This is a genomic window from Chitinophaga varians, from assembly GCF_014529945.1.
In the GTDB taxonomy this organism is placed as follows: domain Bacteria; phylum Bacteroidota; class Bacteroidia; order Chitinophagales; family Chitinophagaceae; genus Chitinophaga; species Chitinophaga varians.
This window is the reverse complement of sequence record NZ_JACVFB010000003.1, coordinates 1,326,095-1,421,365: the sequence shown is the minus strand read 5'-3', so window position 1 is coordinate 1,421,365 and position 95,271 is coordinate 1,326,095. Positions and strand designations below refer to the sequence as shown.

At 48.5% G+C, this 95,271-nt stretch carries 74 protein-coding genes and 1 pseudogene (1 of these 75 running past the window's edge); 46 read left to right on the top strand and 29 right to left on the bottom strand.

Annotated elements, in window-relative coordinates:
* Window positions 1-141 precede the first annotated feature (141 nt).
* The 3 genes from ICL55_RS20230 to ICL55_RS20220 all read right to left on the bottom strand — a co-directional run bounded on the left by ICL55_RS20230 (window position 142) and on the right by ICL55_RS20220 (window position 4,741).
* On the bottom strand, window positions 142-972 hold the full coding sequence (locus tag ICL55_RS20230) for a hypothetical protein (RefSeq protein ID WP_188100559.1): 831 nt from the start codon (window positions 970-972) through the stop codon (window positions 142-144).
* A gap of 35 nt (window positions 973-1,007) precedes the next feature.
* Window positions 1,008-2,042 carry a substrate-binding domain-containing protein gene (locus ICL55_RS20225; protein WP_188100557.1) on the bottom strand — a complete coding sequence of 345 codons (1,035 nt, stop codon included), beginning with the start codon at window positions 2,040-2,042 and terminating at the stop codon, window positions 1,008-1,010.
* A 146-nt stretch (window positions 2,043-2,188) separates the two neighbouring features.
* Window positions 2,189-4,741 carry a zinc-dependent metalloprotease gene (locus tag ICL55_RS20220; protein WP_188100555.1) on the bottom strand — a complete coding sequence of 851 codons (2,553 nt, stop codon included), beginning with the start codon at window positions 4,739-4,741 and terminating at the stop codon, window positions 2,189-2,191.
* Window positions 4,742-5,497: 756 nt separating this feature from the next.
* On the opposite strand from ICL55_RS20220, the gene ICL55_RS20215 reads away from it, so the two are divergent.
* From ICL55_RS20215 to ICL55_RS20160, 13 genes and pseudogenes are all read left to right on the top strand, one after another.
* A complete protein-coding gene (locus ICL55_RS20215; RefSeq protein WP_168875141.1) occupies window positions 5,498-6,352 on the top strand; it encodes a MotA/TolQ/ExbB proton channel family protein in 855 nt (284 codons plus the stop codon).
* A 60-nt stretch (window positions 6,353-6,412) separates the two neighbouring features.
* Complete coding sequence (locus ICL55_RS20210; protein WP_188100553.1) at window positions 6,413-7,072, top strand: ExbD/TolR family protein; 660 nt, start codon at window positions 6,413-6,415, stop codon at window positions 7,070-7,072.
* A gap of 66 nt (window positions 7,073-7,138) precedes the next feature.
* Window positions 7,139-7,726 (top strand): ExbD/TolR family protein, encoded by a 588-nt coding sequence (locus ICL55_RS20205; RefSeq protein WP_188100551.1) that lies wholly within the window; start codon window positions 7,139-7,141, stop codon window positions 7,724-7,726.
* Window positions 7,727-7,778: 52 nt separating this feature from the next.
* Window positions 7,779-8,615, top strand: a complete 837-nt coding sequence (locus ICL55_RS20200; RefSeq protein WP_188100549.1) for an energy transducer TonB — start codon at window positions 7,779-7,781, stop codon at window positions 8,613-8,615.
* Window positions 8,616-8,712: 97 nt separating this feature from the next.
* Complete coding sequence (mnmE, locus tag ICL55_RS20195; RefSeq protein WP_188100547.1) at window positions 8,713-10,092, top strand: tRNA uridine-5-carboxymethylaminomethyl(34) synthesis GTPase MnmE; 1,380 nt, start codon at window positions 8,713-8,715, stop codon at window positions 10,090-10,092.
* 374 nt (window positions 10,093-10,466) lie between these two features.
* Window positions 10,467-10,730: a helix-turn-helix domain-containing protein gene (locus tag ICL55_RS20190; protein WP_188100545.1), complete on the top strand. Its 264-nt coding sequence runs from the start codon at window positions 10,467-10,469 to the stop codon at window positions 10,728-10,730.
* Window positions 10,731-10,750: 20 nt separating this feature from the next.
* Window positions 10,751-11,905 (top strand): site-specific integrase, encoded by a 1,155-nt coding sequence (locus tag ICL55_RS20185; protein WP_188100543.1) that lies wholly within the window; start codon window positions 10,751-10,753, stop codon window positions 11,903-11,905.
* A gap of 168 nt (window positions 11,906-12,073) precedes the next feature.
* The gene (locus ICL55_RS20180; protein WP_188100541.1) at window positions 12,074-12,964 is read left to right on the top strand and encodes a hypothetical protein; all 891 of its coding nucleotides are present in this window, start codon (window positions 12,074-12,076) and stop codon (window positions 12,962-12,964) included.
* 112 nt (window positions 12,965-13,076) lie between these two features.
* Window positions 13,077-13,439, top strand: coding sequence for a hypothetical protein (locus ICL55_RS20175; protein WP_188100539.1), 363 nt, complete (start codon window positions 13,077-13,079; stop codon window positions 13,437-13,439).
* 69 nt (window positions 13,440-13,508) lie between these two features.
* On the top strand, window positions 13,509-13,841 hold the full coding sequence (locus tag ICL55_RS20170; RefSeq protein ID WP_188100536.1) for a helix-turn-helix domain-containing protein: 333 nt from the start codon (window positions 13,509-13,511) through the stop codon (window positions 13,839-13,841).
* A 2-nt stretch (window positions 13,842-13,843) separates the two neighbouring features.
* Complete coding sequence (locus ICL55_RS20165) at window positions 13,844-15,439, top strand: DNA primase family protein (RefSeq protein ID WP_223151512.1); 1,596 nt, start codon at window positions 13,844-13,846, stop codon at window positions 15,437-15,439.
* Window positions 15,440-15,475: 36 nt separating this feature from the next.
* Window positions 15,476-15,694 (top strand): annotated as a pseudogene (locus ICL55_RS35655) (PG0870-related protein); the annotation flags it as partial.
* 21 nt (window positions 15,695-15,715) lie between these two features.
* A complete protein-coding gene (locus tag ICL55_RS20160; protein WP_188100534.1) occupies window positions 15,716-16,831 on the top strand; it encodes a DUF6371 domain-containing protein in 1,116 nt (371 codons plus the stop codon).
* 654 nt (window positions 16,832-17,485) lie between these two features.
* Here ICL55_RS20160 and ICL55_RS20155 read toward each other — a convergent pair.
* Both ICL55_RS20155 and ICL55_RS20150 read right to left on the bottom strand, forming a co-directional pair.
* Complete coding sequence (locus ICL55_RS20155; RefSeq protein ID WP_188100532.1) at window positions 17,486-17,788, bottom strand: hypothetical protein; 303 nt, start codon at window positions 17,786-17,788, stop codon at window positions 17,486-17,488.
* A 52-nt stretch (window positions 17,789-17,840) separates the two neighbouring features.
* Window positions 17,841-18,074, bottom strand: a complete 234-nt coding sequence (locus ICL55_RS20150; RefSeq protein WP_188100530.1) for a helix-turn-helix transcriptional regulator — start codon at window positions 18,072-18,074, stop codon at window positions 17,841-17,843.
* Window positions 18,075-19,288: 1,214 nt separating this feature from the next.
* Between ICL55_RS20150 and ICL55_RS20145 the strand changes: the two genes are divergently transcribed.
* Window positions 19,289-19,879 (top strand): hypothetical protein, encoded by a 591-nt coding sequence (locus ICL55_RS20145; protein ID WP_188100528.1) that lies wholly within the window; start codon window positions 19,289-19,291, stop codon window positions 19,877-19,879.
* Between the two features lie 409 nt (window positions 19,880-20,288).
* A complete protein-coding gene (locus ICL55_RS20140) occupies window positions 20,289-20,792 on the top strand; it encodes a hypothetical protein (RefSeq protein ID WP_188100526.1) in 504 nt (167 codons plus the stop codon).
* A gap of 23 nt (window positions 20,793-20,815) precedes the next feature.
* Here ICL55_RS20140 and ICL55_RS20135 read toward each other — a convergent pair whose 3' ends face one another.
* From ICL55_RS20135 to ICL55_RS20125, 3 genes are all read right to left on the bottom strand, one after another.
* Window positions 20,816-21,217 carry a hypothetical protein gene (locus tag ICL55_RS20135; RefSeq protein WP_188100524.1) on the bottom strand — a complete coding sequence of 134 codons (402 nt, stop codon included), beginning with the start codon at window positions 21,215-21,217 and terminating at the stop codon, window positions 20,816-20,818.
* 11 nt (window positions 21,218-21,228) lie between these two features.
* Entirely contained in the window at window positions 21,229-22,707 is a 1,479-nt protein-coding gene (locus ICL55_RS20130) for a hypothetical protein (protein ID WP_188100522.1), read from the bottom strand.
* 203 nt (window positions 22,708-22,910) lie between these two features.
* Window positions 22,911-23,780, bottom strand: coding sequence for an isocitrate lyase/PEP mutase family protein (locus ICL55_RS20125; protein ID WP_188100520.1), 870 nt, complete (start codon window positions 23,778-23,780; stop codon window positions 22,911-22,913).
* A 159-nt stretch (window positions 23,781-23,939) separates the two neighbouring features.
* Between ICL55_RS20125 and ICL55_RS20120 the strand changes: the two genes are divergently transcribed.
* The 3 genes from ICL55_RS20120 to ICL55_RS20110 all read left to right on the top strand — a co-directional run bounded on the left by ICL55_RS20120 (window position 23,940) and on the right by ICL55_RS20110 (window position 29,934).
* Complete coding sequence (locus tag ICL55_RS20120) at window positions 23,940-24,353, top strand: LIC_13387 family protein (RefSeq protein ID WP_188100518.1); 414 nt, start codon at window positions 23,940-23,942, stop codon at window positions 24,351-24,353.
* A gap of 674 nt (window positions 24,354-25,027) precedes the next feature.
* A complete protein-coding gene (locus tag ICL55_RS20115) occupies window positions 25,028-28,333 on the top strand; it encodes a SusC/RagA family TonB-linked outer membrane protein (protein WP_188100515.1) in 3,306 nt (1,101 codons plus the stop codon).
* Window positions 28,334-28,359: 26 nt separating this feature from the next.
* Window positions 28,360-29,934, top strand: coding sequence for a SusD/RagB family nutrient-binding outer membrane lipoprotein (locus tag ICL55_RS20110; protein WP_188100512.1), 1,575 nt, complete (start codon window positions 28,360-28,362; stop codon window positions 29,932-29,934).
* 146 nt (window positions 29,935-30,080) lie between these two features.
* On the opposite strand, the gene ICL55_RS20105 is transcribed toward ICL55_RS20110, so the two are convergent.
* The 7 genes from ICL55_RS20105 to ICL55_RS20075 all read right to left on the bottom strand — a co-directional run bounded on the left by ICL55_RS20105 (window position 30,081) and on the right by ICL55_RS20075 (window position 42,769).
* Window positions 30,081-31,427: an alkaline phosphatase family protein gene (locus ICL55_RS20105; protein WP_188100510.1), complete on the bottom strand. Its 1,347-nt coding sequence runs from the start codon at window positions 31,425-31,427 to the stop codon at window positions 30,081-30,083.
* An 11-nt stretch (window positions 31,428-31,438) separates the two neighbouring features.
* Window positions 31,439-32,860, bottom strand: coding sequence for a tetratricopeptide repeat protein (locus tag ICL55_RS20100; RefSeq protein WP_188100506.1), 1,422 nt, complete (start codon window positions 32,858-32,860; stop codon window positions 31,439-31,441).
* An 11-nt stretch (window positions 32,861-32,871) separates the two neighbouring features.
* Window positions 32,872-36,009, bottom strand: a complete 3,138-nt coding sequence (locus ICL55_RS20095; protein ID WP_223151511.1) for a TonB-dependent receptor domain-containing protein — start codon at window positions 36,007-36,009, stop codon at window positions 32,872-32,874.
* 165 nt (window positions 36,010-36,174) lie between these two features.
* Window positions 36,175-37,128: a FecR family protein gene (locus ICL55_RS20090; RefSeq protein ID WP_188100501.1), complete on the bottom strand. Its 954-nt coding sequence runs from the start codon at window positions 37,126-37,128 to the stop codon at window positions 36,175-36,177.
* 44 nt (window positions 37,129-37,172) lie between these two features.
* Window positions 37,173-37,790: a sigma-70 family RNA polymerase sigma factor gene (locus ICL55_RS20085; RefSeq protein ID WP_188100498.1), complete on the bottom strand. Its 618-nt coding sequence runs from the start codon at window positions 37,788-37,790 to the stop codon at window positions 37,173-37,175.
* Window positions 37,791-37,886: 96 nt separating this feature from the next.
* Window positions 37,887-42,311: a WGR domain-containing protein gene (locus ICL55_RS20080; RefSeq protein ID WP_188100495.1), complete on the bottom strand. Its 4,425-nt coding sequence runs from the start codon at window positions 42,309-42,311 to the stop codon at window positions 37,887-37,889.
* Between the two features lie 233 nt (window positions 42,312-42,544).
* Complete coding sequence (locus ICL55_RS20075; protein WP_188100493.1) at window positions 42,545-42,769, bottom strand: hypothetical protein; 225 nt, start codon at window positions 42,767-42,769, stop codon at window positions 42,545-42,547.
* Between the two features lie 161 nt (window positions 42,770-42,930).
* Between ICL55_RS20075 and ICL55_RS20070 the strand changes: the two genes are divergently transcribed.
* From ICL55_RS20070 to ICL55_RS20045, 6 genes are all read left to right on the top strand, one after another.
* The gene (locus ICL55_RS20070; protein WP_188100491.1) at window positions 42,931-43,509 is read left to right on the top strand and encodes a hypothetical protein; all 579 of its coding nucleotides are present in this window, start codon (window positions 42,931-42,933) and stop codon (window positions 43,507-43,509) included.
* 372 nt (window positions 43,510-43,881) lie between these two features.
* Window positions 43,882-46,497 carry a zinc-dependent metalloprotease gene (locus ICL55_RS20065; RefSeq protein WP_188100488.1) on the top strand — a complete coding sequence of 872 codons (2,616 nt, stop codon included), beginning with the start codon at window positions 43,882-43,884 and terminating at the stop codon, window positions 46,495-46,497.
* A gap of 51 nt (window positions 46,498-46,548) precedes the next feature.
* Window positions 46,549-49,899 (top strand): SusC/RagA family TonB-linked outer membrane protein, encoded by a 3,351-nt coding sequence (locus ICL55_RS20060; RefSeq protein WP_188100486.1) that lies wholly within the window; start codon window positions 46,549-46,551, stop codon window positions 49,897-49,899.
* A gap of 11 nt (window positions 49,900-49,910) precedes the next feature.
* Window positions 49,911-51,245, top strand: coding sequence for a RagB/SusD family nutrient uptake outer membrane protein (locus ICL55_RS20055; protein WP_188100483.1), 1,335 nt, complete (start codon window positions 49,911-49,913; stop codon window positions 51,243-51,245).
* Between the two features lie 75 nt (window positions 51,246-51,320).
* Window positions 51,321-52,187 (top strand): AraC family transcriptional regulator, encoded by an 867-nt coding sequence (locus ICL55_RS20050; RefSeq protein ID WP_188100481.1) that lies wholly within the window; start codon window positions 51,321-51,323, stop codon window positions 52,185-52,187.
* Between the two features lie 61 nt (window positions 52,188-52,248).
* Entirely contained in the window at window positions 52,249-52,851 is a 603-nt protein-coding gene (locus tag ICL55_RS20045; protein ID WP_188100479.1) for a short chain dehydrogenase, read from the top strand.
* 6 nt (window positions 52,852-52,857) lie between these two features.
* Here ICL55_RS20045 and ICL55_RS20040 read toward each other — a convergent pair whose 3' ends face one another.
* Window positions 52,858-53,565, bottom strand: a complete 708-nt coding sequence (locus tag ICL55_RS20040) for a metallophosphoesterase (protein ID WP_188100477.1) — start codon at window positions 53,563-53,565, stop codon at window positions 52,858-52,860.
* A gap of 40 nt (window positions 53,566-53,605) precedes the next feature.
* On the opposite strand from ICL55_RS20040, the gene ICL55_RS20035 reads away from it, so the two are divergent.
* The 3 genes from ICL55_RS20035 to ICL55_RS20025 all read left to right on the top strand — a co-directional run bounded on the left by ICL55_RS20035 (window position 53,606) and on the right by ICL55_RS20025 (window position 55,091).
* Window positions 53,606-54,187: a Crp/Fnr family transcriptional regulator gene (locus ICL55_RS20035; protein WP_188100474.1), complete on the top strand. Its 582-nt coding sequence runs from the start codon at window positions 53,606-53,608 to the stop codon at window positions 54,185-54,187.
* 63 nt (window positions 54,188-54,250) lie between these two features.
* Entirely contained in the window at window positions 54,251-54,706 is a 456-nt protein-coding gene (locus ICL55_RS20030) for a DoxX family protein (RefSeq protein WP_188100472.1), read from the top strand.
* A gap of 10 nt (window positions 54,707-54,716) precedes the next feature.
* On the top strand, window positions 54,717-55,091 hold the full coding sequence (locus ICL55_RS20025) for a hypothetical protein (protein ID WP_188100470.1): 375 nt from the start codon (window positions 54,717-54,719) through the stop codon (window positions 55,089-55,091).
* Between the two features lie 2 nt (window positions 55,092-55,093).
* Here the strand turns inward: ICL55_RS20025 and ICL55_RS20020 are convergent, their stop codons facing one another.
* Window positions 55,094-55,822, bottom strand: coding sequence for a DUF4262 domain-containing protein (locus ICL55_RS20020; protein WP_188100468.1), 729 nt, complete (start codon window positions 55,820-55,822; stop codon window positions 55,094-55,096).
* A 61-nt stretch (window positions 55,823-55,883) separates the two neighbouring features.
* Here ICL55_RS20020 and ICL55_RS20015 point away from each other — a divergent pair, with 61 nt between their 5' ends.
* On the top strand, window positions 55,884-56,906 hold the full coding sequence (locus ICL55_RS20015; RefSeq protein ID WP_223151510.1) for an endonuclease/exonuclease/phosphatase family protein: 1,023 nt from the start codon (window positions 55,884-55,886) through the stop codon (window positions 56,904-56,906).
* Here ICL55_RS20015 and ICL55_RS20010 read toward each other — a convergent pair.
* The gene (locus ICL55_RS20010; RefSeq protein ID WP_246496441.1) at window positions 56,887-57,510 is read right to left on the bottom strand and encodes a Pr6Pr family membrane protein; all 624 of its coding nucleotides are present in this window, start codon (window positions 57,508-57,510) and stop codon (window positions 56,887-56,889) included. The two genes, ICL55_RS20015 and ICL55_RS20010, sit on opposite strands and share 20 nt — an antisense overlap.
* A gap of 117 nt (window positions 57,511-57,627) precedes the next feature.
* Here ICL55_RS20010 and ICL55_RS20005 point away from each other — a divergent pair, with 117 nt between their 5' ends.
* The 3 genes from ICL55_RS20005 to ICL55_RS19995 all read left to right on the top strand — a co-directional run bounded on the left by ICL55_RS20005 (window position 57,628) and on the right by ICL55_RS19995 (window position 64,627).
* A complete protein-coding gene (locus ICL55_RS20005) occupies window positions 57,628-60,591 on the top strand; it encodes a leucine-rich repeat domain-containing protein (protein ID WP_188100466.1) in 2,964 nt (987 codons plus the stop codon).
* 20 nt (window positions 60,592-60,611) lie between these two features.
* Complete coding sequence (locus ICL55_RS20000) at window positions 60,612-63,704, top strand: leucine-rich repeat domain-containing protein (protein ID WP_188100464.1); 3,093 nt, start codon at window positions 60,612-60,614, stop codon at window positions 63,702-63,704.
* Between the two features lie 125 nt (window positions 63,705-63,829).
* Entirely contained in the window at window positions 63,830-64,627 is a 798-nt protein-coding gene (locus tag ICL55_RS19995; protein WP_188100461.1) for a M48 family metallopeptidase, read from the top strand.
* Between the two features lie 116 nt (window positions 64,628-64,743).
* On the opposite strand, the gene ICL55_RS19990 is transcribed toward ICL55_RS19995, so the two are convergent.
* The 3 genes from ICL55_RS19990 to ICL55_RS19980 form a co-directional block, all read right to left on the bottom strand.
* Window positions 64,744-65,373 carry a DUF5710 domain-containing protein gene (locus ICL55_RS19990; protein ID WP_188100459.1) on the bottom strand — a complete coding sequence of 210 codons (630 nt, stop codon included), beginning with the start codon at window positions 65,371-65,373 and terminating at the stop codon, window positions 64,744-64,746.
* A 101-nt stretch (window positions 65,374-65,474) separates the two neighbouring features.
* Entirely contained in the window at window positions 65,475-65,930 is a 456-nt protein-coding gene (locus ICL55_RS19985; protein WP_188100457.1) for a VOC family protein, read from the bottom strand.
* A 145-nt stretch (window positions 65,931-66,075) separates the two neighbouring features.
* Window positions 66,076-67,170: a hypothetical protein gene (locus ICL55_RS19980; RefSeq protein ID WP_188100455.1), complete on the bottom strand. Its 1,095-nt coding sequence runs from the start codon at window positions 67,168-67,170 to the stop codon at window positions 66,076-66,078.
* 210 nt (window positions 67,171-67,380) lie between these two features.
* On the opposite strand from ICL55_RS19980, the gene ICL55_RS19975 reads away from it, so the two are divergent.
* A complete protein-coding gene (locus ICL55_RS19975) occupies window positions 67,381-69,054 on the top strand; it encodes a TPM domain-containing protein (protein ID WP_188100453.1) in 1,674 nt (557 codons plus the stop codon).
* Between the two features lie 95 nt (window positions 69,055-69,149).
* Here ICL55_RS19975 and ICL55_RS19970 read toward each other — a convergent pair whose 3' ends face one another.
* Entirely contained in the window at window positions 69,150-69,980 is an 831-nt protein-coding gene (locus ICL55_RS19970) for a DUF6515 family protein (protein WP_188100451.1), read from the bottom strand.
* 57 nt (window positions 69,981-70,037) lie between these two features.
* The gene (locus ICL55_RS19965) at window positions 70,038-70,988 is read right to left on the bottom strand and encodes an ADP-ribosylglycohydrolase family protein (protein WP_188100449.1); all 951 of its coding nucleotides are present in this window, start codon (window positions 70,986-70,988) and stop codon (window positions 70,038-70,040) included.
* Between the two features lie 1,040 nt (window positions 70,989-72,028).
* Between ICL55_RS19965 and ICL55_RS19960 the strand changes: the two genes are divergently transcribed.
* Window positions 72,029-73,036 carry an aldo/keto reductase gene (locus tag ICL55_RS19960; protein WP_246496440.1) on the top strand — a complete coding sequence of 336 codons (1,008 nt, stop codon included), beginning with the start codon at window positions 72,029-72,031 and terminating at the stop codon, window positions 73,034-73,036.
* A 53-nt stretch (window positions 73,037-73,089) separates the two neighbouring features.
* Window positions 73,090-73,794: a DJ-1/PfpI family protein gene (locus ICL55_RS19955; protein WP_188100444.1), complete on the top strand. Its 705-nt coding sequence runs from the start codon at window positions 73,090-73,092 to the stop codon at window positions 73,792-73,794.
* Here the strand turns inward: ICL55_RS19955 and ICL55_RS19950 are convergent.
* Together ICL55_RS19950 and ICL55_RS19945 are read right to left on the bottom strand one after the other, a co-directional pair.
* Window positions 73,742-74,677, bottom strand: coding sequence for a fatty acid desaturase family protein (locus ICL55_RS19950; RefSeq protein WP_246496439.1), 936 nt, complete (start codon window positions 74,675-74,677; stop codon window positions 73,742-73,744). The two genes, ICL55_RS19955 and ICL55_RS19950, sit on opposite strands and share 53 nt — an antisense overlap.
* Before the next feature lie 128 nt (window positions 74,678-74,805).
* A complete protein-coding gene (locus ICL55_RS19945) occupies window positions 74,806-75,690 on the bottom strand; it encodes a lysophospholipid acyltransferase family protein (protein WP_246496438.1) in 885 nt (294 codons plus the stop codon).
* Window positions 75,691-75,843: 153 nt separating this feature from the next.
* Here ICL55_RS19945 and ICL55_RS19940 point away from each other — a divergent pair, with 153 nt between their 5' ends.
* From ICL55_RS19940 to ICL55_RS19920, 5 genes are all read left to right on the top strand, one after another.
* A complete protein-coding gene (locus tag ICL55_RS19940; protein ID WP_246496437.1) occupies window positions 75,844-76,677 on the top strand; it encodes an N-acetylmuramoyl-L-alanine amidase in 834 nt (277 codons plus the stop codon).
* Between the two features lie 191 nt (window positions 76,678-76,868).
* Window positions 76,869-77,258 (top strand): hypothetical protein, encoded by a 390-nt coding sequence (locus ICL55_RS19935; RefSeq protein ID WP_188100438.1) that lies wholly within the window; start codon window positions 76,869-76,871, stop codon window positions 77,256-77,258.
* A gap of 431 nt (window positions 77,259-77,689) precedes the next feature.
* Window positions 77,690-80,872, top strand: coding sequence for a SusC/RagA family TonB-linked outer membrane protein (locus ICL55_RS19930; protein ID WP_188100436.1), 3,183 nt, complete (start codon window positions 77,690-77,692; stop codon window positions 80,870-80,872).
* 14 nt (window positions 80,873-80,886) lie between these two features.
* On the top strand, window positions 80,887-82,317 hold the full coding sequence (locus tag ICL55_RS19925; protein WP_188100434.1) for a SusD/RagB family nutrient-binding outer membrane lipoprotein: 1,431 nt from the start codon (window positions 80,887-80,889) through the stop codon (window positions 82,315-82,317).
* Between the two features lie 147 nt (window positions 82,318-82,464).
* Window positions 82,465-83,091: a hypothetical protein gene (locus tag ICL55_RS19920; protein ID WP_188100432.1), complete on the top strand. Its 627-nt coding sequence runs from the start codon at window positions 82,465-82,467 to the stop codon at window positions 83,089-83,091.
* Here ICL55_RS19920 and ICL55_RS19915 read toward each other — a convergent pair.
* The 4 genes from ICL55_RS19915 to ICL55_RS19900 all read right to left on the bottom strand — a co-directional run bounded on the left by ICL55_RS19915 (window position 83,088) and on the right by ICL55_RS19900 (window position 86,835).
* Window positions 83,088-83,678 (bottom strand): LutC/YkgG family protein, encoded by a 591-nt coding sequence (locus tag ICL55_RS19915; RefSeq protein ID WP_223151509.1) that lies wholly within the window; start codon window positions 83,676-83,678, stop codon window positions 83,088-83,090. The two genes, ICL55_RS19920 and ICL55_RS19915, sit on opposite strands and share 4 nt — an antisense overlap.
* 217 nt (window positions 83,679-83,895) lie before the next feature.
* A complete protein-coding gene (locus ICL55_RS19910) occupies window positions 83,896-84,681 on the bottom strand; it encodes an SDR family oxidoreductase (protein WP_188100430.1) in 786 nt (261 codons plus the stop codon).
* An 86-nt stretch (window positions 84,682-84,767) separates the two neighbouring features.
* On the bottom strand, window positions 84,768-85,889 hold the full coding sequence (locus tag ICL55_RS19905; protein ID WP_188100428.1) for an acyltransferase family protein: 1,122 nt from the start codon (window positions 85,887-85,889) through the stop codon (window positions 84,768-84,770).
* 115 nt (window positions 85,890-86,004) lie between these two features.
* Window positions 86,005-86,835 (bottom strand): YitT family protein, encoded by an 831-nt coding sequence (locus ICL55_RS19900; RefSeq protein WP_188100426.1) that lies wholly within the window; start codon window positions 86,833-86,835, stop codon window positions 86,005-86,007.
* Between the two features lie 627 nt (window positions 86,836-87,462).
* On the opposite strand from ICL55_RS19900, the gene ICL55_RS19895 reads away from it, so the two are divergent.
* The 7 genes from ICL55_RS19895 to gndA form a co-directional block, all read left to right on the top strand.
* A complete protein-coding gene (locus tag ICL55_RS19895) occupies window positions 87,463-88,332 on the top strand; it encodes a hypothetical protein (RefSeq protein WP_188100423.1) in 870 nt (289 codons plus the stop codon).
* 383 nt (window positions 88,333-88,715) lie between these two features.
* The gene (locus ICL55_RS19890) at window positions 88,716-89,318 is read left to right on the top strand and encodes a short chain dehydrogenase (protein ID WP_188100421.1); all 603 of its coding nucleotides are present in this window, start codon (window positions 88,716-88,718) and stop codon (window positions 89,316-89,318) included.
* A gap of 10 nt (window positions 89,319-89,328) precedes the next feature.
* A complete protein-coding gene (locus tag ICL55_RS19885) occupies window positions 89,329-90,045 on the top strand; it encodes an MIP/aquaporin family protein (RefSeq protein ID WP_188100418.1) in 717 nt (238 codons plus the stop codon).
* Between the two features lie 18 nt (window positions 90,046-90,063).
* Complete coding sequence (locus ICL55_RS19880; RefSeq protein WP_188100416.1) at window positions 90,064-90,957, top strand: helix-turn-helix domain-containing protein; 894 nt, start codon at window positions 90,064-90,066, stop codon at window positions 90,955-90,957.
* A 185-nt stretch (window positions 90,958-91,142) separates the two neighbouring features.
* Window positions 91,143-91,988 carry an energy transducer TonB gene (locus tag ICL55_RS19875; RefSeq protein WP_188100414.1) on the top strand — a complete coding sequence of 282 codons (846 nt, stop codon included), beginning with the start codon at window positions 91,143-91,145 and terminating at the stop codon, window positions 91,986-91,988.
* Between the two features lie 366 nt (window positions 91,989-92,354).
* Entirely contained in the window at window positions 92,355-94,934 is a 2,580-nt protein-coding gene (locus ICL55_RS19870) for a phosphoenolpyruvate carboxylase (RefSeq protein WP_188100412.1), read from the top strand.
* 162 nt (window positions 94,935-95,096) lie between these two features.
* Window positions 95,097-95,271 carry the 5' portion of an NADP-dependent phosphogluconate dehydrogenase gene (gene gndA, locus ICL55_RS19865; protein WP_188100410.1) on the top strand. 1,247 nt of this gene lie beyond the right edge of the window, so only the first 175 of its 1,422 coding nucleotides appear in the window; the start codon lies at window positions 95,097-95,099; its stop codon lies off the right edge, out of view.

Sequence of the window (95,271 nt, the reverse complement as noted above, 5' to 3'; positions counted from 1 at the left end):
GGAAAAGCCCTGATGTTCATACATCAGGGCTTTTTTGTTTTTATATCTTCCTGCCCGATGATGGCAGCACCCCAAAAAAATAACCCACCGAAAAATTGCTTTTCCGGTGAGCATCTATCTACCTAAAGTAAAATCAAAAGATTATCTCCGCTTTCTGTCTTTTTTAAAATCATCATACCAATGGGCAATATTGATGGACGCTCCCATGGTAAATACTACCTGCTGAAAATAATCATTCATTCTGTCGTAGTTACTCAGATTATCATTCAGCGGAACTGAAAACAGCAGTTGTGACTGGAATTTTACATATTTATATCCCACCCGGACTGTAAAAGCCGGTTCATAAAACGCAGTAGGTTTAGCCGCTACCTTCAGAAAATCAGCTTTCGCCGTAGCATCATTTGCATAGGCTTTCGGACCAATATAGGAGTCATAGAAATTCACAAAAGAAAAGCGGCTGCTGAAAGCGGCTTCCACAACAGGATGTACAAAGCCAATACTGGGTTGAATAAAGAACTTGGCAAAACGGTTGCTTAAACGGTAATCTTCCCGGTTGAGGCCCTGCTCATTATTACTATAGGGCGCCAATGTCCTGAAGCCACCTGCTCCTCCGCCTGCATAGACATCGAGTACCATTTTTTTCCTGGGGTCCAGCGGCTGGAAAAAGCCAATAGCCCCTTCCACCACACCTCCCCGAAGCGCCTGATTAGTGAAGAGATCATTATCCGTATTGTTGTTGTCATTATCAGGTGTCGCAATCTTATAGACATATTGCCCGTTGGCCATGATCGCGATATGATTGGTGACCGCGAAGGCAGCCTGCAGATTATAAGGAGAGATGCTTGCTTTGAATTCATTTTTCTCCTTCAGCAATGGCGCGTTGGCTGCATTGGGAGAATAGATATGCCTGGCACAGGAAGTAAGGCCCAATATGCCTGACAGGGCAAGGCCTGCGAGATAATGGTGTTTCATAAAGTTGTAGGTTATATCACTGGTTGATGTTAAAATTATTGTTTCTTCAGCATGGTTGATTCCCGCTGGATAAGTTCTACCGGGAAAACAAAGTTTTTGGTGACCTTACTGTTTTCTTCATGGTTGATCAGTTTCACAATAGTCTCTACCGCCTTTTGTCCCATGTTATAGCCCGATTGCTCGATGGTAGTGAGCGAAGGGGAGATAATACGGGAAGAGAGGTCATTAGAGTATCCTACCACCTTTATTTGCGCAGGAATGGCAATGTTCCGTTTGTTGGCCTCCTGAATAAAAGCAACAGCGGAGCTGTCGTTGGCGGTAAATAGTCCGTCGGGCAGATCGCCTTTATCAAACAATTCCCTGGCGGCCTGACCGGCAGCATCCATGGTAAGGTTATGGATGTAGACCAGTTGTTCATCATAAGGGATGTTGTATTTGGCGAGGGCTTCTTTGTATCCTGAAAGCCTTTGCTGGTAAAGATTACAGGAGAGCTGGCCGGAGAAGTGCGCAATCCTCTTACAGCCCTGTTTGATCAGGTGTTCTGTAGCCAGGAAGCCGCCTTTAAAGTCATCTCCGGTGATGCTGTAGCCTGGAAAGTCTACCGGTACGCGATCGTAAAATACAAGAGGAATGTTGTTTTTTATAAAAGGACTGAAGTGGTCGAAGTTGGTGGTGAACATGGAAGCTACTGCCAGCAGGCCGTCTACCCTGAGGGAGTAGAAGGTATGCGCCAGTTCTTTCTCCATGGCCACGGTTTCATCGGATTGTCCGATCACGATGCTAAAGCCGTATTTATGTGCTTCGTGCTGAATACCGCTGATGGCGGTACTTTGGAAGTACATGGACGTACGGGGCACGATCAGCCCTATAATATTGGAACGTTTTTTACGCAGGCTGGAGGCGATCCAGTTGGGCACATAGCCCATATCCATGGCCGTCGCCTGAATTTTTTCCCGGGTTTCCTCATTGATCAGCGGATTGTTCTGCAATGCACGTGATACCGTGGAAGCGGATAAATTCAGTTTTTGGGCAATGTCGTATATCGTTATTTTATTAGTACGTTCTTTCACTTTTGAGGCTGTATTTACATTAAAGGTAAAGCTATATTAAGCAAATTTCCGCAATAATGTAAACAGGTATCCGGGGGAAACAAAATGAAAAATCCCCTTCCGGAAGACGGAAGGGGACCTGATAAATTTTCGTATATACTTATCCGTTATTTAGGATCCAGTGCTTTAGAAATACGGGCGATGAGGTCCTGATAGTGATTGCGGGTCATCACATCACCTGTGGCCGCCGCTGCGCGCAGTTCAGTTCTCAGTGAAGAGAGTTGTGCACGGGCAATGCCGGCAGCATCTGAGCGGGACGCGTCAGGGGCGCTGAAACCAGGCATGGGGCTTGGTGCAGCAGGTGCCAGCATACCGGTCAGGTTGTCAACGTAAGTACGTTGCAGATTGCGGCGGTAGTTATCTACCGGCTGGTGAGCATATGCTTCTGTGAAGATGGCTTTTTTCAGATCGTTGAGCATCTCCAGCGGCTGGTAGGCAGCGGCGCCGAGGGCAGCTTCGCCAGCGCTCAGTTTATTGAGTGTATTAACAGAGAGCAGTCTGCCGAGTACTGGTACCTGTGTGGACATTACCAGCGCTGTGCCGTCTCCGCCGATGCGGCTCAGCAGGTCCTGGTTAACCAGCCATTTAGGGGTGGTGAACAGTTGCTGGGAGAGGAACTGGATCGCTTCTTTCTGGATAGCTTTCGGAACGTATTCGTATACAGCGCCTTCCTGTTCTACTGTCTTCGGCGTTTCGTAGATACCACCTACGTTTTTGGTAACGTGGCCCATGTAGCGGCCAAACTGTGATACTACTTCTTTATACAGTTCAGAGAGGTTGGTGTATCCTTCGTTGTTTACGCGTGTCCAGGCGAGGAGGTTAGGCATGATGCGCTGCAGGTTTTTGATACCGTAGGCACTGGCTTTCATGGCATTGTCGCCGAGGTCTTCGTTCTGGGAACGGGGATCGTTAGGATTGGATTCGGTACCGAACCAATATTTTTTATCCTTCAGTTTTTCCACCGTCATTTTGTTGAGGATAGGTGTTTCTGCTTCCGGTGTTTTAGCGTCGGAGAGCAGTTGATATCCCCATTGTATAGCCCATTTATCATAGAAATTGATACGTGGGTAGAGGTCGGCCCCGGAGATGCCATCACCTGGTTGCGCCACATAGTTGAAGCGGGCGTAGTCCATGATAGAGGCAGCGTGGCCGTTCTTTTTCACCCATTCTTTATCGCGCAGTTTTTCCACTGGATAAGTAGAGCTGGAGCCGAAGTTATGGCGAAGACCGAGGGTATGTCCTACTTCATGGGAAGAAACGAATCGGATGAGATCGCCCATAAGTTCATCGCTGAATTGCATGTTGCGTGCGCGCGGATCGTTCGGAGAGGCCTGTACAAAGTACCAGTTACGGAGCAGGCGCATGACGTTGTGGTACCAGTTGATATGGCTTTCCAGGATTTCACCGGAGCGAGGGTCATGTATATGAGGGCCGCTGGCGTTGGGCACTTCAGACGGTTTGTATACGATAGCAGAGAAGCGGGCATCTTCGATGGACCAGGTAGAATCTTCTGCTTTAGTGGGGGCCATTTTAGCGATGATGGCATTTTTGAAGCCTGCTTCTTCGAAGGCAGACTGCCAGTCATTGACACCCATGATAAGATATTTGCGCCATTTGGCAGGGGTAGCCGGATCAATATAGAACACGATAGGTTTCTGTGGTTCCACGAGTTCGCCGCGTTTATATTTCTCCATGTCTTCCGGTTTGGGTTCGAGGCGCCAGCGGGTGATCATCTGGAGTCTTTTCACGCCTTGCGGGTCGGCGTCGAAGTCGGTGACACCGGTCGTGAAGAAGCCTACGCGGGGATCGAAGTAGCGTGGTTTCATGGGAACAGCGGGGAGCAGTACCATGGAGCTGTTGAGCTCAACGGTAGCGAAGCCGCCTGGTGCCGGCGGGGCGCCAGGCATAGAAGGGCCGCCCATGCGGGAGTATGTTTTAACTGTTTTTATTTCGGTGTTCATGGGATAGGATCTTACATCGGAGATGTAGGATTTATCCGGCTGTGCGCCGCCGAGTTTCAGCATGCTTTTGATGGTGCCGTCGAAGAAGAGCACATCGTTATCACCGGCGATGTATTCGGTGAGGTCGATGATGCTGCCGCGGCCTGATTTAGAGAATGCTTTGACATCGAAGGCGGCTACGATAGGCTGGAGGTTGGAGTTCATCACAGCGGTGAACATGGGCTGTGTAGAGTCTTTCGATACTTCCGAATAGGAGATATTTTTAAGGAAGATGCGGTTGTTGGGGCCTTTTTCGAAGCGGATGACGTTTTCGCCGATGATGTCCCCGGAGAAGCCCATCATTTGGGCGCGCAGGCCGGCGGCGGATTTAGAGATCCTGTTGACGACGAGTACATCTCTTCCGAGGAGGGAGTCTGCTATTTCAAAGAAGTAGCGGTCATCCTGTTTGTATACATTGAACAGTCCGGAATCTGCAGTGGCTTTATCGTTGATCACTTCCGCGAAGGGTTTGACAGCGGGTTTAGGGCCCGGTTTGATCATGGGAGGTTTAGCGGTGGTGTCTTTAGCCGGGGCGGTCGTTGTTGGCGGTGTGGCGTTTTTCTTTTTCCGCTGGGCAGCAGCGGGGGTAGAAACGGATGTGCTAAGGCAGGCGATACCGGCCGCTGCGAGCATCAGTTTCAGGTGGCGTGGTTTGTACATTTGATTGATTGGTTTTTGTGTAACGTTCGATTTTTTTAAAATGGGATTGCAATTACGTACATAAAGTATTAACTTATGAGGAAAATCCATAAGCGTGTGAAAGGGCGTAGGAATGGAAAAAAGGCGGGTTAAAGGCGGTGATGGAGGTTAACACAGTAGTTGCCATACCAACTTTTTTATGTAATCATTTATTGTTATAGCATATAATATTTTTATATAGCATTTAGCGGGGCGGGCAAAAGATATTCCGCCACAGTGTTGAATTTGAAGAGCGGATAGATGAAAAAGTGTGCAGGCGGGTAAGCTAAAACCAATTAGCGGAGCCTCAAAGTGTTGACTGGCGCGGGAATAAATATGTTCTCAGATTTGTAAGATTTCTGTTGGAACATTTGAATTTTTTCTTAAATTGTGCGTCCAACTTTGAAAAAAATTAAACGCTTTCAAATTTTTGGGACAGTAACAAATTAAGAGGACTGCATATTATTGGTTATTTGCTGATGTAAGTGTTTGCTCAAAACAAAAAACAAGTGGTTGAAAAGCCCTGTGGTAGGGCTTTTGTGGTGTAAGGTTAATTTTTGTGGGTTTTTTTGGGCTGCACTTGTTTTTTTGGGCCAACCTTATAACTTTGCGAATCGCTCATTAAAGAGTAAATTAAAGAGTAAATTGAGTGCTGGGAAGCATTCCACAATGAGAAATTGTAAATCGTAACTTCTAACAAACAATAGTTTAATTTTTAACACTAAAATTTCAATCAACATGGCTGAGACTAAAACAACTGTGACTGCAGCTACAGCTAAGGCTTCTTCTCATCAACCTAAAAAGTCGTCCAACCTGTTCGCGGCGTTGGCTGTGCCTATCTGTTTAGTGATAGGATTTCTGTTTTTCTTTTTTGTATTAGGTAATCCAGCCAACTTCCAAGGTAATAACCCAGATGGTCACCCAATTGATTCTGGTATTGGCAAGTGGTTTGGCACCGTTTACAAAGGTGGATATGTGGTACCTATCCTGATCTCTGTATTGCTCGTTTGTCTGACTTTCGTAATTGAGCGTTTCCTGTATCTGTCTAAAGCTAAAGGTAAGTTCAGCGGTTCTGAGCTGGTACGTAAAGTACAATATCACCTGGCTAACAAAAATGTTGACGCAGCTTTAGCTGAGTGTGACAAACAGAAAGGTTCTGTTGGTAACGTACTGAAAGCTGGTCTGAAAAAGTACAAAGAAATGATGACCAACTCTGAGCTGGACACAGATCAGAAAATCCTGACCATTAAAAACGAAGTAGAAGAAACTACCGCCCTGGAACTGCCAATGATGGAAAAGAACCTGGTGTTCCTGTCTACCATTGCTTCCGTAGCAACCCTGCTGGGTCTGTTCGGTACAGTATTGGGTATGATTAAAGCGTTCTCTGCGATGTCTTCCGGTGGTGCACCAGACTCTGCACAGCTGGCGTTAGGTATCTCCGAGGCGTTGATCAACACCGCACTGGGTATCGGTACTTCCGCTATCGCGATCATCATGTATAACTACTTTACTACCAACATCGATGGCATCACTTATGCTATTGACGAGTCCGGCTTTACTTTAACACAGAGCTTTGCTGCCAACCACAAATAATTTTTTGTGGAAATTAAGCGGTTTTGAATCTATTTAAAGTAAACCATAAAAAAAGTAAAGATGCCTAAAGTTAAAATGCCCAGGAAAAGCACGGCTATTGACATGACAGCAATGTGTGATGTGGCTTTTCTGCTCTTAACTTTCTTTATGCTGGCAACTAAGTTCAAACCGGACGAACCGGTAACGGTAGTTACCCCGTCTTCTATCAACACTACTCTTTTACCTGATTCTGATGTGTTATTATTCACAGTAGATAAGGACGGCAGGGTGTTTTTCAGCATGGACGGCCAGCCCAAAAGAAAAAAAATGATCGAGGACCTGAACACACAGTTCAAGCTTGGCCTGTCTGACAAAGAAATGAAAAGCTTTGTTACCGGCGCCAGCGTTGGTACTCCGCTCAAAGACCTGAAAAATTACCTGTCTCTTTCTGAAGACGAGCGTAAGAAACAGGGTCTGGATAAAGGAATCCCTACTGATTCCGCTAACAATGAATTAAAGACCTGGATTGAGTATGGCATGGCTGCACAGGAAGGTAGCATCAACAAGGTGAAATACTGTATCAAAGCAGACAACGCCACTCCTTATCCTAAGATCAAGGAAATTCTGGAAACGTTCAAAGAGAAACATATCCAGAAGCTCAACCTGGTAACAAATCTGAAAGCAGCCCCTCAAGGTACCGCCGCATGGCAGGAAGAGCAGGCTGGTAGTAAGAAAGAGTAGTAAACGGCAGCAAATAACTTCCTGGCCTGGAAGGCTGCTGATTTAAAAACGAAAAAAAGAGCTACTATGGCAGAAATGGATACCAGCAGTAGTGGTGGTGGGAAGAAACACGGTGGAACGAAATCGAAGAAACAATCTACCCGCGTAGACATGACTCCGATGGTGGACCTGGGTTTTCTTCTGATTACCTTCTTCATGCTCACCACTACTATGAGCAAGCCCAAAACCATGGACTTGATCATGCCAAAAGATACCAAGGATGAGAAAGAGCAGAACAAAGTAAAAGAAAGTACTGCGCTGACCATCCTGTTGGGAAAAGATAACAGAGTATACTATTACGAAGGTTTGGCACAAGACCCGAATGCGTCAGCAAATCCTGATTTCTTCAAAGCGACTTCCTTTGCCAATAAAGGCGGTATCCGCGATGAGATCATCAAGAAAAGGGATGAAGTGTCCAAAACAAGGAATGCAAAAGGAGAACCGGAAGATGTGGTTGTCATCATCAAAGCGGACGACGACGCCACTTACGCCAACTTCGTGGACATTCTGGACGAGATGGCCATCAACCGCATACAACGTTATGCTACTGTTGACATCAGCGAACAGGACAAAACATGGATCAAGCAGACAGAAGCTGCCAACGGCGTTAAATAGCTTTTGTGGAATTAATCAAATTTTTGCATCCATATAAAAATTACAATTAACAATGGATTCAGCTAAAGTCTTAAAGTCCGATTTTCTTGATATCCTGTTTGAAAACAGGAACAAGGAGTATGGGGCTTATGATCTGAGGAGAAAGTATAACGCGCGGGTGCGGAATGCCATTCTGGGTACCGTGTCTTTGTTCGTCGTGTTCTTCCTGGCTTATATCATCACCAACTACGTAAAAGCTTCTGAAGGTGACAACAACAAGAAGCCGGTGATCCAGGAGATCAAGATGGAAGACGTGAAACTTCCGGATGATCCGAAAACACCTCCACCGCCTCCTCCACCGCCGGCTCCACCGCCGCCGGTTAAACCTTCAGTGCAGTTCACTCCTCCGGTAATCAAGAAAGATAACGAAGTACCACCGGACGAAGAACCGCCAAAACAGGCAGATATTAAAGAAAAATCCATCAGCACTAAAACTGTGGAAGGTGACCCGAACGGTATCGATGCGGGCCTGCTGGAAGACAGTAAAGGTACTGGTGTGGTAGAAGCGCCTCCTGCTCCTGCAAAAGAAGAGATCTTCACTTTCGTAGAGCAGCCTCCTACCTTCCCTGGTGGTGAGGAAGCGCTGGCCAAATACCTGAGCAAAAATATCCGTTACCCACGCGTTGCGCAGGAAAACGGTATCTCCGGTACTGTATTCGTACAGTTCGTAGTTGACTCAGAAGGTAACATCAAAGATGTGAAAACAGTAGGCGCTGCAAAAGGTGGCGGTCTGGAAGAAGAAGCTGTTCGCGTGGTGAAAACCATGCCTAAATGGAAAGCTGGTAAGCAAAACGGCCGCCAGGTTTCTGTACAGTTCAACCTCCCGATCCGCTTTACACTGCAAGAGTAGTACTGCCTCGAGATATTACACAAAAGCCCCGTTTCTCTTTGAAACGGGGCTTTTGATTTTTAGTACCTTTGCCTTTCGTTAAAAAAATTGAACCGGTATGCTGGGAAAACTAACAGGATTTGATGATACCATTGTTGCAGTCGCCACCGCTCCAGGACTGGGCGCCATCGCCGTTATCAGGCTTAGCGGCAGCCAGGCATTCCCTATCTGCAACGCCCTCTTCCCCGGTAAAGACCTGCTGCAGCAGGCCAGTCACACCCTCCATTTCGGCAGCCTCGTACACAACGGTCACGTGATCGATGAAGTAGTGGTGAGCCTCTATAAAGGGCCCCGTTCCTATACCGGAGAAGATGTCATCGAGATCTCCTGCCACGGTTCCCCTTATATACAACAACAGATCATCGAAGCGACCATCGCCGCAGGCGCCCGCCTCGCCAAACCCGGCGAATTTACCCAGCGCGCCTTCCTCAATGGGAAACTGGACCTGACACAGGCAGAGTCAGTGGCCGACCTGATCGCCAGCAACTCCGCCGCCTCCCATCAGACCGCCATGCAGCAAATGCGCGGTGGCTTCTCCAAAGAACTGCACGCCCTCCGCGAACAACTCATTACCTTTTCCGCCCTCATAGAACTGGAACTGGATTTCAGCCAGGAAGACGTGGAATTCGCCGACAGGACCCGCCTGTATGAACTGGTGACCAACGCCGCCACCACCATCCGGCACCTCATCGACTCCTTCCGCATGGGTAACGTCATTAAAAATGGCGTTAATACCGCCATCGTAGGGAAACCCAACGCCGGCAAATCTACCCTGCTCAATACACTCCTCAATGAAAACAGGGCCATCGTCAGCGATATCGCCGGTACTACCCGCGATACCATCGAGGAAGTCCTCAATATCGACGGTATCCTCTTCCGCCTCATCGATACCGCCGGTATCCGCGACAGCGTAGATACCATCGAAACCATCGGTGTGCAAAAAACCATGGAGAAAATACGCGAAGCGGGCGTAGTCGTCTATCTCTTCGACGTCAACGAACTATCCGCCGATGATATCCGGCAACAGATCCAGTCATTCGAAGCAGACAATATCAACTTCCTCCTCGTCGGCAATAAAACCGATGTCACCGGAGAAGCCGCTACCCGCGCCAAATTCGATGGATTCCCCATCCTTTTCATCTCCGCCAAAAATCATGAACATATCCAGGACCTGAAAGATAAACTGGTGCAGAAAGTCATGGCCGGAGATATCAATACAGAAGATACCATCATCACCAACGCCCGTCACCATTCAGCCCTGCAGGAAGTGCAGCAGTCACTGATCGATGTGAAAAACGGAATGGACAATAGTCTGCCCGGAGACCTGCTGGCACTGGACATACGACGTGCCCTTCATTATCTCGGTGAAATCACCGGCGAAGTAACGAATGAAGATCGGTTGGATTATATTTTTAGTAAGTTTTGTATTGGGAAGTAAAGTGGCATAAACAACACAAAGCATCTATAGCCAAATAGGATGAAAGCCCCGTCAATGGGGCTTTTTCTATGTCCGGTGGTTTTGGTTGTTTTGGGTTGTTTCGCGTTGTTTTGGACATTTTTGTACCTTATTTGTACCTCGAAGCATAGAAATGTTTTCGTAAATTTAAAAGGTGAGATAATGCACCATACAGCACCACTCTGCACCACATAGCCCCATACAGCCCCATGCTGCACCATTACTGAACTGTCAGTGTAAAACATTGATAGATAATGAGTTCAAACATCCGAGTAAACCGAGTTTGCCAATACTGTGGCCATGACTTCGTGGCGAAGAAAACCACGTCCCGGACATGCAGTGACCACTGCGCGAAAATGTTCTACAAAGCGAGACAGAAAGCCGCGAAAATGGAACAGAGCGACAACGAAACATTGGCTATCAAAGCAAAACCCATTGAAGAGGTGAAGATCAAAGAGTTTCTAAACATTGCAGATGCCAGCAAGCTGTTAGGCGTCAGCCGGTGGACATTGCAACGGCTCATTAGACGCTGCGCATTGCCGGCTATAAAGTTTGGTAACCGCACCATTATCAGCCGGCAGCGTATTAACGACATGTTTAGCTCTAACCCTCATTGTTAACCTATAACCTTTGAAAGCAGATGACGAAAGTAACGTTAAGACAAAAGCCTATCTCCCAGGAACGTCAAAGCCTGTATCTTGACTATTACCCACCTATTCCCCATCCAGAAACCGGTAAACCTACCAGACGCGAGTTCTTAGGACTGTACCTTTTTGACAACGCGAAAAAGGCGGCAGACAAACTGCATAATACCAATACCAAGCAGCTGGCGGAAAACATCAGGGCGAGGAGACAGATTGCTGTGCAAAACAAGGAATATGATTTCCTGAGTGACTATAAACGGCAGGCCTGTTTTATCCAGTTCTTTAGCGATTTGACAGAAAAGCGTAAAACATCAGAACATGACAACTGGACTAGCGCCCTGTTACATCTAAAGGACTATGTTGGTGAAACGATACCCATTTCATCCATCGATATCAATTTTTGCGAAGACTTTAAGGATTACCTGTTGACCGCTCCCAACAGGAAAGAGCCTGATAAAACGATTGCACAGAACACGGCCCTTTCGTATTTCAGTAAATTCCGGGCGGCGTTGACTATTCTGTATGATCAGCGGCTATTGAAAGAGGATCTAAACGAGAAGGTGGAAAACATCGATGAGCAGGAAACCCAGCGGGAATTTTTGTATCTGGAAGAGTTGCAGACACTGGCCGCAGCGGATTATCCCGAAAGCATCGCGTTACTGCGAAAGGCCGCGCTGTTCTCCGCTTTAACAGGGTTGCGTCACTCTGATATCAAAAAACTGATCTGGGAGGAAATAAGATACGAAGACCAGGAAGGTTATGCTATCCATTTCAGGCAGAAGAAAACGCACGGCTTGCAGGTGCTGCCTATCTCCCAGGAAGCCTACCTCTTATTGGGTGATAGAAAAGGCGATAGAGACAGAGTTTTTGAGGGTTTGGTATACTCCTACCATAATAACCAGCGCCTCGCTAAATGGGTGGAAAATGCCGGTATAAAGAAGCGTATTACCTTCCATTGTTTCCGGCATACTTTCGCCACATTACAGCTGCGTCTGAAAACAGACATATACACCGTGTCAAAGATGCTGGGACACAAATTTGTATCCACTACGCAGATTTATGCAAAGGTTGTTGATGAAACAAAACGGGAAGCCGCTGCTAAAATATCGCTTGATAAAAATAGTACCGAAAATGAGGTTGTTTTAACCTGATATTGCAGCGTTTTTGGTTGGGTAATACATTGATAATAATATATTTAAGTAGCAGGCTGCTGCATGACAAAAATGCAAAAACATTTTGCTAAAAAAATTAGTAAATATTCGCCTCATTCATTATATTCGTTTTATTGTTATTTATGAATGTTTGTTAATATCAATCAAATGACACTGGCGATGTTGAATAAAGTTGAGGTTGAAAAGTATATCACCTGTGAAACGACCTACCAATTCTATGAAGAGTTAAACAGGGGGATATTAAAAGGTTTGTTAGACCACGGTTTAATATTTTCAGTATATCATGAAGCCTATGCAACGGTACTCTCATATCGAGACAATCCTATGTTGGCAATAGATGTTGTAAAATCAAAGCTAAACGAGTACGATGAGGTAGACCGCTTCCTGGTTTACAAAGTTTTAGCGGCTAAACTTAAACGTGATACTAGTGACGTGTTTCTATTGAGACATGAGGGAATAAAGCTTTGTATTACCTTGATTGAAAGAGAAATGAATACCATTTTCCCACCTAAAGAGGAAGAGGAAGTGGAAGGCGAGGAGGAGATTGAGTTCAGTTGGCGTGATACCAAAGCCCATCTTGAAGCGTTACCTAGCGACAATGAGCGCATAGCCTACCTAATCGATCAGATGGCATTGTATCAACAAGAGGTGATAGCCAATGGGGAACCTACGGATGGGTATTATGAAAAATGTAAGGCGGAACGGGAGCGGATAGAACAGCAGCAAGAATTGAAGAAAATGCAGGTGTCATATGAAGGGGATATAATTCTGTCGAAGCAGCGGGGAAAGAAGATAGATTTTATCCGTACTATAAATGCGCTGTATGAACTACGTTTTTTTGAAGATGTAAACGGGCAAATCCCTACAAAGGAGAAGGTGATGAAGTGTTTGGGTAAAATTCTGGGAGTAGACCTTACAGGTTATGATTCAGATTTGAGCCAAGCGTTAAACAATGGAACCACAGAAAAGAACGTTACGATTTTTCAGAAAATGGCAGATGCTACCATCAACATGGTCACCAAGAAGTTATCATCTTGAAATATGATGTTTTTTATACATTATTTATGTTTTTCAATTATAAATAAAAATATATAACGTCTCTACCACTTCCATTTTCGTTTATTGTCTCTAATGTAGAAAATGCTTTTTTATGAAAAATGTAAATGAAAGATTTAAGAGGTACTTTATGAGCCAAGAGACAGGAAGGCCGTTATTCGTTAGAGGTCGCTTATTTTCCGTATTTAAAAATGGAGATGTGAACGTGCCCGGAGACATGTTGGAGGCAAAATTTGAGATTCAGAATTTAGCTGATGAAAACACTCCTACCATCTATGTTGGGCATTTAAATTTACTGCATAAAGGGGATGGGAAATGGGAAGTAGGTTATGTGATGAATCAACGTTTTGAACCGACGGAACATTTTCCCACACCTAAAGCTCTAAAGGAAATCTTTTTAAGTGTTTATGATCGGGCGGAAAATAGGGGACATTATGAACCACCGCAGAATTTATAATGACCTGATATTAGGTATATAAACAACTTCTGTAAATGATCAGAGCTTTGTCGTGAAAACGATATAGCAATGATCATTTTACAATTTGACAGCGACCAATTTCAGAGTATAGTACAAAGTGCTGTACGTAATGTTTTGTCTGAACAAACAAAATTAGAATCCCCTAGGCCTCCCCACGATTTAATAAGTATTGATGAAGCGGCAAGCCTTGTTAACCTAGCTAAGCCCACTATTTATGGATTAGTAAGTCAATCGAAAATCCCCTGTATGAAGCAAGGGAAGCGACTGTATTTTTCCCGGCAGGAATTGACCGCCTGGATAAAAAGCGGTCGGAAAAAGACTACCCAAGACATAGAGGAGGCGGCAGATAATTATCTGTCCGGTAAAGGAAAAAGGGGGTAGACATGGAACGTCAGACACCCTCACTTATTAACCAGGACAACCAAATATCAGATACCAGCGGCCCGACCCCTGCCGATATACTTGAACACTGTGATAGTCTGCTAAAAATGGGAGAACCGCTACCTCATTCCCAAATCCTTGATCATCTGTTGACAAAGGTGCAGCCGGTCGATTTTTTGGCGTTGGCGTTTCCTCATGTAGTCCATCTTCGCACTGAGCTAAAGGAAGCAGAAGAGAAGCTCAGAGCGGATAATCTGGCGGCTTCTGATGATGCTTCCATCAAGGAGCGGATAAGGATGCTACAAAGCGAAATAAACAAATGCAAACTGAAACAGGCGCACTACCTGATCATCTGTATTGAGGAAATATTGAGGCTTGCTATTGCTAACCGCTGGGGGATATGCCGGCATCAAGATTTTATTTATCTGTACAATGGTGCTTACTGGTCACACCTGGACGAAGAAGGACTGAAAAGTTTTTTGGGGCAATGTGCTGAAAAAATGGGCGTGGATAAATTCAAAGGCCGGTTTTATCAATTCCGGGAACATCTGGTAAAACAGTTCTTCGCCCTTGCTTATCTGCCTACCCCTTCCCGGCCCCATCAAGTTGTTCTCATCAATTTAAAGAACGGCACTTTTGAAATAACACCGGAAGGCACCCGGCTGCGGGAGTTCAGGCGAGAGGATTTTATTACCTACCAACTGCCATTTTCATTTGACCCCACGGCGACAGCACCGCTCTTCACAGATTACTTAAACACCGTACTCCCAGATATACAGCGGCAAAAAGTGTTAGCGGAGTATATCGGTTATGTGTTTATTCATCCGGACACGCTCAAACTGGAAAAATCGCTGTTGTTATATGGTTCAGGGGCTAACGGCAAGTCTGTTTTCTTTGAGATCATAAACGCTCTGCTGGGTGCTGAAAATGTATGCAGCTATAGTCTGCAAAGCCTGACTGATACAACCGGATACTACCGGGCCAAGTTGGCAAACAAGCTAGTGAACTACGCCAGCGAGATCAACGGGAATCTGGAAGCATCCATCTTTAAGCAGCTGGCCAGCGGGGAGCCTGTAGAGGCCCGGCAACCCTACGGACAGGCTTTTAACCTTACCCATTACGCTAAACTCATATTTAACTGTAATGAGTTGCCGAAAGATGTAGAACACACGAATGCCTATTTCCGCCGTTTCCTGATCATTCCCTTTGATGTAACTATCCCGCCGGAGGCCCAGGATAAGGAACTGTCAAAAAAGATCATCCAACAGGAGCTTTCAGGGGTCTTTAATTGGGTGCTGGCGGGATTATACCGGCTGTTGGAGCAAAAAAACTTCTCTAACTGCGACGCTGCCATGCAGCAGCTGCAACAGTACCAACGGCAATCTGATAGCGTGTTAATGTTCCTGGATGATGAGGGCTATAACCCGTCCCGAATCGCTTTCCTTCCCCTACAACAGCTTTATGGCCAGTATAAAACATTCTGCGCAGACAACGGCTATCGTGCTTGCTCAGCTAAAACAGTCGGTGAAAGACTGCGTAGTCATGGGTATGAAATCGAGCGTAAAACGGCCGGGATGGTTGTTTACTTAGAAAAATAATGTTTTGTTCCGTGCTACATATGCTACATATCCTACATGATGCTGGTTGCGCTATGTAGCATATGTAGGATATGTAGGTCTAAAAACAACTTTTTTATGAATGCTTACCGGTATACATTGGAAAGGGGCAATAAGAAATATATCTGTCCTGGTTGTGGAAAGAAGCGGTTTGTAAGGTTCATTGATACCGACACCGGGGAGTATCTGCCGGAAGCGTACGGGCGGTGCGACCGGGAAGTGAATTGTGGCTACTTCCACAAACCGGATTTTGGCACAATGGCACAGATAAAGGAGGCGCGAAACCGCCACTGTGGGCCTGTAAACCACGACCAGCAGTACAAAAAGCGTGAAATCAGGAAATCAATCACGTATATTCCCTTTGACGTCCTGGCCCAGAGCCAGCAAGGATATGAAACAAACCGTTTTGTTACCTACCTGCATTCTCTCTTTAGTATTGACATAACCCACGAACTGATTTTGCAATATCGTATAGGCACTTCCGCGAGCCGCTGGCCGGGAGCTACTGTATTTTGGTGGATTGATGTATCTGGAAATATAAGGGCCGGACAGGTAAAACAGTTCGATGATACCGGTCATACAGCTAAATCAACGGATGGTCATTCCCGGACTACGTGGGTACATAGTATTTTAAAGTACAGCTATGAGGCTAGCCGGGAAAGCCTTCCAGGCTGGTTGTCTGCTTATCTGGAACAAGGCGGAAATTTTGCCAGCTGTCTGTTTGGAGAACATCTTTTAACAGAGAATGCCGGTAAGCCTGTCGCTATCGTGGAGGCACCAGCTACGGCCATTGTGGCAAGTGTTTACCTGCCGGCTTTTGTATGGTTGGCCGCTGGGAGCCTGTCTTATCTTACTACTGAACGGTGTCAAGCGCTTGCCGGCCGGCAAGTGTTCCTATTTCCTGACCTTTCAGCAGATGGACGGGCGTTTACCCTATGGAGTAGTAAAGCGAAGGAGCTGACCGACATTGCTACTGTTACAGTATCTGACCTATTGGAGCGCAGCGCGGACATAACGGAACGCGTACAGGGACTAGATTTACGGGATTATCTTACCCGGTTCGATTACCGGCAATTTCGACCAGTACAGCCAACAGAGGATAAGCAGACACTTACTATAGACGGACAGGAACACGAAATCAATGCTATTGCGGTTATAACAGAAATTGACAGCTATAAAATTGTGACTTACCTGCTAAGAAATGCTAAGGTTTGCGACGTTCTATACACCGCCAGCGGGGAGCTGGTTAACCTGTCGGAAGATTTTTCACAAGTCATTTACGCACGTATAGGAAAAGTGTTCAGGCCGGGAAAAATCAACGGTGTAGACTGCTTCCTTTTTCCCGTTGAAAAACTGCTGAAATATGTGTCATAATGTGACACCATTTGTCACTGAAATAAGACAAAAATAGGGCAATGAGGAAGATTTAATCTTCACATTCCCTAATGATTTAGGTTTCTATAAAAACAAATTATGGCCAGACTAGGAACATACCCAACAACATTTGAAGACAGGAAAGCAATATCTATGTCAGATCTCCGTAAATGGAACTATTTACAGCCTGATATTTGGCGTAGTGGTACTTTGAGTTGGAGTAGGTGTGGGAAGGTACATAGCCAAATAAGTTTCTGTGTCAATATGGCTGCAACCAATCCTTATTTGCAGCTATCATACAGTGTGCAGGGACAGTCGATTTGCTATGATGTCAAATTAACGGCCCTGGCCAGCAACTTGGGAACCGGTAAGGTCTGGTTCTTTATCTGCCCGCTGACGGGAAAGCGGTGCCGTAAGCTGTATTTTAAAAGCAGCTATTTCCAGTACAGAGGGGAGGGGTACTATGAAAAGCAGATTCAATCAAAGTATTACCGGCACCTGGAAAAGACATATGGGCCAGCTTTAAGGGCTGATCAGATCCGTGATCAACTATATAGCCGGCATTTCCGGAAGTTCTATAACGGCAATCCAACCAAACGATATATTAAACTGCTTGCACAGCTGAATGCCGCTAAGGGTGTAAGTGACAGGGACTTAATGTTGGAGATGGTCAGGTGATGGAGCCGGGCCAAAAATATTTTCTATATACGCATCGGTGGCCTCCCTAATAAGCTGAAGAGCTGAAGAATAATAGTCTATCAGGTTTGAAATATCTGACATTTTGTATCCTATAGCTTTTAACACAGAATCTTCAAAATTATCTTGTATTGACTGATAATGGCCCCAACTATCTATCATTCTATCTTCCAATTTTTTTAAAGCACTATAATCTAGCGCTTTTAGGCGTTCCACTATAATCTGCTCTGCAACTGATAATGGTTTTTCTCTTTTTCCCACAGTGAGGTGCTTTTTGTTATTTTCAATGAGATCTACTAGTAGCCCCTTAGTATTACAACGGCTTCTCAGGAAGGAAATCTCTCGGTGAACACTTAAATATCTTTGCCAGCTCATTGATTTGAGCCATGCTGTATTTGTCTATGTATTTGGGACTTTCAATGTTCCCAATAAATCCCTTCGATACTTTCAGTGAATCGGCCAGGTCATCCTGCGTCATTTTCATCGCCACCCGTTTTTTCCTTACTTCGTCAATTATATATTGGTCTATTGCTGCTATCTGTACCATTGTGCTTTTTGAGCAAAAAAGCCTTCTTTCTTTAATTGTTTGCCCAGAGTATCTGAGTGAATGATATTTTTGTTATCTTCGGTGACATAACCAAATCAAATCTATCATGATGAACTACATCTACATTGTTTTTTAACAGGAAAATAGAGATTCGCTCAAAATGAGTGAATTTTTTAGATTTGCAGCCCAAAGACATTAGTTAGCTGCTTCTTGATTCTCACCCGGTGAACCTCGGAAATTCAAAAAGGGAAAGGAGATGATGGAAGGAAGCTCGCGTTACGGCGCGGGCTCTTCTTGTCGTTTCCCGCCCTTCCGAGGGGCCACCGGCGACATTGTAAGAGTCCCGCGCTTTTTTATTCCTGCGCCGGATTTATACCCTTTAAATCCATCAAAATGTCCAGATTGCCCAAGAAAAAGACAGTAAGAAAGCACCCAATGACAAGGGTCTATGATCAGTTGAATAACATTCCTAGTAGGTTTAGGGAGGAACTTTGTAAGGAGTGTGGTTGGAGTACACCGACCTTTTATCGAAAAATAAGAAATAATAAGCCCAAAGTCAGTAATGCCGAATTGAAAGCTGCAACTAATCTTGTAGATAGCTTATTTCTTGAAGTAAAGGAGTCTATCAATGCGCTCAATATTTAGAGCGCATTGATAGACCTGTTGGTTTCTTATCGTTGTTACCTTATATTAACTACACTTTTGTTCCTTATTTGTACCTTAATCTGCTGAAGTTCTTTACTGGTAAGGCTTGTTACTTTCTGTATCGGGAAGTAAAGTGGCATAAACAACACAAAGCATTCATAGCGAAATATGATGAAAGCCCCGACCATGGGGCTTTTTCTATGTATGGTGTTTTTGCTTGTTTTGGGTTGTTTCGCGTTGTTTTGGACATTTTTGTACCTTATTTGTACCTCGGCAACAAAACGGAAATGACCTAAGTGAAAAGAAGTTGACTATCAGGTCGCTGATTGTAGCTACTTTAGAATGGAAGGGACAATTGATAAAGTTAATGCTTAACCTAAAGGAAGCAGGACAATTTCTACATCTTTACTGCTAACATTCCCCAGATAGTAGATGACAGAATTACCAATAGTAATCGGTGCTGTCAAATATATTAATCTGTGGATGTTAACATGGTATTCACATTTGAACGGTTTTGAATTCTTATACTCGTGAGAGTAAATTTAAATCAAAACAAAAAATGTCGAATTATGTCTTATGAAATCTATGAATATGGAAATGAGTTTAGCATAAATAGAAGTGGATTGTTCTATCCGGCTTATATGACTAAAGATCAGTTGAACAATTTTGCTTTCCATTTCGCTAGGGAGATTATCGGTGAGCTTACATATGTTGAAGTAAAAGTTGCTCAAATTGATGATGGTAAAGGATTGACATGGGAATTTATAGAATATGCAGAGGATACCTCTGACAAAAAAATAGTATGGTTATGGAGAAAATACACATTTAGTATGTACCCCTCATGGAAAATCGGAGGATATCATGATCATTGGTTGAGTGGAAGGACACCCAGATGTCAAACTGCCCTAGACACAGAAAATACAGAAAACAGACTACAGGGAATTGTGAACAAAATACAACAGGAAATGATTGTCGAGAATAACGTGATAGGTTATGGCCCACAATTAGATAGATTTCTGTCCAAAAACAGAAATTGGACTCATATTATTACCTTTTGCCATAGAAGTTTTGCTAGCCAGCCTCGTAAAATAAACAAGATGACCAAAGAGATTCGTGAGTATGCTAAACAATTAAGAAAGAGAAAAGATAAGGAGATATAAAAAATCGTCCGGGGAGCAGAAAAGGATCCGCACTTATTTTACCTTGACCCCTCTACAAACAATATAATGACTGAAAGTAGCAGGATAAACAACATAAAGAGCTTATATCAAAATAGAAAAGGCCCGACAGCAGGGCTTTTTCTATTTTGATAATTTATTTTGTTAGTGAGTCAAAACGAGACGTCAATAAAGTTTGGGAAAAACAAAACTTGGATTTCGAGGCCTTTAGGTCACGAACTGCCAATCATTGAAGGGTGGAGATACTTTTAGCCGGTTTTGCATCAGGAATAAATATTTGAGTCTTTATATAATAGAGATGCTGATAACAAATTATCATCTTTTTTTCTTAAATTGTTATAACTGTAGAACCTCGGAAATAACCACCTTAAAAACAGTTAACCTTCTTGTTATGAAAAATGTTATTACCCTGATGGCTATTATGCTGTTGCTTCCAGCGTTAAATCCAATGTCAATGGCGCAGTTAAACTGCGATGAATTAAAGAAAGAGAATGAATCTCTCAAAAAAGCATTGCAGATCACTACGCCCATCAAAACAATCACTTCCTCCAAAATAGATTTTAATCTTATAAAATGCGAGGGTAATACAAAGGAACAAACAGTTGATGTGATGCTTACGCTGGTAAATCATGATGCCAATCAGGAATTTCAATTTGAGGAGGCTAAAGCGATTGATATAGAAGCCAATGAATATAAGACGTTCAATATTTCCATTGGCAGTGGTAGTAGCAGAAATAAAATTTATACCGACACTCCGGTTAAAGTAGTGATCAAATTCACCAAAGTACTGCCGTCTGTGAAAATATTCAAGCTGATTCCTATATCATATTTTCACGATGCGCCTGGGCGTAGTGTTGACATAGAATACAAAGACATTACGATTAGCTGGAAGTAGCCTATTTAACAGCTGTCCAATTGTCAATTCACCAATGGCCCATCCGGAGATAAATAAAAATTCAAAAGAATAGAATCTCCCGGATTGGCGCTAATATAACCAGTGGTGATGGCTTTATAACCAGGCCAACCAGCCCATATTTTGTGTTTGCCGGGGCGTACCTGTAGTTTATAGACGCCTTCATATCCAATCGACCTAGATGGTTTAGTGGTGTCTGCATCCAATATGAGGTTGACGCCCACCAAAGGCTGCTCATCGGGTTTCCCGGCTTCAAAAGCCCTGATGACAATCAAAGCCCCTGCGGTACCTGTTTTTTTATGTTTTTTTATCGTGTAGTTTCTTTGCTTTTCCTGTGCCTTGGTCGGTGTGCCAAAGGTTATGCAGGAAAGAAAAAGAATACCACAGCATAGATGTTTTACATTCATCGTCATACAATTTAACAGCCTGATTTTTTGCCTCTCTGTTGCTTAGCGGCTCCATTCATATCTACTCCATTCTGTTCGACGCTCAGCACATTGTTAATTCTGTTTTGCGTGGCTATTGGAAGGGATTTGAATGCTTGTGTCGATGTTAGCCCGCCCCATGCCATATCCTCATAAAACTGCCGGTCTGTAATGATACCGTTCAATTCACCAAATCCCTGCAAGGCATCAGCGATGCTTGAAACAAATGTTGCCATGGTCATATGATGTGCTCCGTTTGCGTCCTGCGTGCGGTTGTAATACTCTACTAAATCGCCATACGTTTGATTGGCGGTTATGGGGTTGGTACCGAACCTGGTAACAATATAGGCGTGCACAGCCTCATGTAATAATGTCCTGGCAACCACAAATGTAGTGGCATTTTTATACTTGCTGTCATCGATGGTGGTATTCACGGTATTATTCGCTCTGTCATAGAGTGGTTCAGTAGAGCCGTTTTCATCTGGTCCTAATGGCCCATTCTTCACGTTCCAGTTGAAACCAAGGCGATCTCCTTCACCTGCGAACTGTTGTATAATACTGCTAACTCCTTTGCTTTGCCATTTTAAAGATGCTAACACTTCTTTCATACAATCTTTTAACTTTGAATCATCGATAATGGCCGGCGATTTTGGCGGAGTTGCGGTGGGGGAGCTTGTACCAGTTCCGCCGCCTTCATTGTGAATTAAATTAGGGTCGTATGCAGGGTTATAAACCGGTGCGAGAGGGTCCGAAGACCCCGGTAATATTACCGGACCGGTATAGGGAGCTGTTACCACGATACCTGGCAAATCCACGCCGGTAACGCCTGTTTCTTCATTCCAGCATCTGATACCGACCACCGGGTCGTTGTAATCGCATATCACGTCTTCCGTCTGGGCGGCGCGTTTATCCTTTGCTGGCGGGAACAGGCTATAGGTCATTTTCCCCGCGGTATATTTTCTTCCCGTAATAAAAACATTATCCAACGTAAAGAACAGGATGTAACCAGAGAAATTTTTATTGTCTACATAACTTCTGATATCAAGACCAGGTCCGAGTTTCGCTATTTGTTTGTTAAAGTAAGCCGTATCCATCCTGATTTCAAATGCTACAGCATTTACTTTGTCATTTTGTTTTTGAAAGATGATATCGCGATACCAATAACATTTTCCGTTATTGCCAAATGTGCGGCCACCTTGAATTTGTGGTACTTTTAGCAGACTGAATTTTGAAGAGAGATGGACTGTTGTGTGGGCGTCCCAATTAGGTGCTATGGAAAGATTACTGGTCTGCAGTTCGGTTTGCGCCTGCTTGTGAAAGTAGTCGGTAAAGCTCTTTTGTGCTTCTTCTACAGACACTACATTCGGGAGTTGGGATTCGTTGGACAGACGCTCTTTTTTGTTACATCCTGTTAAAGCCACAAAACCGGTTAACAGGAGCAGCAATAGGGCTCTTGAATTTTTATTGCTCATAGGGAAAGAAGTTAACAATTTAAGCCTAAGTTATAGGTTAAACTATGAGCTGATGTAAAAGGAGCATTACCGTTAGGTTAATTCTATGTAACCCGAATCCCGATCCGTAAAGTAGCTTTCATAATGAACACGTTATCTTCCTTTATTAGCTTTTGTGTTATCATCGCAGCTTTTCTCTGCCTATGGTTATACTTTCCTTGCTTTTATTTATCCTGACCTGTTGCCATCTTATACGCCAGCGTAGTCTCTGCAATTGGTGTCATGGCATTTAATAAAATGTTGCTGGTTCCCTGGTGAGATAATTCATCGGCCACTTTTTTAATGAGCGCTAAGGTAGCTTTCATTAAGCTGGAACCCAGGCTTAATCTGGCAACACCCATGTCCTGTAGCTCACGTACAGAAGGCGGTACGCCTTCTCCAATAGTGGGATTTGAAAGAATATTAATGGGGGCATTGATTTCCTTCACCAAAGTAGCGATCAGTTCTTTTTCCCATACCGGCTGAACGAATATACAGTCGGCGCCGGCTTCGCGGTATTTGTTGCCGCGCCGGATGGATGCCGCCAGCTTTTCTTGGGTTGATCCGGAGGAGGTATAGAAGGAGTCGGTCCTCGCGTTAATGACCAGATGAAAGCCCAGTGAATCTGAGAGGGAACGGATAGCAGCGATACGTTCACAAAACGCGCGCTCGTCAATTAATGTGGGGCTTAGATGGATACTGTCTTCGATGTTTATGCCAACAATACCTGTTGCGATGATCTTTTTCACCGAATCAATTATTTCATCCAGATGGTTGCCGTAACCGGCTTCTATATCCACTGTCACCGGCGCCTGTACTACTTTTACAATTCCGGTAACAATGTCAATCATCTCCGGTAATTGCATCACCTGGCAATCCGGATACCCTAAAGCTGCCGCCATGCCCATGCTCGTTGTGGCGATGGCTTTATAGCCACAGGCCTCTATTAACCTGGAGCTGCCGATATCCCAGGAATTTAGCAGCACCAAAATTTCTTCATCATGGTGAAGTTTCAGAAACTTTTCAGCTTTTTCTTTTTGAATATTTGAAACCATGGTCCTGTTATTCTTTCATGAAAAACTAAAGGCGGTGGATATGTTAAGTTAACCAAATGATCTCAATTTAAGATCATGATCACGGCACATTTCTTAACCCAGGTTCATTTACGCAAAGCCGTCCCTGCGCTAATTTTGCGACAGAAAAAATGATAATATATGATAGCGCAATATCTCTGGGAAACAGGTTCTGTTATTATTGGCCTGGCGGGTCTTTCTCATCTCCGTGCTACGTTGGGCACCACGCAACTGTTTCCCCGCGATGAAAAGGTGATAGCGGACATGAAAAAAGCTCCGCTGCAGATGACAGAAAAGCTGACGATGTGGAAATGCTGGATAGGATTTAACGCCACGCATTCCAGCGGCGCCATTTTTGTCGGGATTATCAATTTTTACCTGGCCCTGCGCAATTTTGCCTTTTTGAGCTCCAGTCAATTTCTGCTCTTACTAACGTTGATAACGATGGGTTTTTATGTATGGGTGGCCAGAAAATATTGGTTTACACCCGTGTTTGTGTTGCTTACGGTGGCATGGGCCTGTTTTATCGCTTCCTATCTGTTATTGATGATCTAAGGGTACCGTTTAACCTGTTTTTTGACCATTCATGAAGAAAAATTTGTCGTGGATTGGGTAAAATGATGTTTTTATTTTACCCAAGAGTGATTATATTTTATCTTTTTGGTAAAAAAACTATTAGAAATTTGCGCGACTAGAAAAGTTTACATAAGTTTGGGATACTAGATAAGAATGTCAAAAGTAGAAAGAAGAGCGGGAGCGCTTTTTTATTTTGAACTTAAGCTAAAACGTTTTACTAGTACTGTCATTCATTGAACCTACAACATTCATATTCCTAACCAATAGTTCCAACGGAGAAACATTAAGACGAAAACGAGCACTTGTTATTTTACTTACGCGTAAAGCTCAAATGTTTTACGGGTACCTGTCATTCATTGAACCTACAACTTTTAATTCCTAACCGATAGTACCAACAAAAAGTCATGTAGACGAAACGAGCACTTGTTATTTATTATTTAAACATTCAACCAAAGAAAATTTACCAACAGCTAAAAAGGTAAGCCAATTCCATTTTAACAATTCAAGCCAACTGACAATTGGATTTTGTGCTATGTAATAGCGCATAGGCACTGCTTTGCAAAAAAAACAGTATCAACCACGTAAAGCCTACGGGCTATTGGCAATCACATGTCTGCTTGTCTTCAATTCGCATTCACCAAAAAAAGAAAACAATGAAAAGATCGCTATTCTTATGCGCGGCTCTTTTTCTGCTTTGTTGCCAGCTAATCTGGGCGCAGGAGAAGAAGACAATTACAGGTAAAATACAGGATGCAAAAGGAAATCCCATTATCGGCGCAAGCGTACAGGAAAAAGGTTCCACGAACGGCACCATGTCTGATGCTCACGGAAACTATAAGTTGAGCGTTTCTTCCAATGCAGTGGTGATCGTCACTTCTATCGGTTATCTGAAACAGGAACTGCCGACCGGTAGCAAAACAATACTTAATGCACAGCTGGATGACGATACAAAAGGATTAAGCGAAGTGGTGGTAACCGCCATGGGCATTAAAAAAGACAGACGTAAAGTAGGCTATGCTATTTCTACGGTATCCGGTGAAGATATCGTGAAAGCATCCCCTACCAACTTCGCTTCCGCGTTATACGGAAGGGCTGCCGGTGTGAAAATTCAGTCTGCTCCCGGCGGCGGTACCAGCGCCGTAAACATCAAGATCCGTGGTCTGAACTCCATCAATGGAGACAATCAGCCGCTCATCGTGGTGGATGGCGTTCCTATTCGTAACGACATTGTGAACAACGGCGGCTACTGGAGCGATACCCGTATCCGCGGTAACAGCCTGCTGGACATCAACCCTGATAACATTGCCGATATCAATATCCTCAAAGGCGCTGCTGCAACAGCCTTGTATGGCTCCAGCGGTAGTAACGGCGTGGTGATGATCACTACCAAAAGCGGTAAACAGGGAAGAGGTCTCGGTATAGACGTTAACTACTCTTACGGCGTGGAGAAAGTAGGCGTAACCCCCGATTTACAGACGACCTACGGCCCGGGCTACGACAGGGCCACTAACAAATCCTCTTTTGGTGCAGACGACGACGGCTGGATACACATGGGCACCATCGATGGTAAAGAGGCTATACGGCCTATCTTCCGCTCTTATGCCCAGTTCGGGCCTAAAATGGACGGCCGCGATGTATATTGGTGGGATGGCCAATACCGCAAGTATGTAAGCCATAAAGATAACTGGAAACAGTTTTACCGCAACGGCAGCAGCTCAATTGCCAACGTCGCATTATCCAACTCCAGCGAGAAACTGACTTATCGCCTCTCCTATACCCGTAATGACTATCAGGGCGTACAGATTGGTGGCAAACAACAAAAAAACACCTTCAACTTTAATACCTCCTATAGGATTACGCCTAAGTTGACTACCGACCTCGTACTCACTTATGTGAACGAGAAAGTACACAACCGCCCGGAACAGATCAACCGTGTAACGGCCAACTATGGCGGTTTCTTCAGCCCGGCCGATTATATGGACGTATATATGCAGAAGTATAAAACCAGCAAAGGATACAAATATGTGAAGTACAATGAAACTTCCAAAGATCCTGCTGAAGCCATTAAGTACAATATCAGAGCCTATGACTATATGGATTTCCTTTGGAAACAGCTGGAAAACAGCTACGACGAAAGATCCAACCGCCTGATGTCCAGCCTCACCATGAGCTATGAAATTACCAAAGACCTGAAACTGCGTGGCAGGGTAGGTAACGACTTCACCGGTTATAGCGCTGAAAATATGAGCAAAGCAGAATATCCTTTGTCATTTGGCGAAAGCGGGGGCTATGGTACCAACAACAACGTGTATAGCATTGTATATGGCGACGCGTTGCTGTCTTACAATAAACAGGTGTCCAAAAATATTGGTATCAGCGCCAGCGCTGGGTATCAGGCCAGAAGAGAAGAAAACCGCTTTGTGGGCATCAGCACCAATGGCGGTCTTACACAGGAAAACTGGTTCAGCCTGAATGCTTCCAAAAACCCGATCTCTGCCAGCTCTACTTATCGTCAGTATTATCAGCAGGATGGTTTGTTCGGTACGGTAAGCTTCGACTATAAAAATTTCCTGTTCCTGGAAGCGACCGGTCGTTATGAGAGAGCATCTACCTTGTCTCCCGGTAATAACGCCTACTTCTATCCGAGTGTCAGCAGCTCACTGGACCTGACCAAAGCGCTGCAACTACCGTCCTTCGTGGATTATAGCAAGCTGCGTTTGTCTTATGGTGAAGTGGCCAGTGCTGCCGGTATATACTCTTCCAACGTCGTGTACAGCGGCTACACGATGAACGGTGTGCCTGCATTGCTTCCGCAAAGCTCCTATGGTAACAATAACCTGCAACCCGAACGCAAACATGAAGTGGAAATAGGCTGGGAAACCAAATTGCTGAAAAACAGACTGGGCTTTGATGTTTCCTACTACAACGGAACTATCAAAGGGCAGATCATTAACCTGACCATCCCTTCCAGTACCGGCGCCAACTCCATCTGGAAAAATGTGGGAGACCTCAACAACTACGGTGTGGAAGTGGCCCTGAATGGCACGCCCATCAGCACCCGCAATTTCGAATGGAGCGCCCGTGCTACGCTCGGCTATAACAGGAACAAACTGAAAAGCCTGATGCCTGGCATGGACCAGCTGGTGCTCTCTAATGTGGACAACGGCTCCCTGCTGGTAACAGCTAAAGTGGGCAGCGCGGCAGGCGACATCATGGGTTACAAACGTAAACAGGATGCTCAGGGCAATTACATGATCGATGCTAACGGCTACTATATCATAGATTTTGATCATCAGGTGAAACTGGGTAACATTCAGGCCGACCTGACCGGAGGCCTTGCCAATACCCTGCGTTATAAAAACTGGAGCCTCGACTTCCTCGTCGACTTCCGTTGGGGTGGCCAGATCATTTCAACTTCCAACTTCTATGGAACCGGCGCCGGGATGTATAAAAGCACGCTCAATGGCCGTGATGCAGAACATGGAGGCGTTGCCTACTACGTAGACGCCAATGGTAAAAATGTGGCTGCCGGCAACAGTGCTCCTGCCGGTGCAAAAGTTTACAATGATGGTATTGTGCTGAATGGCTTAACAACAGACGGTAAAAAGAACGGCACCATCATCGATGCTGCCAGCTATTACCTCAACACCTATAGCTGGGGCTCGTGGCCTGGGTCCGGCTCTACCAGCACCTATGAAGGCGCGGTGTTCGATAACAACTTTATCAAATTCCGCGAACTGTCACTGAACTATACCATGCCGGTGAAATTAAGAAACAAACTAAAGGCGCAAAATCTTACTGTGGGCGTATTTGGTAGGAACCTGTTCTACCTGTACAAATCATTACCGAACCTGGACCCTGAAGTAGGTATCGGCAGCAGCTTTGTTAGCCAGGGCATAGAATCCGGTACTACAGCAGCTTCCCGTACGATGGGCGTGAATCTTAGATTAAGCTTTTAATTGATCTGTGTTTTAAAATGAGAAAAATGAAAAGAAAAATTCTGACAATAGCAATGATAGCCGCAGCGTCAGTGGGTATACTCTCAGGGTGTAAGAAATCACAGTTTGACGAACGGTATTATGATCCGGAAAAGACAACACTTGCCAATATTGATGGTTTATACAGTGGCTTATTCAAAAACAGGCGTATTATTCCCAACTACTGGAATCTATATACGTTTATCGCTCCGCAAATGGGCCGATATACACAAACAGTAGGCTTCGCCGGCACCAATCGCATGTATGAGCAGACGGTGAATTATACGCAGGACCGCTGGAATGACTTCTATACTTCTCCTGGCTCCAACTTCTCTGGCCCGATTGCCAGTTTCCGTGAAATGGAACGCCTGTATGGCGCCCTTAAAACAGATGCGGAAAAACAAGGGTATCTGCTGTTCATGGAAACAGCACGCATATTTGTTTACGATCAGGCAACGCAGATGGTAGACCTCTGGGGAGATATTCCTTTCTCTGATGCCGGCAAACTGAATGCCACAGGAGGAGAACTGATACTCGCCAAATACGATAAGGGTAAAGACGTATATGATTCCGCGTTGATCAACCTGAAACGGATCAGTGACTACCTGGCCACCGTACAGCCAGATCCTTTTTACCAGAATAAGCTCGTGAAACAGGATTTTATATTGAAAGGCGACCTGGTAGCATGGCGTAAATACTGTAACTCACTGCTGCTGCGCCTGGCTATGCGTATTTCCTACCAGGATGAAGCCAAAGCGAAAGGTATCGTGCAAACGCTGCTGGGCAACCCGGCCAAATATCCACTGGTAGAAGCTGTCAGCGAGAATGTGCAGATCGTTGCAAAAGGACCGGACCTGCTGTCTACCGATATGAAGGAGGGGCTCGGTAACAACCCAGCCCCCGGATATATGCTGGATTCACTGATGAAGCCTTCAGGAGACCCACGGTTAAGGGTGTTCTTTGCCAAAAATAAGAACGGTGGGTACTTTGGTGTGCCTATGTCCTGGGATGGCGGTCGCCAGACAGATTCCATCGCCTCCGGCTTTATCTCCCGCATAGATTCTGTAACCTTTGTCAACAATGTGAACTTCCCCGGTATCATACTGACAGCCGCAGAAGTCAGTTTTTCCAAAGCAGAAGCATACGAAAGATGGGGTGGTGGTGATCCGAAAGCGGCCTACGAAAATGGCATCAAACAGTCCATTTCCTACTATTTCAAAATCAATAGCAGCAGTGGGTGGGGTACTCCGGCAGCTGCCACTTCCGATGCGGAAATCAGCGCTATGCTGGCCAGCCCGCAGGTGGCGTATGGCACTATCGGTAGAGAGGACAACCTGAACAAAATAGGATTGCAGAAATGGGCCGATTATGGGGTGATGTTATCTCCCCAGTCCTGGGCCGAGATGAGACGAAGCGGTTATCCTAAACTGTATTTCCCGAAAGATGTAGGTACCACTACTATGCCTACACCTCCGTTGAGACTACTTTATCCTGATAAGGAACGTACTTTGAATGCTGACAACTTCAAGGCGGTGGCCTCACAGGATGGAGCGTATAACAAGATCTTCTGGCAGGTTAGGTAAATCCTGCCATTGGTTTAAATAATAGATGATGACTAAAGATAAGGCCGCATTCCTGCGGCCTTGATCTTATAATGTATTATAAAGGTAGTAGTCCTGATTATTCCTGTGCTAAAAGAGAGGAGGCCATAGCCTCCTCTCTTTTATAGTTATATGCCCTTTTTCATTACTCCGGGATATACCATCCCTTCAGCGTCTTTCAGGGATATCCCTAACAATTTAGCTACCAGGGGCGCTACATCTGTCAGCTCCATGACCGGAACCGTAATATTCTCTGCCAGTCCGGCACCGTAGGCAACGAAGCCTGTCTGTATTTCCCGGAAATCGGGGAAGTACCCATGGGCGCCGCCATTGGCTTTTTTCACGGCTTCTCCCTCCCGGTTGCCGGAGAAGGCGATGCCCTGTACGGCGGTGAGTGCCAGTACGGCATCAGGATCGGCGCCTGTTTGTGACAGGGCGGGTTGTTCTATGATGCGGAACTGTTTGCGGATGCCTTCCGGCAGTTCATTCAGGATGGTTTTCACCTGCTGTAGTGTTTTAGCATCATTTTTATCTTTCAGCTTGAGGAAGGTGGAGCCGCCGCCGCTGTGGAACAATGCTTTCCAGCTGCCAGGATTGGCTTTGGTGCCGGCCAGTCCTTTTTGTGCCAGCCATACGTTGGGAGCGAGGGAGGTGTGAATGTCCACGAAGCCATGGTCGCCGGTGATGATGACGGCGGTGCTGTCGCTGATACCGGCTTTTTCGATGGCTTCGAGGATGGTGCCGATACCGTGGTCGGCGGAAGCTACCGCGGTGGCTACGGCGTTGCCTTCCCTTCCTTCGCGGTGCTGCACTTCGTCGGTGCAGGGAAGGTGAACGGTCAGCAGGTTGGGCTTATAGCGGCGGATGAGATAGGCGGCCATGCGGCTGAGTGTCTCGTTCATACCGAGGTAGCGGAGATTCAGGTCGGTGGACTGAAGCTCACCGGTGGCGTTGTGCTGTACTTCTTCAAAGAGGCCTTTGGGCGTGGACTGCTCGCTGGTAGGGACTCTGCGATCGGCAGGGTTGCTGAGGGAGAATGTCTCCGGGATGTTATAGGTTACCGGAGCGCCTACTGATACCGGCCAGGACACTGAGGCGGAGATCAGTCCGGCTTTGCCAACAGCATCCCACAGTGTTTCTGCTTTGATATGGCTGGTCTCCGAATACCAGCGGCCGCTGGCCCCTTCCGGTTCGAAAGGGGTGTTATAGCAGACGCCGTGTTTGGCCGGTTTTACGCCGGTGATCAGGGTGGTATGGGATGGATAGGTGATAGTCGGGAAGATGCCTTTTACCCCGGTGGCATGCACGCCTTTCTCTTTGATGCGCTGCATATTGGGCGCGGGCCAGGAACGGTCGAGATAAAAATCAGGACGGAAGCCGTCGATACTGATGAGCACCACGTATTTGGCCTGTTGCGCCATGGCACCGATGGACGCTAACAGTAATGTATATATGAAGAAGAATACTTTTTTCATGACAACAGCTTTTAGTTAGTGAACGGGAAAATTTCTTTAGCGTGTTTGTTCTTCACCAGCACGGCATTCATATCGTATTTCATGGTTACGACGCCATTGGTTTTGTCGTAGGTGAAGTCATCCATGCCCCGGTTCAGCGGAATGAAGGCGGGGATCTGCGCTTTCAGGTGTTCTGGTTTTACGTTCGGGTTATTGAGCTGTTCTGTTTGGGAGACAGGGAATTTAATACCCAGATCGGTCATGCGTCTGCCTTCGGCGATAAATATTTCCTGGCGCAGGCGGTAGACGATGTATAACAGCTGATCTTCCGTGATGGCGGCATCAAGATCGTTTTCTGTCACCAGTGTGCCGGATACCGTGTATACTTTCACGTTACCTGCCTGCCTGTCGAGCACGTAATTGCTACGCAGGGTATCGCTGGCATCAAATTTAACTTTGACGGCTTTCAGCGGGTAGTCGGTGCGGTTGCCGCCATTACGCGTTTCTTTTTTATCATCTACCATTACAGACGGACGGTTGGCCACTAGCTGCAACAGCAGTTTGAGCGAATTACGGCCTTCGGTAAGGTTGCCACCGGCGATCTGCGTTTCTGCGAGGATCAGCCACCCTTCTTCTGCTTTGGCAATGGTGACAGGTTTTTGGTCGTTGGCGGCCAGGCCGGTATGGAAATATTTCGGATCGAGGAAGTCCAGCCGTGGCAGCGGCGCAAACTCGTTGTTGGTAGAAGAGAAGAGGTAAGTCTGCATGTCATTGGTGACGTTGTTGACACCATCATATTTTACCTGACGGAGCAGCGTGCCGTTACTGTTGGTGGCGGCAGCGGCAAATTTGGCTGCGTTGGCGGCATCACCGAGTGCATAGTAGGCGCGGGCTTTGAGCAACGTATAGGCGGCTGTTTCTGTAGCGTTTTTGCTCAGGGAAATAGCCTGGTCCAGCTGACGGATGGCTTGCTGCAGATGTGCTGTAGAGGTGAGCACTGGTCCGCCGGCGCTGCCGGGAAGACCGACAAACAGTTCCCCGCTAAGGATATGGGCATAGGCACTGCTGAAATACACTTCCGCTGAATCTGCGGCGGTGGCGGCAGGATCGGCGGGCAACACCTTGTTAAGGCCGTATTCGGACATTTCCCGCAGGCGCTGTACTTGTATCTGCAGGTTGTTGACATCAAGATCATAATAATCGATCTGCGGAATATCAAATACTTTACTGCTCAGCGTACGGTTGTTGTAGTAGTTGTCAGACACCAGTTCGGTAGAAACGACTACCTGGTTCATGGTCAGCGCAAGCTGCCGGCGAAGGCCGGTAACCCAGCTGGCGGCAGCGTTAGGGTTTTCCAGAAATACCGGTTCGGTGACATTCGGATTTAATACGGAACAGCTGTCCAGGGTAAGCAGACCTGCAAAAAGGGCAGCGGTGATATATCTTTTTTTCATGATTTACAGGTTTAGAAGTTTAAACGTAAAGTGCCTAAGAACTGCCGCGGTGCAGAATACGTGGCATAGGAGATACCGCCGGTGGTGGCGCCTCCCTGGCCTTGCGCACTGCCGCTGATGGTAGCCTCCGGATCAAAGGAGGACGCCGCAAAATTCAGCGGGTTGACAGCGGAGAAGCTAACAGTGGCGTTTTTGATCACTTTGTTGAACATGGCCGGTTTCCAGCTGAAGCTGCAACCAATCAGCCTGATTTTCAGGTAATCCGTTTTCTCGGTGAACATATTCGTGAAGTTCAACCAGTTGGTACGCTTGTTTTTGTCGATCTCTCCCTGCGGAATACCTTCGTTGCCGGCGCCATAGTTGAACCGGAACTGGCGGTCGAAAGAGTTGGCGTAAGCACCTTTCTGATAATCGCCGTTAACGAAGAAGTTAAACTGCTTGTAACGCAGGTTCAGGCCCAGGCTACCGAACAGGTCCGGGATGGTGGTGCCCAGGTTCTGCTGTGCGGTGGTTGTCTGTAACACGCCATCAGGGCCGAATACGCCGTAGTTGCCACGCAGGAAGCCGATAGGATAGCCTTCCTGTACCACCGTCTGAATGGTACGGGCGCTGAAACCATTGATGTTAAACGGAGCCACGCCGCCCGCATTTTCCACATTATTGTACATAGTGTTGGCAGAGGCATTCAGCCGAAGGGTAAAATCTTTGGTATCTACCGGAATAGCGGTGATGCTCAGCTCCCAGCCACGGTTCAGTATCTTACCAACATTGTACAACTGCGACAGTGCCTGACCGGTAGAGGGTGTAGGCGGTACATAGAAGAGCGCATCTTTGGTAACAGCATGGTAATAACCGGCAGATATCAACAGGCGGTCTTTCAGGAAACCGAGGTCCATACCGGCTTCCAGCGTTTGTGTTTTTTCCGGCTTCAGGTTATCGTTGCCCGGCTGGCCGAAAAATGCTGCCTGGTCATTGTTATAGCCCTGGAAGGCAATCGTTCTTTCATTGGCGAAAGCTGTTGGCAGATTACCGGCGATACCGAAGCCGCCACGCACTTTAGCGGAAGACAATACCCGTTCGAGGCTGGCAAACCAGGGTTCCGCACTGGGGATGTAAGAGAAACCTACCTTAGGATAGTACTGGATACCGATGTTGCGGCCGAAGGCCGGGTTACCGTCACCACGCAGACCGAGGTCGAGGAACAGTTTGTTTTTGAACCCGATGTTTTCCTGTAGATAGATACCATAGTTCACTACTTCCAGATAATACTCATCACTGGTTTTGGAGGCGGCGTCTTTGATATTTCTGGCGCCATCGCGGATGTTGCTGCCATTGTAGGCGATCTGCTGGTCTTCGTTGCGGAAGAACTGTGTACCAACGGTCGTTACAAAGGAGAACTGATCTGTTTTCCACTCATGCTGTCCGTTCAGCTCCAGCGTGATGCCCAGGTATTTACGGTCGTTGTTGGTGATGCTGCCCTGATCTTTTACCGGATTGCCCGTGGTGAAAGAGAGGTACTTGTTGGTGGTGATCACCTGGTTTTTCTGTACACGATAATCAAGGCCGCCGGTGGCTTTGAATACCAGGTTTTTCAGCGGACGGTATTTGAAAGATTGTGAGGTCTGGAAACGATTAACGGTGATGTCATTGTCCTGTAGGCGTTCCGCTTCGCGGACATAATCTTTCATCCGTTGGAATTCTGTATCGGAGAGGTTATCGATATCCGGATTGAATTTAGGGCCGGTGATGGCAGAAGCGCCGCTTTCGGTAAACCATAATCCCGTATAGCCGCCCTGGTTACCATTGCGGTTACGTTTATATTTATTGTTGACGTAGGTAAAGGAGCTTTCGTAAGTTACTTTCTCTCCCAGTCCCGCGCGGAAACCGGTGCTGAAGTCGATTTTACGGTTGCGGTTCTGATCGAATATTTCTGTGCCTTGTGCGTTGAGATAATTACCGGAGAAGCTATAGCCGAATTTATCCTGTCCGCCGTTGAGGCCAATATGATGTTTCTGGGAGAAGCCATTCTGCATCAGCAGTTCTTTCGTCCGTTTGAAATGGAGGAAGTCGGCCGTTGGTGTTTCAATGCCTATTTGTGTTTCAGCGTTAACGGACACATTGCCGGAGCCGCCTTTTTTGGTGAAGATCTGGATAACGCCGTTGGCCGCATCAGAGCCATAAAGGGTCGTAGCAGCGCCGCCATTGATGTATTCTATCTTCTCGATATTTTCCATCGGGATATCCGCGATGGCGCTGATAGCGGCGCCTTGCGCGCTACCGCCGCCCAGTGCGGATGCGGTGTTGAGGTTGTCCATGCGCACGCCGTCTACATAGATGATAGGCGTGGAGTTCACGAAGGCGGAGTTAACGCCTCTGGCGCGTATGATGGAGGTGGCGCCTGCCTGTCCGCCGGTGAGTTTGATCTGTGCGTTGGGCAAACGTGACTGCAGCAGCTGATCGATCCTTGCTGCCGGCACATCTTCAATTTCCCGTGCGCCGATGCTCACTACGTTGGACGATAATCTGCGGCGGGCGATATCTACACCCTGACCGGTCACCACTACTTCATCGAGGCCCAGCCTGTCTTCTTCCAGCTGGATATTTAATTTGGAAGCGTTATCTCTGTTCAGCACAATTTCTTTCTTCTTAAAACCCATGAAATACACGGCCAGCGTAACTTCTTCCTTCCCGGCCGGGAATCCCAGGGAGAAGCGGCCATCGATATCCGACTGCGTACCGGAGGAGCTGCCTTTGATACTGATGCTGACGCCGGGCAATGGCTCATGGGTTTTACCATCGATAATGCGACCGCTGATTTTTACCACTTGTTGCTGGTTGTTCGGTTGGATCAGCAGGTACTTATCATTCACCTGGACAATGTTGACCGGGAAAGAGCTTAACAGTTCCTTTAACACCACGGCTACTGTTTTGCCGTTGGCGGTATAGTTGACTTTACTTTCAGCAGGGATGGCACTGACATCATATCCGATGGTAAGCGATGATTGTTTTTCGATCATCTGCAATACTTTTTTCATCGGTAGTTCTTTCGCCTGGATGTCCACCCTGATCTTTTCCATCGACTGACCTTCTATGTGCGCGGCGGAGGCCATAGAGGTGGAAAGGAATGCGAAAAAGAGTGCTAGTCTCATTTTTAAGGAAAAAAGAGTTTTGACCGGCTTGACGCAACCGGCGTAAAAATTTCTCATTTTTGTAATGTTTTTAATGTGAGTCGTTAAAAATGCTGTGCCTTCCTTTAGGCGCAGGGACTAAACCGGGGGTGTTGGTAGCACTTCCGGTTTTTTGTTGATTACGGATTAGTGTGCATAAGTTTTACTGTAAATAATGATTTGTTCATTTTCATGTTTATAGGTGATGCCGGTGAGACCGGACAATACATCGAGGATATTATGAATGTCTTCCCGGCGGAAACTGATATTGTAATGCGCGGTATCCGCGGGGGTGGCATGTAATTGTATGCGGACGGGATACTGTCGTTGCAGTTCCGCCACCATCGCCGTTAGCGTATAGCCATTGAAGTCCAGCATGGCGTGTTGCCATTGGCCTATTTGTGCGTTCTCTTCATGCCCTTTTATGACAAGGTCGCTCCGGTCGTTGTATTGCAGCGTTTCATTGCCTTCCAGTGTATAGTTTTTCCCGGCTACCGCCACCTGTACTTTTCCGCTGGCCACCGCTACTTTTGTGTTTTCTTCACCGGGCCGGGAGCGGATATTAAAAGCCGTGCCCAGCACAGTAGTGGTGAGTGGACCGTGTTGCACCCTGAAAGGATGTGCAGGGTCGGGGTGTATGAAAAAGAAGGCCTCACCATCCAGTAGTACCGATCTGTCGTGCTGACCGAAGTGTGCGGAAAGTTGCAGTGTGGTACCGGCGTTAAGTGTAACGACACTGCTGTCCGGCAGCACGATCTGTCTGGTGACACCCACGCCAGTCTGCACAATAGCAGGATGTGCCGGTTGGTACCGGGAATACATCCATCCGCCCAAACCGGCCGTCAGCAATACGGCGGCGGCATACCGCAGCCATTTGCGGCGATAGAGCGGCTTTACAGGCAACGTATGATGAATGACATGTTGCAATATCGATTGTTGCAGTATGTCCCGCTCTTCGGGAGATAAAGCCGTGGAAGCCGGGTTATGGAGGGTACTGTACCAGTACTCCACCTGCTCCTTTTCTTCAGGAGAGGCGTCGCCCCGGAGGTATCGTTTCAGCAGCGCTTTTGCGCCGCCCTGATGTTGATGCGGATGGTCCATACCAGAGAATCTCTCCGGAGGACTATAAGTACCGCTTCATTGTGTTACGGAATTATTAAGTTGTTATAAGAGGGAATAGTGGCCAGTAAAAGCAGGGTACCGAGATAATGTTCATTTTCGTGCAGGCGTGTACGCAGGATACGTAGCGCCAGCGTGATGTTGTTCTTGACGGTCTGTTCAGAAAGTGACATTTTCAGGGCAATGTCTTTTAGGCTAAGGTTGCCTTCCCGGCTAAGCAGGTAGGGTGTTTTGAGACGGTCCGGCAGTTGTTCCACTTCCTGCCGGATATGATGCTCCAGTTCTTTCAGGTACAGTTGCGTTTCTGCGTTGTTTTCCATTTGTCTGTCAGCCGCAGCTTCCAGCAGTATATCGTTGTAAATAGTCACCCCTGGTCTGGAAAGGTAATCGATGATGGCATACCGGGCGGCCTGATAGAGGTAGGCGGTGAGGCGCCCGTTTTCACCGGTATGCAGGTGTGCACGGTTGTTCCAGCAGCTGATGAAAATATCCTGTACAATATCCTGGGCGTCAGCGCCCTGTTTGATGCGCGATTTCGTATAGGTATAAATTTCCTCCCAGTAGCGATTCACAAAGGTGGTGAAAGCTGTGTGATTCCCCTGCTGAATCAGTAATAACAACCGATGGTCCGTTAGCTTTTCCATATCCGGAAGCAAACTTAGACAGCAGATGTGAACTGAATATTAAGAATGGCTTTTAGTATACACTAAAAGCCATTCAATCCTGTTCTTTGATAATGTTTAATTTATTTTTTCCATGAAATCTTCACTGAGAAATCCTTTTTCTTTCAACTTCATCTTATCAATTTTTTCCATGCCTTTCTGAAAGTCTTTCTGGTAGGCAGCATCAAACTGCATGGCTTTGTGCCACAGCAGCGTCTGTGTTTCGTAGAATGGGTTCAGGGCATTTTTGTCTTCAATCGGAGAGATGGTTTTCATGGTAATTTTGATATGCTGCAACCCTTCTTTTACCTGTGACAGGTCCTGCGCGGTTTCGTAGCAACGGTATGCCAGGCTGTTATGTGCGTTGCGTAGGGCCGCGCGCACAGGCGTATATTCTTCCAGGTAATCCCAGAGCGAGAGGCTGCCCAGCCCGGCAATGATTTTCCGGCATACCTCCAGGGATGCTTCCTGTTGACCTGCTTCATAAAGCGCATATCGCTGATGGTCCCATACCTGTGCCCATAGCCACATTTCTGTGCATTGTGCGTCCTGTAGCTGCTTTTCTGCCTGTGCCAGCAGGGCCAGTGCCAGTGGGTAGTTGTTGCTCTCTATCAGCAAGCCGGCTTCGCGCATGTTGTGGCCAAATTCATCCCGGCTGAAATCATACACATCGCCCACCGGTGGCAGTTGGAAGTTGTCATAGGGGAATGTCAGCCAGTATTCTTTTTCTATCTTCCGTGTTTTGGCTACGTCCTGCGCCTGGCGCCAGTATTCAGCGGCCTGTTTGCTGTCGCCTTCCAGATGATAACTCCAGCCGGTATAGTATAATGCCTGATGTGTATAGTGATCGTGCACTTCCGCCGATTTTTCCACTGCCAGCAGTCGCGTGCGAGCCTCGGCATATTGTTGCTGATGGACCAGGCCAAGGCCCAGGTTCACCAGTATCATATCTTCATAAAGACGTGCGGTATGTTTTTGGAGCAAGGTGTTGAAGACGGCTGTATAATGCTCATATGGGACAAATTTGAGATAGGAGCTGTTGCTCAGGACCACCTGCAGGCAGCGCTGTTCGGTGCGTAGCGCCAGCGGCATGAAGCGGATGTTTTCCGCATCGCGGCCAAGTGCCAGGCTGCATACTTTTTCCGTACGCATGGCCAGCGGCACATATTCGAGCGCAGCGCCATAGTCCAGCGAACAGGCTATTTCACACATGGCCTGCGTCACAAATTGTTTCGGTACAAACTGAAAATCGTAGGAATTGCGTTTAACAGCGATGTCGCAGATTTTCTGCGTGAGGTACTGTGGTGGCACGTCATAGATACGTTCGCTGGCATTCGGCTCGTGGGCTGTGAGCGCGCCGATGATGAAATCCTCATCCCAGAAGCATGCCCACACCTTACCGAAAGTATCGTAGTCGAATTCTTCCGCTTTCTCAAAAACAACGTTGATCCGTGATTCCCAGCCGTATTGTTTTACTTTTTCCTTAAAGCCGGGCTGATCACCAAGATGTTTTTTGATATACTGATAGCTTTGCTGGTGGATAGCTTCCTGACGGATATGCAGGAAAATGTCCATACCATGTTTCAGGATCAATTTGCTGAGGTGCTGAATATCGTGCCGGGAGCCATAGCGCCAGCGCTGACGGTCGTACTGCTCCACTATAAAAGACCATTCCGGCTGTTGCCCGTATTTGGCAGTGGCATAGTCGTATAGGGCTTTATCCACATATCGGGTTGGTATACGTTCTATCACATGCATCCCCAGATCAATGGCTTGCTGAATATACTCGCTGGTATAATATTTCGATGGTAATACTTTGCCGGATGAATTCCCCAGTACGCCACCGGCGATCAGCGCGATGTTCATGCGCTCATCGCGGAAGATGGCCGGTACTGATGAATAGTTGTATTGATTCTGGCTTACGGCAAGGAAACAGCTGTCATAGGTCCTTTTTTCTTCCGGCACATAGGAGAGGTCTATTCCTTGCGGATGCGCCTTAAATATGGCTTCTGTGAGTAAAGCCGGAGGAATGTACTGGTAATGACAGGCGTCTTCCCGGTTGACGGCCAGCAGCGCTATTTCCGGCGTCATCAGTGCTGCTTTGAAGAGCTGTAGTATATTACCCTCCACGTCATATTCACCCAGATGCTGGTGTTGCATCAGGGTTTGCAGCATGCTGCCGTTGCGGTACTGTTCCGGTATCGTGGCGATCTTATTGGAAAGCCACTGTGACGGGAACTGTCCGGTCCTTTTGTACAGGTCCGGGCCATATTGCTGTATCGCATCTGCAAAAAACTGTTCCCAGTAAGCCTGGTCTTTCACAGCAGCGGCAGGTTTGGTGGTATCCCAGTTGACAGTAACCGGTTTTCCGTAAATGTAAGAGAGGTCCGTGTGTTCGGTATAAGGACGGGCCTTCTGATTTTTGTCGTAGGCAGCCTGGTAATACTTGTCGGCCTGTTGTTCATCTCCCTGAAGGTGATATATTAAACCCAACAACCAGTTGTTGGTAAAAATGCTTTTGATGGCAATAGACCTTTCAAGATGGTCTTTTGCTTCGGCCCATTGTTGCCGGCGAATCAACACTTCTCCTATAATGCGTAGGGAGAAGTGTGCTGAAGACGACTTCTGTACGGCCATTTCCGCCCATTGCAGGGCTTTGTCGTCGGCGCCGGTTATCACAGCGCAAAAAGCAGCTTCCTGCATACAGGTGAATTCGTACGCCACTTTTTCCGGGGTGTACGGAATACCTTGGGCAAAGCGTTCCATCGCCTGTGTATAGGCTTGCTGGCTATAGAGCACATCACCGGCCTGGTGGTACGCCCAATAGTAACCCGGAGATACGGCAATGGCTTCTCTGAAGCACTGATAGGCGCCGGCGAAATCATCCTGTCCTTTCAGGCTGATGCCCTGGCGGACCAGCTGTATGCCTTTGGGCGTTACGCCCTCCTGTAGTACGGGTTGTTTGTCCAACAGTGCCTCATACATCCGACGATAAGAGATACCCATGTTGTCGTGCCAGTTCTCGCTGATGGAGCTGTAAAACTCAGGCCGGAAGGCATAGGCATATTCATGCCAGGCCAGTAGCGCATTATGGGTATTGTAAGCCGAAAGGTCGTCTTCATTGTACATGGCCGTGATCAGCGTTTGTGGCGCAAAGTCAAAACAGCGGAGGTTATAAAACCAGGAGAAGAAGTAAGGAGCGTTTATTTTCCGATGAGGCATGGTGTGTACTACCTCATCATCCTCACCATGGGCGAGGGCGATGTAGCGTACGTTTTCAGTGCCGCAGGTTTTCTGGAACGCGTCCAGGTAGAGGAAATCTATGGTGCTGTCGCCTGTCACATAGTAAGGTGTGGAGGAGGGTACCTGGCCGCGAATGGTCATATTGCCTTTTACCACGAAGAGGCCCAGATAACTGTTGGGCAGTCTCAGGTCGCCGTCTATGACAAGGTCCCCGTCACAGAAATAGATGGGGGAGCTGTCCTCGAAATATTCGTGTTCCGTTTCATAATTCTCTGTGGCCCACCTGGTATCAGCAGGATCATAGTCGTCGTTGTCCCAGTAGTCAAACAGTGATGTTATACCCAGCCTGTCCAGTACCTCCTCGTAAGAGAGTTGTTCCAGCCGGTGTTGGGCGATGAACGCGCGGGTTTCTGCATCTTCATCTTTTTCATCCGCCACCTTCTCTTCCGTTTCAACGACTGCTTCTTGCGCAGGTAGCTGGAAAAAGTTTTTCTCCGCGATCAGCGGCGCAAAAGCTGTGGTCAGCAACTCGTCGTCCACGTCTGCGAAAGACGGCTCGATATATACGCGGTGTACCTCTCCCAATGGATCAACGAAGAAGAACCATTTTTTTTCGTCATCCATGATCATGCCGAGCATCCAACAGTGAGACAGGAGCGTTTTTTCCTGGCCAAGCCACTCGCTTTGACATCCGTAGAATCTCATGAACATCTCTAACATATTGTATAACGTGTTGGCATTTTCGGCCGTATCGTTATAAGCATATACAGCACAGACGAATTCATCTTTTTCAAAGAGGAAATATCCTTTTTTGCGCCAGTAACTTGTAAAGGGAGGTGGGAAAAGCAGGCCTGAAGCGATTTCCATTGCACGGATATTTTCTTCGGACACAGGGTGTAATGCCTGCACGTTTTCCGGCCATTCGGCTTCCAGATAGGTAGCCATCGCCAGGAGGTCGTCGTATAAGGCGGCTGGCAGGGTAAAGCCGCTTTGCTGGTTTTTTTCTTCTATAGGCAGAGACGCTTTTTCATCTACCGGCAGTGGCGCTTTTTCTGCTATGGGCTGGTATCCTTTTTTCGTTTTTTCCGCGATGAGTTTATCCGCGGCTTTCCGGCATTCCTCTTCCGTAGCAAAATTTTTGATTTGTGTCTGGCCTTGTGTGCCGGCTTTTCCAAAGGTAATGGTGAGCTCCGGTCCATTGGTTTCAATGTCCCAGAACTTGTGTGACTTTTCGTCCTGATAAATAAATTTCTGTTTCATGTGGCATTTCATTTCTCCGCTGCGGGCAGTTCCCGGACCGCAACTTTTTGGGGAAGGGCTGGGGTACTGAACTATAGGTGACGGGTTTATGATGGCTAAGATAATATAAAGATGAACAGAAATGTATCCGGACAAATAACAAAAAGAGATCCGTTTTTGCGGACCTCTTTTTGGGAAAGGGTATAGGATAGTTATTGTTTTTTTTAACCTGAAATAGCCGGTAGGTGCACATGTCACCAGCCGCTCCTGAAAGTGACCGCCCTTTCGGGGACGGTCACCAGCAAATGATTGCCAGACCGGGAAGCATTGTCTTCCGGGCTGATGGTTTTAGATATGCCCACAGGCAGGGTACAGTCCCATTGGGCTGCTTCCGAAGCCTGTGTGGCAGAATGGCCGGCATTTTCCTGTTTGCAGGAGGCTGCCGGTAAGACCAATAATAGTAATGAACTTAATTTCATAATTTTGGGTTTGACTTGATTCGTTTTGTTGGGGTATTGTGTAACAGTTGCATGTCGATAACAGCCGCAAAATTAGAACGTCCGGATAGCCGGGAGAGTCGCATATTTATGCTATTAAAATTCATATAACCCTGCCAGTGAGGTATTAAAATCACCCTTTCATGAACCGTTTTCCCCTTTTCTGTAAACTATGGATGGTTGCTCCCTTATTGATCGCTATAGTATCTTTCCAGCAGCCCACATCTCTAAAAGCATTTATTCCCAAAGGCTACGAGATTTTAGATACTACTACCGGTGACCTGAACCGCGATGCCTGGCCAGATATGGTGATGGTCCTGCGTAAAAAAGGAGAGGACTCCACCTCCGATGTGGTGGAACATCCGGAGAAGCGGCCGTTGCTGGTGCTGCTGGGGCAACCGGACCATTCCTATAAACTGGCCGCCCGCAATGACAATGTGGTGTATTGTGTGGACTGTGGTGGGATGATGGGAGATCCTTTTCAGGGAGTGACGATCAAACAGGGTTATTTCTCTGTGGAGCATTACGGCGGTAGTGCCTGGAGATGGACACGGATCATTACTTTCAAATATGCTCCCGAAGACAAGAACTGGTACTTGTATAAAGACGGCGGTGATAGTTTTCATGCGTCCATGCCCGATAGTGTGACCACCAAAGTGCGTACTGTTAAGGATTTTGGGAAGGTGCCGCTGGTGAAATATGATATTTATAAAAGAGACTAACGCATCTTCCATAAGCTTTAAAAAAATGTTATGAACGGCGATGCCCGTCCGGGCTCGTTTTCCTGTCATTTTCCCGCGCGCGTATTAAAAGTTATCCAGCAAAAAACGGTTTCAAGCATACTTTTCAATAATTTTGCGCCCTCAAGGTTAAAAAAATGTTAACCTGGAAACCATTTTGCTTGTAAGAGATTGCCTGTGCCCACTGAAAAGAATTAGCACCGAATACTTGTAGCAAGTCTGTTATTCGTCCTTTGTAGCCCGGCCCTCGCTGGGCGTTGCTGTGGCATTTCATCACCTCAGTTGTACCTGTGCCAGCGGGCCGGATCGTTGTTCCCTGAAGTATTGTCTGTACAATCTTAACAACTCCTATCTATGCACGCTAACTACAGGAAACTGTTATGGCTACTGCCATGCGTAGCCCTCTTTACATCCGTTGATGTAATGGCGCAATCGAAAAAGAAACGTAGCTGGCTTTTCGGCAAAAAAACGCCTGCCGTTGTTGCTGACACGACCGCCAAAAAGAAACCCGATACTAAAGGTCTGAAACCTTACAAGGAAGTGATTACAGCCGATGCCGTTACCGTGGACGGTCTCTTTAAGGTACACCGGGTAAAGACAGACTATTACTTTGAAATCCCCCTGAAACTGGCCGGCCGCCAGATACTGGTAGTGAACAAACTGTCCAAAGTGCCGGAGCAGTTGAATGAAGCAGGTGTCAACAAAGGGATGAACTATGCCAATATGGTCATCACTTTTGAAAGAGATACCCTGCTGAATAAAATTTTCCTGCGCAAGCAGAATCCTTTCCTCGAAGTGCCCGCCAGCAACGCTATTGCGCAGTCGGTGGCCGACAACTTCATCCCGTCGCTGATCGATCAGTTTAAGATAGAAGCTTATAATAAAGACACCACCGCTTTTGTGGTGAATGTCTCCAAACTGTTTGACGGCTCCGCCAGCAGCATCAACAACGTTTTTGAATCACTCGGCCTGCCGGGTTCTCCTATTAAGGACCTGTCCCGCATCCGTGGTATCAAATCTTTCCAGGATAACATCGTGGCCAAATCGGAATTGACCGCTAAAATCACCGGCGTGGAAATATCCCTCGAAACCACTACCAATCTGGTACTGCTCAGCGAACAGCCTATGAAGGCGCGTTTCGCCGACAGGAGAGTAGGCCTCTTTACCACGCCCCGCTGGTATTTCAGCGATGCACAGCACAAACTGGAACAAAGAGAGCTGATCACCCGCTGGCGACTGGAACCTAAGCCGGAAGATATGCAGCGGTATATGAACGGTGAACTGGTAGAACCAAAGAAACCTATCGTATACTATATTGATCCCAGTACACCAGCCCAGTGGCGCCCGTACATCAAAGCCGGTATCGAAGACTGGCAGAAAGCTTTCGAAGCTGCAGGGTTTAAAAATGCCATCATCGCTAAAGACGCACCTGTCAATGATCCTGACTTTGACGGAGACGATGTTCGCTACTCTGTAGTGACGTACGCGGCTTCCGCCAAAGCCAACGCCATGGGGCCTTCTGTGATAGATCCCCGCTCCGGCGAAATCCTCGAATCAGACATTATCTGGTGGCATAACGTGATGAGCACCCTCCATTCCTGGATCCGCATTCAAACCGGCGCCATCGATCCGCGCGCCCGTGGCAACCACTTCAGTGATTCGCTGATGGGGCATGCTATCCGCTTTGTATCCAGCCATGAAGTAGGGCATACTTTAGGTCTGCAACACAACATGGGCAGTTCTTTTGCTTTCGATGTAGACTCCCTGCGCTCTCCGGAATTCACTGCCCGCATGGGTGGTACAGCACCTTCCATCATGGACTACGCCCGTTTTAACTACGTAGCGCAGCCTGGTGATAATGTAAAACAAATTACGCCTGCCATCGGCGTGTATGATAAATTCGCCATCGGATGGGCTTACCGTTATACCGGTAAAAATCCTCACGAAGAACTGCCGGAACTGAACAAACAGTTGCGCGCACACGAAAATGATCCACTCTACGCTTTCGGCGAACAACAGGATATCCGCGATGCCATTGATCCCCGTGCCCAGATAGAAGACCTCGGCAACGACGCGGTGAAAGCCAGTCGCTACGGCTTGCAGAACCTGAAACGCATTGTGCCGCAAATCCTCAGCTGGACCCGCGAAGAAGGCCAGACCTACGATGAAGCCGGTAAAATGCTCAACGCTGCTATCGGCCAGTGGAACCAATACGGCTACCATGTGATGGCCAATGTAGGAGGTATCTACGTTACGCCTACCGTATTCGGTCAGCAACAGAACAGCTACGTGCATGTGCCTAAAAAGAAACAGCAGGAAGCCGTGAAATACTTACTGGAGGAGGTGTTTAATACACCGGCATGGCTGTTTAAAAATGAAATCTACGCTAAGAGTTATCCGATCAAAGAAAGTCCCATCGGGAATATGGAATATGGCGCCCTCGTATATGCGAAAGGGTTACAGTCCTATTTCTTCTACGACCTGCTGCGGGATGAGCGCCTGTCCCGTATGATGGAGAACGAAGCGGCTAACGGCCCGGCTGCCTATACCGTAGCAGACCTGATGCATGACATGCACAACGGCATGTTTGCCAAAACCATCAAAGGCCAGTCGCTGGACATCTTCGAACGCAACAGCCAGAAAGGTTTTGTAGATGCCCTGATCGTGAGCATCGATAAGTCCGTTGCCCGTCCGGACGCCAAAAAGCTACAGGAAGAATTTATGCCGGTGGATACGCACTCCTTCTGCTCTTTTGCGTTGCAGCCACAGCAAAAGGAGGCTGAGCGCGCCTCCCGTAACCTGCAGTACTTCTCTATCCATCGTGTATCTGATGCCGTTAGTGCCAAAAGGGGAGAGATGGTGCGTCTGCTGCAACTGCTCAATAGCCGTAAAAACAGCAGCGACCGTGCTACCGCTGATCACTACAATGATCTGATCATTCGTATGCAACAAGCCTTGAACAACAAATAATAAATCAATTATCAACCTGTACATCTGTCAACAATGAAGAAAAATCAGATTTTGGCAAAAGTCTTTTGCCTGCTGCTGGCAGCTTGTCTTTCCCCTTTCCTGGCACAGGCGCAGAGCGCCCCGCGTGTTATTAAGGGTAAAGTAACGGATGCCACTTCCGGCGAAGCATTGCCGGGGGTATCTGTATATGCCAGCAATAAAACCATCGGTACCGTTACCGGTACGGAGAATGTGATCGAAAACATCAGCATTGGTGCGATCACCGACGAAAAAGGGGAGTTCTCCCTGAAGCTGCCGGACTCGCTGTCGGTAAAGCAGCTCACCATTAATTATATGGGCTACGAAACCAAACTGCTGAGCCTCACCGCCAGCAACCATTATAAAGTGGCCCTGTCTTCTGCCGGTAAAAACCTGAATGAATTTGTATTTACCGGTTACCAGACGATTAAAAAGAACAAGTCTACCGGCGCGGTGGATAAGATCAGCATGGAGAAAGTGGAAGTGGCCGGTGTCATGAGCGTGGAGCAGATGCTGCAAGGTCAGCTCGCCGGTGTGGCCATCACGCCGCAGTCCGGCGCCCCCGGACAGGCTGCCAAAATCCGTATCCGCGGTACCTCTTCCCTTCAGGGTACACAAGACCCGCTGTGGGTGATCGACGGATTGCCTATTGAAGGCACCAACCTGCCTACCGCTGACGATGCTAAGTCCATCGACCAGCTGTATACCACGGCTATCGCAGGTTACAGTCCCGCCGATATCGAAAGCATCACGGTGCTGAAAGATGCGGCCGCTACTGCCATCTACGGCGCCCGCGCTGCCAACGGCGTGATCGTGATCACCACCAAATCCGGTAAGAAAAGCGAACGGATGACCGTTAACTACCGTAACAACTTTACGTTTACACAGAAGCCTGACCTGGGCCGCCTCAACCTGTTGAACAGCGACCAGAAAGTAAACCTGGAACTGGACCTGTTCAAATCCGACTACACCTATATGGCCGGCAACGGTAGCGTGTCCAAAATCCTCAACAAGTACAACGTAACGCCGGAAGATCTTGCTAAAGGATTTGACGGTATCAACCCTGCCGCGCGTAATGAGATCAACGCACTGAGAGGCATCAATACCAACTGGAACGACCTGATCTTCCGCAGCGCTTTCACACAGGAGCACAGCGTGAGCGTTTCCGGTGGTGGGGATAAATCCACTTACTATTTCAGCGGTGGTTACTACGACGAAAAAGGCGCTACCATTGGTACCGGCGCTAACCGTTATAACATCACCCTGAAAACAGACTACGATATTACCGACAAGCTGAAGTTCTCCGCCGGTATCTTCGCTAACCAGCGTACACAGACTTCTTTCAATACTAACCGTGGCGGTAACACGAACCCGGTGCAGTATTCCCGCCTGGCCAATCCTTATACGCCTGTATACGACGCCAACGGTAATTACGTGTACGACCGGAACATCGGTGGCGACAGGAACGTACTTGACTTCAACCTGCTCGAAGAGCGTAAGAATACCAGCAATACCCTGAAGACACAGTCCGTGAACACTAACTTCAAACTGGATTATGAAGTGATCCCACGCCTGCATGTTAGTTCTCAGTTAGGTATTCAGTCCGATATCACTACCGGTGAGCAGATTGCCCTTGGGGAAACTTACTTCGTACGTTTGCTGGCCGATCAGAATATGCGCAGAGACCCGGTGACCGGCGAGCAGAAGACGATTCTGCCTAAAGGTGGCGTGATCACCAACAACAATGGCAATATGCAGCAATATACCCTCAAAACCATGGCGGAATATAGCTTCAACCTGAACAAACATCATGAGTTCAATTTCATGGCGGGTAATGAGTTGAGAAGGGTGAAAAATAAATACCAGACCACTACGGGTTATGGTTTCGATCCTAAGACGCTGACTACTATTCCGATCAAATTCCAGTCTGACCACGAGGCTAAGGAGCTGTATACTAACAGAAACACCTACACGGAGAATGCATTTGTATCTTTCTTCGCTACTGGTAGCTATACGCTCAATAACCGCTATACTTTGGGTGGTAGCATTCGTTTCGATGGTTCTGACATGTTTGGCGTAGACCCTAAATACAAATACCTGCCGCTGTGGTCTGTGAGTGGCCTGTGGCGTGTTATGGAAGAACCTTTCATGCGCAATGTAGGGTTTATCAATACTCTGAATGTGCGTGCATCCTATGGTTTGCAGGGTAACGTCGATAAAAATACCTCTCCGTTCGTGATGGGTACTTATTACAATGCGCCCATTCTGCCTGGCGACCCGGTGCAGGTTATCCAGGTGCAATCGCCTCCCAATGCTAAACTCCGCTGGGAAAAGACCATCAACAAAAACATTGGTGTAGATCTGAGTTTCCTGAAAAACAGGATCAGTATTACAGCCGATTACTATGATCGTCATGGTAAAGACCTGATCAACGTATATGCTTTAGCGTTGGAGACCGGTTTCCAGAATATGGCCGTGAACTGGGCTGAGATGCGTAACCGTGGTGTGGAAGTAAGTGTAAGCACCCGCAATATTACCCGTAAGGATTTCCGCTGGACGACCGACTTTAACTTCTCCTATAACAAAAACACCGTGCTGCGTGAAACGCTGGCGGACAACTCTTACTTCCCTTCCAGACAGGGTAATCCTACCGGAACGATCTGGGGTATTGATTATGCCGGTCTCAATGAGCACGGTATGATCATGGTGAACCACAATGGCAAAACCATGTCGCTGTCGGAATTGCTGAAGTTGGGTGATGATTTCGCCGGTGATCCGGACCTCGGGGGCATGTTCCCTTATTCTGGTCTGTCTAATGATGAGCAGCGTGCGTTGTTCCGTAATATGGGTAATATTGATCCACTGTATACCGGTGGTCTTACCAACAACTTTACCTATAAGCGTTTCGATCTGTCTGTTGGCCTGCTGTTTAACCTTGGCCAGAAAGTACAGATTCAGCCGCCGTTCAATCCATTCTACTTTGACCGTGGCGCCAATACCACTACGGCTATCCTCGACCGCTGGACACCTTCTCATCCAGACGCGAAATATCCCGGTCTGGTGGGCGCTGGTCCGCAGACACCGGAAGATATCCGCTTGCTCGGCAACTGGTTGAAAGATAAATACTACCAATATACCAGCCTGGGAATGTTTATCCGTGATGCCGGTTACGTACGTGTCCGTAATATCACGCTGGGTTACCGCCTGCCGGAAGACGTGTGCGGCCGCATCCGCCTGAAAGGCCTGAAAGTAACCGGTGAGGTACGTAATCCGTTTGTATTTGGCGCTAACTATGACGGCTATATGGACCCCGAAACAATGGGTAACATCTACGCACAGCCGATTCCCAAAACATTCACCATTGGTTTGAATGCCACTTTCTAAAACCGTAACACATGCGTAAAGTAATATATACCACCGGACTGTTGGCAGCGTTGACTGCTTTCTCTTCCTGTAAAAAATACCTGGACATCGTACCGGTAGGGAAAGTCGTTCCTACTACCGTGGAAGATTTCCGTAAGGAAATGGATGGAGCTTATACCGTTGTCGTTTATGATAAAGGCCTCGCTTCCTACCGTAGTGACGAAATCAAGATGAATGAAGGCCGCTCCGGTGATGCGAACCAGTTAAAGCCGAACTATTTCTGGGAGGAGAACAATGGTGACAATATCGCTACCTATAGTTGGAGAGCCAATTATCAACAGATATTTTATGCCAACCATATCATTGATGCTGTAGGAGGCGCTACCGAAGGCACACAGGAACAAAAGAACCAGTTGGCCGGCGAAGCTTTGCTGCTGAGGGCTTACACCCATTTCAATCTGGCAAATCTGTACGGCAAGCCTTATAACGAAGCCACTGCTGCTACCGACAAAGCAGTGCCGGTAATCACTAAAGTGGACTTACAGGTAGCTACGCCGCGCAATACCGTTAAACAAGTCTTTGACCAGGTGATCTCCGATGTAGAGGCTGGTCTTCAACTGGTGAATGTGGACCAGTTTGCATCGGCATCTTCTTACCGTTTCTCCAAATTGTCCGGCCAGGCGCTGGCAGCGAGAGTTTATCTCTACACGCATCAGTGGGATAAATCACTGGCCGCGGCTAAAGCTGTGCTGGAGAAAAAAGCCACGCTGGTGGATTTCAATAAAAGTACTAGCCAGCCTGTGATGTACAATTCTGTGGAATCACTCCAGGCTTTCGAACAGATCTATACCAACGGCGCTATTCTGACCGCCTTTGTATCCGACCCGTTGTATGCTTTGTATAATACTACCGGTGATCTTCGTCTGAAGGTTTTCTACGGAAAAGACAGCAAGCAGAATAATATCGTCCTGAAAATCAGTAACAACAATAGTTTCCGTTCATCTTTCCGCGTGGCCGAGATGTACCTGGTCGCTGCGGAAGCTGCCGCGCAACTCAATCAGCCTGATTTGGCCCGCAACTATCTGAATGAACTGAAAAAGAACCGCCTCACCCCGGACTTTTATCAGACAGAAGTTACCCGCCTTGCTACCCTCGCCGGTACCGACCTGTTAAAGGAAATACAGGACGAGCGTTTCCGCGAGCTGGCCTTCGAAGGGCACCGCTGGTTTGACCTGCGGAGAACAACACAGCCGCAGATTGTGCATACCACAAAAGGCCGGACTGTAACGCTGCAGGCAGGTGATCCGCGGTATACTATCAAAATACCTACCGACGCGATTGCCAACAATCCATTACTGTCGGAATAACGGTAAAAGATATACGATAATGGAGAAAGTCCCCGGCATGTGTCGGGGGCTTTTTTATGTATATTTGTATACATCATGTTCCACCGCTTTCCTCCCATCGCTGCTCCTGTCGCCGACCCGACCTTCCTGACCAGTAACGGCGAAATCTTCGCTAAACTGAAGCAGGAGTCCAAAGCTGGCAAACGCACTGTTTTTGTGACAGAGCACTGCCTCATCTTTGTCACCAAAGGGGTGAAGCTACTGCATCTGCCGGAAACGACGGTCGAAGCTGGCCCGGATACCGTGGTGCTGCTGAAGAAAGGGATTTACGTCATGGCAGAATACATCGAAGAAGGGCTGAACTTTGAAGCCCTGATGTTGTTTTTGCCGGTGAAGCTGTTGAAGAGCCTTGCCACGGAGCCATTCTTCCACAGTAGTAAAACGCCCTCCACGGCGCCTTATACTGTTTTTAACGGCAATGAGCTGGTGCAGGCCTTCAAAGCCCATCTGCGCCTGTATTTCGATAAACCGGTATTGTACACCAGCCAACTGCTGGCATTAAAACAAAGAGAGATATTATTACTGCTGATGAACGGCGAACATCAGCGGGAGGTCGTTGACTTCATCACTGCGGCGCTCAGTACCGAACCGGCCGACCTGGATGAGGTGATGCGCACGTATTTACTGCAACCTGTTACCCTGGAAGACCTGGCCAGCCTGACGAACCGCAGCCTGGCTACTTTTAAGCGCGATTTCCAGCGTAGGTACCATATGCCGCCCCGGCAGTGGATCAATGAGCAACGGCTGCAACAGGCCCGGCTGCTGCTGGAGAATACACGCCTGCCCGTAGGGGAGGTCGCCGGAAACTGCGGCTACGACAATACCTCCCATTTTATCCGCATCTTTAAAAAGAAATTCGGACATACCCCACAAGCTATACGAGCCGAAATGACGATAGATTGAGCCGGCCGGACTATCCAGCCGATAAAGCCTTCGATAATTTTGTGTGATAAAATCACATCACATGAAAATAATACTGATAGGCGGTCACGGTACCATTGGCAAAACAGTCGCCGCTGCGCTGGCGTCCAGGCATGAAGTCATCACCGCCGGCCGCAACAGCGGCGACATCCGCGTGGATATCACTTCCGAAGCATCCATAGAGAAAATGTTCCGCGAGCTGAAAACCGTCGATGCCTGTATCTGCACCGCAGGTACCGGTTACTACGGCGATTTCGGCGCTATGCGCCAGCAACAGATAATGCCCGGTATACAGGGCAAGTTAATGGGACAGGTGAACCTGGTTCTGATAGGGAAAGACTATCTCACTGAAGGGGGCTCTTTTACCCTGACATCGGGCGTTGCATCGGAGCTACCGGCTAAAAACGGCACCTGTGTGGCGATGATCAACGGGGCCGTCAACAGCTTTGTGCTGGGCGCCTCTCAGGAACTGAAAAGAGACCAGCGTATCAATGCCGTGAGCCCCGGTCTGGTGGAAGACAGCAACGAACGTTATGGCGCACTGTTTCCGGGCTACAACCTGGTGCCCATGCAACGGGTGGTGAATGCCTATTTATTGAGCGTGGAAGGCGCTGTAAATGGCAGGATCATCAAAGTATATGAATAGTGGCTGTTAATGTAAGGGTTCATAGAGTTCCATGATGGATACACACCTGAAGGCGATCCCGTTTATTTCTTCTGTATGAGATTCGTGGTAATGGCCATAGTACCACTGCTTACATCCTGCGGCGGCAGCTTCATGATAAATACTGCTCATCAGCTGCCGCTCCTTTTCAAGATCTGCCGCCAGGTCCCGGCCCGCCGACAGCTCTTTGACAACAAAGTGCTGCACTACTTCATTATACGTATAAGGCCACACTTCCCGTGGCGCAATATGGCTGACCACCCTATCAATGCCTTGCGCACAGGCTGCCCTCAGCAGTGCTTCGTCATAAATTACCTCCTCATCGGGCCAGTAGGTTTTGCCGGCAGTTCTGTTGATGCGGTCTATGGAAAGGCCGCCGCCAATGCATAGTATCCGCTGTTGTGCTACTTCCAGCACAGTATAGTCTTTTACCAGTTGCACGTGTTGCAGTCCGAAGGTATGCCCGTGGTCCCAGAACCATTTGTTGTCATGATTACCCCTGAGGATATATAATCGATTCCCACGGCCGCGCATAAACTGATCTGTTTGTGAAAGGGCCTTCAGATCATCAGCTACAGGTTGAAATCCAAGTCCCCAGTCACCCACCTGTATGAAGACAGTATCTTCCAGGTTTAGTTTTTTAATCCGGGAGAGTAGTTCGGGATAGCCGCCGTGGAGATCGCCAATGATAATCATAGTGTATTATACTAATTTATGATGACATATATTTGTATGGATGACAAACCTCCAATCCTTCCAACAAGCCATCTACAAATTCTATCCGCTTTCTCCGGCGGAATGGGAGGATTTTTCTTCGAAACTTGTCCTCAAAAATTACAAAAAAGGTGATTTCCTCGTTCGTGAAGGACAGGTGGAGAATTTCATTTATTTCCTTCATAAAGGCGCTACCCGCAATTATTTCATCCGGGATGGAAAAGAGTTTACGGTCGACTTCCACTTTGAGGGGGAGATGGTGACTGCTTATTACTCGCTGATCACCCGGGAGCCGAGCACGACTTTTATTGAGCTGTTGGAAGATGCCGACGTTGTAGCCATTCCTTTTCGTTTCCTGCAGGAGTTCTATGGCAAATACCACCATGGAGAGCGGATAGGTCGTCTGGTGGCGGAATACCAGTATGTCAGAAGACTAAAAAAGGAAATGGAACTACTATCGCTGACGGCGGAAGAGCGTTATGTGGCGCTGTTACAGCGTAATCCGGCGCTGGTGCAGCAAATATCCGTGAAACACCTGTCTTCTTTTCTGGGCATCCAGCCGGAAAGCCTGAGCCGTATCAGAAAGCTGCACGCCAGAAACTAACATACATCATTTGCCGGGTATAGCGGAAGGTGGACATTTGTATCAGACAAAACACACCTTTACATGAAACCTATTATTATACTGATAACAGTATTTGCAGTGGCTTTGCTGATATCCAGGCCGGTTACCGGAGAATGGCAACTGATCTTCGCCGGTAATCTGGGTATGTGCTGTATGTTGTGCTTCACGGCCCTCGGCCATTTTCTTTTCCCTAAAGGGATGACCATGATGATGCCACCGGTGATACCCTTCAAAACCATGATGGTATATGTTACCGGCGTTGCGGAGATTATCATGGGCATTTTGCTGATGGTGCCCACGCTGCGGGAGATGACCGGCTTTATTATCATCATCTTTTTTATAACCATTTTCCCTGCCAACATATATGCGGCTATCAAACATGTGAACCTGGAAAAGGCCACCTATGACGGGCCGGGGCCGGGCTATCTCTGGTTCAGGGTACCGGAGCAACTGTTGTTCATCGTATGGATATATGCTTTTGCTATCGCTGGCTTTTAAACGGACAGGTATGTACGAAGTAGAGATCACCAATAGGGAAACTGTTGTATTTGTGAATAGCATCCGGGCGAGGAGCCTGAAAGGCTTTTGCTGGTTATGGCTGCACCTGCCGGCGATTATACGGTCGGTAAAACAGCACTATGGCGCCTATGAGTGTATTCCGGCGCTGGTAAGTCCATTGCAGATTGTAATGGTAAGCTACTGGCTTGGTTACAAGGAGCTGGGAGAATACCATCAGGGCAGCTTTCACCGGCGTTTCATGGATTTTGTAAAGAGAAATCCTACCGCGCTTGGGATGTATTTCGAAAGCTATGCTCCCGGCAAATCAGGAAAATATATCAACGGTGAATTTGGGCTGGCAAAGAATTTCCGGCGGAAGTTATGAGATCATTCATATTGCCATGTATTGGCTGCGGAAGCCCGTGATGCCTGCTGACCGTAGGATAACTGATGGACCGCTACAATGCCGGGCGCTATTCCTACAATTGCTGAAAGTGCTACCAGTTTGATGTCTTCTTCCAGCGGCTCTTCTTCGCTATGAAATTGCCAGTCGCCGTCTTCATCATGATAAACGTATAAAATTGGTTTGCCTTCCAGCACCTGGCGGGTGGTGAATACGGCTACATTTCTCTCTTCCTGGAATATAAAATCTGCGTTCCGGTCTAATAGCGGCTGCCGGCGTTTTAGCGCGGGATGGAAGTCCGGGTCCCATGGAAACAAAGATTGTTTGTCGGGCCACACCAATTGTAAGACGGGGAAGGAAGCATGCTCATAAAAATAGCTGCCAACCGCCGGATAGTAAGGGTAATACGCCGGATCTACGGGGAGAAACTGCACCGGATAATTTTCCAGCAACTCCTTGTAGGGAGTATTCGTAGTGAAAGAAACGCCGGCTTTTATCTGATCACAGGCGTTATTTAGCAGACTGGCCATCAATTCCAGCGGCAACCCGAAACAGATAATTTCCGGATGATTAAAACGCCGGAACAACCCAATTGTATAGGCAAATCCGGGCAGGTAGTCATCTGCCGGCACCTGCACGATGAAACAGCCGTGTTGATCAATTTTTTCCTGTATGGATTCCCGCGTGAGGGGAGGGCAGTGGTCTGCTGGCATGCGACAAATATATCGATAAAAACACGCCATAAACTGTATTTTTATCCCAAACAGTGAACACATGATGAAATGGACTTTACCATTGCTGCTGCTGCTATCATGGCAGGTACAGGCGGCCACCACGTTAAAAGTATTGCAGTTTAATATCTGGCAGGAAGGCACCGTGGTGCCCGGCGGATTTGAAGCGATCGCTGACGAGATTATGCATACCGGTGCAGATATCATCACCTTCAGCGAAGTACGCAATTACAAACAAACCCGCTTCTGCGACCGGATCAGGGAAGCCCTCGCCAAAAGGGGCCGCACGTTTTACAGTGAATACAGCTACGATTCCGGTATCCTGTCGGCTTATCCGATTGCCCATTTCGAAACCATCAGCCCGGAGAAGGATGATCACGGCTCTGTTTACAAAGCTGTCGTACGCGTTGCTGGTACTAACGTGGCCGTCTATACGGCGCATCTGGACTACCTGCATGCGGCCAATTATCTTCCCCGCGGGTATCATAGCAGCAGCTGGAAGAAACTGCCTGCGCCGGTCACCAATGTCGACAGCGTGCTGGCCGACAACCGTGCCTCCCAGCGGGACGAAGAAATAGCATTGTTTCTGGCCGATGCCCGCCGCGAAGCCGCCAAAGGCAGCGTGGTGATACTGGGCGGTGATTTCAACGAACCATCCCATCAGGACTGGACCGCCGCCACGAAAGACCTGTTTGATCATCACGGCACCATCATCCCCTGGAATGTGACCATGGCCCTGGAAAAAGAGGGTTTTACAGATGCCTACCGTCAGCTGTATCCCAATCCGGTAACACATCCGGGCTTCACTTTCCCGGCAGGGAATACAGCCGTTCCCGTTAGTAAGCTGGCATGGTCGCCGGATGCGGATGACAGAGACCGTATCGATTTTGTGTTCTTCCGTCCGGATAAAAGACTACGCCTGAAAGATGCAGCCATCGTGGGGCCTCGCGCCTCTGTGGTGTATGGCGCGATCAAAGACGAAACATCTAAAGACAAATTCATTGCCCCTACAGGGGTATGGCCCACCGATCACAAAGCCCTGCTGATCACTTTTGAGCTGAAGTAAGATATCTGCTGATGCTAATGAACAACAGTGACAATAAAAGAAATATAGCGGCAATGCCCAGCGCATTGATCAGCGCCTGCGTTATCCCTATCCGGTCCACTTCAACGAACGGGTAGGGATAAAAGCCGGAGAAAGTGCCCCTGACAAGGATATACGCGAAATAAAAGAGGGGATAGAGCAACCACGGCCAGCATTGTTTCCACTCCAGCCGCCGCCTGGCGGTATATAAACCCCAGTACAGAAGAGACAATACCGGTATCACACTGTGCAACAGTTCATCCACCAGCCACTGCAAGCCCTGTGGCTGCCACAGCCAACGCAGTACAGCATTATAAATGATGCCCACTACCAGGATATACACGGTGAGCGCCGTTTGTATGCCGGCACGGGAAAAGAAACGGGAGCCCGGATTCAGCCATAGCACGGTGTTGCAGAGGGCCACCAACAGATTGGTCAGTATCGTGAAATAACTGAAAAAACGAATGGTCAGCTCTCCTGTGGGCAAAGTCCCGTTCTGAATCATCAGATAATATTGTGCTGTCAGCGCAAACCATCCCAATAAGGAAAGTATCGCCGGATAGAGGCGGGGTCGTTTCATTTCCATAGTATAAGTATACGGATTTTTTCATATTTGCATTTCTCAGGGATGATCAACAGGAGCATTTCTTTTTGAAGGCAGCGGAAAGTTTTCTTTCTTTATAGGGCGATAACCCGCACGCCTATGGATTACTTCGAGACCCACATCATGAAAGCCGCGCAGGAAACAGGATATGTGGACCTGCAACAAAAAAGACTGACGACCCTGCCCCCGGGGTATGAGGCTGCCGCCCGCCTGTCGTATGTGCACATTGATGTGAGTAGTAACCAACGGCTGCAACATGAAAAGGTTATCGGTCAACTGGCTTCGATTCCCCATATACAGGCCCTGAGCATGGTGGCCACCAACATGGAAGAGATACCGGCGGATATTACGCGGCTATCAGGATTGGAGTATCTCGATCTGTCAGACAACAAACTGATTGAACTTCCCGCTTCTATTGGTCACCTCCGGCAGTTGAAGGTGCTAAAACTAAATGATAATAAACTGGACGAGCTGCCGGTGCTAAAACACCCAATGCCCTTTCTGGAAGAACTGCACCTGAGCGGTAATCCACTGGAAGCCATTGACCTGACCCCGTTCCCGGCGCTGAAAAAATTATACCTCTGTAAAACAGCGTTGTCGAACTTGCCGGTATCTATTACCCGCCTGGCGCAACTGGAAATACTGGTACTGGATAATAATGAGCAGCTGAACATAGAAGATACCTGTTGGTTGCTGGCAGGCTGTAGGTCATTGAGGCGTTTGTCCATGCGGAAATGTGCTATCAACAAGGCACCAGAGAGCATCCGTCTGTTGCGGCAGTTGATAGCCATCGACCTGAGAAAGAGCCGCTACGAGCCTATCCCGGACATACTGAAGATGACAGAGATGACGGAGATCGACTGCGACTGGCCACTGCCGGCGCCTTTTTATTTTAACATGATAAAAGACAGAGCCGATACCCGCTCGTTTAGCCTCACTAAGATATTACCTTACCAGGAAGATGGTGTTCGTACGTTGCCGGCAAACGTGGGAGCGCTTCAGCATCTCGACGCGCTTACCTGTGCCGATCTGCAACGGCTACCCGCTGCGATCAACCATTTGAAGCGGCTTAAATCACTGGCTTTTATCAACGGGAAATACGACAGCCTGCCCGATCTCTCCAGCCTGCAGGGACTGGAAGAAGTAACCATTTCAGGCACCGGCTTCACAGCTTTTCCGGAATTTATTTATCAGTTGCCAGCGTTGAAAACACTGACGATAGAGCGTTGCATGGCACGGCCGGATTATCGCCGCATTGCACGGATACCGACGCTGGAAAAGTTGACCGCTGATGATATGACAGCGGCAGACCTGCAAAACTTTATGCAGCCTGTGGAAGGGCGTTATATCGAGGTGGTATTGACAACAACCCCGCTGCCGGACGCGTTTTATGATCTTCCGTGTATCACGATGTTTGATCTGAATGAGCACGAAGATACTGAGGTGGAGCCGCTATTGGCGAAACTGTGTCGCCTGCCGAATCTGCATACCCTGATTTTCAACAAAGTCAGGCCATTGCCGGTGGGGGATTGTATTCGTTGGCTCCGGCAGTTTCCGCGATTGAAAGCGGTCACGCTTTATCTCGAAGAACAACAGGTGCCGGCATCACTGGCGGACCTGTCGCACCTGGAACATATTTACCTGCACTGGAACGAAAGCTGCCAGGCAATACCTGACCTGCCACCCCTATTGGCCAATACACGCCCGGGACAGCTGGTGCTGGAGAAGACGCCATTCACAGCGGCATATCTGCATGCCTTTGAGGTATTGAATACCCGTGGAATAACAGGGACGGGTACACGGGAATTGGCTTTCTGCCTGTTGGCACGGCGCTACGATACGCTGAGAAAGATGCTGCCATGGCCTTTTACGCCGGATGGCCAACTGCCGGGCGCGCAGGTATATATCGCCGGAGAACCGACCATGTGCACACGAAAAGAGCTAAAAGAAATATTGCTGCAACGCGGGGCCACCGTAACAAGGGCGGTAGCGGAAGCCACCCATATCTTCGTGGGGCGCAATATTAGCGCTACCGTAATAGCTCAGCTGTCCGGCCGCCTTCTTCATCTGGTGCTCGAAGATCACCTGAAAGAACAATTACAGAAAGAAGATACGCCCTTCTTATTGGGAACAGAAGGGGAAGCGCTTATCAGTCAGGTGACACGTCTCCTGAAAACAGACAATAGCCTGATGCTTGCCTTGCAGATTATTCGTGGCGGCGGCGCTAATCCTATCGTGCTGGGCTATCTGGCCGCTATTTACCTTTTTTATTATGAAGAGGATATGGTAGCAGAAGCCAAAGGCCTGTTCAGAAAATTTGCGTCCGCTGATTTGCAGTATCATATCGAGGTGCACTGGAAAGAAGCGTATCGCTATAAAAGAGAAGATGCATTTACGTCGTTGTACCTGCATCCGGAGATGGATATGTTCGCTTTTCTGCTGGCCTTTATGAAGATTAGAGGAGCGCATACGTTAGGCAACCTCTGGTTGAAGGATATTCCTGACACAGCGGTTACCGACAGTATCCGTGACCTGTACCCGATGAACATGGTTTGCATTGAAAGCCGGGGTAGCATCACGCAATTACTGGCGAGACTGCCCCTGCTGCATGTCGAGCGCCTGGTAATTGAAGCGCCGCTCGATACATTGCCGCCCGATGTCTGGCATATTCCCACCTTACGCGGCATTAAACTGGTGCTTAAAGGAAGTTCCGGTTTTACCATTCCGCCGCTGGAATCCGCTCATATGGCCTTTTCCCGCCTGCAGGTGGAGAACGGTCATATAATTAATCCGGAAGGATTGGCTGCCTGCACACAGTTGAAGGAGTGCCTGATAATAGACGGGAACCTGTCAACGGCAGATTTCGCAACAGGAATGCCTTTGCTGGAAACATTGGACCTTAGCAATAACCACATCGCTGCGCTGCCTGCCGGCCTTACACAATGTACGCAGCTGTCGTCCCTTAACATCGCGGGAAACAGCGTCACAGAGGAAGCTGTTGATGCCCTGAAGCTGCCTAAACTACACACGCTGAACTATTCACCCTACAAACAAAAATATTAAATCCCCTTACCTGAAAAGCCATGGAACACAGACAGATGTATGCCGAACCCGGTATTGTAGAACTGAATGATTTAAAAGAAGCGAAAGATTGTCCACACCCCAAAGTACGATTCGTACTGCATAGCAAACGCCTGAAGAAAATGCCGGATGTGAAAGCAGCGGCGCATATACCCTACGTACAGTTCGATCTGGGGTACAATGAAGCGCTCGATCACGCCAGCGCCATAGCTGAACTGGCTGCCCTGCCACATCTCACTGGTCTGGGCATGACGAAAACCAAAATGAGCAAGCTCCCGGACAGCATCGGCGGGTTAACCGCACTGGAGGCGCTGGAAATCACCGGTAACCAGCTGAAAGAGCTGCCCGACAGTATTCAGTCGCTGAAAGAACTGCGTATCCTCAACCTGCGGACGAACCGGTTTACCACCTTCCCGAAAAACCTGGCCGGCATGTTGAAGCTGGAAGAACTGAGCCTGCGCTTCAATGAAATCAAGACCCTGCCTAAAGAAATCGCTGCCTTTCCGGCATTACAGATACTGGACCTTTCGTCCAACAGCATTGCTGTTTTGCCTCCGGCGATCAAAGAGCTGTCACGGCTGAAAGAGCTGCATATAAAATACAATAAACTCACCGCGCTGCCCGAAGAACTCGGCGAACTACAGGAACTGGAAGTGGTGGCGCTCAACGGCAATAGTAAGCTGGACTTCGACCAGGCTTTTCGGGTACTGGCCAATTGTAAAAAGCTGAAACGGTTGCGGTTAAAGGGTTGTGGCCTCAGCTCCCTGCCGGAATCTATTGCCCTCCTCGAAGGACTTGAATCCATTGACTTGTATGACAATGGCTTCAAAGCGCTGCCGGAGGTCCTGCTGCAGTTAAAGCATCTGCGGGAAATAATCAGCACCGAGCCGCTGCCGATGCCTTTCTACATCAACATGATAAAGGATAATCCGGGAATCACCACTTTCAGCACCGACAATTTAACGCCACATATAGAAAACGGAAAAGCGACGCTGCCGGACAGTATTACACAATTGCAGCAGGTGAATGCCATGAGTCTGCATAAGTTGGAGGCATTACCGGCAGCGCTGGCGCAGATGAACTGGTTGCAGTCCCTGTCGCTGAGTGAATGTGCTATTGAAACATGGCCTGATCTTTCCGGCCTTGCCGCATTGGAGAAGTTATCTTTTTATGAAAGTGCCATGCCTGCGCTGCCGGAATGGATATATCACCTGCCTCGGCTGAAGAAACTGACGTTGCCCGATACGGTAGTGGATTATGCCCGTGTAGCCGCTATGCCGGCGTTGGAGGTGCTTAACGCGAAGAAAATAACAGAAACGGATATACGACAACTGAAACAGGCGCCCAGGCTCCGGGAACTTTACTTTTCGCATGAACAGGAATTGCCGGATGCTTTTTATGAACTGCCGCACATCGAAGAATTTGATTTTGGTAATTATCGTCGCGCTGAGGAAGATGTTATCGCTGCCAATCTGAAGCGGATGCCGGCATTAAAAGCGGTCCGTTTTAACACCAACGGCGCCAAACCGCTGGCGTGGTATATTGAATGCCTGAAAGGATTACCGGCGTTGAAAACCGCGACTATCTATTCCGGTTCCCTTCACTTGCCGGAAACATTACTGGAGTTATCTCACCTCGATACCCTGCATCTTCGTTTTACCAACGAAGCGCTCTATGATGCCGGCTGGACAGAAAAGAAACCGGTGATACCGCTCGCGCTGGGCCGTGCCAAAGGTGGACAGATTATACTGGAAGACAGAAAAGTGCTGGGGCGTTATCGCCATGCATTTACACAAATGGCGACCATGGATATTACCGACGGTTACCGACGGGAATTGGCCTTCGGCCTGCTGGCTCACCAATACGACATGCTGAATGCCCTGCTGCCTTACCCTTTCGCTGATGGTAACATACCCGACGCCAAAGTATATGTAGCGGGAACGCCTACACTGGGAGATAAAAAATCGCTGACGAAGCTCCTGGAAAACCGGGGCGCTGTTGTGGTAAAAGATGTCAGGGAGGCTACGCATGTATTCCTCGGGCAGAACATCCCGGAAGATACCGTCAACGGACTTTTCCGGCAGGATTATCAGTATATCCTGGAAGATCATCTCAAAGCACAGGAAATAAAGGATGATACCCCTTTCCTGATGACGGAAGAGAATCAGGAACTAACGGAGCAGATTACACGTTTATTAGCCGATCAGCATAACAATAATATGGAGCTGGTGCTGCAAATGATTGAAGGTGGCGGCGCTGGGAAGGTATTACTCAGTTATCTGGCGGCTATTCACCTGTTTCACCAGGACCTGGCTATTCGGAAGCAATCGAGGACTTTGTTCCGCAAATATGCGTCGGCTGCTTTGCAGCATCATCTTAAATCCTCCTGGCAGGCCCGTTTCAAGGACAGGCCGGAAGATGATTGCCAGGTATTGTATGTGCATCCTGAACTGGATGCCTGCGCTTTTGTACTGGCCTTTCAGATGGTGAAAAGGCAGGAGCCCAAAGGTTACCGGATCAATAGCCTGGTACTGCGGGATATGCCTGCCAGTAATATCTCTGATGTGCTGGCACATTTTCAGCATGTACAGTCGGTGAACCTTGACCTGAGCGATACGACTGATTTACCGCGCCTGGTGGAGTATCTGCGTCAACTCCCGCTGACGCAGTTGTCTGTCAGAATTACCACAGATGAAATTCCGGCACCGCTCTTTACCCTGCCGGTGGAATTACACGTGGGGCGCAAGCATGACAGGGATCTCGCTATTCCCGATCTGACAGGTGTTGCGGTGCATCTTAAAAAATTCTGGGTGGCTTATGTGCCACTGAGGCATACAGAAAGACTGGCAGCCTGCCAAGACCTGGTGTATCTGAGCCTGGAATTCTGTGAGATCCCCGACATGACATTTGTTACGGAGATGAAAAAACTGGTCATCGCTGAACTACAGGGGAACCGATTCACACACGTGCCGGCAGCGCTGAATCAGCTACAGCAGCTGGAAAAGCTACGGTTGGACTATAACCCGTTTTCTCCGGATAGTTTTGATTTCACCCAGTTAAAAAAACTGGAAGACCTGAGATTGCCCAATCCATGATCGCTCATAAAAACGAAAAAGCTGTCCTTTAGGAGGACAGCTTTTTTTATTTCGGGTATTCACTTTATCTTCGCCGCGCAAATGTTTTTTAACCTTAAACCATTTCCTAACTAAACAGTTGTTTTATGTTTGTTTTTACTCGCTGTAGCATTGTTTGTGCTATCACCCTCGCATTGGCGTCTACTGCCAGCGCCCAGTTCAAGCTCAATTCCAAAACCATTGGTGCAGGCGTAAAAGCTGCGAAAGCAGTGACCCTGAGTGATGATGAAGTCATCAAATACACCAAAGAGTACATTCAATGGATGGATGAGCACAACCCTGTAGCGCCTGCCGATGATCCTTTGGCTCAGCGCCTGGCCAGGCTTACAGCCAATGCTGCGAACTATGAAGGCATGAACCTGAACTTCAAAGTGTACCTGGTAAGGGATATCAACGCCTTTGCCTGTGCGGATGGCAGCGTGCGCGTATGCGCCGGCCTGTTGAAGGTAATGACGGATGATGAAGTGATGGGTGTTATCGGTCATGAGATCGGACACGTGAAAAATAAAGACTCCAAAGATGCGTTTAAAACCGTGCTGATGACTTCTGCCCTGAAAGACGGCGTGTCTTCACAAGGCGGTGCGGCCGGTGCCCTCAGCGATTCTCAGCTGGGTGAACTGGGCGAAGCGGTGGCTAATTCTGCTTATTCCCGCGGCCAGGAAAGCCAGGCCGATAACTACGGTTATGACTTCCTGAAAGCCAATAAACTGAATCCGTGGGGTATGTCCACCGCCTTTGAAAAGCTGTGGAAAGCATCTCAGGAAGCGAATAACGGAGAGAAGAAAAAGAAAGGCGCTCAGCTGTTTTCATCCCATCCTGATACCGAAAAGAGAATGGTGACCATGGCTGAAAAAGCGACCAAAGACGGCTACAAAAAACCGTAATCATTTAATTATTTTGATATTTTATTATTTAAAAATTTAAGGAGTTCACTTGTTGGCTAACCTTCGAGTGAACTCCTTAAATTTTTAAATAATAAAATATCAAAATAATAAAATGCCTAAATTCTGTAGGCAAATTCATTGATCAGCCGCACATTATTATTCATATTGTAATCCGCGTCTATGTGTGGAGCGTATTTAAACGGAAAAGTGCGCAGGGTAATAGCCGTGGCGGCTTCTGCATTGTCCGGATTAAAGATGTTGCCCGGGTCGGCAAAAAGGGCGGCATCGTCGATGCCTTTGCCACAATGTTCGCAGTGGTTGCACCAATAGAAGCCATCTGCGCTTCTGGCCGGCCCCTGTTTGTAATGCGGGTAGTTGTCCCGGAAAAAATTGAACAGATGAGCTGAGATAACGGATGTTTGCTGAAACAGCGTGAAAAAATCCAGTTCAAACCACACCTTTTCGTCCCGCTCATTCATGTCTTTTTCATAAAAGAAATCGCTGCCAATAGCGATAACAGGGGTGGAGTGCTGACAATGCGGGCAGGTATGGCGCGCATGGGCAATAATCACTTCGTCCGACAGGATGATGGCGGTGTCCCGGTCAGTGATCCATCTGTCTACCTCCATGATATGATCATAATTGATATCCGGCAGGTACCAGGTTTGCAGGTTGGCGTCCCACAAAGCCCCTTTTGACTTGGCTTCGGTTTCTTCCGCAGCTGGAACATTCAGTAGTAATGACATAATCTTGGAATGTGGTCACTGAATTTAACAAAAAAAGACCACTCTTGCCCGTTATTTTTTTTAGGAAGATGATCGTTGTTTGTTGCCCGCTGCCCGGAAGATTAGTATTTATCGTCGTTGATCTCGATCCAATAACCGTCAGGATCACGGAAATAGATCTGCTGTACGCCGTCCACCCGTTTGTTGATGGTATTGGGTTTTCCCGGCCAGTCCTCATAGGTGACGTGATGTTTCTCCAATACGGAGATAAATGCTTTCATGGAAGGAACGCTGAAGCAAAGATGGGTGTCTTTAGGATGCACGTCCGCTTTGGCGGCCCCGGAAATGATGTGCAGCTGGCTGTGGTCTCCTACTTTGAACCAGCTGTGGCGACCATCCTTAAAAGGTTCGTCCATTACCTCCAGGCCGATAACGTCCCGATAAAAAGCAGTGGCGCGTTCCAGGCTGACAACATAAATCGCGATGTGGTTCAGCGACGGGTATTTTTTGGTCTGTGCTTGTGTGCTCGTGGAAATTCCCATGATGGCAAAGAAAAGAATAACTATCGTCTGTTTCATACAAACAAGATAAAAAAGATTTTATCATTTTGCCATTGAGCTATTTTTTTATTTAAAGAAAATACAGCGAAAATCAACCTGACATCAAGTGATCTTCGCTGTATTTAAATATTCAAATAGCCCAATAATCCAATGGCTTAATGGCTTAGTTGCTTTTGAAAGCCACAGACTGAATAATCACATCCAGTTTCTTTAACACGGGCAGGTCTGAACGAAGGATTTTATCGCCGGTTACCTGGTCATATTGTTTGGGATCACCTGTATTGTTGGCTTTCAGCTGGATGACAACGCCTTTGCCTTCGAGGGCGCCGCCCTGCCAGTCGCTCACCAGACCGCCGTTGGTCCATTCGAAAGCATTGATACGGAAAGGACGGCCATTCACTTTGATCAGCTTCTCCAGCGGATCGCCGGCTTTGATGCCATAGGGAGATTTCCATTTGGACGGGAAATGAGAGAAGGTGAGGATATTGCCGTTTTCGCCATCAAACTGTACTTCCAGTTCATCGTCGGTGTCAGGATAGATCACATAGGCTTCTCCTTCTTTGGTACCTGCCAGGTCGGTGGCTTCGCGTTGGGTAACGTTGTCTTTGCCATACATTTCCACCAGTTGCTCAGGAGTACGTACCTGGAACAGCGGTTTTACTTCCCAGTTACGTGTATCCGCCAGAGTGGTAGCTGCGGCTGCGGGGGCAGCGCTTTCCGTGGTGGTGGCCGTACCGGCGGCGGCTGTTTCACCGGAAGCGGCGGAGGTGGTACTGCCGGCGGTAGTGGTGGCTGTTGCCTGGGCAATGGCTGCCGGCGCCTGTTTGCCGGTCACCGGACCGGTATAGGTCTTCAGGAAATCGCTTTTATCTTCCAGCAGCGCTTTGGTATCGTTCTTATATTTATTGGCGGTATAGGTGGCCAACGGGAAAACGCTGTTGGTTTGCAGGTCCATATTGCGCAGGTTGGTGATAAACCGCTGCCGGTTACAATCACTGTACTGGTACAGATATTTCAATGCTGCGTCCAGCGCCGGAAGATCGTTTTTCAGGTTGAACATGGTGGAGTCGATATCCAGTCCGCCGGAACCGCTGCGGTTCAGTTGCTCTGCGATATAGCCGGTAATAGAGTCGTTCTTCAACGTATAATGATGAGCCACCCGGGCAGAGAAATCTGCTGCAATAGTTTCCGACAGCTTGGTCTGTGCGCTTAAAGCCAGCGGGAAAATCAGGGCAACCAATACAAAAAGCCTTTTCATGTGCGCGGTATTGAGTGATAGTAATAGTGACAGTGATGACTGCCTGAGCCATCACTAAATTATGTAATATTTGCCATTGCCGTTGAAAATACTGCGGTGATGGCCGGAATATCTTAAACGTACAGATACTAAAATATAGTATTTTTAAATCCGCCCGGACTCCGGTCCGGCTTATTTTTTAATTGACGATTGCCTGAATCACCCGTTGTTATGCGAAATGTTTTGTACCTGTTGTTGGTATCCCTGTTAATGTCCTGCGCCGGCCAGAAAACGAAATACTCGGTAGAGGACGTGCCTGACCCCAAAAAAAATGGCGGCGGTTATATCAGTAACCCCGACCATCTCCTCACCTCCGGAGCCGTCGGCAGCCTGAATGGAAAACTGAGCACCCTTGACCAGGGCGGTAAAGCCCAGGTGGCCATGGTACTGCTGAAGACCATCGGAGAAAATGAACCCCGCGATTTTGCCCATAAACTGTTCAATTACTGGAAAATCGGAAATGCCTCTACCAATAACGGTCTCCTGGTACTGCTGGTGGAAGATGCCCACCGACTGGTATTTGAAACCGGTAAAGGGCTGGAGGCAGATATGCCCGACGTGATCTGTTTCCGCATTCAGCAGGATTACATGATCCCGTATATCAAAAAAGGAGACTACGACCAGGCATTTGAAGAAGGACTGAAATCCATCTCTGCCCAGTTACATAGCGGCAATTACGCTTATGATAAAGACATGCAGCAGCCGGTGGAAGACCATTCCCTGCTGCCGGACCAGGGAGATACCCGGGAAGCTCCGGAGCCACAGGGACTGGTATCCGCTCCCCGACCAGTGCCCGCCGATATTTCCAATGACCCCAATGAAGCAGCAGGAGCGGAGCCTTCAACCCTTTCTGCGCAGGAATATGTCGCCAACGCCCGGCCTTTCGAAGCGTCGCCTTCACAGACGACCGATTATCCGGTAACAGGAGATTTCAGCGGAAGTACCTATTTCGCGGGATTCCTCTGGCTGGTTATTTCGGCAGCTATGATGAGTGTGTTTTTCGGGAAAAAGCCAAAGCAGAAAAAAGGCAACGACCCTATGCCGGTGAGAATAAAAGACATGCCCAACGACTTTCTGCGTCCCGGCCTGGCCGGCCTGTTCTTTATTCACGTGACGGCCTTCGTTACCCTCGGTTTCCTGGTGTACAAAAGAGGGTGGTCGGTCAATTTCTTTACGGCCTTTGTGCTCTATTACATACTGTGGACGCTGTTTATGTTCATCGCGGTACTGATCATAACAGTCAGGGCAAAGAATGCGCTGCGCGACAAAGACCGGCATGAACAGTGGTTGAGCTACGCCCGTACAGCAAACAGATTAAAAGCCGCTAAATATGTCTTCCCGCTGCCGCTCTGGTTTTATCTGGCAGGGCTCAAACGCCGGATGGAGCAGCTGCGCAACGATCCGTACGATTGCCCGAATTGTTCCCATGCCTTACATAAGTTGGCTGAAAAAGACGAAGATGTCTATCTTAAAAAAGAACAGGTGATAGAGGAAGACCTGATGGCGGTGGATTACGACGTCTGGAAATGTGATACCTGCGATTACCGGCTGGTACTGGATTATACCAATGTAAACACAGCGATGTCTGAATGTCCGCACTGTTCCTATATTTCGCTGGAATCCAAACAGTCTGTTACCAAAAAGAGAGCGACTACCAGAGAGGCGGGTTGGGGCATCACCACGTATGCCTGCGCGATTTGTTCCTATAAACACGATTACCGTTTTGAGATACCCCGTATCCGGGAATCATCTTCTTCGTCCTCTTCGTCCTCTTCATCGTCGTCCTCTTCTTCCAGCTGGGGCGGCGGGTCTTCGGGAGGTGGTGGCGCCAGCAGCAGCTGGTAGCCCAGGACAGGTAGCCCAGGACTTCAGTCCTGGGTACAAAAAAGGGCGTACCGGATGATAGTACGCCCTTTTGTTATGTTGTTCGTTCCTTCACATTATTGGTCTGCTTCCATTTTTCCTACTACCTGATATCCTGTGCCGTTGTTGGTATTTACCTGTTGGTAATACATACCGTCGGGTGACAGGAAGTATTGTTGTCCGTTGATCTGTACGGAACGGCTGCCTTCAGGAAGTGATTTCAGTATATCACCGGGAATGGTTTCCGTACCATTGTTAGTGTTATCGTTTTGCTGTGGGGTAACCACTGTATCGCCGATCTTACCGTTTTTACCGACTACTTTAAATCGACGGCCATTGTCGGTCATGGTTTCCTGATAATAGGTGCCATTCAGTTCGTAATAGGTGCTACCGTTGAACTGTATTTCAGAAGCGCCATCCGGCAGGTCCGGGACCGCTGCGCCCATTGGCGGGTCTACTACGCGGTAGCCGTTATCGTCTTTATCAGATTCATAGTAAGTCCCGCCGGAATAATAAACAGGGCCGAACTGAGGGCCGAGGGCAAAGTAGCCATATGGCAGGGTAGAAACATAGAATCCAATAGGAGGGAAGTAGTAAGGACGGTACCGGTAATAACGGCGGTAGCCTGGTCCATACCATCCATGGCTGTAATAAACGCCTCCATGATACACAGGTCCGCGATAGCCGTGGTAGAATCCTCTGTTTACGGGAGCTATTGTTCTGGGAGCGCTGAAATTGCTACGGGAACCGAAGTTCGGAGCAGACATACGTGCGCCTCCGCCATAATGTCCACCTCCGCCTCCAAAGTGGCCTCCGCCACCATTGTGACGTTGAGCAAAGGCGCCGGTTGCTGTAGTTGTGCATAACAGCCCAATCAACACAAACAGCATATAAAATCTGTTTTTCATCTTCTTCGGATTATAATGTTTAGACTGATTTCAGATCAAATAGTTTAAGGGCTATTCTCAGGCAGAGGGCGTACTCAGCGCATCCGTGAATTGTTGTGACAATTCAATGATTTTAGCAGATTTGGCCACTCCCTGTACCCACTCCTCAGGAAGGTTGTCCAGTCCGTAATGCAGGCCGGCGGCAGCTCCTGTTACGGCGCCGGTAGTGTCGGTATCACCTCCCAGATTGACCGCCGCGAGCACGGCATCCCGGAAATTGCCCGTATTCAGCAGGCACCAGAGGGCGCTTTCCAGGGTATGTATCACATAACCGGAGCTCAGGATATCGTTTTCAGTCAGGTTGGTAATATTATCCTGTAGTATCCGGTTGAAAATCCGGATTTCGGCAGGGTTGAACTGCTGTTCAAGGATAAAATCATTCACCGCTGCCTGCATGATCTGATAAGATTCCTGTATGTCTTTTACCGTTAAAAGGTTCCGCACAAACTCCACATAAATGAAACAAGCCATCACAGAGCGAAAATGCATATGGGTAATACCGGATACTTCTTTAACAATGTGATAACGTTGTTTGATATTCTCTTCCCGGGCCAGGTAAATGGCTACCGGCATCATACGCATCAGCGAGCCGTTACCATTTTCAAATTCTTCAATACCACCGGAGAACAAAGGAGAAGTGCCGCTGCCTATCCGTCGCAAAGCGTGTTGGGTAGTATGCCCGATATCAAACACCTTATCATGTGCGCCCCAATATCCATCAGCATACCACTTCAGGAAGGTATGGGCCATATGGGTGAGGTTATATCCTTGTGTGAGACTTTCCGCTGTACAAAGGGTAAGGGATGTATCGTCTGAAAAGGTGCCCGGAGGCTGATTCCAGCATCCGTAGCCAATAAATTCCCGGATGGGGTTTTCCCGGAGGTAGCTCCTGGTCTTAAATTCAACCGGAACACCGAGCGCATCGCCGATGGCGGTACCGAGAAAAGCGCCTGTGATCTGTTGTTGCATAGAATGGGGATTTATATTGTATATATACAGAAAAACGTGCCAACAAATGTTTTCGGTATGTGAAAGCCGCTATTTGTTCAATTTGTACAGCGGATAGAGGTGTGTTCACTCTTGTTCATTCGTCAGAAGACCTTGATGACTGTCTCTTTGTTCGGTTGGCGTTTTATCTTTGCATAGTAACAATTAGTACTGACACCAGCATTCACCACGGTGGATTTCTGGTAACAGGAAAGGTTAAACGGAAAATCACCCAATGTAGACCCCCGGCAGCTGCCATCCCCATTGTTTGTTTGAGAACAACTATCGATTGTTTGATACCAGCTATGGCAGATGCCCTTCAAAACCAACTTTCTTATGCACGCTTTTTTATTTAACACCCGGCGCCAGACGTGTACTTTCCTCGGGAAATACCATCACTGCTTTTTTGCTCAGTGCTGGCTTAACTAGCCATCAATGTTTTGACCAACCATTGCTACTGATTCAACAGCAATTTTATGGGAATAGGTGGATGAAAAGGACTGTTTTTCCAGACAGTCCTCCTCAAAAGCATTTCTGAGTCCAAATGCAGGTATATAAGATGAAGGCTGAAGGGACCGCCTTTCCAGGTGGTCCCCCTCAGAAAACATCTTGCTGCCGGCAGCAGACCATCACATAAATGTTGGAATGCCATGTAAAAGAAGGATAGGAAAGGACCATCTTTCCAGATGGTCCGGTTTTCCGCCTCGCATGGCGTAGCCAAAGAAAACTAAAAGTGCCATATGAACATGTGGGCAACTGCTATAAACAGCTTGTTCGCAGTACGATTGATTCAGCTTCAGGGACCGTCTTTCCAGACAGTCCCCTGCCAGACAATTCAGGTTGCGCTGCAACCTTCATCATACATCAACATGCTCTATTCATAAGCGAAACGGTGGAATTTAATCACGGACCGTTTGTCCAGACGGTCCTCCTAAAGATTTTCAGATTAAGGACGGATTGAGAATGGTAAGATCAATATCAGCATGGGCCGCCTTTCCAGGCGGCCTTGTATTATACAACTGATGAGTCATGGGTTAAGCATGGGGCGTTTGTTTAAACTGCCCCGCTTTTTTACCTTCGTCTGGTCTGTTGCTGCCGAGGCAACAGCCGAAAACCCGTTAAAACCCGCTTTTATGCAATATCATCAGTTAGGCAAGTCAGACCTGCATGTCAGCGAAATCAGCTACGGCTGCATGTCGCTGGGCAGCGATGATACCGACAACGCCCGTCTGATACAACAGGCCATAGACGGTGGTATTAATTTCTTCGATACCGCCGACCTGTATGATCACGGGCAGAATGAGATCACCCTTGGAAAAGCTCTGCAGGGAAAAAGGCAGCACGTTATTATCGCCAGCAAAGCCGGGAACCAATGGCGGCCCGACGGTAGCGGTTGGGACTGGAATCCCCGCAGGGACTATATCCTGAGCTGCGTGGAAGAAAGCCTGCGCCGCCTCAATACCGATTACATCGACCTGTACCAGCTGCACGGCGGTACGCTGGAAGACCCTACTGATGAGACTATTTCGGCGTTTGAAACGCTGGTGCAGCAAGGTAAGATCCGTTATTACGGTATTTCCTCCATACGCCCCAATGTGATCAGGACTTTCGTGGAACGTTCCAACATCGTAAGTGTGATGATGCAATACAGCCTGCTGGACCGCCGTCCGGAAGAAAGCTGTTTCCCGTTGCTGGAACAACATCGTATCGGGGTGCTGGTGAGGGGCGCTGTAGCGAAAGGGTTGCTGGTTAACAAAGCGCCGGAGCCGTACCTGAACTATGATGCTGCCGACGTGGCCAGCGCGGCAGCGGCCGTACAGCGTATATCCACCACCGAAAGAGGCCCGGCTGCCACGGCGCTGCGGTATGTATTGCAGCAACCGGCTGTTACCACGGCCGTTGTGGGAATGCGTACCTCGCCGCAGGTGCAGGACGCGCTGGCTGCCGCGGGCGCTACACCGCTGACGGCGGAGGAAATAACGCAATTGCAGCAGGTCCTGCCGGTCAACAGATACGAGCAGCACCGCTGATGCCTGTGTAGCAGGATCATTTATTATATTGTAGGTAATCAAAAGTCCCTCGTATGCAGAAACTCAAAATAGGCATGCTCCTGTTTCCGGACATGACCGTACTGGACTTCGTTGGCCCTTATGATGTATTTGTGAAAGCACCCTGTTTTGAAGTGGTGCTGTTAGGAGAATCTACCGCTCCGATAAAAGTGGAAGGTGGGCTGACCGTGCAGGCTTCCGTTGCGTTGGCCGACAGCCCGCAGTTGGATATCCTGTTTGTTCCCGGCGGGAAAGGTATTAATCCGTTGCTCACCAACCGGACGGTACTGGATTTCCTACGGCAGCAGGCGTTGGGCGCAAAATACATTACCAGCGTTTGTACAGGTGCGTTGGTATTGGCTGCTGCCGGCTTGTTACAGGGTTATAAAGCTACTACGCACTGGCGTTCGCTGGAACTGCTGCGTATGCTCGGCGTGGAGGTAGTGGAAGAGCGGGTGGTGAGAGACCGCAACCGCATTACCGGCGGCGGCGTAACGGCCGGTATCGATTTCGCGCTTTCGCTTACTGCCATGATTGGCGGCGAAGAGCTGGCCCGCATTGTACAGCTGCAACTGGAATATAATCCGGCGCCGCCTTTCCGGGCAGGCTCTCCGCATACAGCGGGTACGCCGGTATTGCAGGCTACCCGGGAACTAACGAAACATATGCTGGAAATCAGAAGAGGTATTATCCGTGAATTGCTGCAGCAGCACGGAATGCCTGCTGCGCCTCCGTCCTGATGCTACAGATTTCCTGCAGGCCAATCATACGGTTCCTTTCCGGGTCCCACACTTTTAACCGGAAGCAGCCCCGTATATCGCGGAAACGAAGCGATGTAACGGTGACCTGCTGCAGCTCGGGGAAAGCCTCCATCACCTGCGGCAACCGGTAGAAAGGAATACGGGCGTTCAGGTGATGAATATGATGATAACCGATATTGCCGGTAAACCATGCCATCAGCGGATGCATCTGCATATAACTGGAACTCAGCAGCGCTGCTTTATCATAACACCAGCTGTCGTTTTCATTGAATACTACGCCCGGAAAATTATGCTGGGCATAAAAGAGGTAAGCGCCAATACTGCAGGCGATGCTGAAAGGGATGAGTATGAAGAACAGCCAGCTTTGCCATCCGAGAAAATAAAAGACCGCTATGCTGCCGGCGATATGTATGACCATGGCCAGCAGAGAGTCTGCGTGCTTACGTGGACTGCTGGTGAAGGACTGCCAGCACATACCGATCAGGAACATAAACAGGTACCCCGCCGCAATGGTGGCCGGGTGGCGGGTAAACAGATAACTTCTGCGTTCTCCGCGGGACATCTGCTCAAAACGCTGCCGGGTAACAATCGGGTAGGAGCCTATGCTGGCGCTGAAAAGCTTTGAATTGTGTTTATGGTGGTAATCATGTGACCGTTTCCAGATGCTGCTGGGCGCCAGTACATAGATGCCGAACAGCGTCATGATAACATTGGCCAGCCGGGAATTGTGCAGAATAGCATGATGCTGATGGTCGTGGTAGATGACAAACATCCGCACAATCAACAGCCCGGAGAGCACGCTGCCGACAATTCTGAAGGGCAACGGCAGTAACAGGGTGCTGGCAAGGGCCAGCAGTAACAAACATAAAGTTGTAACCAAATACAGCCAGCTCTTGGCTCTTTCCTCGCATGCGTATGGCTTGGTAGCCAAAATCAAATCTTTGCCTTGCAGCATAATGGTGGGTCGATTTCGTAAAAAATACAGATTGTCTATAGTTGAACAGTTGGACGCTTGTGTTTCCACCGTTTGTGGGACCACAGCCAGGTCGCAGGTTGTGTAACGATATCTGTTTCCAGTTGTCGTGTATGCAAGGCCGTTATTTCGCCTTCTTTTTCTGTAGAAGGAGAAGCAGTAAGCATATGGGCAGACACAGTATAGTAGCCTCTTTTGTCCCGTTGCACCGTAACGTATACCACCGGGTAGTTTAATTTCTGGGCTATTTTTTCCGTTCCTTTGAACACCGGCGTATCCTGATGCAGGAACGTCATCCAGTGCGCTGTTTGCGGCTGCGGCGCCTGGTCAGCGATAAAGGCCGTGGCACTCACATGGTCCCTGTTTTTAACCATGTCCCGGAAGGTGTCCTGCATGGCGATCAGTTTGGTACCGAAGCGGGTCCGCATTTTATACATGAGACCATTAAAGTGCTGGTTGACCAGCGGATGATAGATCACATACAGTTGCTGCCGGCACAGAATGCTGAACGTATTGCCAGCCCATTCCCAGTTGCCCTTATGCCCCATTACCAGCACCACGCTTTGTTTCTCCGCCGCCAGCCGTTCAAACAAGGCTACGGTCTCATCTGTGAAACGGCAATGCCGTACCATCGCTTCCTTGCTGATTGTCAACGTTTTGAACGTCTCAAGGAAAAGATCGCACAGGTAATGATAGAAATCCTTGCAGATCCGTTTAAGCTCGGCCTCGTTTTTGTCAGGAAAAGAATTGCGGAGATTTTGCATCACCACTTTTTTCCGGTAACCCAACAGCCGATACAATAAAACATAAAGCAGATCGCTGACGAAATACAATATGCGGAAAGGCAATAACGATACGGTGTATATCACCGGTAATAACAGGTAATAGGCAATAGAAGACAAAACAGCGTAGGTTTTTGTTACTCCAAAGAGTATTATTGAAAACGTGAATATATAATAAGAATGCCATTTTTCATAGCACTGCCTTAAAAAACGCGGCATTATTATGTTTATTATCTTTATCCGTGCATCTTTTATAAACTTTAACATATACAGATGAACACTATCCGACACCTGACAAGATGGGCCTGTATGGCCGCTGTTATTGGATTGTACAGCTATTGCGCCCGCTCTCCGTATGCAGCTACCAACAAAATTTACCGGCAGAAAGCCAAAGGGTATGCGCAGGTGGTCCGCGGGCAACCTGCCACGCTGCCCGGCGAAAACGGGATCAGGCCAGCCTGGTGGGCGGGCACCGTTAATTACAACCTGCGTAAACCGAATATGGTCATTATCCATCATACTGCCCAAAATTCATGTGAACAAACACTGAAAACTTTCACCCTGGAGCGGACGCAGGTGAGCGCCCACTACGTGGTATGCCGTGATGGTACTATTCACCATATGCTGAATGATTACCTCCGTGCCTGGCATGGCGGCGCTTCCCGCTGGGGAAATATTACCGATATCAATTCCGGCTCTATTGGCATTGAACTCGATAATAATGGGGCAGAACCCTTTTCCCCCGCCCAGATCAATAGCCTGATCATTCTGCTGGATACCCTGCAGCATCGCTACAATATCCCGGCTGCCAACTTCGTAGGCCACGGAGATATTGCGCCCGGCCGTAAAGTAGACCCCAGCGCTTATTTCCCCTGGCAACAGCTGGCGGCAAAAGGATTTGGCCTCTGGTACGATGACACCGCCCGGATAGCGGTGCCACCCGCTTTCGATAAATGGCAGGCCCTCCGCATTATCGGCTACGACCTGAAAGACACCACCGCCGCCATGCAAGCCTTTAAACGACACTTTATGCCGCAGGATACAGTGCTCCCCTCACCAGATACCGACAACAAGGTGCTGTACAGCGTGATGAAAAAATACCAGTAACCGGGTCTTTGAAGCAATGACACTTCAGGGGCCCGTTACCCCTACGCCTATACTTTATTTATTTTGTGGTGTGCGATAAATGAAGTATTTTAATAATGAGTAAGATCGAACCTATAACCAAAATCTGAGACCCAATATCACAACGGCATTGCTACTACCTATTTTCCTTGTTATCATAATTTTCTCTTGCCATGAAACGCACACTCCAATTCCCTTTGTTGCTGTTGATACCAGCCGCTCTTTTTTTGATAGCAGCAGGTCAACGGCCCGCTTCTGCAAAAATCCATTACCAACCTGTGTCTGACACCACCTGCCTGGTAAAAAATGAAACTTCCTTCGATTTCGCTGACAACCTGCGCAAAAAAATTAATGCGCTCATTGAAGACCGCGTGGCCGGCGGTATCGAAGAAAAAGGCATTGTTACCTGGGAAAACTCGCCCGATGCACCGGAATATTACCAGATCGTTCTGCGTAAAAACAAAATCACCATTAAGTACAAAGGCACTATCTGTCAGGATAAACTCATTGCTGCCAATCTTGATACCTGCAAGATTGAATTGAAGAAATTATTAAACCAATAACATCATACCGGTCGAAAAGGCCGGCCCTGTTGCCTTTGATCATATTTTCCCCGGGCTTATGCCCGGGGATTCCGCATGCCTGTACCCTGTAGTTATCTCCCATCACCATTTTTTATCGCCCTCGTACACACTCCATCATCTTGCTATGTAGAGAGCTATCTATCAATTATTTATAGGTTAACGACCGATAAGAAAATAGATATTTTGTATTTATGTTTAGTCTATCGGTTTTGTAGATTAATAAATCTTGATTACTTTTGCGCGAGATATCTAATCATGCGCACGCGATCATCATTCCCTGACGATTGTATGGCCATGATCACGCCAACGATCATACACCAACTGCAAAGACCAAAACCAAATCGGTAGTAAACGGAGGAACCATAGTTGTCCGCCAACGACCAAAACTATTTTTAAATCACCAGTTACGAATGAAGTACGTACAAAGGCTGCTCGGCCTGTTGCCCGCATTATTGTGGCTACAGCAGAGCTTTGCCCAGGAAATCAGGGTAAGCGGGGTAGTCACCTCCCGCAATGATGCACAGCGTGTACCCGGTGCTGTTATACGGGTAAAAGGCACCACTCACGGTACACAAGCGGATGCAGATGGTAAGTACACCATCAATGCCAACGCTACCGATACTTTACAGGTGTCTTTCATCGGCTTCCAGACAGCCCTCGTAGCGGTCGGGAGTAATCGCGTGGTCAACATCGCACTGGAAACAACTGACAGTAAATTACAGGAAGTGGTGGTCACCGCACTGGGCATCTCCAAAGAGAAAAAATCATTGGGATATGCTGTACAGGAGCTGAAATCAAAGGATATCGCCGAAGCCAGGGAAACAAACCTCGTGAACGCACTGTCCGGAAAAATCGCCGGTGTACAGGTAACTAACAGCCAGGGTAGCCTTGGGTCTTCCCGTATCGTTATCCGCGGAGAAACCTCCATCGCCGGAAATAACCAGCCATTATTTATTCTCGATGGTATCCCGGTAGACAACAGCCAGCTGGGCGTTGGCACCGGCCGCGATTTTGCTAATGCTATCTCCGATGTGAACCCCGATGATATCGCTTCCATCAGCGTGCTGAAAGGCCCCAATGCTGCGGCATTGTACGGCTCGCGCGCTTCTAACGGCGTGATTCTTATTAAAACAAAAACAGGGAAGGACGTGAAAGGAGGATTCGGTGTCACCGTTAACTCTAACGCTACCTTCGATAAAGTGCTGATCCTGCCCGACTTCCAGAACGTATACGGTCAGGGCGCCGGCGGACAGTTCTCCTATAAAGATGGTAAAGGCGGCGGCCTCAACGACGGCACAGACGAAAGCTGGGGCCCTAAAATGGACGGCCGGCTGATCCCGCAGTTTTTCTCCAAAGGTGAAGCCGTGCCCTTTGTGCCGCATCCCAATAACGTGAAGGATTTCTACGAGACAGGCTATACGCTGAACAACGGGCTGGCCGTAGGCGGCAGCTCCGAAAAAATCGATTATCGTTTCTCTTATAATAATACCAAACAGGTGGGCATCCTGCCTAACACCGGTATCAGTCGCAATACCTTCACCGCCAGCAATACCTTCCGTATTGCCCCCAAACTCACGCTCAACACCTACGCCAACTATATCCGCAGCAGCGCCGACAACCTGCCCGGTGTGGACGGCAGAAGAGGCAACAGCGTGACGTTACAGTTCATCTGGTTTGGCCGTCAGGTAGATGTGGCCAGACTCCGGGATTATAAAAATCCGGATGGCACCGACTATAACTGGAACCACAGCTACTATAGCAATCCTTACTGGATCCAATACGAAAATACCGTGAGCCAGCTGCGTAACCGCTTCTTTGGAAACGCCCGCCTGTCTTACGAAATACTGGACTGGCTGACCGCCAATCTCCGCATTGGTACAGACTATTATCAGGACAGAAGAAAATATAAAATCGCGTACTACACCAACGGCACGCCTTTCGGCTCTTATACCGAAGATGCCTATATGGTAAACGAAACCAATGGCGAATTTACCCTCAACGCTAAAAAACAGCTGAGTCACGATTTTAACCTCGATGTACTCGTTGGCGGTAACATTCGTAATAACCGGTTTGAACAAAACTATCAGCAGGCGCCGAAGCTGGCCGTGAAAGACGTGTATACGCTCAATAACTCCCGCGATCCGCTGATCTCTACCAGTTCTTTCTCCAGGCAACGGGTGTATAGTACCTTCGGTTCCGCACAGCTCGGGTTCCGCAACTACGCCTTCCTGAACGTGACAGCACGCAACGACTGGTCATCCACGCTGCCGGTAGAAAATAATTCCTATTTCTATCCCTCCGTGAATGGTAGCCTCGTGCTCTCCGACGCATTGAATATTAAGAGCAAAGCCCTGACACTGCTTAAAATCCGTGGCGGCTGGGCACAGGTAGGTAAAGACACGGACCCTTATCAGCTGATCAACACCTATCCGTTCAACCAACCATTCGGACAGTATCCGTTGCTGACCGTATCGGATAAATTCCTCGCCAGAAACCTGAAACCGGAAATTACCAGCTCTACAGAAGTAGGCCTGGAAGCGGGTTTTATTGATAATCGCATTCGTCTCGACCTCACCTGGTATCAATCCAACAGCCGCAACCAGATATTGCTCGCGGATGTGAGCCCTACTACCGGATACCTGAAGAAACTCATGAACGCCGGTGAAATCAGCAACAAAGGCGTGGAAGTAATGCTCGGGGTAACGCCGGTGTCTACACGCTCCGGTTTCCGTTGGGACGTTAACGTTAACTACGCCCGTAACGTGAGCAAGGTAGTGGAACTGGACAAAGAAGGTTTCCTCAACAACTATGTACTGGGCAGCAGTGGCAATATGCAGGTACTGGCCAGCAAAGGACAGCGCTATGGCGCATTGTATGGCAGCGCCTATCAGCGCGATGCACAAAACAGAATTATTGTCAATGCTGATGGTACGCCCGCTATCGACCCCAACAAAAAGATACTGGGTTACTATACTCCGAAATGGACAGGAGGTATTTATAACACCTTCACCTTTAAAGGTATCAGCCTGGGCTTCCTGATAGATACCAAACAGGGCGGTTCCATTTATTCCGGCACCAACTATACCGGTAACTACACCGGCGTACTGGCTACCACCTTGCCCGGCCGTGATGAAGAGCATGGCGGTTTGCCTTACTACCGCAGCGGTCAGCAGAACATCCAGCTGCCCTCTCATTCCGCTACGGCCCCTAATGGTGCTGAAGTACATCATGATGGTATCATCTTCGACGGCTATACGGCAGACGGCAAAAAGAATAACGTTGTCCTCGGCGCAGAAGATTACTATAAAGCCGTATACAACAGCAGCCTGAATGAAAGCTCCATTTATGACGCTTCTTTTATCAAGCTGCGTGAAATCAAACTGGGTTATACGCTGCCCAAAACACTGACTGACCGCTGGAAGTTGCAGTCGGTAAATATTGCGCTGGTGGCCAGAAACCTGGGTTATCTGCAGAAACATGTTCCCAATATTGACCCGGAAACCGCTTTCAATACCGGTAACGGACAGGGGCTGGAGACACTGCAAATACCCACCACCCGCAGCATCGGCATTAACCTGAATGTTTCATTTTAATTACGCACCGGATTATGAAAAAATTGTTGATACCAACTTACCTGTTGTTCGCTATTGTGCTGCTGGCTTCCTGCCGCAAAGATCTGGAGCGGATCAACAAGAACCCGAATGAACCCACTACCGTGCAACCGGACTACCTGCTGAGCAACGGCATCAAAGCCAATGTGGATACCTACTGGGGCCCGGACGCCGCTATGGACGGAACATTGCTGTATGTGCAATACTGGTCTAAAATACAATACACCGATGCCGACCGTTATATCGCCGGTGCTACCGGTACGCAAAACGTGTGGAGCAATTTCTATGCACAGGGCATCGAAGACTTCACCACGCTGGCACAGCTGGGAGACAGCCTGCATAACCCAAACTATAAAGCCGTAGCGGTGATCATGCGCTCCTGGATTTTCCAGCAGCTCACGGACCTCTATGGTGATGTGCCTTACAAACAGGCAGGCCAGATCGGTCAATACCTGACACCGGTATATGACAGCCAGAAAGATGTATACACCGGTTTGCTGGATGAGCTGAAACAGGCCGCCGCTACCGTTACGCCCGGCAGCAACCCCATTGATGGCGACATCCTCCTGAGTGGTGATGTGACCCGCTGGAAACAGTTTGCCAACGGGCTGCGGCTGCGCATCGCCTTACGTATAGCCGACCGGGAGCCTGCGATTGCCAAAACGGTGTTCGACGAGGTGACTGCCGGCGGCGCTGGTGCGCTGCTGCCCAAAGACGCGGTAGTAAAACTCAATTACCTCGCTTCGCCCAATCAAAATCCGGTAGGCCGTAACCGCGAAACCCGCAACGACTACCGCATCAGTAAATCCGTGGTGGATAAGTTGAATGCATTGAACGACCCACGGTTAAGCATATACGCTACGGTGCCCAAAGACACCAACGTGATCATCGGCGTGACCAACGGTCTCCCCAGCGATTCCGCGGCCAGACTGGGTTTCAGTAAAACATCCGATGCCGGTGCAGTGTTCACCGCCACTACAGCCCCCGCGGTACTGTTTAGTTATGCCGAACAACAGTTCATTCTGGCAGAAGCCGCACAACGTGGCCTCATTACCGGTGATGCGCCAACGCTGTACAATCAGGCTGTCACTGCCTCTTTTGTGCAATACGGCCTATCTGAAGCCGCAGCCGCTGCCTACGTGGTACAGCCAGGCGTGGCCTATGATGCATCAAACTTCAAAAAAAGCATCGGAGAGCAGAAATGGCTGGCGCTCTTTGGTCAGGGAGTGGAAGGTTTTACCGAATGGAGAAGGCTGGATTACCCCCAGCTGAAGGCGGCCTATGCCGGTGCACTGGGCGGTAATATACCGGTGAGGTTTAAATATCCCTCCAGTGAGCAGGCGCTCAATGGTACCAATTACAAAGCAGCCGTTGCCAGACAAGGCGCCGATCTGCTGACGACTAAATTATGGTTTGATAAGTACTAGTTATAGTTGTTGATAAATTGAAAGCCGGCGTGATGATTCATGCCGGCTTTTTTTATGTCGCATATATTTTTTTTAAACATACATTTAAATATTTTATATATAATAAATAAAGTTTTTAATTTAGCGCCTATCAACAACTGACCGGGAATGCATAGAGTATTTTTATCCTTATTGATTGTATGTGCCACCGCTTGCCATAATAATACTGCCGACGATGAACCCACTGCCGTACCGGCGCCCTCTGAACTGGCGATTACCTCTCTGGAAAAAGTAGAAGACGGTGACTCGGTCCTGGAAGCCCATGAAGACATTGACTGGAAAGAGATAGAGGTCTTTCAGTTTTCCAAAGCGCTGATTGACAATAAAGTGCCGCTGCACACGACTTTACCGCGTTTCTCGGCCGTATTTGGCGAGGCGGACAGCCTGGTGGAGCCTAAATGGGAATACCTCTGCGGTACGCAGTTTGAAGACAATTTTCAATATTTCTATAAAGACGGTTCCCGTTTTGAGTTATACAAAGACACCCTTTTCTGTAGTGAATACAAGCTCACCCCGGGTCATACAGTGGTGCACGCGGGTATCACGTTTAGCTGCAATACTACCTGGGCAGAAATGAAAAAACATTTCCCGAAGGCAGTGCAACAGGCGGAAAATGTGGGTTATACAGACATGATCACCCTGCGGGACGCGGATGTGGAGGACAGTGACAGCAGTGTGCGTTTTTACTTTGAAAACGGAAAACTGGAACGTATCGTCTATTTTGTTCCCTGCTAAGCTAAGAGATAAACACGCAGGCTTCTGGCTCCCTGTGCACCGTGCACCAATACCGCCCCGATATCTGCCGTGGCAGAAGGCCCCATCATAAAACAGCCATAGGCAGTATCTTCCAGGTGTATGCGCAGGTAAGCATCATACATATCTCTCACAATGGCCTGTGGCGATAACAGCATCACCAGGTGTTGCGACAGGAACCCCAGCGCATTGACCACCAGATCTTCTTCCGTGAGCCATACCATGCCATTCTCCGCTACGCCAAAACGGGCGCGGATTACACCCACATCCACATCAGCCAGGTCGTGCGGGTTTTTGACAGCATGAATGTCCCTGTTGCCGGTTATTTCCGGCGTCGCGGAACAGATGACGCTTGCCTGCGGATATTGCGATGCCAGCAAAGCCTGTGCGGCAGCGGCATCTGCGGGCCGGAACACTTCTCCACCGGCGTCTCTTACGCGGTTTTCAAAGGCGGTGAGCAGGTCGGTATGCTGACGAGGGAAATCCGGCATTTCCGGATAAGCGGTTTTGTTGGCAGGCATCTGACGCGCTACGGCGGCCGGCACCTGATGACGAGCGTTATTCTCCATGTTCATTGTTTTTAGCTCGGTATTGTAAATACCATTCCCGGAATGTTTGTCCGGCGAAATGGGGTAACTCACGGTGACGCCCCCACGGATTTCAGGACCCGCTTGTACGGCAGAAAATCCGGCGTGAAACGCACGGCCCCGCGGGCCATGGTTCAGGACGATTTGCAGGTGTACTGATGCATAACAGCAAAGTCACGGTATTGGTTGACCGTAAAATTCAGGATACCGGCGTTTTCCCGCCGTCCACGGCGATGCTGGTACCAGTCACATAGGAAGCGGCAGGGGAGGCCAGGAAAGCGGCCATGGCAGCTACTTCATGCGCTTCGCCGAACCGTTTCATGGGTATCTCGTTCCGCCATTCTTCAGCCACTGTGGCGGGTGACACGTTCCTGGCGGCAGCAGTGGCATGGAATAATTTGTCGAGCCTGTCGGTGAGGGTAGAGCCAGGCAATACATTATTCACCGTAATACCGTGCTGTGCCACTTCGTTGGCCAGTGTTTTGGCCCAGGCGGCCACGGCCCAGCGGGTAGTGTTGGATACGCCGAGGTTCTTCAACGGAGCTTTTACAGAAGTAGAGATGATGTTGATGATACGGCCGTAGCCTGCGGCTATCATGCCCGGTACCAATGCCTGCGCCAGCACCTGGTTACAGAGCACGTGCTGCGAAAAGGCATCAGAAAAAGCGGTGGCGGAAGCCTGTAGGAGCGGACCGGCGGCAGGTCCGCCGCTATTGTTGATCAGAATATGCACCGCTCCTTCAAGGGCCAGATCTGCTGCCAGATCGGTCACTTCGTCCAGGTCGGTAAAATCAGCTACGATGTAACGGTGAGGCTGGCCGGCGTCGGTGGCCAGTTGGGCAACGGCAGCTTTCAGCTTTTCTTCGTTGCGGGCGGTAAGGATGCAGGTGGCGCCGAGGGCTGCCAGCTCTATGGCGGTGGCAAGGCCGAGGCCTTGTGAACTACCGCATACCAGCGCGGTTTTGCCTTGTAAGGAGAGATTCATTGGGCTATTTTTTTATTTAGATATTTGAGCATTTAACGTAATCCACGCAATGCCCAAATATCTAAATAAAAAAATAACCAGATAGTTTATACGCGGACGTAGATCTTCCGTTTATCGAGGATAAGTCCCACTGTCCAGCAGAGCAGCATAAACGTCAGCGAAAACAGCAGCGAGCCGAATTTGCCGGGCGATAAGGGCTGGAAGAACTGGTCATTGATCCATTGATATAATGACTGATCGCCTACCCGGAAGAAGTAAAACAGGATAGCGAGCACTTCTGACAACAGATAAAGGAACAGCGGGTTTTTACCGAAGACGGTAAAGAAGCCGGTGCCTTTGGTGAAGCCGGCCATATCAATCAATTGTATTAACAGCGATAACAATATCAGGTCGATGCCCACCGTGAGCAGGACATAGGAGCTGGTCCACAGTTTTTTGTTGATCGGAAAAACAGTGTTCCAGGCATACGCCAGCAGGATGAGGGCTATGCCGGCAGTGGCCATGCGCAGCAATCCCTGCTGTGTACGTCCTTGTTGCTGTACAAAGAGACCGGTGTAATAGCCGGCCACTACGTTGACCACCGCAGGGAAAGTGCTGAGTATCCCTTCGGGGTCAAAGGCGAAGCCTTCTCCATGATAAAGGTGATTGTCGCCCAGCACCAGCTTGTCGAGTGTCAGGCCGGCGTTGCCATGGATGCCGTACTGGTCGCCTGGCGTGCCGCAAAACCACAGGATGGCCCAGTAGCCGAAGAGGAACAGGGCGCTGACCGTCCACACGCCTTTTTTCGGGAGATAATGTATCAGCAACGAGGCCATGCAATAACAGAGTGCGATACGTTGCAATACGCCGAGCACACGGGTGTGGCTGAACGGTTTAAACACCAGCCCCGCATCGGTATGCTGTACAAAGGGGAACCAATACATCAGGTATCCCAGCAGAAAAATAAGGAAGGTGCGTTTGAAGATTTTGCCTAGAACAGCGGCGTTACCCAGCTGTTCGTATTTTCTCATGCTGAAGCTCATGGCGTTACCGACGGCAAAAAGAAAGGAGGGAAATACCAGGTCGGTGGGTGTCCATCCATGCCAGGGGGCATGGTCCAGCGGCCAGTAAGTGCCTCCTGTGCCGCCGGTATTTACAATGATCATGAAACAAACAGTCATGCCGCGGAATACGTCCAGCGGTAAAAAGCGTTGGGAGCTTTGTGTCATTTTCCCCGGGTTATTTGGTTGATAAGATGGTAAGGAATGCGTTTGAGTGTCTACAATATAGACATCTATTTTTCAAAATCCAAATACCCCGGAAAAAATGAACGACTGGAAATGTTTATTTGGAGAAACCTTTACCTAATACTTCGTGTACTTCATGAATCACTACAAACGCCTCAGGATCAGCTTCCTGCACCACTTCTTTGAGGCGCATCAGCTCCTGTTTGCCGATAATAACATACAACACTTCTTTCGGATCGCCGGTATAGGCACCATGACCGTGCAGTACGGTCGCGCCACGCAGCATCTCGCTGGTGATCTTCCGGGCAATCTGGGGAGTATGCTGGGAGATAATGGTGATCGCTCTTTTGGTATTAAGACCGTCTACGATATAGTCCACTGCACGGGCCCCAATGTATACGGCGATAAAAGTATACATCGTTTTTTCCAGTCCGATGATAAACGACGATGCCGCAATCACCAGGATATCAAATATGAGCATGGCATTGCCGAGCGACCAGCCGAGGTATTTCTGGCACATGCGCGCTACAATGGCCGATCCGCCGGTGGTGCCGCCGGAGAGGAATACAAGCCCGATGCCAATGCCTACCAGCAGGCCCGCGAAAATAGCTGCCAGCAAAGTGTTGGAGGTCACAGGTGTCAGGGTGTTTTCTGTCAGGTACAGGAACAGGGAACAGAAAATGATGCCCAGAATCGTATATAACATCACCCGCCGGTCCAGCAACCGGTAACCTGCAATGATCAGGAACACGTTGATGATCAGGTTAGTGATACCGGGCGACCAGCCGAAGTAATAATAGGTAACGATGGTAATGCCGATAACCCCGCCTTCAGAAAGTTTATTGGGGATGGCCAGGTAGTTGATACCTACCGCAAATATCAGTGCGCCGACAATCAGCAACAGGATATTCTTCACATGTGATTTCATGGGGCAAAAATAGAGTATTATTTCACGCAAAAATTCACGCGAAGACGCAAAGCAGCAAAGGCGCAAAGGAAATAAATAAGAAAACAAGGAAAGCAAAAGAGCGGAGGTCACATCTGATCTCCGCTCCTTCGCTCTCTTTGCCCGCTTACATCATCTTTGCACCTTTGCTGCTTTGCGCCTTTGCGTGAAAAAAAACATCAAAAATTTATTTGGAATTATTAAAACTCGATGTATATTTGTCTACCAATTCAGTAGACTAATAGTTTACGATCATACATAGGGAGAACAAGGCAATACTCCCGGCATCCTTTGAACCACCAGCAAAGAGCAGCCGCCATTAATTGACAATTGTGTAAAACAATACACTATGAAACGGCATACTCAATACGGTGGATTACGTTCCCAAGCGTTGTATATATCAAAGGTTCATCACACCTGTTTCCATCACATGATAGTGCTGCAAGGTTGTTGTGGCTGTTGACCGATCATCTTGCGTTCTGTAAGCTGTAAATAGAATGCCTGGTCAGGCTTGCGGGGATGGTATGCTGCAAATTTATTGGTGGTAAATTTTTCAGTATCATACCTACCCGCGCCTCCTGGCATATTACCCATCCAAAATCACTTGCTATGAAAACGTTCGGATACATCCTGCTGGCAGCTGCATGGGCGGTTGCTTTACCGGCCAGCGCACAGCAGACTTCAGATACTATAACGGTAACGGGTACACGCTTTACCTTCCCCCTTGTACAGGAATGGATAGATCAGTTCCGGCAAACACACCCCGGTACGGTATTTCGGCTGGTATCGCCCAGAGATCCCGCGGCGGCACAGGCAGCCATCCATTTTACGGCACAACGGATCAATCATAAAAATGAACAATATCAATATACACCGGTAGCCCGGTATGCATTACTGCCGGTTACCAATTCCCATAGCGGATACGCTGCTAAACCATTGACGGTAGAAGCGCTGCGGGCATTATACTTTAAAAAAGAAGGAGAGGAGGCCGCTCCGGAAAATGCCGTGGTGTACAACCGCCGGGAGAAATCCTGCGCGCCGGTGACATTCGCCGCCTTCTATGGTGCCACTTTTGAAGATATTAAAGGGAAACAGGTGCCGGGAGATGACCAGCAATTACTGCAAGCGGTACAGGAAGATCCTGCTGCGATATCCTTTAATAACCCCGGCTTCATCTATGACCTGCGCAACCGCAAGCCGGTACACGATATCGCCGTGATACCGCTCGACCTCGACGGAAACGGGCAACTCGAAAATACGGAAGACTTCTACACAGATCTCGATGTATTGATCAACCGGCTGGAGACAGCCCCTCCGGCAGGAATACCCATCGAAGAAGTGGTATTGAGCTACGACCGGTCGCTGAATAAAGACAAACCCGTGATAGCGGCCTGGGTGCAATACATCCGGACGACAGGGCAGGGACAGCTGCACCACTTCGGTTTCCTGGCTACCCACCCGGCAACCGCCAGCAGATAACAACGGAAGCTATATACTCCGGTACAGAGGCATTGTCCTGAACAATACTGGTGGGTGTTGTGGGATGATAGCCTCACCAGCCGGAGACGATTACCCGACTTTATTTGTCCTATGAGAACGCCTGTTGATCATCAGGAAAAAACTAATGAAACAAGGCGTACTAACGTGAACGCTTATACTTTTTTCGGAAAGCCTAATTTATCATCAAGGAACCATCTGTTTTCAGGTAAGGCTCCCAGTGCCAGCAAGTCCCGGTCGCGCACCGGGGCTTCTTTTTTTTAGCATCACGGGGATGGCCCAAATGTGCAATTTTTCCGGCCGAAGATCCATTTTTCCAGGGGCGGTATGGCTGTAATTTTGAACGATCACAAAATCTTATTGCCATGAAAATTATTATCACCGGTGCTTCCGGCGCTATCGGAAAAGAAGTGTCTGCCTTGCTGGGGCAGCGACATGAAATTATCGGCGCCAGTCTCCGTAACAGCCCGCATCAACTGGATATTTCAAGTGTATCTTCTATTGAGAAATTCCTGGAGGCTACAGGCCCGTTCGATGCGTTGGTCAGCGCAGCCGGCGATGCCTACTGGGGCCCGCTTCAGGGCCTTACAGAAGCGCAGTTGCGTTTCGGTATAGAAAATAAACTGCTGGGGCAGCTCAACCTTGTCCGTCTGGGATTAAAATATATCCGGCCGGGAGGTTCTTTTACACTCACTTCAGGTGTGCTGGCAGATGATCCGGTGGCCGGTTCCGTTAATTATGCGGTGGCCAACGCGGGTATCCACGGCTTCGTCACGGCGGCGGCACAGGAGCTGCTGGTTGTCGGCGTACGTATCAACGCTGTCAGTCCGGGCGTTACCGACAACACGATGGAACGCAACGGTCCCAATATGATCGGGCATACGCCGGTAGCGATCGCGCGCGTGGTAAATGCTTACGTGAAAAGCGTGGAAGGGATCATCAACGGACAGATCATCAGGGTATATTAAAATGGTTCGTATGCTTCCATTTCAAATTTTCATGGGAGAATTCACCGGCAGCAGTTTGCTGATATTGCTGGGCAACGGTGCGGTGGCCAACGTGTTACTGAAAGGCAGCAAGGGCAAAAACGGCGGCTGGATCGTGGTGGCCATGGGATGGGCCATGGCGGCTTTTGTGGCGGTGTTCATCTCGGCCCCCGTGAGCGGGGCGCATCTTAATCCGGCTGCCACGCTGGCGTTTGTGCTCAATGGCACAGTTGCGCTGACTGAGGCGCCGCTCTATCTGGCCGGGCAGTTTACCGGATGTATGACGGGGGCATTGCTGGTATACGCGGCCTATCAACCGCATTTCAACGAAACGGAAGACGGCCTGGCCAACCGGTCCTGTTTCTGTACAGACCCCGCTATCCGCCGGCCCTACAGCAATCTGATCACGGAAGTTATTACTACGTTTGTACTGATCTTCTCCGTGATGAGTCTGGCTAAGCCGGAAGTAGGCCTGGGTGCCATCAGCGCCATGCCGGTCGCCTTTATTGTACTGGCGATTGCGATATGCCTTGGCGGCCCTACCGGCTGCGCCATGAATCCGGCCCGTGACCTCGGTCCCCGGATCGTTTATGCGCTACTGCCTATTCCGCATAAGGCGGGCAACGACTGGGCATATGCCTGGATACCGGTGGCAGGACCTGTGCTGGGCGCGCTGCTGGCGGTATACACACAACAACTGATCCGGTAATCTATAAAATGAAAGCTGATGAAAGACCAACGGAAAATGAATATACCCGTGTACTCCGGGCAGGAAAACCAATTGCGGGATACGCCCGATGACTTTAACGTGGCCTGCTTTGAACAGGCTAATATCTGGCAGTTGCAGCCACATCGCCGGACCTTTTATCAGGTAATCTTTTTCCGGGAAGGCCATGGGAAACAATATATTGACTTCCGCGCGTATACTTTCAAAGCACCGGCCATTATTCTCCTTTCGCCAAACCAGGTGCATCAGATGGACATCGGTACAGACGCCCGCGGGCACATCCTGATGCTGCCTGAACGTTTCTTCGCGCTGGACAACAGACCGGAAAGCAATTTCCAGCTAAAGGATGTTTTTGATAATATCGAACAATGGCCTATCCTGTCGTGCAATGCTGCTGACGCTTTTACGCTGGATGATACCATCCGGCAGATGCAGCGCAGCCTCTCGGCCGCCGGCAGTATGCGCCGCCTCATAACCTTGTCGTATGTCAAAATATTCCTGCTCCGGGTATTTCAACTGCGTGAAGCATTGTATGATAGTGACCATCTCCGCTTCGATGTCGGCCGGGACCCGTTCAGACAATTTAAATCACTGATAGAACAACACTATCGGGAATGGCATCTGCCGCAGCAGTACGCTGCGCAGATGCACATTTCCATGAAGCAGTTAAATATGCTGACAAGAAAATTTGCCGGCAGTTCCGCAGGCAGCCTCATTAAACAACGCATCCTGCTGGAAGCGCAGCGGCACCTGTACCACGATACGCTCACCGTAAAGGAAATATCCTATCATCTGGGCTTTGAAGACCCTGCTTATTTTAATCGTTTTTTCCGGAAGGAAATGAATATCCCTCCCAGGCAATTCAGACAGTCAGTGAAACTGTCGGCACGTTAGTACGATATAACTGTATAGCATATACGAAGAAATGCCGATGGCATTTTTATGATAGCGGGCCCCATCTGTTACGTAGTTGTGGTCCCGTTAGTCCCGCCCGGTCATCTCCCGCCAGGGAAAAAATATTTTCCATTTTGTTATGGAAAATATTTTGCTGCGCCATCTAAGTAATAAACACATTTACCATGGACTCAGCTAAAATCCCGGGGAATGATTTCCTCGACATCCTTTTCGAAGGAAGAAACAAAGACTATGGGGCTTATGCATTACGCAACCGTTATGATCGGCGTGTACGCAATGCCGTTATGGGCACCGCTTCTATTGTATTGGTAGTGATGGGTGGATATGTGCTGAATAATACATTAATGGCGCGGGATCACATTAATAAGCCATTGGCGCTCAAAGGTCCTGTGATGATCAACCCAATTGAAGATCCGGTATTGGAACAGCCTTTACCTCCGCCACCGCCGCCGGCACAGGCTACTCCGCCGCCATCCGCGCCTACTGTGGATTTCGCCAGCCTGGTCGTAGCGCCGGACAAAGAGGTAAGACCAGATGAAGTACCGCCGCGCATCAAAGATATCGGCAATAACGCTATTGGTTTTGAAAACAGGGACGGTGATCCGAATGGTATTCCGGACGGGCTGGTGGATGTGAAAGGAACGACCACAGGGGTGGTAGATGTTCCGGTGGCGCCCGAACCAGATGAGATCCGGACATTTGTGGAAATTATGCCTGAATTTCCTGGTGGGCAAGAGGCGCTGTTCAAATATCTGAGAAAGAACCTGATCTATCCACACATGGCACAGGAGAATGGCATAGGAGGCACCGTCTTTGTGCAATTTGTGGTAGGCCGCGATGGTGCCATCCTGGACGTGAAGACGGTGGGCCCCGCAAAAGGCGCCGGACTGGACGAAGAAGCATTGCGGGTGATGCGTAAAATGCCCAACTGGAAGCCTGGCAGACAAAACGGAAGAGCGGTCGCTGTGCTTTATAATTTACCCATCAGGTTCGAGCTTGAGAATCAATAGCACCGGCCTGCCATCCATTTAACCTGAACACCTATACACTCCGTTACCCAATTCCATCAATTTTATTCATTTAACCTTAAAAAAAAATTGCAATCGACTGATTGTACGGGCACCGCCATGACCAGTACGTCAGTTTTTCTTCCCGCTGTTCTCATACCTATGCATGTCCCGGCCTGTATTTTGCGATTTGCTTGATGCGGCCGGGATTCTAGTTTTTTTCTTATTAGAAATTATTCAAACATTTTTGTTTTATGTAAAATAATAATCAAAAAATAAAGCGTTTGATATATAAACAACTAAACAAAATAATTATTAATTTAACGGCCGCTTAGTTCTCTTCTTCAGCACTATAAACGGATTTTTAGTATGGAAGCGCCGGTAAACAACTCGTTGCAGCAGTTCAAGAACCTTGTTGGCACAAAGTTCCAGCTGTATAACAGTCTCTTCACCTCTTTGCCCTTTCACCGGGTAGAGAAGACGGGTATCTTTCTTTCCCTTTTCCTCCTGCACTGCGAGGAGGGATATGCCCGCGGGAACAGTCCCCAAACCATTATGGACTCCTTTTTTGAGCAGTACACCACGTATACAGACGAGCAGCAGCGGACCGACCTGCTGTTCCGCTTTGTACAGTATGCAGAAAGGCAGGTGGTACTGTTCGACGCCCTGGAAGACGCCGCATTCCGCTATATCCGCGACCTGGAAGGCGCCGGTACCCTGCGCCATCTGCAATCGGAAGTCATCCAGGAGCAGGCCCAGGCCAAACTGAAGGAAAAACTGGAGCATTTCTCCGTCCGCCTCGTACTAACGGCCCATCCCACCCAGTTCTACCCCGGCGAAGTGCTCGGTATCATCAACGACCTGGCCCGCGCACTCGTGGAGGAAAATACCTCTGAGGTGAACATGTACCTGCAGCAACTCGGTAAAACCCCCTTCTTCAAAAAAGAAAAGCCCACACCCTACGATGAAGCCATCAGCCTGGTGTGGTTCCTGGAAAATATATTCTATCGTGCCGGTGGCCGTATCCTTTCTTTCCTGAAAGCACAGTTCCCCGGAGCGGTCAGCAGCACCAACCCGGTTATCCGCATGGGATTCTGGCCCGGCGGCGACCGCGATGGCAACCCTTTCGTAAATGCCGCCACCACCGTGGAAGTGGCCGCCGCACTGCGCGCTTCGATCATGCGCTGTTACTTCAGGGAGGTACGTAACCTGAAACGCCGCCTCACCTTCAAAGGGGTGGAAAACGTAGTGGCGGCGCTGGAAGACAAACTGTCGCGCAACCTCTTTACCGCCGGCCATAAAGCAGATATCAGCCGCCAGGAAATACTGGACACGCTGGCGGATATACGAAAAACAATCGTGGAGCAGCATAATGGACTGTTTGTTCATCTGGTCGATAACCTCGCCAGCAAAGTGGAAATCTTCGGGCTGTACTTCACGTCGCTGGATGTTCGCCAGGACAGCTCCATCCATGAGGCGCTGCTGGACGCCGTGGCAGACAAGACCGATGCGCTTCCAAAAAATTATGCATCACTCGACAAGGCCGGCAAAATCAAAGCGCTGCTGAATATCAATAAGGCAATAGATCCTGCACTGTTAGACACGCCGCTGCATCAGGACAGTCTCCGCACGGTGGCCGCCATCCAACAGATTCAGGAGGCCAACGGCGAAGAAGGCTGTCACCGCTATATTATCAGTCACTCTACCAGCGAACTCAGTGTGATGGAAGTATATGGTATGTTCCTGCTCAGTGGCTGGCAGCGGGAATCCATGACCATCGATATTGTACCGTTGTTTGAAACCATAGAAGACTTACGCCACGCCGGGCAGGTGATGAAGGGGCTGTATGAAAATGCGGAGTATCGCGAACACCTGCGCCGCCGTCAATGTAAACAAACCATCATGCTGGGTTTCTCCGACGGTACCAAAGATGGTGGCTACCTCATGGCCAACTGGAGCATCTACAAAGCCAAAGAAGAACTGACCCGCATCTCCAAAGAATATGAGGTGGACGTGGTGTTCTTCGACGGCAGGGGAGGCCCTCCTGCCCGCGGCGGCGGAAAAACCCACCAGTTCTATGCTTCCATGGGCCGCAATATTGCCAATCAGGAGATACAACAGACCATACAGGGGCAGACCATCAGCTCCAACTTTGGTACGGTGGACGCTGCCCAGTTCAATATGGAACAACTGGTGCACGCCGGTATCACGAACGAACTGTTCTCTTCCCGGGAGGTGACCCTCACCGAAGCGGAGGAAGACCTGCTGCAATCCCTTGCTGATGCAGGTTATGCTTCCTACAACAAACTAAAGAACCATCCTTATTTTCTGGAATATCTGGACCATGCCAGTCCGCTGCGTTACTACGCGGAAGCCAATATCGGCAGTCGTCCGAGTAAACGTAATGCCAACGCAAAACTTAATCTGAACGACCTGAGGGCCGTGCCTTATGTAGGCGCCTGGAGCCAGTTGAAACAGAACGTGCCCGGTTACTACGGTGTAGGCAGCGCGCTCAAATACCTGGATGAACAGGGCAAATGGCCGGAGCTGGAACACCTGTACCAGCATTCGCTGTTTTTCCGCACGCTGCTCGACAACTGTGAAATGGCCATGAAGAAGAGCTATTTCCCGCTCACTGCCTACCTGGCCAAACATCCGCAGTACGGAGAGGTGTGGCAGGCGATTTATGATGAGTTTGAGCTGACCAAAAAATTCCTGCTCCGTCTGACCGGCGAATCTGAACTGATGGAGGCCAGCCCGATTGATCAGTTATCTATCCAGATGCGTGAGCGGATTGTGCTGCCATTGCTCACCACGCAACAATACGCACTGACGCGCCTGCGTGAGCTGGACGCAGATCCGAACAACGGACATGGCCGCGAAACGTATGAAAAACTGATCATGCGTTGCTCCTTCGGTATCATCAATGCCGGCCGTAATTCAGCTTAAGAATTACAAATTACAAATTACGAATTACGAATTGAGGGCTCGCTTCCGGGTGGTTTACTTATTAAATCTGCCGAAAAGCGGGCCCTCAATTCGTAATTCGTAATTCGTAATTCGTAATTGTTCCCTACTTTTACATCTCCTTTAGTATAACTACACTTCAATATGGCAAACAGCTTATATGACTTTGGAATGATTGGCCTGGGGGTAATGGGCCGGAACCTGTTACTCAACATGGCGGATCATGGCTTTTCCGTGATCGGCTTTGATAAAGACGCTGCAAAAAATGCCGCGCTGGAATCTGCCGCAACGCCCGGAACAACCGTGAAAGGAGTTGCAG

Excerpts from the sequence above, each read along its gene's own strand:
- ICL55_RS20230 (WP_188100559.1), bottom strand. The coding sequence starts at position 972 with ATGAAACACCATTATCTCGCAGGCCTTGCCCTGTCAGGCATATTGGGC.
- ICL55_RS20220 (WP_188100555.1), bottom strand. The coding sequence starts at position 4,741 with ATGTACAAACCACGCCACCTGAAACTGATGCTCGCAGCGGCCGGTATC.
- ICL55_RS20215 (WP_168875141.1), top strand. The coding sequence starts at position 5,498 with ATGGCTGAGACTAAAACAACTGTGACTGCAGCTACAGCTAAGGCTTCT.
- ICL55_RS20210 (WP_188100553.1), top strand. The coding sequence starts at position 6,413 with ATGCCTAAAGTTAAAATGCCCAGGAAAAGCACGGCTATTGACATGACA.
- ICL55_RS20205 (WP_188100551.1), top strand. The coding sequence starts at position 7,139 with ATGGCAGAAATGGATACCAGCAGTAGTGGTGGTGGGAAGAAACACGGT.
- ICL55_RS20200 (WP_188100549.1), top strand. The coding sequence starts at position 7,779 with ATGGATTCAGCTAAAGTCTTAAAGTCCGATTTTCTTGATATCCTGTTT.
- mnmE (WP_188100547.1), top strand. The coding sequence starts at position 8,713 with ATGCTGGGAAAACTAACAGGATTTGATGATACCATTGTTGCAGTCGCC.
- ICL55_RS20190 (WP_188100545.1), top strand. The coding sequence starts at position 10,467 with ATGTTCTACAAAGCGAGACAGAAAGCCGCGAAAATGGAACAGAGCGAC.
- ICL55_RS20185 (WP_188100543.1), top strand. The coding sequence starts at position 10,751 with ATGACGAAAGTAACGTTAAGACAAAAGCCTATCTCCCAGGAACGTCAA.
- ICL55_RS20180 (WP_188100541.1), top strand. The coding sequence starts at position 12,074 with ATGACACTGGCGATGTTGAATAAAGTTGAGGTTGAAAAGTATATCACC.
- ICL55_RS20175 (WP_188100539.1), top strand. The coding sequence starts at position 13,077 with ATGAAAAATGTAAATGAAAGATTTAAGAGGTACTTTATGAGCCAAGAG.
- ICL55_RS20170 (WP_188100536.1), top strand. The coding sequence starts at position 13,509 with ATGATCATTTTACAATTTGACAGCGACCAATTTCAGAGTATAGTACAA.
- ICL55_RS20165 (WP_223151512.1), top strand. The coding sequence starts at position 13,844 with ATGGAACGTCAGACACCCTCACTTATTAACCAGGACAACCAAATATCA.
- ICL55_RS20160 (WP_188100534.1), top strand. The coding sequence starts at position 15,716 with ATGGCACAGATAAAGGAGGCGCGAAACCGCCACTGTGGGCCTGTAAAC.
- ICL55_RS20150 (WP_188100530.1), bottom strand. The coding sequence starts at position 18,074 with ATGGTACAGATAGCAGCAATAGACCAATATATAATTGACGAAGTAAGG.
- ICL55_RS20145 (WP_188100528.1), top strand. The coding sequence starts at position 19,289 with ATGTCTTATGAAATCTATGAATATGGAAATGAGTTTAGCATAAATAGA.
- ICL55_RS20140 (WP_188100526.1), top strand. The coding sequence starts at position 20,289 with ATGAAAAATGTTATTACCCTGATGGCTATTATGCTGTTGCTTCCAGCG.
- ICL55_RS20135 (WP_188100524.1), bottom strand. The coding sequence starts at position 21,217 with ATGAATGTAAAACATCTATGCTGTGGTATTCTTTTTCTTTCCTGCATA.
- ICL55_RS20130 (WP_188100522.1), bottom strand. The coding sequence starts at position 22,707 with ATGAGCAATAAAAATTCAAGAGCCCTATTGCTGCTCCTGTTAACCGGT.
- ICL55_RS20125 (WP_188100520.1), bottom strand. The coding sequence starts at position 23,780 with ATGGTTTCAAATATTCAAAAAGAAAAAGCTGAAAAGTTTCTGAAACTT.
- ICL55_RS20120 (WP_188100518.1), top strand. The coding sequence starts at position 23,940 with ATGATAGCGCAATATCTCTGGGAAACAGGTTCTGTTATTATTGGCCTG.
- ICL55_RS20115 (WP_188100515.1), top strand. The coding sequence starts at position 25,028 with ATGAAAAGATCGCTATTCTTATGCGCGGCTCTTTTTCTGCTTTGTTGC.
- ICL55_RS20110 (WP_188100512.1), top strand. The coding sequence starts at position 28,360 with ATGAAAAGAAAAATTCTGACAATAGCAATGATAGCCGCAGCGTCAGTG.
- ICL55_RS20105 (WP_188100510.1), bottom strand. The coding sequence starts at position 31,427 with ATGAAAAAAGTATTCTTCTTCATATATACATTACTGTTAGCGTCCATC.
- ICL55_RS20100 (WP_188100506.1), bottom strand. The coding sequence starts at position 32,860 with ATGAAAAAAAGATATATCACCGCTGCCCTTTTTGCAGGTCTGCTTACC.
- ICL55_RS20095 (WP_223151511.1), bottom strand. The coding sequence starts at position 36,009 with ATGAGACTAGCACTCTTTTTCGCATTCCTTTCCACCTCTATGGCCTCC.
- ICL55_RS20090 (WP_188100501.1), bottom strand. The coding sequence starts at position 37,128 with ATGGACCATCCGCATCAACATCAGGGCGGCGCAAAAGCGCTGCTGAAA.
- ICL55_RS20085 (WP_188100498.1), bottom strand. The coding sequence starts at position 37,790 with ATGGAAAAGCTAACGGACCATCGGTTGTTATTACTGATTCAGCAGGGG.
- ICL55_RS20080 (WP_188100495.1), bottom strand. The coding sequence starts at position 42,311 with ATGAAACAGAAATTTATTTATCAGGACGAAAAGTCACACAAGTTCTGG.
- ICL55_RS20075 (WP_188100493.1), bottom strand. The coding sequence starts at position 42,769 with ATGAAATTAAGTTCATTACTATTATTGGTCTTACCGGCAGCCTCCTGC.
- ICL55_RS20070 (WP_188100491.1), top strand. The coding sequence starts at position 42,931 with ATGAACCGTTTTCCCCTTTTCTGTAAACTATGGATGGTTGCTCCCTTA.
- ICL55_RS20065 (WP_188100488.1), top strand. The coding sequence starts at position 43,882 with ATGCACGCTAACTACAGGAAACTGTTATGGCTACTGCCATGCGTAGCC.
- ICL55_RS20055 (WP_188100483.1), top strand. The coding sequence starts at position 49,911 with ATGCGTAAAGTAATATATACCACCGGACTGTTGGCAGCGTTGACTGCT.
- ICL55_RS20050 (WP_188100481.1), top strand. The coding sequence starts at position 51,321 with ATGTTCCACCGCTTTCCTCCCATCGCTGCTCCTGTCGCCGACCCGACC.
- ICL55_RS20045 (WP_188100479.1), top strand. The coding sequence starts at position 52,249 with ATGAAAATAATACTGATAGGCGGTCACGGTACCATTGGCAAAACAGTC.
- ICL55_RS20040 (WP_188100477.1), bottom strand. The coding sequence starts at position 53,565 with ATGATTATCATTGGCGATCTCCACGGCGGCTATCCCGAACTACTCTCC.
- ICL55_RS20035 (WP_188100474.1), top strand. The coding sequence starts at position 53,606 with ATGACAAACCTCCAATCCTTCCAACAAGCCATCTACAAATTCTATCCG.
- ICL55_RS20030 (WP_188100472.1), top strand. The coding sequence starts at position 54,251 with ATGAAACCTATTATTATACTGATAACAGTATTTGCAGTGGCTTTGCTG.
- ICL55_RS20025 (WP_188100470.1), top strand. The coding sequence starts at position 54,717 with ATGTACGAAGTAGAGATCACCAATAGGGAAACTGTTGTATTTGTGAAT.
- ICL55_RS20020 (WP_188100468.1), bottom strand. The coding sequence starts at position 55,822 with ATGCCAGCAGACCACTGCCCTCCCCTCACGCGGGAATCCATACAGGAA.
- ICL55_RS20015 (WP_223151510.1), top strand. The coding sequence starts at position 55,884 with ATGATGAAATGGACTTTACCATTGCTGCTGCTGCTATCATGGCAGGTA.
- ICL55_RS20010 (WP_246496441.1), bottom strand. The coding sequence starts at position 57,510 with ATGGAAATGAAACGACCCCGCCTCTATCCGGCGATACTTTCCTTATTG.
- ICL55_RS20005 (WP_188100466.1), top strand. The coding sequence starts at position 57,628 with ATGGATTACTTCGAGACCCACATCATGAAAGCCGCGCAGGAAACAGGA.
- ICL55_RS20000 (WP_188100464.1), top strand. The coding sequence starts at position 60,612 with ATGGAACACAGACAGATGTATGCCGAACCCGGTATTGTAGAACTGAAT.
- ICL55_RS19995 (WP_188100461.1), top strand. The coding sequence starts at position 63,830 with ATGTTTGTTTTTACTCGCTGTAGCATTGTTTGTGCTATCACCCTCGCA.
- ICL55_RS19990 (WP_188100459.1), bottom strand. The coding sequence starts at position 65,373 with ATGTCATTACTACTGAATGTTCCAGCTGCGGAAGAAACCGAAGCCAAG.
- ICL55_RS19985 (WP_188100457.1), bottom strand. The coding sequence starts at position 65,930 with ATGAAACAGACGATAGTTATTCTTTTCTTTGCCATCATGGGAATTTCC.
- ICL55_RS19980 (WP_188100455.1), bottom strand. The coding sequence starts at position 67,170 with ATGAAAAGGCTTTTTGTATTGGTTGCCCTGATTTTCCCGCTGGCTTTA.
- ICL55_RS19975 (WP_188100453.1), top strand. The coding sequence starts at position 67,381 with ATGCGAAATGTTTTGTACCTGTTGTTGGTATCCCTGTTAATGTCCTGC.
- ICL55_RS19970 (WP_188100451.1), bottom strand. The coding sequence starts at position 69,980 with ATGAAAAACAGATTTTATATGCTGTTTGTGTTGATTGGGCTGTTATGC.
- ICL55_RS19965 (WP_188100449.1), bottom strand. The coding sequence starts at position 70,988 with ATGCAACAACAGATCACAGGCGCTTTTCTCGGTACCGCCATCGGCGAT.
- ICL55_RS19960 (WP_246496440.1), top strand. The coding sequence starts at position 72,029 with ATGAGTCATGGGTTAAGCATGGGGCGTTTGTTTAAACTGCCCCGCTTT.
- ICL55_RS19955 (WP_188100444.1), top strand. The coding sequence starts at position 73,090 with ATGCAGAAACTCAAAATAGGCATGCTCCTGTTTCCGGACATGACCGTA.
- ICL55_RS19940 (WP_246496437.1), top strand. The coding sequence starts at position 75,844 with ATGAACACTATCCGACACCTGACAAGATGGGCCTGTATGGCCGCTGTT.
- ICL55_RS19935 (WP_188100438.1), top strand. The coding sequence starts at position 76,869 with ATGAAACGCACACTCCAATTCCCTTTGTTGCTGTTGATACCAGCCGCT.
- ICL55_RS19930 (WP_188100436.1), top strand. The coding sequence starts at position 77,690 with ATGAAGTACGTACAAAGGCTGCTCGGCCTGTTGCCCGCATTATTGTGG.
- ICL55_RS19925 (WP_188100434.1), top strand. The coding sequence starts at position 80,887 with ATGAAAAAATTGTTGATACCAACTTACCTGTTGTTCGCTATTGTGCTG.
- ICL55_RS19920 (WP_188100432.1), top strand. The coding sequence starts at position 82,465 with ATGCATAGAGTATTTTTATCCTTATTGATTGTATGTGCCACCGCTTGC.
- ICL55_RS19915 (WP_223151509.1), bottom strand. The coding sequence starts at position 83,678 with ATGGAGAATAACGCTCGTCATCAGGTGCCGGCCGCCGTAGCGCGTCAG.
- ICL55_RS19910 (WP_188100430.1), bottom strand. The coding sequence starts at position 84,681 with ATGAATCTCTCCTTACAAGGCAAAACCGCGCTGGTATGCGGTAGTTCA.
- ICL55_RS19905 (WP_188100428.1), bottom strand. The coding sequence starts at position 85,889 with ATGACACAAAGCTCCCAACGCTTTTTACCGCTGGACGTATTCCGCGGC.
- ICL55_RS19900 (WP_188100426.1), bottom strand. The coding sequence starts at position 86,835 with ATGAAATCACATGTGAAGAATATCCTGTTGCTGATTGTCGGCGCACTG.
- ICL55_RS19895 (WP_188100423.1), top strand. The coding sequence starts at position 87,463 with ATGAAAACGTTCGGATACATCCTGCTGGCAGCTGCATGGGCGGTTGCT.
- ICL55_RS19890 (WP_188100421.1), top strand. The coding sequence starts at position 88,716 with ATGAAAATTATTATCACCGGTGCTTCCGGCGCTATCGGAAAAGAAGTG.
- ICL55_RS19885 (WP_188100418.1), top strand. The coding sequence starts at position 89,329 with ATGCTTCCATTTCAAATTTTCATGGGAGAATTCACCGGCAGCAGTTTG.
- ICL55_RS19880 (WP_188100416.1), top strand. The coding sequence starts at position 90,064 with ATGAAAGACCAACGGAAAATGAATATACCCGTGTACTCCGGGCAGGAA.
- ICL55_RS19875 (WP_188100414.1), top strand. The coding sequence starts at position 91,143 with ATGGACTCAGCTAAAATCCCGGGGAATGATTTCCTCGACATCCTTTTC.
- ICL55_RS19870 (WP_188100412.1), top strand. The coding sequence starts at position 92,355 with ATGGAAGCGCCGGTAAACAACTCGTTGCAGCAGTTCAAGAACCTTGTT.